Annotated in this window: 102 protein-coding genes (1 of these 102 running past the window's edge); 39 read left to right on the top strand and 63 right to left on the bottom strand. The window is 32.9% G+C overall.

The window, feature by feature from the left end:
• From LL966_RS07765 to LL966_RS07735, 7 genes are all read right to left on the bottom strand, one after another.
• On the bottom strand, positions 1-1,344 hold the 5' portion of the coding sequence (locus LL966_RS07765; protein ID WP_229352093.1) for a DUF349 domain-containing protein. Its footprint begins 636 nt before the window's first position; the window shows 1,344 of its 1,980 coding nt (coding positions 1-1,344); it begins with the start codon at positions 1,342-1,344; its stop codon lies off the left edge, out of view.
• 240 nt (positions 1,345-1,584) lie between these two features.
• Positions 1,585-2,334, bottom strand: coding sequence for a lipid A phosphoethanolamine transferase (locus LL966_RS07760; RefSeq protein WP_229352078.1), 750 nt, complete (start codon positions 2,332-2,334; stop codon positions 1,585-1,587).
• Between the two features lie 71 nt (positions 2,335-2,405).
• Positions 2,406-3,158: a shikimate dehydrogenase family protein gene (locus LL966_RS07755; RefSeq protein WP_229352075.1), complete on the bottom strand. Its 753-nt coding sequence runs from the start codon at positions 3,156-3,158 to the stop codon at positions 2,406-2,408.
• A 2-nt stretch (positions 3,159-3,160) separates the two neighbouring features.
• On the bottom strand, positions 3,161-4,555 hold the full coding sequence (locus tag LL966_RS07750) for a tetratricopeptide repeat protein (RefSeq protein WP_229352062.1): 1,395 nt from the start codon (positions 4,553-4,555) through the stop codon (positions 3,161-3,163).
• Positions 4,556-4,761: 206 nt separating this feature from the next.
• On the bottom strand, positions 4,762-5,955 hold the full coding sequence (locus LL966_RS07745) for an aspartate aminotransferase family protein (RefSeq protein ID WP_229352060.1): 1,194 nt from the start codon (positions 5,953-5,955) through the stop codon (positions 4,762-4,764).
• Between the two features lie 86 nt (positions 5,956-6,041).
• Positions 6,042-6,521 carry a hypothetical protein gene (locus LL966_RS07740; RefSeq protein WP_229352051.1) on the bottom strand — a complete coding sequence of 160 codons (480 nt, stop codon included), beginning with the start codon at positions 6,519-6,521 and terminating at the stop codon, positions 6,042-6,044.
• 34 nt (positions 6,522-6,555) lie between these two features.
• The gene (locus LL966_RS07735; RefSeq protein ID WP_394799455.1) at positions 6,556-8,238 is read right to left on the bottom strand and encodes an OstA-like protein; all 1,683 of its coding nucleotides are present in this window, start codon (positions 8,236-8,238) and stop codon (positions 6,556-6,558) included.
• A 376-nt stretch (positions 8,239-8,614) separates the two neighbouring features.
• Here LL966_RS07735 and LL966_RS07730 point away from each other — a divergent pair, with 376 nt between their 5' ends.
• Positions 8,615-10,486, top strand: a complete 1,872-nt coding sequence (locus LL966_RS07730) for an alpha-amylase family protein (RefSeq protein WP_229352049.1) — start codon at positions 8,615-8,617, stop codon at positions 10,484-10,486.
• Between the two features lie 69 nt (positions 10,487-10,555).
• Here the strand turns inward: LL966_RS07730 and LL966_RS07725 are convergent, their stop codons facing one another.
• The 8 genes from LL966_RS07725 to rsfS all read right to left on the bottom strand — a co-directional run bounded on the left by LL966_RS07725 (position 10,556) and on the right by rsfS (position 17,309).
• On the bottom strand, positions 10,556-11,623 hold the full coding sequence (locus LL966_RS07725; protein ID WP_229352047.1) for a glycoside hydrolase family 130 protein: 1,068 nt from the start codon (positions 11,621-11,623) through the stop codon (positions 10,556-10,558).
• 59 nt (positions 11,624-11,682) lie between these two features.
• Positions 11,683-12,462 carry a superoxide dismutase gene (locus LL966_RS07720; protein WP_229352046.1) on the bottom strand — a complete coding sequence of 260 codons (780 nt, stop codon included), beginning with the start codon at positions 12,460-12,462 and terminating at the stop codon, positions 11,683-11,685.
• A gap of 7 nt (positions 12,463-12,469) precedes the next feature.
• Positions 12,470-12,739, bottom strand: a complete 270-nt coding sequence (locus LL966_RS07715; protein ID WP_229352044.1) for an acyl-CoA-binding protein — start codon at positions 12,737-12,739, stop codon at positions 12,470-12,472.
• Positions 12,740-13,393, bottom strand: coding sequence for a phosphatidylserine decarboxylase family protein (locus LL966_RS07710; RefSeq protein WP_229352042.1), 654 nt, complete (start codon positions 13,391-13,393; stop codon positions 12,740-12,742).
• Entirely contained in the window at positions 13,383-14,273 is an 891-nt protein-coding gene (locus LL966_RS07705; protein ID WP_229352040.1) for a phosphatidate cytidylyltransferase, read from the bottom strand. The genes LL966_RS07710 and LL966_RS07705 overlap by 11 nt, the downstream gene beginning before the upstream one ends.
• A 1-nt stretch (position 14,274) precedes the next feature.
• Positions 14,275-14,880 (bottom strand): lactate utilization protein, encoded by a 606-nt coding sequence (locus LL966_RS07700; protein ID WP_229352038.1) that lies wholly within the window; start codon positions 14,878-14,880, stop codon positions 14,275-14,277.
• Between the two features lie 116 nt (positions 14,881-14,996).
• Positions 14,997-16,922 (bottom strand): ATP-dependent zinc metalloprotease FtsH, encoded by a 1,926-nt coding sequence (gene ftsH / locus LL966_RS07695; RefSeq protein WP_229352036.1) that lies wholly within the window; start codon positions 16,920-16,922, stop codon positions 14,997-14,999.
• A 15-nt stretch (positions 16,923-16,937) separates the two neighbouring features.
• Positions 16,938-17,309 carry a ribosome silencing factor gene (gene rsfS / locus LL966_RS07690; RefSeq protein WP_007809313.1) on the bottom strand — a complete coding sequence of 124 codons (372 nt, stop codon included), beginning with the start codon at positions 17,307-17,309 and terminating at the stop codon, positions 16,938-16,940.
• A gap of 94 nt (positions 17,310-17,403) precedes the next feature.
• Between rsfS and LL966_RS07685 the strand changes: the two genes are divergently transcribed.
• A complete protein-coding gene (locus LL966_RS07685; protein ID WP_229352029.1) occupies positions 17,404-18,132 on the top strand; it encodes a biotin--[acetyl-CoA-carboxylase] ligase in 729 nt (242 codons plus the stop codon).
• 255 nt (positions 18,133-18,387) lie between these two features.
• Here LL966_RS07685 and LL966_RS07680 read toward each other — a convergent pair whose 3' ends face one another.
• Entirely contained in the window at positions 18,388-18,780 is a 393-nt protein-coding gene (locus tag LL966_RS07680; protein WP_229352027.1) for an SRPBCC family protein, read from the bottom strand.
• A gap of 134 nt (positions 18,781-18,914) precedes the next feature.
• Positions 18,915-19,559 (bottom strand): orotate phosphoribosyltransferase, encoded by a 645-nt coding sequence (gene pyrE / locus LL966_RS07675; RefSeq protein WP_184164774.1) that lies wholly within the window; start codon positions 19,557-19,559, stop codon positions 18,915-18,917.
• 7 nt (positions 19,560-19,566) lie between these two features.
• Between pyrE and LL966_RS07670 the strand changes: the two genes are divergently transcribed.
• Positions 19,567-20,217 carry an NUDIX hydrolase gene (locus LL966_RS07670; protein ID WP_229352025.1) on the top strand — a complete coding sequence of 217 codons (651 nt, stop codon included), beginning with the start codon at positions 19,567-19,569 and terminating at the stop codon, positions 20,215-20,217.
• Between the two features lie 546 nt (positions 20,218-20,763).
• Here the strand turns inward: LL966_RS07670 and LL966_RS07665 are convergent.
• Entirely contained in the window at positions 20,764-21,102 is a 339-nt protein-coding gene (locus LL966_RS07665) for a cyclic-phosphate processing receiver domain-containing protein (RefSeq protein ID WP_229352023.1), read from the bottom strand.
• 128 nt (positions 21,103-21,230) lie between these two features.
• The gene (locus tag LL966_RS07660) at positions 21,231-22,958 is read right to left on the bottom strand and encodes a M14 family metallopeptidase (RefSeq protein ID WP_229352021.1); all 1,728 of its coding nucleotides are present in this window, start codon (positions 22,956-22,958) and stop codon (positions 21,231-21,233) included.
• Between the two features lie 263 nt (positions 22,959-23,221).
• Here LL966_RS07660 and LL966_RS07655 point away from each other — a divergent pair, with 263 nt between their 5' ends.
• Together LL966_RS07655 and LL966_RS07650 are read left to right on the top strand one after the other, a co-directional pair.
• A complete protein-coding gene (locus tag LL966_RS07655; RefSeq protein WP_229352019.1) occupies positions 23,222-24,586 on the top strand; it encodes a DEAD/DEAH box helicase in 1,365 nt (454 codons plus the stop codon).
• Positions 24,587-24,825: 239 nt separating this feature from the next.
• Entirely contained in the window at positions 24,826-25,275 is a 450-nt protein-coding gene (locus LL966_RS07650; protein ID WP_229352010.1) for a hypothetical protein, read from the top strand.
• Between the two features lie 195 nt (positions 25,276-25,470).
• Here the strand turns inward: LL966_RS07650 and LL966_RS07645 are convergent, their stop codons facing one another.
• The 5 genes from LL966_RS07645 to LL966_RS07625 all read right to left on the bottom strand — a co-directional run bounded on the left by LL966_RS07645 (position 25,471) and on the right by LL966_RS07625 (position 29,227).
• Entirely contained in the window at positions 25,471-26,049 is a 579-nt protein-coding gene (locus LL966_RS07645) for a PhnA domain-containing protein (protein ID WP_229352007.1), read from the bottom strand.
• Positions 26,050-26,219: 170 nt separating this feature from the next.
• The gene (gene coaD / locus LL966_RS07640; protein WP_229352005.1) at positions 26,220-26,678 is read right to left on the bottom strand and encodes a pantetheine-phosphate adenylyltransferase; all 459 of its coding nucleotides are present in this window, start codon (positions 26,676-26,678) and stop codon (positions 26,220-26,222) included.
• A 67-nt stretch (positions 26,679-26,745) separates the two neighbouring features.
• Positions 26,746-27,369: a hypothetical protein gene (locus tag LL966_RS07635; protein ID WP_229351996.1), complete on the bottom strand. Its 624-nt coding sequence runs from the start codon at positions 27,367-27,369 to the stop codon at positions 26,746-26,748.
• 84 nt (positions 27,370-27,453) lie between these two features.
• Positions 27,454-28,146: a DUF421 domain-containing protein gene (locus tag LL966_RS07630; protein ID WP_229351994.1), complete on the bottom strand. Its 693-nt coding sequence runs from the start codon at positions 28,144-28,146 to the stop codon at positions 27,454-27,456.
• Between the two features lie 109 nt (positions 28,147-28,255).
• The gene (locus tag LL966_RS07625; protein ID WP_229351986.1) at positions 28,256-29,227 is read right to left on the bottom strand and encodes a D-alanine--D-alanine ligase; all 972 of its coding nucleotides are present in this window, start codon (positions 29,225-29,227) and stop codon (positions 28,256-28,258) included.
• A gap of 408 nt (positions 29,228-29,635) precedes the next feature.
• On the opposite strand from LL966_RS07625, the gene LL966_RS07620 reads away from it, so the two are divergent.
• Both LL966_RS07620 and LL966_RS07615 read left to right on the top strand, forming a co-directional pair.
• Positions 29,636-30,256 carry a PASTA domain-containing protein gene (locus LL966_RS07620; RefSeq protein WP_229351983.1) on the top strand — a complete coding sequence of 207 codons (621 nt, stop codon included), beginning with the start codon at positions 29,636-29,638 and terminating at the stop codon, positions 30,254-30,256.
• Complete coding sequence (locus LL966_RS07615; protein ID WP_229351981.1) at positions 30,246-31,289, top strand: RluA family pseudouridine synthase; 1,044 nt, start codon at positions 30,246-30,248, stop codon at positions 31,287-31,289. The genes LL966_RS07620 and LL966_RS07615 overlap by 11 nt, the downstream gene beginning before the upstream one ends.
• Before the next feature lie 232 nt (positions 31,290-31,521).
• On the opposite strand, the gene LL966_RS07610 is transcribed toward LL966_RS07615, so the two are convergent.
• The 14 genes from LL966_RS07610 to LL966_RS07550 form a co-directional block, all read right to left on the bottom strand.
• On the bottom strand, positions 31,522-32,136 hold the full coding sequence (locus LL966_RS07610; protein WP_229351972.1) for a family 16 glycoside hydrolase: 615 nt from the start codon (positions 32,134-32,136) through the stop codon (positions 31,522-31,524).
• 152 nt (positions 32,137-32,288) lie between these two features.
• Complete coding sequence (locus tag LL966_RS07605; RefSeq protein WP_229351956.1) at positions 32,289-33,530, bottom strand: ATP-binding cassette domain-containing protein; 1,242 nt, start codon at positions 33,528-33,530, stop codon at positions 32,289-32,291.
• 93 nt (positions 33,531-33,623) lie between these two features.
• Positions 33,624-34,469 carry a sulfurtransferase gene (locus LL966_RS07600; RefSeq protein WP_229351951.1) on the bottom strand — a complete coding sequence of 282 codons (846 nt, stop codon included), beginning with the start codon at positions 34,467-34,469 and terminating at the stop codon, positions 33,624-33,626.
• A 3-nt stretch (positions 34,470-34,472) separates the two neighbouring features.
• A complete protein-coding gene (locus tag LL966_RS07595; RefSeq protein WP_229351948.1) occupies positions 34,473-35,306 on the bottom strand; it encodes a ThuA domain-containing protein in 834 nt (277 codons plus the stop codon).
• Between the two features lie 29 nt (positions 35,307-35,335).
• Positions 35,336-35,725: a DUF1398 domain-containing protein gene (locus LL966_RS07590; RefSeq protein WP_229351945.1), complete on the bottom strand. Its 390-nt coding sequence runs from the start codon at positions 35,723-35,725 to the stop codon at positions 35,336-35,338.
• 143 nt (positions 35,726-35,868) lie between these two features.
• Positions 35,869-36,858 (bottom strand): alpha/beta fold hydrolase, encoded by a 990-nt coding sequence (locus LL966_RS07585; protein WP_229351943.1) that lies wholly within the window; start codon positions 36,856-36,858, stop codon positions 35,869-35,871.
• Between the two features lie 100 nt (positions 36,859-36,958).
• Positions 36,959-37,801 carry a maleylpyruvate isomerase N-terminal domain-containing protein gene (locus LL966_RS07580; protein WP_229351940.1) on the bottom strand — a complete coding sequence of 281 codons (843 nt, stop codon included), beginning with the start codon at positions 37,799-37,801 and terminating at the stop codon, positions 36,959-36,961.
• The gene (locus LL966_RS07575; RefSeq protein ID WP_229351936.1) at positions 37,802-38,671 is read right to left on the bottom strand and encodes a mechanosensitive ion channel family protein; all 870 of its coding nucleotides are present in this window, start codon (positions 38,669-38,671) and stop codon (positions 37,802-37,804) included.
• 15 nt (positions 38,672-38,686) lie between these two features.
• Positions 38,687-39,115: a hypothetical protein gene (locus tag LL966_RS07570; protein WP_229351932.1), complete on the bottom strand. Its 429-nt coding sequence runs from the start codon at positions 39,113-39,115 to the stop codon at positions 38,687-38,689.
• A gap of 12 nt (positions 39,116-39,127) precedes the next feature.
• Entirely contained in the window at positions 39,128-39,565 is a 438-nt protein-coding gene (locus LL966_RS07565) for an acyl-CoA thioesterase (protein WP_229351929.1), read from the bottom strand.
• A gap of 85 nt (positions 39,566-39,650) precedes the next feature.
• A complete protein-coding gene (locus LL966_RS22865; RefSeq protein WP_394799458.1) occupies positions 39,651-40,181 on the bottom strand; it encodes a nuclease-related domain-containing protein in 531 nt (176 codons plus the stop codon).
• Between the two features lie 30 nt (positions 40,182-40,211).
• The gene (locus LL966_RS07560) at positions 40,212-40,748 is read right to left on the bottom strand and encodes a hypothetical protein (protein ID WP_229351926.1); all 537 of its coding nucleotides are present in this window, start codon (positions 40,746-40,748) and stop codon (positions 40,212-40,214) included.
• Positions 40,749-40,760: 12 nt separating this feature from the next.
• Positions 40,761-41,222: an SRPBCC family protein gene (locus LL966_RS07555; RefSeq protein ID WP_229351924.1), complete on the bottom strand. Its 462-nt coding sequence runs from the start codon at positions 41,220-41,222 to the stop codon at positions 40,761-40,763.
• 166 nt (positions 41,223-41,388) lie between these two features.
• Positions 41,389-42,165 carry a hypothetical protein gene (locus LL966_RS07550; RefSeq protein ID WP_229351922.1) on the bottom strand — a complete coding sequence of 259 codons (777 nt, stop codon included), beginning with the start codon at positions 42,163-42,165 and terminating at the stop codon, positions 41,389-41,391.
• A 503-nt stretch (positions 42,166-42,668) separates the two neighbouring features.
• On the opposite strand from LL966_RS07550, the gene dnaK reads away from it, so the two are divergent.
• The 14 genes from dnaK to LL966_RS07480 all read left to right on the top strand — a co-directional run bounded on the left by dnaK (position 42,669) and on the right by LL966_RS07480 (position 66,693).
• Positions 42,669-44,552, top strand: a complete 1,884-nt coding sequence (dnaK, locus tag LL966_RS07545) for a molecular chaperone DnaK (protein ID WP_229351917.1) — start codon at positions 42,669-42,671, stop codon at positions 44,550-44,552.
• A 175-nt stretch (positions 44,553-44,727) separates the two neighbouring features.
• Positions 44,728-45,801: a magnesium/cobalt transporter CorA gene (corA, locus tag LL966_RS07540; protein WP_229351915.1), complete on the top strand. Its 1,074-nt coding sequence runs from the start codon at positions 44,728-44,730 to the stop codon at positions 45,799-45,801.
• A gap of 66 nt (positions 45,802-45,867) precedes the next feature.
• On the top strand, positions 45,868-47,961 hold the full coding sequence (gene pta, locus LL966_RS07535) for a phosphate acetyltransferase (RefSeq protein ID WP_229351912.1): 2,094 nt from the start codon (positions 45,868-45,870) through the stop codon (positions 47,959-47,961).
• A gap of 89 nt (positions 47,962-48,050) precedes the next feature.
• Positions 48,051-49,235, top strand: a complete 1,185-nt coding sequence (locus LL966_RS07530) for an acetate/propionate family kinase (protein WP_229351906.1) — start codon at positions 48,051-48,053, stop codon at positions 49,233-49,235.
• Between the two features lie 104 nt (positions 49,236-49,339).
• Positions 49,340-52,084 carry a LuxR C-terminal-related transcriptional regulator gene (locus LL966_RS07525; protein ID WP_229351896.1) on the top strand — a complete coding sequence of 915 codons (2,745 nt, stop codon included), beginning with the start codon at positions 49,340-49,342 and terminating at the stop codon, positions 52,082-52,084.
• A 244-nt stretch (positions 52,085-52,328) separates the two neighbouring features.
• Complete coding sequence (locus LL966_RS07520; protein WP_229351893.1) at positions 52,329-55,349, top strand: SusC/RagA family TonB-linked outer membrane protein; 3,021 nt, start codon at positions 52,329-52,331, stop codon at positions 55,347-55,349.
• Positions 55,350-55,353: 4 nt separating this feature from the next.
• Positions 55,354-56,808, top strand: coding sequence for a RagB/SusD family nutrient uptake outer membrane protein (locus LL966_RS07515; protein ID WP_229351892.1), 1,455 nt, complete (start codon positions 55,354-55,356; stop codon positions 56,806-56,808).
• An 18-nt stretch (positions 56,809-56,826) separates the two neighbouring features.
• Positions 56,827-57,726: a LamG domain-containing protein gene (locus LL966_RS07510; protein ID WP_229351880.1), complete on the top strand. Its 900-nt coding sequence runs from the start codon at positions 56,827-56,829 to the stop codon at positions 57,724-57,726.
• Positions 57,727-57,800: 74 nt separating this feature from the next.
• Positions 57,801-59,189, top strand: coding sequence for a glucoamylase family protein (locus LL966_RS07505; RefSeq protein ID WP_229351877.1), 1,389 nt, complete (start codon positions 57,801-57,803; stop codon positions 59,187-59,189).
• Between the two features lie 10 nt (positions 59,190-59,199).
• Positions 59,200-59,913 carry a carboxylesterase family protein gene (locus tag LL966_RS07500; protein ID WP_229351875.1) on the top strand — a complete coding sequence of 238 codons (714 nt, stop codon included), beginning with the start codon at positions 59,200-59,202 and terminating at the stop codon, positions 59,911-59,913.
• 92 nt (positions 59,914-60,005) lie between these two features.
• Complete coding sequence (bglX, locus tag LL966_RS07495) at positions 60,006-62,306, top strand: beta-glucosidase BglX (protein ID WP_229351872.1); 2,301 nt, start codon at positions 60,006-60,008, stop codon at positions 62,304-62,306.
• 100 nt (positions 62,307-62,406) lie between these two features.
• Positions 62,407-63,180, top strand: coding sequence for a glycerophosphodiester phosphodiesterase family protein (locus tag LL966_RS07490; RefSeq protein WP_229351870.1), 774 nt, complete (start codon positions 62,407-62,409; stop codon positions 63,178-63,180).
• 32 nt (positions 63,181-63,212) lie between these two features.
• Positions 63,213-65,135 (top strand): discoidin domain-containing protein, encoded by a 1,923-nt coding sequence (locus LL966_RS07485; RefSeq protein ID WP_229351868.1) that lies wholly within the window; start codon positions 63,213-63,215, stop codon positions 65,133-65,135.
• A 166-nt stretch (positions 65,136-65,301) separates the two neighbouring features.
• Positions 65,302-66,693 (top strand): M20/M25/M40 family metallo-hydrolase, encoded by a 1,392-nt coding sequence (locus LL966_RS07480; RefSeq protein WP_229351866.1) that lies wholly within the window; start codon positions 65,302-65,304, stop codon positions 66,691-66,693.
• A gap of 69 nt (positions 66,694-66,762) precedes the next feature.
• On the opposite strand, the gene LL966_RS07475 is transcribed toward LL966_RS07480, so the two are convergent.
• From LL966_RS07475 to LL966_RS07405, 15 genes are all read right to left on the bottom strand, one after another.
• Positions 66,763-67,065 carry a hypothetical protein gene (locus LL966_RS07475; protein WP_229351864.1) on the bottom strand — a complete coding sequence of 101 codons (303 nt, stop codon included), beginning with the start codon at positions 67,063-67,065 and terminating at the stop codon, positions 66,763-66,765.
• Positions 67,066-67,069: 4 nt separating this feature from the next.
• Positions 67,070-67,522 carry a ubiquinone biosynthesis protein COQ4 gene (locus tag LL966_RS07470; RefSeq protein ID WP_229351854.1) on the bottom strand — a complete coding sequence of 151 codons (453 nt, stop codon included), beginning with the start codon at positions 67,520-67,522 and terminating at the stop codon, positions 67,070-67,072.
• Positions 67,523-67,604: 82 nt separating this feature from the next.
• Positions 67,605-68,279: a YiiX family permuted papain-like enzyme gene (locus LL966_RS07465; RefSeq protein ID WP_229351851.1), complete on the bottom strand. Its 675-nt coding sequence runs from the start codon at positions 68,277-68,279 to the stop codon at positions 67,605-67,607.
• Between the two features lie 101 nt (positions 68,280-68,380).
• Positions 68,381-69,286 carry a hypothetical protein gene (locus LL966_RS07460; protein WP_229351848.1) on the bottom strand — a complete coding sequence of 302 codons (906 nt, stop codon included), beginning with the start codon at positions 69,284-69,286 and terminating at the stop codon, positions 68,381-68,383.
• 20 nt (positions 69,287-69,306) lie between these two features.
• On the bottom strand, positions 69,307-70,125 hold the full coding sequence (kdsA, locus tag LL966_RS07455) for a 3-deoxy-8-phosphooctulonate synthase (protein ID WP_229351844.1): 819 nt from the start codon (positions 70,123-70,125) through the stop codon (positions 69,307-69,309).
• Between the two features lie 729 nt (positions 70,126-70,854).
• Positions 70,855-71,307: a 2-dehydro-3-deoxyphosphooctonate aldolase gene (locus LL966_RS07450; protein ID WP_229351842.1), complete on the bottom strand. Its 453-nt coding sequence runs from the start codon at positions 71,305-71,307 to the stop codon at positions 70,855-70,857.
• A 26-nt stretch (positions 71,308-71,333) separates the two neighbouring features.
• Entirely contained in the window at positions 71,334-72,014 is a 681-nt protein-coding gene (locus LL966_RS07445) for a lysoplasmalogenase (protein ID WP_229351839.1), read from the bottom strand.
• An 8-nt stretch (positions 72,015-72,022) separates the two neighbouring features.
• A complete protein-coding gene (locus LL966_RS07440; protein ID WP_229351835.1) occupies positions 72,023-73,294 on the bottom strand; it encodes a sterol desaturase family protein in 1,272 nt (423 codons plus the stop codon).
• 64 nt (positions 73,295-73,358) lie between these two features.
• Positions 73,359-73,634, bottom strand: a complete 276-nt coding sequence (locus LL966_RS07435) for an ATP-dependent Clp protease adaptor ClpS (RefSeq protein ID WP_229351833.1) — start codon at positions 73,632-73,634, stop codon at positions 73,359-73,361.
• 34 nt (positions 73,635-73,668) lie between these two features.
• Positions 73,669-74,502, bottom strand: a complete 834-nt coding sequence (gene prmA / locus LL966_RS07430) for a 50S ribosomal protein L11 methyltransferase (RefSeq protein ID WP_229351831.1) — start codon at positions 74,500-74,502, stop codon at positions 73,669-73,671.
• A 224-nt stretch (positions 74,503-74,726) separates the two neighbouring features.
• Complete coding sequence (tpiA, locus tag LL966_RS07425; RefSeq protein ID WP_229351827.1) at positions 74,727-75,479, bottom strand: triose-phosphate isomerase; 753 nt, start codon at positions 75,477-75,479, stop codon at positions 74,727-74,729.
• An 89-nt stretch (positions 75,480-75,568) separates the two neighbouring features.
• Positions 75,569-76,066, bottom strand: coding sequence for a TlpA family protein disulfide reductase (locus LL966_RS07420; protein ID WP_229351819.1), 498 nt, complete (start codon positions 76,064-76,066; stop codon positions 75,569-75,571).
• Positions 76,067-76,393: 327 nt separating this feature from the next.
• The gene (locus tag LL966_RS07415; protein ID WP_229351813.1) at positions 76,394-77,050 is read right to left on the bottom strand and encodes an alpha/beta hydrolase; all 657 of its coding nucleotides are present in this window, start codon (positions 77,048-77,050) and stop codon (positions 76,394-76,396) included.
• Between the two features lie 142 nt (positions 77,051-77,192).
• A complete protein-coding gene (locus LL966_RS07410; RefSeq protein WP_229351811.1) occupies positions 77,193-78,293 on the bottom strand; it encodes a BT_3928 family protein in 1,101 nt (366 codons plus the stop codon).
• Between the two features lie 99 nt (positions 78,294-78,392).
• Positions 78,393-78,932 (bottom strand): DUF1599 domain-containing protein, encoded by a 540-nt coding sequence (locus LL966_RS07405; RefSeq protein ID WP_229351809.1) that lies wholly within the window; start codon positions 78,930-78,932, stop codon positions 78,393-78,395.
• A 202-nt stretch (positions 78,933-79,134) separates the two neighbouring features.
• Between LL966_RS07405 and folP the strand changes: the two genes are divergently transcribed.
• A complete protein-coding gene (folP, locus tag LL966_RS07400; RefSeq protein WP_229351807.1) occupies positions 79,135-79,959 on the top strand; it encodes a dihydropteroate synthase in 825 nt (274 codons plus the stop codon).
• A gap of 138 nt (positions 79,960-80,097) precedes the next feature.
• Positions 80,098-80,730, top strand: coding sequence for a hypothetical protein (locus tag LL966_RS07395; protein WP_229351805.1), 633 nt, complete (start codon positions 80,098-80,100; stop codon positions 80,728-80,730).
• A gap of 35 nt (positions 80,731-80,765) precedes the next feature.
• Here LL966_RS07395 and rlmH read toward each other — a convergent pair whose 3' ends face one another.
• The 7 genes from rlmH to LL966_RS07360 all read right to left on the bottom strand — a co-directional run bounded on the left by rlmH (position 80,766) and on the right by LL966_RS07360 (position 86,753).
• Entirely contained in the window at positions 80,766-81,239 is a 474-nt protein-coding gene (gene rlmH / locus LL966_RS07390; RefSeq protein WP_229351798.1) for a 23S rRNA (pseudouridine(1915)-N(3))-methyltransferase RlmH, read from the bottom strand.
• A gap of 218 nt (positions 81,240-81,457) precedes the next feature.
• On the bottom strand, positions 81,458-81,760 hold the full coding sequence (locus LL966_RS07385) for an antibiotic biosynthesis monooxygenase family protein (protein ID WP_229351796.1): 303 nt from the start codon (positions 81,758-81,760) through the stop codon (positions 81,458-81,460).
• A gap of 137 nt (positions 81,761-81,897) precedes the next feature.
• Positions 81,898-83,313: an amidohydrolase family protein gene (locus LL966_RS07380; RefSeq protein WP_229351794.1), complete on the bottom strand. Its 1,416-nt coding sequence runs from the start codon at positions 83,311-83,313 to the stop codon at positions 81,898-81,900.
• A 191-nt stretch (positions 83,314-83,504) separates the two neighbouring features.
• Positions 83,505-83,789, bottom strand: a complete 285-nt coding sequence (locus tag LL966_RS07375) for a GNAT family N-acetyltransferase (RefSeq protein ID WP_229351792.1) — start codon at positions 83,787-83,789, stop codon at positions 83,505-83,507.
• Positions 83,790-83,794: 5 nt separating this feature from the next.
• A complete protein-coding gene (locus LL966_RS07370; RefSeq protein ID WP_229351790.1) occupies positions 83,795-84,190 on the bottom strand; it encodes an OsmC family protein in 396 nt (131 codons plus the stop codon).
• 3 nt (positions 84,191-84,193) lie between these two features.
• Positions 84,194-85,075 (bottom strand): pirin family protein, encoded by an 882-nt coding sequence (locus LL966_RS07365; RefSeq protein ID WP_229351788.1) that lies wholly within the window; start codon positions 85,073-85,075, stop codon positions 84,194-84,196.
• A 577-nt stretch (positions 85,076-85,652) separates the two neighbouring features.
• Complete coding sequence (locus LL966_RS07360; RefSeq protein WP_229351786.1) at positions 85,653-86,753, bottom strand: DNA alkylation repair protein; 1,101 nt, start codon at positions 86,751-86,753, stop codon at positions 85,653-85,655.
• 304 nt (positions 86,754-87,057) lie between these two features.
• Here LL966_RS07360 and nadC point away from each other — a divergent pair, with 304 nt between their 5' ends.
• The 5 genes from nadC to priA all read left to right on the top strand — a co-directional run bounded on the left by nadC (position 87,058) and on the right by priA (position 92,575).
• Positions 87,058-87,915 (top strand): carboxylating nicotinate-nucleotide diphosphorylase, encoded by an 858-nt coding sequence (nadC, locus tag LL966_RS07355; RefSeq protein ID WP_229351784.1) that lies wholly within the window; start codon positions 87,058-87,060, stop codon positions 87,913-87,915.
• Positions 87,916-87,986: 71 nt separating this feature from the next.
• Positions 87,987-88,910 (top strand): YihY/virulence factor BrkB family protein, encoded by a 924-nt coding sequence (locus tag LL966_RS07350; protein WP_229351782.1) that lies wholly within the window; start codon positions 87,987-87,989, stop codon positions 88,908-88,910.
• Position 88,911: 1 nt separating this feature from the next.
• On the top strand, positions 88,912-89,340 hold the full coding sequence (locus LL966_RS07345; protein WP_229351778.1) for a DUF2147 domain-containing protein: 429 nt from the start codon (positions 88,912-88,914) through the stop codon (positions 89,338-89,340).
• Between the two features lie 13 nt (positions 89,341-89,353).
• Positions 89,354-90,100, top strand: a complete 747-nt coding sequence (bla-B1-FLAV, locus tag LL966_RS07340; RefSeq protein WP_229351776.1) for a subclass B1 metallo-beta-lactamase — start codon at positions 89,354-89,356, stop codon at positions 90,098-90,100.
• 24 nt (positions 90,101-90,124) lie between these two features.
• Positions 90,125-92,575, top strand: coding sequence for a replication restart helicase PriA (gene priA, locus LL966_RS07335; RefSeq protein WP_229351773.1), 2,451 nt, complete (start codon positions 90,125-90,127; stop codon positions 92,573-92,575).
• A 4-nt stretch (positions 92,576-92,579) separates the two neighbouring features.
• Here priA and LL966_RS07330 read toward each other — a convergent pair whose 3' ends face one another.
• Complete coding sequence (locus tag LL966_RS07330; protein WP_184163564.1) at positions 92,580-93,278, bottom strand: LytR/AlgR family response regulator transcription factor; 699 nt, start codon at positions 93,276-93,278, stop codon at positions 92,580-92,582.
• Between the two features lie 177 nt (positions 93,279-93,455).
• Between LL966_RS07330 and rpsF the strand changes: the two genes are divergently transcribed.
• The 9 genes from rpsF (at position 93,456) to LL966_RS07285 (ending at position 111,996) form a co-directional block, all read left to right on the top strand.
• Complete coding sequence (gene rpsF, locus LL966_RS07325) at positions 93,456-93,797, top strand: 30S ribosomal protein S6 (protein WP_007810575.1); 342 nt, start codon at positions 93,456-93,458, stop codon at positions 93,795-93,797.
• A gap of 5 nt (positions 93,798-93,802) precedes the next feature.
• Entirely contained in the window at positions 93,803-94,099 is a 297-nt protein-coding gene (gene rpsR, locus LL966_RS07320) for a 30S ribosomal protein S18 (protein WP_002987043.1), read from the top strand.
• Between the two features lie 69 nt (positions 94,100-94,168).
• Positions 94,169-94,609 (top strand): 50S ribosomal protein L9, encoded by a 441-nt coding sequence (rplI, locus tag LL966_RS07315; RefSeq protein WP_229351770.1) that lies wholly within the window; start codon positions 94,169-94,171, stop codon positions 94,607-94,609.
• Positions 94,610-94,755: 146 nt separating this feature from the next.
• Positions 94,756-95,229 (top strand): DUF6495 family protein, encoded by a 474-nt coding sequence (locus tag LL966_RS07310; protein ID WP_229351768.1) that lies wholly within the window; start codon positions 94,756-94,758, stop codon positions 95,227-95,229.
• 1,202 nt (positions 95,230-96,431) lie between these two features.
• Positions 96,432-106,151, top strand: a complete 9,720-nt coding sequence (locus LL966_RS07305) for an Ig-like domain-containing protein (RefSeq protein WP_229351766.1) — start codon at positions 96,432-96,434, stop codon at positions 106,149-106,151.
• Positions 106,152-106,194: 43 nt separating this feature from the next.
• Entirely contained in the window at positions 106,195-107,127 is a 933-nt protein-coding gene (locus LL966_RS07300) for a PorP/SprF family type IX secretion system membrane protein (protein WP_229351764.1), read from the top strand.
• An 11-nt stretch (positions 107,128-107,138) separates the two neighbouring features.
• Positions 107,139-109,076, top strand: coding sequence for an OmpA family protein (locus tag LL966_RS07295; RefSeq protein ID WP_229351761.1), 1,938 nt, complete (start codon positions 107,139-107,141; stop codon positions 109,074-109,076).
• Positions 109,077-109,319: 243 nt separating this feature from the next.
• Positions 109,320-111,326: an NAD-dependent DNA ligase LigA gene (ligA, locus tag LL966_RS07290; RefSeq protein ID WP_229351759.1), complete on the top strand. Its 2,007-nt coding sequence runs from the start codon at positions 109,320-109,322 to the stop codon at positions 111,324-111,326.
• Positions 111,313-111,996: a hypothetical protein gene (locus tag LL966_RS07285; protein WP_229351757.1), complete on the top strand. Its 684-nt coding sequence runs from the start codon at positions 111,313-111,315 to the stop codon at positions 111,994-111,996. The genes ligA and LL966_RS07285 overlap by 14 nt, the downstream gene beginning before the upstream one ends.
• On the opposite strand, the gene LL966_RS07280 is transcribed toward LL966_RS07285, so the two are convergent.
• Positions 111,983-112,894: a bifunctional metallophosphatase/5'-nucleotidase gene (locus tag LL966_RS07280; RefSeq protein WP_229351755.1), complete on the bottom strand. Its 912-nt coding sequence runs from the start codon at positions 112,892-112,894 to the stop codon at positions 111,983-111,985. The two genes, LL966_RS07285 and LL966_RS07280, sit on opposite strands and share 14 nt — an antisense overlap.
• A gap of 132 nt (positions 112,895-113,026) precedes the next feature.
• Positions 113,027-113,806 carry a 5'-nucleotidase C-terminal domain-containing protein gene (locus LL966_RS07275; RefSeq protein WP_229351753.1) on the bottom strand — a complete coding sequence of 260 codons (780 nt, stop codon included), beginning with the start codon at positions 113,804-113,806 and terminating at the stop codon, positions 113,027-113,029.
• Positions 113,807-113,853: 47 nt separating this feature from the next.
• Between LL966_RS07275 and LL966_RS07270 the strand changes: the two genes are divergently transcribed.
• Both LL966_RS07270 and dapA read left to right on the top strand, forming a co-directional pair.
• Positions 113,854-114,366 (top strand): DUF6913 domain-containing protein, encoded by a 513-nt coding sequence (locus tag LL966_RS07270; protein ID WP_229351751.1) that lies wholly within the window; start codon positions 113,854-113,856, stop codon positions 114,364-114,366.
• A gap of 14 nt (positions 114,367-114,380) precedes the next feature.
• A complete protein-coding gene (gene dapA, locus LL966_RS07265) occupies positions 114,381-115,262 on the top strand; it encodes a 4-hydroxy-tetrahydrodipicolinate synthase (protein ID WP_229351750.1) in 882 nt (293 codons plus the stop codon).
• Positions 115,263-115,343 lie beyond the last annotated feature (81 nt).

Below are 115,343 nucleotides of genomic sequence, written 5' to 3'. Positions count from 1 at the left end.
CATTATAGGAGTTGTAGAAGCAAAATCGGTACTTTCCTGTAAATCCTTGGCTTTTGCAACAAGAGCCATTTTTTTATTTAAATTATCGTTCTGATCTTTTTTGATGTCTTTGTAAAAAGAATTCTTGAAAGCATTGAAATTTCTCACCGCTGTTTTAAAAGCAGCCCAAGTTTCTTCATTTACTTCTGATGGAACTTTTCCTGCTGCAAAAAACTCATTACGAAGCGCTTCTACTTTTTGAATTTGTACAAGCCATTGAGAATGAGAATTTACTTTTTCTGTTCCTAATGTTTCAATTTTAGAAATAATTTCTTTTTTAACTTCCAGATTCTGCTGTTCGTTTGCTCTTTGGCTTTCAAACAAAACTTCTCTTTTGTCGTGAATTTTTTTTGTTAATTCGCTGAATTGATTCCAGATAACATCACGATGTTCTTTAGAAACAGGGCCGATTTCTTCTTTCCAAATTCTGTGTAAATCCTGTAATTCGCGGAAAGATTTATTTACATCTGCATCGTTTACCAATTCTTCAACACGAGCTATAATCTTTTGCTTTAATTCAAGATTATGTTTGAAATCTAAATCTCTGGCTTCACGATCTAAATGAAGATAGTCATAAAAATTTTCAACATGAAAATGGTAATTATTCCAAACGTGATTGTATTTGTCTTTTGGAATTGCACCTGCATTTTTCCATCTTTCTCTTAATTCATTAAAATGTTTAAGAGTGTCTTTTATATTCTCCTGCGGATTAATTAACTCTTTTAATTCTTCAACAATCGCTAGACGATTTTCTAAATTTGTTTTTAGGTTAGTCTGCAGATGTTTGAAATGAGCATTTCTTTTGTCTCTAAAAATATTATAATATTCATCGAATTTTAATTTTAGAGGTAAATGATATTCAAATTCTTCGTTTGGATCAGGGTCAGAAGCAAGAAATTCTTCTTTCTTTTCCTCAAGAAGATGGTGGTATTGTAACAAAAAAGCCTTTTTGATTTCTTCAATATGATCTTTTACAGACATCGCTTTGTCTATATTAACCAATTTTTTAAGTTCATCAACAAGTGCATCTAAAGAAAAGGTATTGTAATCCTGCATAGGAATATCGTGACGTTCCTTTATAGTCTCGTCTTCGCTTTCTGCTGCATTTGAGTTGGTGATGACATCTAAAGCTTCCTGATGAAGATTTTCATCATTTTCTACTTCATTTTCAATTTCTGAAGCTGAATTCTCAATTGGAGCTTCAGAATCAGATATTTCAATTGCATCATTTGTTGTAGAATCGTTTAATTCGATTCCAGATTTTCCGTCTGCTTCTTGCAGGTTATCATTCTTTTCTTCTAACATCTTTAAAATGTATAAGGTTTTTATTTTAATCAATGCGAAAGATAGTAAAGGTGTTTCTAAATACAAAATAAATCGCTTGTTTATGCGCTATTTTACGATGAAATTCCTATTCTTTGCTCTAATTTGCTATTGTCTTTAAAATGTTTTGATCTAATGTTTAAAGTATCTATAAATTCGAAATACGTATCTTTTTTTAGGTTATGCTTTTATAAATTCAATTTAGTACGTAACTATTTATTTTTAGAAAAGTATTAATACCCCAATTTCAATTCCAAAATTGTACGTTCTATTTGTTCCAAATCCGGCACTGGGATGGATGTAAACTAGATTATTTGGAGTAATTTTTCGTCCAAATTCGACAAAGGCATTGTTTTGAAATGCGTCTAAAGTTGCATTATAACGAAAAGCCACATCTCCTGCAACCCAATTTTTTCCAAAGAAATGCAGCAGGACATTTTCAAAAAGTGTTACATTAATATCATTTCTTTCATTTGCTCCTGCGAAACTGCCTTGAAATTCTAAAGTGGAGAGCCAGAGAAACTTTTTTTCATATAAATATTTTCCGTAGATAACTGCGGGCATAACGACCCATTTTCCAGTACCAAAATTCGGATCTGCGGCTGTGTTAGCATAAACTCTTGTTCTTAACGCTATTCCATTATTATTTTGCAGATAGGGAATATAGCTGACTCCCATACCTATATCTCCAATTGCTGTTTTATTAATTGAATTTGTATTTGCGGAAATCAGAGGAAGATCGAAACGTAAGTTCCAGGCTTTATTTCCTATTGGCAGAAGAACCCGAACTTGAGTGGTATTAAATGATCCGTTATCGGTATCTAAATATTCATCGAAAAAAATGATTGTTTTGAGAAAATAATGGTAACGAGGCTCAGAAAAAGGACTTCGTAAAGTATCGTTCTCTTGAGCCAAAAGTAGGTTGTGAAAAAACAAAAAAAATAAAATGCTAAGTAATTGTATTTTATTCATAACCACTTGTTTGTAAGTGATTTAAAAATACAAAAAATACGTTAACCTTTTATTTTTTTTGCTGGTGTTTTTTATTTGTTCCAGATTTTCCAGGCTTTTTCAGCTTGAAAAATTAGCATATCATGACCGTTTTTAATAATGGCCCCTCTTTCTTTTGCTTTTTTAAGGAATGTAGTTTCAGCCGGATTGTAAATTAAATCGTAAGCAATATGTTTTTCGGTAAAAAATTCATAAGGCAGATTTGGACAAGCATCAATATTTGGACTCGTTCCAACTGGTGTACAGTTAATTATAATTTGAAAGTTATCAAAGGTAGTTGCATTAATCAAATCATAATCTATTATGTTTTCTTTTGCTTCTCTAGAAACAAAAGTATAAGGAATGTTTAATTCATCCAAAGCAAAAGCAACACCTTTAGAAGCCCCGCCTGTTCCCAGAATCAAAGCTTTTTTATGATGAGGCTCTAATAAAGGCTCTAAAGATTTTTTAAATCCATAATAATCTGTATTGTAGCCTTTTAGTTTGCCTTTTTTAGTAAACTTAATGGTATTTACAGCGCCAATTAAAGTAGCTTTTCGTGATAATTTATCTAAAAATGGAATAACTTGTTCTTTGTAAGGAATGGTAACGTTTAATCCTTTTAAATCTGGGTTGTTTTTAATTAATTCAGTGAAATAATTAATTTCCGAAATGTCAAAATTTTCATAACTGTTACCAGCAAAAACCTCATTATTAAATTTTTCTGTAAAATAACCTTTTGAAAAAGAGTAGCTTATGTTGCGTCCTAATAATCCAAAACGTCTTCTTAATAAAATATCAACCATTCTTATTTACGATGTTTTTCTATATAATTTTTTACTGTTTTCTTTGCCCAAACTACTGGAAATAAATCTTCGATTAAGATATAATTATCAAAATTTAAGCGTAAACCATTGCTTAAATGAAATTTGGCTTTTGTATTATCCTGAATCATAAAATACAATCCAGCCAAACGATATTCGATTTCGTTTTCTTCAGGGAAATATTCTGAAGCTTGCAATAAAGTTTGAATAGCAGTTTCAAATTCTCCTAAAAATTGAAGAATGTCTACCCAAAATAACCAAGTGTCTAGTGCATAATCTCCAAACTCTACTGCTTTTCTGTAGCCAAATTCAGCTTCCTCAAAAAAGTTCATATGTTTGTTGATTGTAGCATATCTCTTCCAGTACAAACGATTCTGATTGTCGATTGCTAAAGCTTTATTTACAAAAAACAATGCTTTCTGGTATTTTTTTTGGCGAAGATGAAAATCAGTAATTGCAATCCATCCTTTATCTAAAAGTGGGTCTTCATGTACTGTTTGGTTATAGTATTGAATCGCTTTTGCTAAATTTCCAAGTTTCTCATAACATTTACCAATTCGAAGCAAAGCGTATGATGTAGCATCATCTAATTCGATGGTTCTATTATAGCTTTCAATTGCTTCATTGTATTTTTTTAGGCGCTCATAAGCTTTTGCTTTTTCCATAAAAGCACCTAGAAATTCATCATCGATAAGTGTTGCGTAATCAAATGCGCGAATTGCGTTTTCATATTCTTTTACACCATAATGAAGGCGCCCAAGCTGATGCCAAGCTATTTCGCTATAAGGATTTCTGTTGATGTATTCGTTCAAATAAACAATAGCTTCTTGGTTTTGATCTAAAAATTCAAAACAATACACTACGTTGTAAAGAGCAGATTGATCTTCTAAATCTTCCTCAAGACATTTGATGAAATTTTCTTTCGCCAATTCAAGATTATCCATAAAAAGATATTCCATTCCAATCAAGTTGTACACGTCGGCGTAATCATCAGTATATTGCAATGCAATTTTTAATAATTCAACTGCTTTTTCGTGCTGATCTCTTTTGGAACAGATATTAGCTTTTTGGATGTATATTTCCTCGTTATTGGGTTCGATTGCATATAACTCATTCAAAAGCTTTTCAGCCAATTCGAGTTTGTCATCATAAACCAGCATTTCTACTTGTACTAATTTTAAGCCTGTAGATTTTGGGTGCTGGTCTAATGCAAGTTTTAAGGCCTTTTTTGCTAAATTAGCCTTGCCTATATCTAAATAATGAAGAATTATTTCTTCGAATTCTTCAGAATCAAAAAAGAGTACTTTGTTAGTCTTTAACATTGACTCAAATTTGGATAGGGATAGGTTATAATCTTCTTCTTCGTTGCTTAATTGCATACTTCGTTATTTTGAAATTAGCCTACTATAAATTTAGGCAACCATATAATTGTTGTAAGGATAAGAAATTAATTGTTTTGAACAATTTAATTAACAATATATAGCATTTTTTATTCTGTTTTAGGAAGAAATCTCTCTTATTCTTAAGGGATTAACTTCTGTTTTGTCATTTTTTAATTGATAGCTAAAAAGAATAACACCAAGTTTTATGCATTAATTTTTTTTAAAATTTCATCCATAACTTCTAAAATTATTTTACAGCCTTCTCTAATTTCATCTTCTGAAATAGTCAATGGAGGTGTAATTCTAATTGCGCATCCTTCAAATAAAAGCCAGAATAAAATCAATCCTTTATCTTGGCAATTTAAAATGACTTGGTTGGTAATTTCTGCCGATTCTGTCATGGCGGCCAACATTAATCCTTTTCCTCTAACTTCTGTAATCAAAGGATGTACCAAAAGCGATCTGAAGAGTTTTTCTTTTTCAAGCGTTTCCGCCATCAAATTTGTTTCAGTTAATTCTTGCAAAGTAGCCAAACAAGCTGACGCAATGACAGGGTGACCTCCAAAAGTAGTAATGTGTCCTAATTTTGGATTTTCTGTTAAAAGGTCCATTTTTTCTGCCGAAGCTGTAAAAGCACCAACTGGCATTCCGCCACCCATTCCTTTTCCCATTACTACAATATCTGGAACAACGTCATAATTCTGAAAACCAAATAGTTTGCCTGTTCTTCCAAATCCTGGCTGAATCTCATCTACAATCATCAAAGCTCCAACTTCATCACAACGTTTACGAACTTTTTCAAGAAAATTGTTTTCCGGCTGAATAAATCCTGCGCCACCTTGAATAGTTTCTAAAAGAATAGCCGCTGTTCGAGTGGTTATTTTTTGTAGATCTTCTTCATTATTAAAAGTAATAAAATCAACATCTGGAAGTAAAGGCCTGAAAGCTTGTTTTCGTTCCTCAAATCCCATAACGCTCATAGAACCCATTGTGTTTCCGTGATACGCATTATGACAAGAAATTAGCTGACTGCGTCCTGTAGTTCTTTTGGCTAATTTTAAAGCGCCTTCAATTGCTTCTGTGCCTGAATTAACCAAATAGGTTTTATTTAAAGATTCAGGAAGGAGTGAAGCCATTAGTTTACAATATTGAACAGCTGGACTTTGAGAATATTCACCATAAACCATTACGTGCGAGTATTTATCTAACTGATCTTTTATGGCCTGATTTACTCTTGGGTGTTGATGCCCTAAAGTACAAGCCGAAACTCCGGCAACAAAATCTAAATATTTTTTATCGTTTGTATCGTATATGTAAGAACCAATAGCATGAGAAACTTCCATTCCGAGTGGGTAAGGAGAAGTTTGCGCTTGGTATTTTATAAAATCTGGATTCATTTTTTTTAAGGTTCAAAGTGGCAAAGGTACTAAGGTTTTGAGGTTTTAAAGTTAATTCTATATAATCTTTAAAGCTTTTGCCGACTTTAATTTTTTTTAATAGCTTCAATGTCTAAAATATCATTTAATCGATTTAAACTGTTTTTAGATAATCTTTTAAAAGCAATTTCAATAAATACAAATCGTATTATCAAAATTTGACCTAAGGCTACAGCTATAAACAATAAAAATAAATGAGCTTCTTGACTAAATAGTTGAAAAATAAGTCCAGCTATTGGTAAACACAATATAACAGATAATAAAACTTGGAATGGTTTATTGATTTCTATTTTAACAGTTCCATTTTTGTTTATGATTTCTCCATTTAAAACGCAAAAGGCGCCTTTGCCTATTTCAGATGAAATTAATGTGAAATTATTATTGCCAATAATTCCAAGAAACGATTTATCTGTTATTTTCGAGCTTAAGCTTTCAGAAATTAATGTTCTTCTTTTTAAACGTTCAAGAGATTCTGTTGTTTCTCCTATTAATTTGAAACTGTAATTGCTTGTCGGAAATATTTTCATTCTTTACTTAGCTCTATAGAATTTGAAAAGACTTTTACTTGCTGCTTTTTAATGGCTCTTTAGCTGCTGGTTTTGCGGAAGGCTTCTTCTTATCGTAATTCAAAGTTTCCTTCCTGACTTTCATCGGAACATTTTTTCCTTTTTCTTCTTCTTCTTTACCTTGTTTAATGAGTTTTTCGTTCATTTCATTGTCCTCCGCAGTAAAAATATCATCTTTAGATTTTATTCTTTCGTCGGCACGCCAAACCATTCCACGCAATTTTCGAGCATTTTCGGGCAATTCATCTTCTGGGTAAATATCGCCGTCGACTTTATTGAAAAACGTAATCGTTTCAATTGCGTTATTTTCCAATATCATATTGATTTTACTGCTGACATTTTTGTTGATTCCAATTAGTTCGTTGGTATCATTTCTCATAAAATACACTACTTCGGTATTTTTGATAACGTCGACATCATGAAGTTTTCCATCCCGAAATTTTCCAAATAAATTGAGGCCTTTTACCTGATTAAAACCTGTTCCTAAAGTGTCCCGCGAGATAACGAAAGTATTATTTAAAACCTTTAACGAGTCAATTTTTCTGGTCTGATTGTCACCGATTAAGTGCATAACATCTCCGGTAATCTGGCTTTCTCCATTCCAAAGAATTGGTTTCCCAATTAATTTTGTCAACGCAGTTTTAGAGTTTGAATGAATCGAATCGCACTTGCCGCTCATATCAATTTTAAAAAAACGGACATTGTTATAAGCACGTAAAATACGTTCTCCTTCTTTTCCTGTAACCATTAATTTTTTTCCGTGAATGTAAACAGAATCATTTTCAACCAAATTAATGGCAACGGCTCTTTTAGTAACAAACATCGAATCTTTAAGTTTGTAAAGCTCTGCATAATGCCCCTTTACAATTCCTTTATTGATAGAATCTGTAATTTTTACATTTCGCGTTGCCGATGCAAATTCAGTATTTCTATTATAAAATAAACTGTCGCCTTCTATAAGCCGATCGTCGTATTTAATGTAGGATCTCCTGAGAAAGTGCGCCAAATTCTTTTTTGTATCGTAAAAACCCTTTTCGGTGTAAATGTAATTTTCTTTACTCGTAATAGTCGAAGGTCCAAGTAAATAAGTATGTCCAGAATTACTGTAATAATCTAAATGATTCGATTTTATTACATATTTTGGATTTGTAATTACAACTTCGGTCAGGAACTGAAACTTTTTCTCTTTAACATAATATCTTCCAGATTTGCTCACCAAAGTATTGTCTTTATTGATAATGGTACCTTTTGTATTGTAAAAAGCTTCTTGAACATTTCTGTCAAAATTTATAGTATCGGTTTGCAAAGTCGCATCTGGTGAAGTCATTACAGCATTTCCAGTTGCAAAAGCTTTTTTTAAATTTCCGCTGTATTCTGCATATTTACTGTTTAAGAATAAAGTATCACCTTGCACTAATTGTACATTTCCAAAAGCTTTTAAATAATTTTCTTTATTAAAAACATATGCTTTGTTACAAGTTAAAACAACCCCGTCATGTGTAATTTGAACGTTACCGCTCAAAACAACTCCACCCGGAACTAGGTCCTCATTACGTTCGAAATTATCAGCACGGTCTATGTGAATCTGTTTTGGACTATTTTTTGCCGCTTGCGCGAAAGTAAATTGAACGCTTAAAAAAAGCAGACTATAAAATATGAAAAAGAGTGATTTCTTCAACTGATTAAATTTTTGTCAAATTTATGAAAAAGGATACAACCTTAGAATGTTATTAGGATTAATTTATGTGTTTATTTTTTAAGCTTCAAAGGTTCAGAGTCACAAAGGTTCAGCGTTTTTCTGTTTAAAATTCTTCAAATTTTTCTAGTTATTTAAAACCTTTGTTTTTTTGAGCCATTGTCATTTTGAATCTCCATCAATTTTATCAACAAATTACGAAACTCTTACGTTGTAGTTGACCCATTTTTAAGCTTAAAGAAACAATTGAAACTAACTTTCTTTTAAGTTTTAAAAAATAAACTAAATTTAATAATTGGTTTTAAGATTCGATAGGAGTTATGAAGCCTTTAAAAGAGAAGTTTAGATTAAAAAAGATATGATAAAAAGTAAGTTTATTGCTGTCGGAATTGCCACAACAATGTTGTTTTCTGGATGCAAAACAAAAGATTTAAAAATGAGTGAAGTAAAAGAAAATCATTCTAATGATAAGAAAATTGTAGTATATCAAGTTTTTACACGCCTGTTCGGAAATAAAAATACAAACAACAAACCTTGGGGCACAATAGAAGAAAATGGCGTTGGAAAATTTAATGATTTTACAGATAAAGCACTTCACGAAATAAAAGATTTAGGCGTAAATTATATTTGGTATACGGGCGTGCCTCATCATGCTTTGGTAAATGATTATACTGCGTACGGAATCTCAAATGATGATCCGGAAGTGGTAAAAGGGCGCGCAGGATCGCCTTATGCTGTAAAAGATTATTATAATGTAAATCCAGATTTGGCTGTAGATCCTGCTAAACGTTTGGAAGAATTTGAGGCTTTAATTAAACGAACTCATAACGCTGGTTTAAAAGTGATTATTGACATTGTTCCGAATCATATTGCTAGAAAATATGAAGGAAAATCAAATCCTGAAGGCGTGAAAGATTTTGGTGCAGATGATGATGTGACAGTTGAATACAAAAGAGATAATAATTTTTATTACATTCCAAATGAACATTTTGAAATTCCAGATGGTGATATTCCATTAAATGGAGAAAAGAATAATTTGATTGATGGAAAGTTTGATGAGAATCCAGCAAAATGGACAGGAAATGGATCAAGAAAATTTAAACCAGATCAAAATGATTGGTATGAAACGGTAAAAGTGAACTACGGCGTTCGTCCTGACGGCAGTAAAGATTTTCCTGAACTTCCTGCTGGTTTTGATCAAAAATCATATCAAGAACATTTTGCATTTTGGCAGGATAAAGATGTTCCAAATTCTTGGAAAAAATTCCGAGATATTGCTTTATACTGGACTTCAAAAGGTGTTGATGGATTCCGTTATGATATGGCAGAAATGGTTCCTTATGAATTTTGGAGCTACATGAACTCTTCTATTAAAATGAAAAATCCGAATGCATTCCTTTTGGCAGAAGTATACAATCCGAATGAATATCGAAATTATATCCGTTTAGGAAAAATGAATTATTTGTATGATAAAGTAGAAACGTATGATAAATTGAAAGATGTTATACGAGGGAAATCTTCGCCAGATGAATTAAATAATATTCAAAGAGGAATGTCTGATATTGAACATCATATGTTGCATTTCTTAGACAATCATGATGAACAGCGTTTAGCTAGTCCAGAATTTGCGGGAACTCCTGAAAGAGGAAAACCTTTAATGGTGGTTTCAGCAACAATCAGTACTTCTCCAACCATGATTTATTTCGGGCAAGAAGTAGGAGAGGCTGGAAATGAAGATGCCGGCTTCGGAAAACGTTCGAGAACTTCAATCTTTGATTATATCGGAGTTCCAAATCATCAGCGTTGGATGAATGATGGAAAATTTGATGGTGGAAAATTATCAGAATCAGAAAAACAACTACGTGATTTTTACAAACGTTTATTGAATTTTACCATAGAAAGTGATGCTTTAATGGGAAGTTTTGAAGAAATTCAGTCGGCAAATCGTCAAAATAATACAGGTTACGATGCCTTGTTGTATTCATACGCACGATGGTCGGCAAAACAAAAACTGATTGTAATTGTTAACTTTTCATCTGAAAAAGAAAGTGAATTTGATCTAAAAATTCCTTCATCTCTCATTTCAAAATGGAATTTAAAAGATGGTTCATATGTGCTTGTAGATAAACTATATTTAAAGAGCAAGACATATCTTACAGTCAAAAATGGAGAAGGTTCGGCACGAGTTAAAATAAAACCTTCTGAATCATTTATTTATGAAGTAAACTAAAATAATAAACTAAAGATTTTAAAATAAACCAGCTTAGATCGTACAAATTCTAAGCTGGTTTTATTGTTTTTAGATCTCTTTTAAAAGTGAAAGGATTTCTTTTATCGAAAAAGTCGCACCACATACAAATTCATCAGAGGCACCGTAATAAATCGTAAGCGTGTCGCCATCTGGTTCTACTACATGGCCGTTTGTAAAAACTACATTTCCGAAAAAACCGCTCAATTCATAATCTGTTTTTGGAAACATAATCGGTTCTTCGGTTCTTGAAATTACTTTTGAAGGGTTTTCTAAATCCATTAAAAAAGCACCTAAACAATATTGATGAGATTCATTTGCTCCGTGATAAATTTCAAGCCAGCCTTTTTCTGTTTTTATGGGTGCCGCGCCTGCGCCAACTCTTTTACTATCCCAAAGATTTTTTCGAGTTTTTACAATGCATCGATGATTTCCCCAATGTATACCATCTGGAGAAGAAGCTATCCAGATATAATTTCCTCCAATATCAACGCTGCTGGGGCGGTGTAAAGCGTAGAATAATCCATTTATTTTTTCTTCGAAAATAGCGCAATCCTTGTTATGAGCTGGAAAGATCATTCCGTGTTTTTCAAAATTTTTCCAGTCAGTTGTTGTTCTCAAACCAACACCAACACCATTGTCAGATACTGAAGTAAATGTCAAATAATATTTTCCTTCAATCAATGAGACACGACAATCTTCTATTCCAAATGTTTCTAAAATTCCTTCGCCAACCAAATTAGGGTAATCTTCAGGTTCATAAAAGTGCTTCCCATCTTCACTGCACAATAATCTAATGTGTGATAAAGTAGTTAGATAGTCAATCCCTTGGTAATTGATTACACGCGCATCTGTTGCGATAAGTTCGGGATCATCTTTTAGAATTTTAATAATCTGAATTGAGCCTGAGTCTGTCAAAATTGGAAACGAAATAATGTTTTCTATTTGTTTCGGTCTTTCGGCAACTCGTACAGCAAGCCAGATTTTATTTTGAAATTGAAACACGCCGGGATTTAACAAGCAGCTAATTTCTAAACCTTCTCTGCTTGGCGGTATGTCTGATGGGGACAATAATGGGTTTTCTGTAAAACGATGGGCAATATCTCTCATGTTCTTCATGTCTAATTACCATTAAGTTATAAAAAAAAGCTGGCACTTAAATTGTATCAGCTTTTTTTCTATACTTTTTTAACCTTTTTAAGGGCTTCAACGTAATATTCATTTACTTTTTCCCAATTGATATGTTGGTAGAAAGCGTTAATGTAACTTCCTTTTCGGTTTTGATAATCCAGATAGTAAGCATGTTCCCAAAGATCAATTCCCATAATAGGTGTTCCAGGTATTAAGGCATTTCTCATTAACGGATTATCTTGATTTTCGGTTGTTGTAATTTGCAATTTACCATATCGGTCTACAACAAGCCAAACCCATCCAGAACCAAATTGCTTTTCAGATTTTGCTTTAAATTGATTCGTTAGATTATTAAAAGAACCAAATTCTTTGTTAATAGAACCTGCTAAAGTATCTTTAGGAGTTTGTTCTTTAGGAGTTAAAATATTAAAATAAAGTGTGTGATTATAATAACCGCCTGCATTCTGACGAAGTTTAGCATTATTTAAATCCATCTTTTTTAAAATATCTTCAATCGGCATGTTTTCGAACTCAGTCGACACAATTTCTTTATTAAAATTGTTTGTATAAGATAAGTAATGTTTAGAATAATGTGTTTCTAAAGTCAAAGTTCTGATATCTGGAGCGAGACCGTCATAATTAAATGGCAATTTTGTCATTTCAAATGAGCCTGGATCTGCTTTAACATCATTTGGTGAGCCAATCGATATTTTTTCTTCTTTAGTTGGAAGCGGAACTTCGACAACTTCAACCAGCTTGTCTTCTTTACAGGAAAATAATAGTAAAAATGAAGCTAAAGTGCTAAAAAGAACAACGTTTTTCTTCATAATGTATTTATTTTGATGTTAATGAATTGATAATCTCAATGTAATTTTCTTTGGCTTCATCAGTCGAAATGTGGCTTATCTGCATCCAAGCATTCGTTTTGAAAGCATCTCTCAAATCAAAATTTTCAGAATGATTGTAAACTGCTGTTCCAAAAGTGGCTTGTTTGTAATAAGCATACAATCTTAACTGCACATCTTGTGGCAGTGAGGCCTGAGTCATTGTCATAGCAATTTCTACAGCTTCAGCAAAGCGAATATCTAAATCTTTTTCAGCCATTTATGCTTTCGTAGCAATAATTGTTTTCCCTCCAACTGCTTTCTGATTTAACTCAACGTTGATTGGTGTACCTAAAGGTAAAAATAAATCTACTCTTGAACCAAATTTAATAAAACCAGCATCAGTTCCCTGCACAACCTGCATTCCTTCTTTAGCATAGTTTACAATTCTACGAGCTAATGCACCAGCAATTTGTCTGTACAAAATAGCTCCAAAAGTTTCATTTTCGATAACTACTGTAGTTCTTTCATTTTCTTCACTTGCTTTTGGATGCCATGCTACTAAGAATTTTCCAGGGTGGTATTTACTAAATTTAATGATACCATCCATTGCGTAACGCGTAACGTGTACATTGATTGGCGACATAAAAATAGAAACCTGTAAGCGTTTGTCTTTAAAATATTCTCCTTCATAAACTTCTTCAATAACAACTACTTTTCCATCTACAGGAGCAAGAATATGATCACTGTTTCTAATTGCAATTCTTTTCGGATTTCTAAAGAATTGTAAAATAATAATCAAGATTAAAAGAGCTGCAAATTGAACAAGCATTCTCAGCCAAGAAATATCAATGAATTTATCAGCAATTAAAAGTACAGCTACTGTAAAAACAGTACCTAATAAAATAGACGGGCCACCTTCTTTATGAAACATAATATAAAATTTGATAAAATAAAAATATAATTGGTGCTACAAATATAACACTATCTAATCGATCTAGAATACCACCATGTCCAGGCATAATCGAACCGCTGTCTTTTATACCGGCAATTCGTTTAAATTTAGATTCGATCAAATCTCCAATAGTTCCAAAAACGCTCACAATTAAAGCGATTATTGTCCAGATTAAAATTGATTTACTGCTAAATTCGGGATTTGGCTGAATATATAATTTAGAAATTAAAAAACCTGCAAAAGCGGCAAAAACAACACCGCCAAGAAAACCTTCTATCGTTTTTTTAGGAGAAACGCGTTCAAACAATTTATGTTTTCCCATTGATTTTCCAACTAAATAAGCAAAAGTGTCATTAGTCCAGATCAGGACAAATAATCCAATTATAATCTTCGGATTGTAGTCATTCGTTCCAAAAGAAATTTTAACGATGAAAATAAATGGAAGTGTAATATATCCTAATAAATACAGGTATTTTGAAGATGTGCTTATTTTTTGAACAGAATCATAAAAAAGGAATATGATGCATTTTATTGAAACTACAATTGTAATAGCAAGAAGTACTAGATCTAATTGTTTGATATTAGTTTCTAAGCTGATATTGGAATTAAATGTTTCGTTTAAAAACTTACTTGTTTGTTTGTTGTAATGACTTATAAGAATAGTTGTAGAATAAACTATAATTCCAAAAAGTATGGAAAACACTTTGTTTAAGTTTACGATATTAGAAAACTCGTATATCGTAATAATTAAGAAAACGCCAAAAAGGGCAATGAAGCTTTCTGTAGAAAACAATATGGAGGCTAATAATAAAGCGATATAAACAGCACCAGAAATGGTTCTCTTCAGTGTTTCGTTCATCTTAAAGATCTTCTAAAAGCAATAAATAGAGGTTTTTAGCAACACTTCCGTATTGAGTAAAGTCTTCTTCTTTTGCTTTTTCGAAATATTTTATGGTAGTAATGTTAGTAGGATAGTCCCTTTCGTATTTACGCTTTATAGCACTTAATCCATCGCTTTTCATTGGGAGGATTTGGCTTGTTGTTGCTATTATAACAATATTTGCGGGTAATTCGTTTGGTTTATTTTGTCTAATCTGTTTAGATGAAAACAAGATAGAGCCTTCATCAGCAATAAGATTTTCACAACTTGCTAATAGAAACTTTGGTTTAGAAGGTGCGTTATAAAACAGTTTGTTTTCTTCTAATAAACTAAAAAGTGCTGGTTCATAACATAACACTTCACTTTCAAACCAGTCATTCTCTTCTAAAATGTTTTCAAACTGCTCAGCAACTTCTGCTTTATTTTCACAGTACAAGAATTTACCTCCATTTTTTTTAAAATTGAAAATAAATTGTTCATCTAAAGATAAATGACTGTTCTGTGCAGATGTGCCTGCATATTCGCTTTCGTGCTCTTCGTCAGAAGCGGCTTCACTTGAGCCAAATATTTTTTTGAAAAAATTCATTTTTTATATGAAATGCTTTACATGTTAATTGAAAACGTTCAAAGATAAAAAAATCTTAATTCAAAAGGGTGTTTTGAATTAAGATTTTGAAAATTTATTACGTTTTTCGTAATTATTTATGAAACTACTTCTTCTAGATTTTTGTCAAAAGTACGTTTTCCGAAAATGTTTTCTAAATCATCTTTAAAGATAACTTCTTTTTCAATCAGAATATCAGCAAGTTGATTCAGTTTATCTTTGTTTTCTTCTAAAATTTGAATCGCTCTCTGGTATTGGCCTTCAATTAATTCTGAAATTTCAGCATCGATAATTTTTGCAGTCTCATCAGAATATGGTTTAGAAAAACTGTATTCACTTTGTCCGCTTGAATCGTAATAAGTAACGTTTCCGATTTTATCGTTCAATCCGTAAATAGTTACCATTGCACGAGCTTGACGTGTTACTTTTTCTAAATCGCTTAAAGCACCAGTAGAAATTCTGTCAAAAGTTACTTTTTCGGCAGCTCTACCGCCCATAGTAGCACACATTTCGTCTAACATTTGATCTGTTCTTACGATTTGTCTTTCTTCTGGTAAATACCATGCAGCTCCTAAACTTTGTCCACGAGGAACAATGGTTACTTTAATAAGTGGCGCAGCGTGCTCTAACATCCAGCTTACAGTTGCGTGTCCAGCTTCGTGAATTGCAATTGCTCTTTTCTCTTCTGGAGTGATGATTTTATTTTTCTTTTCTAAACCACCAATGATTCTATCAACAGCGTCAAGGAAATCTTGTCTATCTACTGCTGGTTTGTTATTACGTGCAGCAATTAAGGCAGCTTCGTTACAAACGTTAGCAATATCAGCACCAGAGAAACCTGGAGTTTGTTTTGCTAAAAAGTCTAAATCAAGACCTTCTACTTTTTTAATAGGAGCTAAGTGAACTTTAAAGATTTCAGCTCTCTCGCGAATGTCTGGTAAGTCAACAAAAATTTGTCTGTCAAAACGTCCAGCACGCATTAAAGCTTTGTCCAAAACGTCTGCTCTATTGGTCGCAGCCAAAACAATTACGTTAGAGTTTGTTCCAAAACCGTCCATTTCTGTCAGTAATTGGTTCAATGTGTTTTCTCTTTCATCGTTTCCGCCAGACATATTGCTTTTTCCTCTTGCTCTACCAACAGCATCAATCTCGTCGATGAAGATAATAGCTGGAGATTTTTCTTTTGCTTGTTTGAATAAATCACGTACACGTGACGCACCAACTCCTACGAACATCTCTACGAAATCAGAACCTGATAAAGAGAAGAAAGGTACTTGGGCTTCACCAGCAACAGCTTTTGCCAATAAAGTTTTACCAGTTCCCGGAGGTCCAACAAGTAAAGCTCCCTTTGGAATTTTACCTCCAAGATTCGTGTATTTTTCTGGGTTTTTAAGGAATTCAACAATTTCTTGAATTTCCTCTTTTGCACCTTCTAAACCAGCAACATCTTTAAATGTTGTTTTGATATCTGTTTTTTCATCAAACAATTTAGCTTTAGATTTTCCAATATTGAAAATTTGTCCGCCACCCCCAGCGCCACCGCCAGACATTTTGCGCATGATGAAAATCCATACACCAACAATGATGATGATAGGAAGTAAACTGATTAAAATATCGCTCCAGTTATTTTTCTGAAGAAAATTGAAATCTTTCAGTTTGCCTTCGCTAACTGCTTTTTCTAGTTTAGTCTGAAAGATTTGATCGTTACCAATTTCCAAAGTGTAATGTGGACCTTTGTTTGGTTGTTTGAAAATGTCTTCAGCTACTTTTTTATTTGCTGGGTCTTTAAGAGCAGCAGCATTTAAATATACTTCAGCTTCAGCTTTGTTGTAAACAATAACCTTTTCAATTTGGCCTTTTTCTAAAAGTGTATTGAATTTAGAAGAAGTTAATTGGGCAGGCTCGCTTAAGCTTGATCCTCCTGTGGCAAAACTTATGAATAAAAAAACTAAAAGTATTGCGGTATATATTAACCAAGGACTTATTTTAAATTTATTCGGATTTGGATTATTATCTTTAGCCATTTAATGAAAGTTTCTTTAGTATTTGTTCTCGATTGTAGTTATTTTGGCATCGCCCCAAAGGCTTTCGATATTGTAATATTCGCGAATATGTTTCTGGAAAACATGAACAACAATGTGTACATAATCCATTAAAACCCATTCTGCATTATCGGTTCCTTCTACGTGCCAAGGCTTATCTTTTAAGTCTTTTGATACTGTTTTTTGAATTGAGTTTACGATGGCGTTTACTTGGGTGTTTGAACTACCGTTGCAGATCACAAAATAATCGCATACTGCAGTATCTATTTCTCTTAAGTCAAGAATGTCGATATCATTTCCTTTTACTTCTTCAATCCCTTTGATTATGTTCGCCAGTAGAACATCATTATTAATCGTCTTTTTCGCCATGAACTATTTTATATGTGAATTTGTAAAGTTACCAAATTTTGTGATTATTTTTGAACCTTAACAAAATATTAAATTAAGTTATTTAAATTATTTAATGAAACTAATCAAACTCGATGCCATAGATTCGACAAATGATTTCCTGAAATCATTGTCAAGCCAAGAAGATGTAGAAAATTTTACAGTTGTAACTGCTGAAAATCAGACAAAAGGCAAAGGACAAGTGGGTGGGGTTTGGAAGTCTGAAGTAGGTAAAAACTTAATTATGAGCATCTTGGTTAAAGATTTTATATTTAAGAACGAAGATGTTTTTAATCTAAGCCTTCTGACTTCTCTGTCAGTTGCAGAGGTTTTAAAATCGTTAAATATTCCTGATATAGGTATAAAATGGCCAAACGACATTCTGTCATACAATAAGAAATTGGTTGGCATATTAATCGAAAACACCATAAAAAGCGATGGCAGAATAGTGTCAGTTGTCGGAATTGGAGTTAATGTGAATCAAACCGATTTTAGTGAATTACCAACAGCTTCTTCTATTTCGGTAATTTCAGGAAAAACTTTCGATAAAGAAAAATTAGCGGTTTTAATAGTTGAAAAACTAAAAGAGAAAATTCAGCTATGGAAAACCTCGTCGGAGAGTTTCTGGACAGATTATTTTAATTTTTTGTTTAAAAAAGGGGTTCCAACAGCATTTCGAGACAAAAATAACCAAGATTTTATGGGAATCATTCAAGGCGTTTCTCCAATAGGAAAATTACAGGTTTTGTTAGAAGATGATTCTGTTGCTGAATTTGAAATTAAAGAGGTTAAGATGCTTTATTGAGAGTCGCAAAGTTACAGAGAAGCAAAGTGACAAAGTTTTTCTGTAGAGACGCACTGCAGTGCGTCTAACGTAAAGTTACCACATAGTTTGTCATTTCGACGTAAGGAGAAATCACACTAGAAATTCTACAAAAAATTTCGTCAATCCATACATAATTCCGAGTGAGATTTCTCCTTATGTCGAAATGACAAAAACAAAAAAGTCCAATCGGTAGATTGGACTTTTAATTTATAATTCGCAATTTACAATTCACAATTATAATTTGTTCATATTGTTTGCTAAAGTTTCAATAAACTTACTAATCGGACCTTTAACCATCATTGCCATCATCGCGTTGAATTCGCCTTCAAAAAATAATTGAACTGCGCTTTCTGAATCAGAAACACTATCAATGTTTGAAGTTAGTGTAAACGGAAGTTTATCACTTGCAGCGCCCAAAACGATTTTGTTTGGAGCTGTTTTTTCTTTCATTTTCAATTTGATTTCCGGCATCCCTTTCAATCCAAAAATAAAAGCGTCTTCGCCAGTCACTTCAAATTTAGCGATGTTATCCGGCATTAATTTTTCAAAATTCTTAACATCAGTCAATTGATCAAATAAATCTTGAGCTGATTTCTGAACAGTAACTTTTGGACTTTCTAAGTTCATATATTATTTTTTGTTTTTGTTTTTTTGTTTTTTAACGCAAAGAACGCAAGGTTTTTTCTATACTATGACTTTATAAAACGCCAAGTTCGCAAATCTAAAATCTAAAATCTATCCCGAGGCTTCGGGACTAAAATCTATTCCTGTCCCCAAGTAGACGGACTTTCGTTCCATTCTAATAGAGTTGATTGCTGATCTTCTGTAATATATTGTTTTTGAACCGCTAAATCTAATAAGTTTTCGTAGTTGCTTAAAGTGAATAAATCCAAATTAGCTTCTTTGAAATTTTCTTCAGCAACACCAAAACCGTAAGTAAAGATTGCAGCCATTCCTTTAATGTTCGCACCTTCGCTTCTTAAAGCTTCGACCGCCATTAAACTGCTTTTTCCAGTACTAATCAAATCTTCTACAACCACAACATTTTGTCCTTTTTGTAAAAAACCTTCCACTTGGTTTTGTCTACCGTGTTTTTTAGGCTCTGGACGCACGTATACGAATGGTAGTCCTAAACTTTCGGCAACCAAAATTCCAACTCCAATGGCTCCAGTAGCGACACCAGCGATCACATCGGGCTTTCCAAATTGTTTTTCGATATTTTTAGCAAATTCATCACGAACATAGTTTCTGATGCTCGGAAATGAAAGAATTAACCTATTATCACAGTAAATAGGAGATTTCCAGCCAGAAGCCCATGTAAAAGGATTTTCGGGATTCAATTTAATTGCATTTATTTGCAAAAGCAATTCGGCTGTTTTTTCGGCAGTATCTTTATTAAAAATCATAATACAAATGTATAAAGTTTTTGTAAACGACAAACCACTTTTTTTGACAAATGAAATCTCTAAGGAAACAGATTTCCAATTGTTCTTGTTAGAGAGTATTGATATAGAACAGCTTATTATAAAAATTTTTCAAAATAAAATTCAAAAAGCCATTCTTTATCATCCCGACGAAAGTGAAATGATGAAAACCCTAAAAGCCAAAATTCCTGTGAATAAAGCGGGCGGAGGCTTTGTGTACAATAAAAAAGGTGAGGTTTTATTTATCTTTAGAAACGGAAAATGGGATTTGCCAAAAGGCGGAATCGAGAAAGGCGAGGAGATTGAAGCCACTGCAATGCGTGAAGTAGAAGAAGAAACAGGGGTAAATCAGCTTCGTATTATCAATAAATTGCAGAAAACCTATCATATCTTCAAACGCAACGGAAAATACAAACTAAAAATCACGCATTGGTTCGAAATGCATTCTGATTTTGAAGGAACGCCACACGGGCAATTAGAAGAAGGAATCGAAAAAGTAGCGTGGCTAAACCCAGAACAAATCAAAGAAGCGCTTAAAAACTCTTACGAAAACATTAAATTATTGTTTGAAGAAGAAAAAGTTCCAACAGAAAAAAATGTGCCACCTGTTGCTTATCGATCAGGACCAGATTCCATTTAATTTACCGATTTCAAAATTTACTTTGAATTTGGGATTTAAAATTTGAAGTTTAAATATACGGGCGTGCCACCAATAAAAAAAAGACCCAATCAACTTTGCGTTCATTGGGTCTTTTTTTTATTGCTGTCGGGCTATCCGCGCTACTTCGGTAGCTTGCTTCTATCCCTCACGCGAAGATATGCTTTGTGTTTGAAATTTTGTTTTAAGTTTTAAGTTTTAAGTTTTTTGCTGACGCGAGCGTCTCGCCCGTGCCCTTCTAGTTTTGACTTAGATTATGTTTACGAGCGGGACGCTCGCGCTAGCAGGAGAGATTTGTTTTAAGTTTAAAGTTTTAGATTTTTTCGCTAGAGATTCATTCCGTTAGGAATGTTTCGTTGGTAGAAAAAAGATTTGTGTTTATACGTTCCGTAGGAACGTTTGAATAATGTAGCAATATTATCCACAAAACAAGTGTCCGATAGCGCGGATTTGCGATCCGTGCCCGCGAAGTAAGAATTCTTGTTTTTTATAGTTGTTTTCGTTACAGGAGTAGATTGCTAATCTACACTATTTTGATTTCAAATGTTTAATATAATTATCCAATAAGCCTTGAATTTGTTGACTCGCAACAGGATTTGCAGAATGAACATTGAATTTTAGATTTAACAAATCAATTCCAGATTCATAAACCAACCATTTGGCGCATGCGTAACCATCCTCGGCAACATTATCATTTTCATCAAGACCTAAATCATTGTCAAAACTAATTAATTCGGGAAGGCCTTTTTCAAGAATTACTTTTTTGAAATCATGGGAATTTCTAACCACAATAAAATCATCATTAGTTAATTTTTTGTAAACCATATTTACATCTCTAATATCGTCAAGAAAAAGTTTGTATGTCATAATTTTTAAAAGTAAAAAATCTTAATTCAGCTTTGTCAAAGTTTTACACTCAAAGCTTTGCGTTCTTACCGCAAACAAAACCCGGTCAAAATAAAAAAATCTTAGCGAACTTTGCGTTAAAAAAAAATCTACAAAACACGATAAACAGGATACTGCATATGAGCCTTTTCATAATAAACAGAATGTTTATAAATCCAATCCAATTGCGCTTCAGGGTTTTTAGCAAACTCGCGGTCGTTTTGTTTTTTAGCTTCTAATTCTGCTTTTAGATTTGGATTTTCTTTTAAAATATTTGCCGCAGTATCTTCAAAAATATATTCTGAATAATGTTCTTTTTGCTGCAAAATCGGATCGAAGAAATTCCAGTTAAACAACGAATCAACGCCTTCTGGTTCAAAAGCTTCTACAAGATATTTTACACCTTTTTGATTCGTTGGAACAATGTAATCTCCTTTAGCGAAAGTCATTTTAACGATCTTAGAAGTTACGGTTGTATTTCTGTGCAAATAATGTCCTTCGTAAGCAGACGGAACGGTTTTAAAATCGGCAATTCTGTAACTTTCAACTTCTATAATCGTGTCGTTTTTAATTTGTTTAAACGAGATATTATTGTTTTTCAAAAGGTCAATAATATTCCAATACCCTTTCGGAACAATGTAAGCCGTCGGAATCACCACTTCTTTAACCGATTTAAATTCTTTAATGTACGGAACGTCTTTTTTGTACGGTTTTGTTCTGTCGTAATACAAGCGATTTCCAGTTGTAGCGTCACTTTTTTTGTAACCGGCTTCATAACCTAAAAACGAAAAAGTAGTCGCTTTTGTACTGTCCAATTCCCATTTTAAAGTGTATGATTTTTTTGGCTGATACTGTTCTAAATTCTTTATTCTTAAATCTTTTATTTTCTGATAATTCGCATCGGTAAAATCCAAAGTCGATTTCATGTATTCGTAGGTCATTTTTACACGTTCGGCATATTTTTTCAGCATATGTGTTTCAACGACAAAACCAATCGTATTAAATAGAGAAGTGTAACCCGTAGTATATCTCGGACTATCGACAAACTGCCCGAAACCTTTGTCTGGCGTATCTTTAAAAGAATCGACATAAGGCGTTGTTTCGATTTTCTTTTTCTGAAGATCTTTTACCAAAGCCGGCATCATTTCGTTATTCATAAAATCACCCAAAACAGCTCCGAGTTTATTATGCTGCGTCATGATGTAAGTTAGTTTGTATTGATAATCAGAACCGTTACTTACGTGATTATCAATAAAAACATCTGCATTTATTTTTTGAAAAATCTCGACAAAACTTTTTGTGTTTCTCGTATCCGATTTCATTAAATCACGATTCAAATCGTAGTTTCTGGCATTTCCTCTAAAACCATAAATTTCAGGTCCGTCTTGATTGGCACGAGTTGTGGAATTTCTATTTAAAGCACCGCCAATATTATAAACAGGAATCGCAACTAAAACGGTATTTTTTGGCGCTTTCATTTTTCCTGTTGCTAAATCTCTGTAGAATTGCATTGTGGCATCAATTCCGTCTGGTTCTCCCGCGTGTATTCCGTTGTTGACAAAAAGAACGGCTTTGGTTTTCTGGATTTTATCAAAATCAAATTCTTTATCAGGATTAAAGGTAATCATTTGCAAAGGTTCACCAGAATCTGTCAATCCCATTTCTTTTATCTGAATTGTCGGGAAATCATTTGCTAGCATTTTAAAATAAGCGATAGTTTCTTGATAAGTTGCCGATTGATTTCCGTTTCCTTTTTCAAAAAAAGTTTCGTATTTTTTATTGTTTTGAGCGAAAAGAGTGATGGTGAAAAGTGAAAAGAAAATGGTGAGAAGTTTCATGATTTTGGTTTTTTGATAATCAAATATAATAGTTTTATTTGTTTCAAGTTTCAGGTTTCACGTTGATATGCTTTGTGGTTAATGGTTTCACGCAGATTTTACAGATTTAAGCAGATTCATTTTTGATTATAAAAATCCTTTTTGATCTGCCTAAATCTGCAAAATCTGCGTGAAAGAAAATCTTTGCACATGAATGCGGTTAAATAAACTTGAAACCTGACACAAGAAAAACTTGAAACAACTTTTTTGACTACTTTTGCAAAATGAATAAAAAACACCATTCCAACAATATACTTTCGAATTTAGGAATTCAGAGTCTGAACGAAATGCAAGAAATGGCGCATGACGCCATTTTGAACGAAAACAACGTTTTATTACTTTCTCCAACAGGATCAGGAAAAACGTTAGCGTTTTTGCTTCCTATTTTAGAATTATTACAGCCTGAAATTCTTTCTGTTCAATGTTTGATTTTAGTTCCGTCTCGCGAATTGGGATTACAAATTGAGCAAGTTTGGAAGAAAATGGGAACGCAATACAAAGTCAATATCTGTTACGGAGGACATTCTATTGAAACAGAAATGAAAAACTTAAGCAATCCTCCGGCGGTTTTAATAGGAACGCCTGGAAGAATTGCCGATCATATTGAAAGAGATACTTTTAGAACCGATAAAATTCAGACTTTGATTTTAGACGAGTTTGATAAATCGCTTCAATTAGGGTTTCATGAACAAATGTCTTTCATTATCGGAAGATTGCCTAAAGTAAACAAAAGAGTTCTGGTTTCGGCAACTTCAGATATTGAGATTCCGAAATATACGCGCGTGGTAAATCCGACAGTTTTAGATTTTATTCCAGAGGAAGAAGAAAAAGCCAATCTTTCGATGAAAATGGTAGTTTCGCCATCTAAAGATAAACTGCAAAGTTTGTTCAATCTGATTTGCTCTTTAAAATCAGAATCGGCTATTATTTTCTGTAATCATCGTGATGCGGCAGAACGTATCAGTGATACGTTAAACGAAAAAGGAATTTATTCTGTTTATTATCATGGCGGAATGGATCAGGAAGAACGTGAACGTGCTTTGATTCAGTTTAGAAATGGAAGCGTAACGTATCTAGTTACAACCGATTTGGCAGCCAGAGGTTTGGATATTCCTGAAATGAAACACGTTATTCATTATCATTTACCTTTAAAAGAAGATGAATTTACGCATAGAAATGGGCGTACAGCACGTATGCAGGCAACCGGAACGGCGTATATTATCATTCACGAAAGTGAAAAACAATTGGACTACATTGATTATGAAATGAAGGTTTTGGATGTCGAAGGAAAAGTTTCATTGCCAAATCCGCCTCAATTTCAAACTATTTATATCAGTGGAGGAAAGAAAACAAAATTGAATAAATTTGATATTGTGGGTTTCTTTTCTCAAAAAGGGAAATTAGAAAAAGAAGATTTAGGATTAATTGAAGTAAAAGATTTCGTTTCGTTTGCGGCGGTAAAATACAATAAGGTAAAGGATTTACTGAAAAATGTCAAAGACGAAAAGATGAAAGGTAAAAAGTTTAAAATTGAAGTTGCTCGTAATGTGATCAAAAAAGTGGAAGAAGAGAAGAAAGGAAAGTATTGATTTTAGTCCCGAAGCCTCGGGATAGATTTTAGATTTTTAGAATTTGGAATTTAGAATTTGGAATTTAGAATTTGAAATTTAGAATTTGATTTTTAGATTTATTTATTTGTATTTCAGTGTTTTAGAGTTGAATGGTTAAGTTTTACAATTTTATGTTAAAAAAATAATCGTTTGATAGGTGTTTTTTCAATATTTCTATGTTTTTTTGCTACAGTAAAATTGTAAACCCCAAATTCATTATGAAAAACATTATTACCATTGCTGCTTTGTTCTTTAGCTTTATTTCGTTTGCACAAATCAAAGTTCTTGAAACTGTTCCTGTTGAGAAATTAGGAAAAGTAAACAACAATTACATTCAAAAAATTGGAGACGAATACACAGTGTATTACACTACTATTCTAACCGATGATGATGATTCTTCTAATTTGAGAAAATTTTCATTCAAAAACCTTAATAATGATTACAATAACCTATACAACATCATTATGGGAGGTTTTACAGCAACACCTTTATACGATATCAAATTAGAATTACCTAACAATTACATTTGGTTGCACTATACTGGAAATGTTGTTCCAGATAAAGCTACAGTACAATTTATGGTTTCTAGCAAAGAAAGAGACGCTGCAACAAACAATGTTTCTGAGCCTTTAGTAAAAGATCAAATTAGTAAATTATTCCAGAAATAATTTTCTTTAAGGTTCAAAGATACAGAGAGACAAAGGGACAAAGTTTGAGTCCTTTATCTTTTTTACTATCATAAAAAAAGCTGTTCTATTTAGAACAGCTTTTTTGTTTTTATGTTCTAAAAGGTTCAGAGTGACAAAGTAATAAAGTTTTGGAACTTTGTTCCTTTGTATCTTTGTCACTCTGAACCTTAAAAATTAAATCTTCTTCACATATTGCGTAATAATCACAATCTGCTGACCATCTACTTTTCCTTCAATATATTCGGCATTTTCGTGGTCTAAACGGATGTTTCTAACGGCAGTTCCTTGTTTGGCAACCATGCTAGAACCTTTTACTTTAAGATCTTTGATTAACACAACCGAATCTCCGTGTTGTAGTACTACGCCGTTACTGTCACGGTGAACTAGTTTGTTTTCATCATCTTCGCCTTCGCCAGTTGCTTTTGCCCATTCTAGAGTATCTTCATCGAGATACATCATATCAAGTAATTCTTGTGGCCAGCCAGCAGCGCGTAAACGACTTAACATTCTCCAAGCCACAACTTGTACCGGAATATTTTCGTTCCACATACTGTCATTAAGGCATCTCCAGTGATTCAAATCTACGTTGTCTGGATTTTCAATTTGGTCAATACAGGTGTTACAGGCTAATACAGCTTCATCAATTCCGCCTTTTTTAGTTGGAAGGACTTGATAAACTTTTAAATTTTCTTCAGCGCCACAAAGTTCACATTTAGATCCGCTTCGTTTGCTTAATTCTCTTTCGATGCTCATTATTTGGTGTTTATTTTAAAAATGCGAAATTACTTATAATTTGCTTCGCTAGCAAGTTTTTCTATTTTAGTCATTGCGAGGAACGAAGCAATCTCATTTGCTATATTCAGCATAGTGTCCTTGCTTCGTTGCTCGCAGTGATTTTGAGTCTTTGGATTATTTTAATTGTATTATTTCTTAACCCTAACAGCATTCGGAACCAACATTTCATATTCACCACCATGACGTAATACATCACGAACAATGCTCGAACTAATAAATGATGTACTTGCAGCTGTCAAAAGAAATACCGTTTCTATTTTAGAAAGTTTTCTATTCGTATGTGCGATTGCTTTTTCAAATTCGAAATCGGCAGGATTACGAAGACCTCTTAAAATAAAATTAGCTTTTAGTTTTTTTGCCAAATCAATTGTTAGTCCTTCATACGTAATAACCGAAATTTTTGGCTCATTTTTGAAAGTTTCTTCAATAAAACGCTTTCTTTCTTCTAATGAAAACATGTATTTTTTTTCGGCATTAACACCAATTGCAATTACGATTTCATCAAATAAAGGGAGTCCTCTTTTGATAATATCTTCGTGTCCAAGTGTAATGGGGTCAAATGATCCTGGGAATATGGCTTTTCGCATTTTTTTGAGGTTCTAAGGTTTTTGGAGTTTAAAGGTACAAAGGTTTTATTTTGTTGAAGGAATTTTTCTATTCTGCTTCTAATGAATAATTTTTATGTCTTATTTTTAAAATTTCTCCATTTTGATAAAGTTGCATTAATTCCTTTTTTGAATAGGAAACTTTTTTATTGGAGTAGTTTTCCGTTTTATCTAAATCATCAACTTCGTAGGGCATATAAGCGTCAAAATCATTATGTGTCGTAAAAACACTGTCTGAAGTTATTTTATCAATTTTAAATGTAGAATAATAGCCATTTGAAAATTTTAAATTATAGACATCACCAACGGTTGGCTCTTTTATCAAAATTGTGAGATCATCCTTATTTTGGATATAATTATTAGCGAAATAGACAAGAAACAATAATAAAAGAATGGTTCCAGAAAACATCCAAATTGAACTTTCAAGTTTTTCATTTCTCAGCTTTTCCTGTCCATCTAAAGTTAAATCTTCGTAATAAAATATGTTTTTACAGCTTTTACATTCTATATTAACCGTTTTTCCAACAGGAAAAAGCGGAATCATTGTGATAAAAACGTAACGTCTAAAAATGCTGAAATTTAAAGTATTCTCAATGCCACATTTGGGACATTTTTCGTTTTTGATGGACCCGTTTTTTACATTCGAATCTTTTGTTCCAATTAGAAAAAGCATATGTTTTAGGAGTTTCTAAAGTTCTAAAATAATAAGTTTTGTGTGATTTGGAATTTGGAACTTTCTTTTTTGGCGTTTAAATTTTTATGTTATTCTAAGTGTTTTTATCGCTTCAACCCATTCTTCTTTTTGGCAGACATTACAAGTTGCAGTTCCTTTTTTTACTTCTTGTGTGTGTCCGCAGAAAGAACAGGCGTAGAGTCCGTCGCTTGAAATGAATTTGCTTTTTGCGTTAAATAATGAAGGTAAAATCGGAAGCCCATGTTTTACTTTTTCATCTGGATAAAAAAATACGCTTATTTCGCCGCTGGTTTCTATAAAAGCATGTTGTACTTGACCTAAATGTTCAATTGATCTGATGCGAAGTTCTGCGAAAAATTCGTCTTGTGCCAGACTTTCTTTTTTGAAAGTAGAGATCGAAAATTTCCCGTCATTGATTAGACACTCTGTTTTTCCTTCAATAAATTCTTCGAACTTTTTGCTTTTTCCTGTCAGCCAAGTTACAGAACGATATAAAATAATAATTACCGTAAAAACAACGGCTGCAGGAACTATTCCGACATCTTCATAAAACATTGGGTCGCCAGCGGCAGAACCTAATGCAATAATAATTACTGTTTCGAAAATTGATAATTGTTTTACGCCTCTTTTTCCGGCTAATTTTAAAGTCAGAAGTAAAATAATAAACATTACCGTAGAACGAAATATTACTTCGAGAATAAAACTCTCTGGCAAGCTGTTAAAAAAGAGTCTATCCCATTCAAATATTTGTTTCATTTTTTTTGAGGTGCTAAGGTTCTGAGATTCTAAGTTACTAAGTTTTGTGTCTAAAAAAAATAAAGGTGCTAAAATCTTAGAATCTTAGCACCTTAGTATCTTAGCATCTTTACACAAGCGCTAACTCAATTGCATTTGTAAATAAATCTTCTAGAGAAATTCCGGCTGCTTTTGCTTGTTGCGGAATTAAACTTTCTGTTGTTAATCCTGGAATTGTGTTCATTTCCAGCATATACGGTTCGTTGTCTACGATAATGAATTCGCTTCTTGAGAAACCTTTCATTTTTAAAACTTCGTATGCACGTTTTGCTGTTTCTCCCACTTTTTGAGTCAATTCGTCAGAGATCCTTGCTGGCGTGATTTCTTGCGATTTCCCTTCGTATTTGGCTTCATAATCGAAGAAATCATTGTCTGATACAATTTCTGTAATTGGTAAAACTTTAATTTCTCCTTGGTAATTAATTACACCAACAGAAACTTCAGTTCCGTCAAGTAAACTTTCTATGATAATTTCGTTGTCTTCTTTGTAAGCTACTTCAATTGCGATTGGCAATTCTGCTTCGGTTTTTACTTTTGAGATTCCGAAACTTGAACCAGCTTTGTTTGGTTTTACGAAGCATGGTAAACCTACTTTTTTAACAATTTCAGATGTGTTGATTTCGTCTCCTTTGTTCAAATAATAAGAAATTGCCGTTTTGATTCCGTATGGTTTTAAAACGGATAATAAATCTCTTTTATTGAATGTAAGAGCCGATTGGTAATAATCGCAAGAAGATTGTGGCAATCCGATTAATTCGAAGTAAGCCTGCATTAATCCGTCTTCGCCTGGGGTTCCGTGAATAGCGTTGAAAACACAGTCAAATGTGATTTTTTCGCCGTTTACTGTTACAGAAAAATCATTTCTATCGATTGGGAATTCGGCATCGTTTTGGTCTACATAAACCCATTTTTCTTTGAAAATGTGAATTCTGAATCCGTTGTATTTTGTTTTATCAAGATATTGGTACACAACGTTTCCGCTGATTAGCGAAATTTTGTATTCGCTTGAATATCCGCCCATGATGATGGCAATGTTTTTCATTGACTTTTTTTTGTTTAATCGTTAATTTGTTTAATTTGTTTTCGCCACTAATTGCACGAATTTCCACTAATTTTTTATTTTGTTTTGTCAGACTGAGCGAAGCCGAAGTCTCGCATCTGAATCACTTTGTTTGACTTCGACTTCGCTCAGTCTGACAAATAGAAAACGTTCTTTTGAAACCGAATGCCCTAGCCCCGATAGAGCCGGTATCTCCCGATTTAGAAAAACAAGGCTTTTTAGCCGTAGTTTTTGTTTATCGGGAATATAGGCGAAAGCGGGAAATAGCTCCTGAAAATTATCCTTCGACTTGGTTCAGGATGACAATCATGCGAGTTTCTTGTTTTAAACAAAATTATCATTTTTTTTGAAACGAAATACTTTATCTTTGTCGCTATTAAAAATAAATTTATGAGTTTACGTCAGTATTTAACAAGCCGAGTTTTTTTCTTGCAATTGCTTGCGGCCGCAGCTATTATCGCGGTTATTGGTTATTTATTTATGCATTGGTTAACTTTTACAACAGATCACGGTCACGAAATTTCGGTTCCGAATTTGTCTAAATTGACAGAAGAGCAGGTAGAAGAAAAATTGGATGAACTGGATTTAGATTATGTTCTTTTAGATAGTGTTGATTACAGAAGTGAATTTCCAAAATATAGTGTGGTTGAACAAGATCCGCTTCCTGGAACAAAGGTTAAAGTGGGAAGAAAGATTTATATTAAGATTAATGCTTCAGGTTTTTCATCTGTTAAAATTCCTGATTTAATCGAAAAAACATACCGAGAAGCTGTACCAACTTTAAAAGCTTTAGGTCTAGAGCTTGGAACAATTACTTATATTCCGAATCTTGGAAAAGATATGGTTTTGGAAATGCGTTTGAAAGGAAGAAACTTAAAAGTAGGAGATCGTGTGCTTAAAGCTTCTAAAATTGATTTAGTTTTAGGTGACGGAAAAGCAAGTTATGTAGATGAAAGCCAGGCAGACAGTACAGCAACGGAGCCTGCAGAAACCCCAAATGATGAACAATAATATTGAAGAAAATTTAGATCTGGAAGACGAATTATTCGAGCATTACAGATTTGAAGTGCCTAAAGGTCAAGCGTTTTTGCGTATTGACAAATATTTAATGAATTTGATTCAGAATGCCACGCGAAATAAAATTCAGAACGCGGCAAACGACGGAAATATATTCGTAAACGAAATTCCAGTAAAATCAAATTATAAAGTAAAACCTTTTGATGTGATAACGGTAATGTTGTCGCATCCTCCGTACGAGAATCATATTCTTCCCGAAGATCTTCCGATTAATATAGTTTATGAAGATGATGCCTTTTTGTTGATTAACAAAGAGCCGGGAATGGTTGTGCATCCAGGTCACGGAAATTATACTGGAACTTTGGTAAATGCTTTGGCACATCATTTTGATAATTTGCCAATGAACAGCAGCGAACGCCCTGGTTTGGTTCACCGAATTGACAAGGATACTTCTGGACTTTTGGTTGTAGCCAAAACAGAAGCTGCAATGACACATTTAGCAAAACAATTTGAAGCTAAAACTACAGAGCGTGAATATATTGCTTTGGTCTGGGGAAATGTTACTGCAGAAAGCGGTACAATTGAAGGAAACCTTGCAAGACATTTGAAAGACCGTATGCAAATGGCTGTTTTTGCTGATCCTGAGATTGGAAAACCTGCGATTACGCATTATAAAGTTTTGGAGCGTTTTGGTTATGTGACTTTGATTTCTTGTAAACTAGAAACGGGAAGAACACACCAGATTCGTGCGCACATGAAACATATCGGTCATCCATTGTTTAATGATGAACGTTATGGCGGACATTTGATTTTGAAAGGAACGACTTTTACAAAATATAAACAGTTTATAGAGAATTGTTTTAAAGCTTTACCACGTCAGGCACTGCATGCAAAAACGCTTGGTTTTGTTCATCCAAATACAGGCGAAATGATGCGTTTTGATACAGAACTTCCTCAGGATTTTCAAGATTGTATCGAGAAATGGCGTGTTTATGTGAAGTCGCATAATGTTGAAGAAGAAGAGTAATTAGATAATTTGTCAATTAGAAAATTAGATAATTTCTTTAATCAAAATAAACAAAAAAGCTCCTTTTAGGAGCTTTTTTGTTTTAATGTAATTTTATTATCGTTCCAATATTCTGTAGAGACACACTGCAGTGCGTCTAACGTATTGTGGATATTGCGGAGAGGCACTGTGCGTCTCTACACATATGTTTTGTGTTAGAATATTAATGGCATATTTGTTTCCATTAATTTAATTATTGTAGAGTTTTAATTGCTAAATCCGTTATTTTGACTTCTCCGTTGGTTATGAAACCTATTTTTCCTTTTTGGTTTAGATTGCTTTTTTCAACGTAACATTCTAAATAAGTTTTGTTGTCTACGGAAAAATATAATTGGTTATTTGTAACTCTGATTTTTACAACATACCATTTGTTATTTTGTAATTTCATTGTTTTTTTGAATAAGGTTTTTCCACCTCGTTTGCCATATGAATCATCTTTTTTATCATAGACTCCTTCACCAATTACAATGTTTTGATCAATTTGGTATAAGTAGGTTCTAATGTATTTTCCTTTATCCAAATTGAGCATGATTTCGAATAAAGATGAATTTGACATGTTGACTTTAAAATCAATTTCATAGTTCTTTGGGAGCTGTTTTTTTGAAACCAAAACTCCCCAAGGTGAAAGAGAACCGCTTCCTGTAAGAGTATCATCTTTTAAAACCCATTCTTTAGAATGGATTGTCCAATTTGATTTTAGTTCTTTTGAATGCTGTAAAATATATTCATTTTTAGAAGTCGATATCGTGCTTGAACACGAACTTAAGATCAGAAAAAAAATAAATGTAATGCTTATTTGCTTTGTCATAATTTGGTATTGCGTAGGGGTGCACTGCTATGCATCTAACGTATTGTGGATATTCGTTGCGGAGACGCACTGCAGTGCGCCTCTACATATATACTTTAGGTTCTGTCGATAAATTTTCTAATTGACAAATTATCTCATTTTCTAATTCATTTTTAATTCAATTCTGAATGGTATTTTATTCTTCCGCTTGATCCCGTTTCTGATGGTAAAAGTTCGAAAACTGAAGTAGGAGCAAGGCCTTGTTCGATTCGGTGCGAAACGTAAATGATGCTCACATTGGTTTCTTGTTTTATGGTGTTGATTAATTGAATTACTAAATCAACATTTTCGTCGTCTAGACCTTCTACAGGTTCGTCTAAAATTAATAATGGCGGATGTTTTAAAACGGCACGAACGATTAAGGCAACTCTTTGCTGTCCGATAGAAAGATCAATAAAACGTTTTTTACGTAAATGAGTCATTTCGATTACTTCAAGCCATTGTGTAACTATGTTTTTCTGATGTGTTGAAGGTTCGGTATAAAGTCCGATTTGGTCGAAGAATCCCGAAAGAATCATTTGTTCTAACGTATGTCCTTTTTGAAATAAATCGGTCATTGAAGTGGTAAAAATTCCGATTTGTTTTTTGATTTCCCAAACACTTTCACCAGTTCCTTTTTTTCTTCCGAACAAAAATAAATTTTGTCCAAAACCTTTCGGATTATCGCCTGTTATTAAAGATAAAATAGTGCTTTTACCAGAACCATTTGGGCCAATTAACTGCCAAAATTCACCTTGTTTTACAGTCCATGAAATGTTGTTCAGGATTTTACGTTCTTCGTAACTTACTGAAACATCGTCTAATTTTATCAATACACTTTCGTGAAAATTATGCGGTTCTAAAGCTTTTGGAATTGCGGCTGTATTTAAAGTTTTAAAATGATTTTCAGTCTTTACGAATGTATGTAATTCGAAAGTATTGTCTTTGATTAAAGCTTTATTTGGGACAAATTCCAATACGTCAACAGTACGGTTTACAAGCTGGATAATAGCAATGTCATTTGTAAGATCTTTTAAAGAATCGGCAAGAATTACTCTTGAAGGCTGATCTAAATGATCAAACGGATTATCAAATATAATAAAATCAGGTTTTTGATTAATGCAGTAGCGTAAAAACTCTTTTTTACGTTCTCCAGAAGAGAAAGTTCTTAATTGTCTGTTTGAACTTGGAGAAGTTTCAACACTATCGTATTGAAATTCTTTTTCTATGAATTTTTCTATGGCAATATCAGAGAACAAAATTCCTTTTAGATTGTTGAAAATGGCTAATTCTCCTTTTGCTTCTCCGTTTAAGATAGTATCTATAAAAGCTTTCTTATTTACTTGATTTGATAAAAGTATATCCCAATGTTGCATTGTAATTTTTTATTTTTTTTTGCCACAGATTTCACAGACTAGCATGATTAATCTTTATAATCCTTTAATCTGTGGCAATATATAATTTCTATTCTAGTTTTTTGTTGTCATTTCGCGGTCGTTTCTGGACCATTCACTCCATGAACCTACATATAATTTCGGAATCGGAAGCCCTGCATAATCCATTGCGAGTAAAGTATGGCAGGCTGTAACTCCTGATCCGCAATGTACGATTATGTTTTCTTCTTTTTTATCTCCAATTACAGCTTTATATTTTTGAGCCAATTCAGCAGCAGATTTAAAAAATCCATTTTCATCTAAATTTTCAGTAAGCGGAACATTTACAGCTCCTGGAATGTGTCCTGCAATTAAATCTAGTGGTTCTGTTAAACCATCAAATCTATTTTTGTCACGAACATCAATTACGATGTTTAGATAGCTCTTTCGTGCTTTTTCGACTTCTTCGATGTCTGCTAATGGTAAGTTCCATTCTTGAATTGGATACGTTGTTTTTTGAAAATTTTCAATTCCAGAACTAGTAGGAAGACTTGCTTGAATTGCAGCTTGAAAACCACCATTTAAGACCTGAATTTTTTCATGTCCGATGGCACGCATCATCCACCAAAATCGTGCAGCGAAGTTAGAACCATTTTTATCATCATAAACCACAACATGGCTTGAAGAAGAAATTCCAAGTGTAGAAAGTGTTTCTGAAAACGTTTTTATCGATGGCAAAGGATGTCTTCCACCGTTTGCTGGATTTTCAGGAATTGAAGCCAGGTCTCGATTTAAATCAACAAAACGAGCATCTTTTAAATGATCTTTTTGATATGCTTCAAAAGCATTAGCACCAGCTCGAGCATCAACTAAAATGATTTCTGAAGTTTTTAATTGAATTAATTCTTCGGCTGTGATTATTGGAGAAATTGTAGTAGACATTTTTTATTTTTTCTTTGAATTCCCCATCCAAAGAAGGGCATTCAAAATTAATTGACTTTGTGTTTTATTCTCAAAAGTGTATGATAAAGTTTTATTTGTTCCGCCTTCATAATCAATATCGTTGTGTCCCATGTTTACGTACAGCATTTTGTATTTCTTATTGGTCCAGACAACGGGGTAATAACCGCTGTACCATATTTCATGCGCTTTTGGACCAGTTCCTAATGGAAAACTAGATTCGTCTATGGCCAATAAAATTTCTATATCTGGATTTTTTATCAAATCATTAGACCAGCGATACCATTCGTTTGGTGCTGACGTAAAGGTTTTGGGCAGATTTTTAGTCGCAGGATGCTGCTTTTCGACTCTTAAAACAGCCGAAGTTGGTCGCCAAGTATTACTTCCATATTCTCCAGATCCTAAAAAAGTATTGTGATACCAATTCCAATCTTGATTATAGCTCGAATCATTTAAAGCAAATGCCGAAAAATGAAATCCAATGAAACCGCCACCGTTTTCCATGTATTTTTGAAAAGCTTCACGCTGTTCTTTTTTTTCTGGGCGTGTGTCTAAAAATAAAACAACTTGGTATTTTGCCAAAAAATTAGCGTTGAGATTGTCCCAATTGCTGGTTGAATCGTATTGAAAATGATTTTCGGCAGCAAATTTTGGAAAGTACTTATTTGCTTCATGCACAAAACTGATGTGCGCCTGATCGTTTTTTGCGGTGTAAAAAGCAATTACTTTAAATTTAGAATGTTCTTTTTTGCTTTGAGAAAAACCAAAGCATGAAATCATTACGACAAATAATAAAATAATTCTTTTAAAAAGATTCATTGGATTTTGCTTGAAAGAAGACATGAAAATTAACTCGGAATTTTTTCAATCAAAATCTCATTTTTGCCCTTATCAAAATATGTACAAGTCATCTCTACAATGTCTACGCGCCATTTTGCAATACCAGATTGTGCGCAATGTTTGCAGAAAGTCATATAATCAGTTTCTCCATGCTGATGTTTTACTAAAAACTCAATAAAAAGTTCTTTGTTAGGAAAGTCAGCTACTTTAATTTCGGGATATTTTTCTTCAGCTTCAGCGGTATAATTGTTTAAACCGTAATACACAACGCTTCCATCATGTACATAAGTGTCATATCCTTTTACGCCTAAAATGATTAAGTCCTGAATATAATTTGGAAAATCTGCACCGCTTTTCACTTTTGAATGCGCTTCTTTAATTTGCTCGATTGTAAACATATTTTTAATTTTAGATTGTTGATTTTAGATTTTAGATTTTAGATTTTGCCACGAATTACACGAATTCAAACGAATTAATTTTTCCTTTAAGCGCAATAAAATTAGTGTGAATTAGTGTAATTCGTGGCAAATAAAAAAAGTTTTTATTTCAAAAATACAATTAATGATTTTATAAATGAATCAAAAGATTCGATATGCGGTAAATGTCCTGTGTTTGGAATTTCAACTAGTTTTGCATTCGGAATTGCTTTCTGAGTTTTCTTGCCCAGTTCGGCATAATTTCCCATTGTTTTTTGAACTTCTGCCGTAACCAAAGGTTTTCCTAAAGCTGTTTTATCTCTTGTTCCGATAATTAAAAGTGTTGGACTTTTTATATTTTTAAATTCATACAAAACAGGCTGTGTAAAAATCATATCATAGAGGAGAGCAGAATTCCAAGCCACTTTATTGTAATCTGGCGCTGTTGTCCAGCCTGCACCAAGTTCAGCCCATTTTTGATAATCGGCATTCCATTTTCCATCATAGTAATTCGCCATCTGGTATTTTTTTATGCCTTCGTAATTTTGCTTCAATTCCGATTCATACCACCAATCAACAGGTTTGTAAGGAACAACTAATTTCCAGTCTTCTAAACCAATTGGATTTTCTAAAACTAGTTTTTCTGTAGTTTCAGGATACAGTAACGCGAAACGTGTAGCCAGCATTCCGCCCATTGAATGCCCTAGAACGGTTGTTTTTTGAATTCCTAAATGATCTAAAAGTTTTTTGGTGTTTTCGGCTAATTGCTGAAAAGTATATTGAAAGTTATCAGGTTTTGTCGATTTCCCAAAACCAATTTGATCGGGAACAATAACACGGAAACCTTCTTTAGTTAGTGCTTTTATAGTAGTTTCCCAGTAAGCGCCGTTGAAATTTTTTCCGTGAAGGAGAACAATGTTTTTATTATTGTAATTGTCGGGTTTTATATCCATATAAGCCATCTTAAGCGCTTGACGCTGATTGCTTAATTCTAAAAAATGAACAGGAAAAGGATATTCGTAATTACTTAAATTAATATCGAGAGACTTAATGTTTCCTTCTTGAGCAAAACTTAAAAAAGGAATTAAAAGTGCTAATGCTTTAAAGATTTTCATATTTACGGGCATTTGTTTTAATAACTTATAAAGTTAAAAAGTAACATTTTTAAAACAAAGCTTAAAATCTTAAAGTTATCAGAAAAAAGAAAAGTAAATTTTATGCCATCACTGCAATTATGCTTAAAGCAACTTTTCCGAGCTCTTTATCTCCAAGAATTTCTACTTTATTTAATGCTTCAAATGGTGTTGTTCCTTTAGAAAATAAAAGCCATGCATCTTGCGGATTAATTTTTACGATTGAAGTAGAATCAGCTTCAAAAGAATCAATAAATTCCCAGTTTTTTTCTTCTTTTATAATACTCCATTGACCACCAATTTCTGTAGTAATAATCAATGTTACAATTGTGTGTATTGGAGCGTTTGTGTTTCGATACGTATGCGGTAAAGCCTGAATAAAGGTTTTTATAAACGGATAAAATAATTCTTTTGTCATTAATGCTTGTTTTCCGACAGCATCTCTTATCTGCTGTTGATGCAGGAATTTTTCGGTATATTCTCGTGCAATATGAAACCAGTTTAGAGAAATTTCTTCACCAGCCCAAGCAACCGAAAAGACAGCATTATCAAAAGGATTTAAGGTTTGTAAATGATCGGAATATTCTTTTCCGGTACTTTCTAATAAATGAGTCAGTACATTTGGACTTAATCTTTTTGTAGCATTCGTCCAAGTCAAATTAAGCTGATTTAAGAAATCTACCAAATCTTGATATGAATTAATGTTTTCAGGATTCTCTCCAAAATACCGATCTCTAGAAATAGATAATCCTCTTAGGTTTCCATCTAATAAATGGGATGCAATATCTTTAACTTTCCACTTTTTAGCTACAGTTTGAGCGTTCCATTCTTCTTCAGTTAACGATTTTAAAAGATCAATTAATAAATTATCAAGAATAGGGAAGAGTTCTAAAGTTTGAATTGGAATTATTTCTGAAGATTTCATTTAATTTGTTTTTTGATCAGGAATTTTGAAATCACCATTTTTTAAAGTCACAACACGTTGCGGATACGGAATGTCAATGTTATTTTCGTCAAATCTTTTTTTGATGCTTTGAAGTAAATCGCAATACATTACAAAACCGTCAGTAGAATTTTTTGCCCAAGCCCACGCTTTTAAATTAACACTCGAATCGGCCAAAGCAACTACTCTAGCTACAACCACAGGTGTCTCTTCTTTTTTGGCTTCGGCTTTACGAGTATCAATAAAAAGAGGATGTTTGCCAATTTCTTCTTTTATAATTTCTAGCGCTTTTTCGATATCTGAATCATAACCAACGCCAATTTCTATTATTTTACAGCACTTGGTATCATGCATATTGGTATTCACAATAATTTGATTGCTGATTACCGAATTTGGAATAATAATTCTATTGTTTTCGGCATCCTTTAAAACAACTTGTCTCAAATTAATATCTTCTACTGTTCCGATAAAATTGTTGATGGTAATTTTATCATTGATTTTAAAAGGTTTAAAAATCACCAAAAAAATTCCGCTAACAATATTGCTTAAAGCTTGTTGTGAAGCCAAACCAGCAACAAGAGAAATAACTCCAGCTCCAGCTAAAAAGGAATGACCAATGATTTTAAATTCGGGAATTTGTATTAAAGCAAAAGCAAATCCTAAAATATAAATTATGGTTATAATTAAGTGCTTTAAGAATTTAAAACCAGTTGCATCATAATCTTTATCGATTTGTTTTCTGTACAAAAGATAACGCAGCGCTCTGTCTGTAATGGCACCTAAAACAATTGTAGTAATTGCTATGACGGCAATAAAAAATCCAATTCTAAAGTCTTTTATGTAATCTATCATAGCTTGTTCTTTACATTAATGAGAAATAACAGATTTGATTAACCAATCATTATTTACTTTTTTCAAATTGAATTCTATTGGAATAGCAGCATCCATATCTGGAGTTACAATAATTTGAGCAGTCGAATCGGTTATTTCTTTTTCAAAATAGGAAGCTTTTTTTTCTTTGTCTATAAATCTGGTTTTTTCTTTATCTGGAATACTTTTCTCCATTTTTTTGAGAGTTTCCAAAATCATCTGATTTTCTTTATTTGAAATCAGGAATTTTTTTGCAGTTTCAAAATCAAAATTGTTTGTTGCTGACAAATAAGCTTGAACAGTTTCTTTTGGAGATTTAGATTCTTTTACAGCATTTGTTTCAGAAGATTTGATTTCGTCTGAAGATTTATTTTTGCAGTTTGCAAAAAAAGCCAGAATAACAAAAAAAGAAATAAAACGTCTCATTTAAATTATTTTTTATAATCCTACAAAATCATCACTTTTAGGGAAAATACTTAAAGCCTGAATAGCAATTTCTGGTGTCGGAGAAGCTAATTTTCTAAGTTTAGTATCCATCCAAGCGCCATCAACCGTAATCGTTGCACAAAGTGTATCGTCTTCTCTTCTAAATTCGTGAATAATTGACCAGCGCGACGCATCGGTTTTCATTTTAGATGTTTTGGTATGAATGAAAATCTTGTCTGAAAGTTTTAATTCTTTTCTAAAAACACATTCTTCTCTAAATAAAACAGGTCCGAAACCTTGTGTTTGCATAACTCGCAAAGTTAAACCTAGTTCTTCAAGGATTTCGATACGATGCTGTGCACCAAAATCGTAATAAGCACTGTGGCGAACGTGAAAATTTGGGTCAAGATCTGACCAGCGAAAAGATATCTCTTTTGTAAATGAAGCCATTTTGTAAATTGTAATTTTAATGAGAAATCGAAATTACGAATTTTTATAGTCATAATTTTTTTAGGAACTTAATTTATAAAATCTTTTACATAGTTAATTTTGAAGTGACTTGATTGTGTGGTGAGAGGTTAAGCAAATAATCACCAATACTTTCTGTTTCATTTGTTGTAAAGTTAGAATCAAAATATTTTATGTAAGAGATTAATTCGTTAATTCCGAGTATTTTAATAAACTGAAACTGTTCTTTTGGAGCATTGTTTATAAAAACAATAATATTTTTTATAGGAATTTTTCTGTTTCCCCAATGGTGTCTGTTAAAGTTCCAACTATACTTCCGTGAATTATCATCTAAGAGTTTAAATAGAGCATAGTTAGTTCTTAGAATTTGCTGAACTGGAGAACGCAAGTCTAAATTATCAAGTGAGCGATTGCTCCAATTTTTTGTTTCAATTATAAAAATACCAGCGGGAGAAAGTAATAGATGATCAATTTGAATTGATTTGATAAAATCACCTTTATGTTTAATTGGGGTTGCGAAATTATAACAGAAATCATTTATTAATATATAATCATCGGATAGTTTTTTTAAAACATTTTCTACTTTGTTCTCACCAATAGCGCCGTATATTGTAATTATTTAAGGTTGTTATAATTTCTTTTTTAATTCAAGTTTTTGCAAATCGGTAGAACTGCTCTTATTTACAGCGTCTTCAAAATCTCTAGAAATATAATCGAGACGTTGATTCTTTTTTGAAATTAGTTTTTTACTTGAATGTTTAAAAATATAAATTGTGACAGGAAGTTTGAATTGTATATACCAAAATTTTATATGAATTATGAGATTTCCCCAATAATTCTTTATTGTTGCAATGATTTTAGAATTAGGATTAGACAAATCTTCAATTTCTTGATTAAAATCATTCAGATTTTTTCTTAATTCATTTTTTAATTCATTTATTTTATTATCTATAAGATTGCTTAATTCAGAAATTTCATTTTCAAGATATAGTTTTTCATCTTGTATTTGTTTGCTATGATGAGAAATGATGCTCTGTTCTGTAATATGAAAGTTTTTTTGAAAATCAATAAGTTCATTAATAGAATTAAATTCGTCAATATTATTTGTGACTAATTCACGTTGAATAGTATTTAGACAACCAATTGTTTTATAAACTCTGCACATAACCTTACTATATTACAATTTCATTTTCGACAATTCAACTTCCAACTTGTCAAAATTCTCTTCATTCTTATCGACAACATAAGGTTTTAGCTTTTGACATTCTTCTTCTGTTTCAAAAAGCATTTTGAAAACCACTTTCGTTTGATTTTCTGCAGTGTTTTCAAAAGTCGTAAGGATTTGAAAAAGTGGTTTAGAATGACGTTTCCAAGCAATGAGATTTGGTTTGTCTATTTTAATGAACTCACATTCGTTGGCATAATTTCCGACTTCAGGACCATGCATAATAAAGCTCCATTTTCCGCCTTCGCAGAAATTAAATTCGTTGAAAGTATTCGTAAAGCCATTTGGTCCCCACCAATTTTTTAAATGTTCTGGAGTACTCCAGGCTTTGAAAACTAATTCTTGCGGGAAATTTAGAATTCTTGTCGTAACAATTTCTGAATTTGGTGTTGTGGAAAGAATCTCTGAAGTCATTTTTTGATCTTTTAAATAAATATAAAGTTAGTTTAATTCTAAAAACAAATAATGTTTAACGAAATGATTAATGTTTTTATGAACATTAAACTTTTGACAATCCACGAAAGTGTCAGCTTTTAACGAGAAGACCTTCAGAATTAAATGACCATTTTTCCGGTTTTCTTTAGTTTGTTTCTGTCATTTTTTTGATGCGTTTTTGAGTAATAGTATTTCTTAATATTTTTCTTGAGAACCAATTTTGTGGAAAATTAACTGAAATATAGGTGCAATTTTTGTTGGTGATTCTTAGTTTTTGATGATTTCTCATGAATGAATCTACTTTCTTCTCAAATAATTCTCCTCCATATTTTGGGTAACGTTCAGATTCTTTGTTTTTTTCGTTATAGATTTTTTCAATAAAATCTTGTTTCCGAATAAGATAAGCTTGATCTGAAAAGCCATAACCTGAATAAAAGTTTTCGATTTGTTCGAAAGATTCGTTTTCTGCTTCCTTAAATTTATAATTCCAAGTAGGGTTTGCAACGATAATATTAGAATTATTGTTCATTATATTAATTGCTTCTTTAATCCAATTTGTATTATTATTTACTGGGAAAGAATCACCTGAAAAGTGCATTAAATAATCCGTTTCACATTGATATATTCCAGTTAGCTCAGCTATTGAATAATAATATCCAGCGCCAAAACTTTCAGCATTTAATTCAAAATGATTTAATACTGCAGATTTGGAATCATCAACTACAAAGTAATTATCAATAATGCCTTCTTTGATTTTTTGTATGCAATATTTTTCAACTAATAGTCTGTTTTTTACATTATTAATAATAATGTGTTTTTTATAAAAATTGAAATTACAATTGGCAATTATTTTATCTAAATAATCTCCTTTTAGTATATATTCCCAATCCTTTTCCCAAACTTTTGTTTCGAATGTAACCATTTTTTTTCTTGATGTTATATGGTATTGCCAATATTTAATAGATTGTTTGTATCTGAATAATATCGACTATATTTTGTGTACGAATGTAATTTTTTTTATAGATAACTGAAAGGACTTTTAATTTTTACTAAACTATTTGTATTTATAAAGAAATGTATGTCGATTATTTTACTTTAATAATTTCTGTATGCAATACAAATTTGAAAATCCCGAACCAATGCCAAGTATTGTTATTGTGGTAAAGTCTTTAATTGCATTTTTTTTATTTTGAGCTGACTCAGAAGTTGTAAGTAATTATAAATGTCAGTTTAATGAATACCTTCAAAATGACATAAATATAGTATTGTGCCATGTATGTCAGGTTTTAAAAATGTCATGTTGTCAGATGATTATTGTCGTGCCAAATTAAAACTGACAATTTTATTTAGTTTTTTATATTGGCACAAAGATTGACTTATGCCACCTGAGTTATAAAATTAAATCAAAAATTAAATATATAAAAAATGGGTAAAATAATCGGAATTGACTTAGGTACGACGAACTCTTGTGTTTCTGTAATGGAAGGTAACGAAGCAGTTGTTATCCCTAATGCAGAAGGAAAAAGAACTACACCATCTATCATCGCTTTTGTTGAAGGTGGAGAAATTAAAGTAGGTGATCCTGCAAAAAGACAAGCAGTAACGAATCCTACAAAAACGATTGCTTCTATTAAACGTTTTATGGGACACACTTTTGCTGAAACTCAAGAAGAGGCAAAAAGAGTTCCTTACAGTGTTGTAAAAGGTGACAACAATACGCCACGTGTGGATATTGACGGCCGTTTATACACTGCTCAAGAATTGTCTGCTATGACACTTCAAAAAATGAAAAAAACTGCTGAAGACTATTTAGGTCAAACAGTAACTGAGGCAGTTATTACTGTTCCTGCATACTTTAACGATGCTCAGCGTCAAGCTACAAAAGAAGCTGGAGAAATCGCTGGTCTTAAAGTTATGCGTATCATCAATGAGCCAACTGCTGCTGCACTTGCTTACGGATTAGATAAAAAAGGAAATGATCAAAAAATTGCTGTTTACGATTTAGGTGGAGGTACTTTTGATATCTCTGTTCTTGAATTAGGAGACGGTGTATTTGAAGTATTATCTACAAATGGTGATACTCACTTAGGTGGTGATGATTTTGACCAAGTTATTATTGACTGGTTAGCTGACGAATTCAAAACTGAAGAAGGAATTGATTTACGTTTAGATCCAATGTCATTACAACGTTTAAAAGAAGCTGCTGAGAAAGCTAAGATTGAATTATCATCTTCTGCTGAAACAGAAATCAACTTACCATACGTAACTGCTACTGCTTCTGGACCAAAACACTTAGTTAAAAAATTGTCTAGAGCTAAATTTGAGCAATTATCTGATTCTTTAGTAAAACGTTCTATGGAGCCAGTTGCTAAAGCATTAAAAGATGCAGGTTTATCTACATCTGATATCGACGAAGTAATCCTTGTTGGAGGTTCTACTCGTATGCCAAGAATCGCTGACGAAGTGGAGAAATTCTTCGGTAAAAAAGCATCTAAAGGTGTTAACCCTGATGAGGTTGTTGCTATTGGAGCTGCTATTCAAGGTGGAGTTTTATCTGGAGATGTAAAAGATGTATTGTTACTTGACGTAACACCTCTTTCTTTAGGTATCGAAACTATGGGTGGTGTATTGACTAAATTAATCGAGTCTAACACAACTATCCCAACTAAAAAATCTCAAGTATTCTCTACTGCTGCTGATTCTCAACCATCTGTTGAAATCCACGTATTACAAGGAGAAAGAGCAATGGCTGCTGATAACAAAACTATCGGTCGTTTCCACTTAGATGGTATTCCACCAGCACCAAGAGGAGTTCCTCAAATCGAAGTAACTTTCGATATCGATGCTAATGGTATCATCAAAGTTTCTGCAACTGATAAAGGAACTGGAAAATCTCACGATATCCGTATCGAAGCTTCTTCTGGATTAACAGCTGAAGAAATCGAAAAAATGAAAAAAGATGCTGAAGCTAATGCTGATGCTGACAGAATCGCAAAAGAAAGAGCTGAGAAATTGAACGAAGCTGACAGTACTATTTTCCAAACTGAATCTCAATTGAAAGAGTTAGGAGATAAATTGACAGACGATCAAAAAACAGCTATCGAATATGCTTTAACAGAATTGAGAATGGCTCACCAATCTCAAGATCTTGATGCAATCCAAAAAGGATTAGACAATGTAAATGCAGCTTGGAAAACAGCTACAGAAGCAATGTACGCTCAAGGTGGTGAACAAGGTCAACAAGCTGCTCCACAACAAGAGCAATCTGGAGACAATGTTGAAGACGTTGAATTCGAAGAGGTAAAATAATTCTTTAGTATTAAGTAATTAGTACAAAGTTTTAAGATAGAAACCGAGTCAGAAATGACTCGGTTTTTTTTATGGGTTGTGTTTTGCGTTTTGTTAAATCTTTCTGGGCAAAATGATAAATGTCATTTCTTCTTCAAATTCTTTTTCGTAATATTACTATTGTAAAATTTCTAGAATGAGAAAGATTAAATACAAGAAAGGACGCAAGTTGCAACATATTACATTAGAGTATACAGGATCGCATAAAGAGCACGAAACCGAAATGCAACTTTTTGTTTATGACGATAATGATGTTGTTGAATATGATAAGTTTACAGTTCTTGCCCTTAATTCTTGTTTTGATTACACTAAAAACAATTGGCTTAATATTCACGGCTTAAACGATATCAATCTGATAAAAACTATCGGAACTCATTTTAAGCTTGATGATTTTCTTTTGGCCGATATTTTAAATACAACCAAAAGAACGAAGTTAGAAGAACAGCAAAATGTTCTATTCTTCAATATAAAATCCCTTTTGCCTTCTGAATATTCAGATAATATTAGTGTAGAACAAATTAGTTTTATTCTGAAAGAAGGTATTCTGATTTCTTTTCAGGAAAAACGAAGTGATTTTTTTACGCACATTCGCGAGCGTCTTCGCACGCATGCTGGAATTGTGAGAACCAAAAAAGTAGATTATCTCTTGTATTTGCTTTTAGATGCCGTTATGGAAAACTTCTACATTACCATTGAAGATGAAGAAGATAAAATAGAGGAATTAATCAATCTAACCAAAAAAGGAGCCGATCCTGTTATTTTAGAAAAAATTGAAAATCATAGGGATAACTTTAATTTTTTAAAACGTTCTATCGTGCCTTTGAGAGATTCGTTATATTATCTTAAAACCATTAAAGATGATGATGAAAATAACGGTCTTATACAGAAGGAAACGTTTAATTTCTTTATCAGACTGCATCAAAAGAGTTTGGAGCTTTTAGAGCAAATTGAATCGGATATGAGCGCTTTAGAGAGTGCTTCGAATTTTTATTTTTCGGAACAAAGCCGAAAAATGAATGAAATCATGAAAACGCTAACCATCATTTCGGCAATATTCATTCCATTAACTTTTATCGTGGGCGTGTACGGAATGAACTTTGAAAATATGCCAGAGCTCAAAACAGAAAATGGCTATTTTGTGGTGATGGGAATTATGTTTTTACTTGTAATAGGCTTAATTGTTTATTTCAAGAAGAGACGTTGGTTTTAACGTTTATTTCAGCATAAAAAGAATTGAAATATCTAAATTTGTTATTTAGAATAAATATAAATAATTATGAGTAAAGCAATATATATAGCCACTAGCGATCACAATAGTGGAAAATCAATTATCACGCTCGGTTTGATGAGTATCTTGATTGGTAAAACAGCCAAAGTAGGATATTTTAGACCTATAATTGAAGACTTTATTGATGGAGAAGTAGACAATCATATCGAAACGGTTTTGTCTTATTTTAATCTTGATATTCAGTTTGAAGACGCTTACGCAATTACCAAAAGCAGATTAATAAAGAAAAAGAATAAAGGAAAAATAGGAGAGGTCTTAGATACTATTATTGAAAAATATAAAAGGCTCGAAGAACGTTTTGACTTTGTTTTAGTAGAAGGAACAAGCTTTACAGGAGAAGGAACTTCTATCGAATTGGATTTAAATGTACTGATTGCTAAAAATCTTGGAATTCCGACAATAATTGTAGGATCTGGCGTTGGAAAAACTTTAGAAGAACTCTTAGACAGTTTGTATTTGGTGTACGATTCTTTTAAAGTAAAAGAAGTTGAGGTTTTATCTATTTTTGCTAATAAAGTACAGCCCGAAAATATAGAATTGGTTACTAAAAGTTTACAGAAAAGTTTGCCCTCAAATGTACTGATCAATACCATTCCGCTGATTTCAACTTTGAATAATCCGACGATGCAGGAAATTGTAAACGTTTTGAATGCTAAGGTTTTGTTTGGAGAAAATTATCTAAATAACGAAATTGGACATTATAGTGTTGGGGCAATGCAACTGCACAATTATCTGGTTCATTTACATGACAATGCTTTGGTAATTACGCCTGGAGACCGTTCTGATATTATTTTAGGAGCTTTACAAGCGAATGAATCAGCCAATTACCCAACAATTTCTGGAATTATTCTAACAGGAAATATTGTTCCTGAAGAAAGCATTTTGAAACTTATAGAAGGACTTTCAGCTATAGTTCCAATTATTGCTGTAGATGGAGGAACTTATCATATTACCAATAAAATTGGTTCAATTAAATCGGAGATTTATGCCAACAACACGCATAAAATTGAGACTTCTATAACGACGTTTGCAAAATATGTTGATAATGATGCTTTATCTGAACGATTAATCACTTTTGAAGCAGAAGGGATGACACCAAAAATGTTTCAATATAACATGGTTAAAAGAGCCAAACAGCATAGAAAACATATTGTATTGCCAGAAGGAAACGATGACCGAATTATTACTGCAGCATCTCGATTGTTAGATATGGATGTGGTTGATATTTCTATTATTGGAGATAAAAAACAAATAGAAAGTAAGGTTGTAGAACTCGGAATTACATTTGATTTTTCTAAAGTAAATATCATCAATCCAAAAGAATCTGAACTTTACGAAGATTATGCCAATACCTATTACGAGCTTAGGAAGGCTAAAAACGTAAGTATTACAATGGCAAGAGATTTAATGGAAGATGTTTCGTATTTTGGAACGATGATGGTTTATAAAGGGCATGCGGACGGAATGGTTTCTGGAGCGGCTCATACCACACAGCATACTATTTTGCCAGCGTTGCAATTCATTAAAACAAAACCAAATTCATCTGTAGTTTCTTCGGTATTTTTCATGTGTTTAGAAGACCGAGTTTCTGTTTTCGGTGATTGTGCCATTAATCCAAATCCAACAGCAGAACAATTGGCAGAAATTGCGATTTCTTCTGCAGAATCAAGTTTAGCTTTCGGAATTGAACCTAAAATTGCGATGCTTTCTTATTCTTCTGGCTCATCAGGAAAAGGAGACGAAGTCGATAAAGTTAGAACGGCAACTGCTATCGTAAAAGAAAAAAGACCTGATTTAAAAATTGAAGGACCCATTCAGTATGATGCTGCCGTAGATTTAACTGTCGGAAAAAGCAAAATGCCAGATTCTGAAGTAGCAGGGCAGGCGAGTGTACTTATTTTTCCGGATTTAAATACAGGAAACAATACCTACAAAGCCGTTCAGAGAGAAACTGGAGCATTGGCAATTGGCCCAATGTTACAAGGCTTAAACAAACCTGTAAACGATTTAAGCCGTGGTTGCACCGTAGATGATATTATAAATACTGTTGTAATTACCGCTATTCAAGCGCAAGGAATGTAAATTCAATTAAAAATTGAGAATTAAAAATTAAAAATAAACTAAAAATCTCAGAACCTTAGAACCTTAGCATCTTAGCACCTTTAAAAAAAATGAAAATACTAATTATAAACTCAGGAAGTTCTTCAATTAAATATCAATTAATGGTAATGCCAGAAAACGAAGTAATTTGTTCTGGAATGATTGACCGAATTGGTTTAGAAACTTCAAATGTTATTTTTAAAACTGCAACTGTTTCATTAGAGGAAACATTGCCTATTCCGAACCATAAAGTGGGATTGCAAAAAGTAGCCAGTATGCTTTTGGACTCAGAAAAAGGAGTTATAAAATCTACTTCAGAAATTACAGCTGTTGGACATCGCGTTGTACATGGAGGAAGTGATTTTAGTGCTACTGTAAAAATTGACGATAAAGTTAAAGCAAAAATTAAACAGCTTTTTGAATTGGCGCCGCTGCATAATCCAGCAAATCTGGAAGGAATTAATGTAGCGGAAGAAATTTTCAGTTCGGCAGAACAAATTGCAGTTTTTGATACCGCTTTTCATCAAACCATGCCAGAAGTAGCTTATAAATATGCTATTCCAAATTATCTTTTAACAGAAAATAAAGTTCGTGTTTACGGTTTTCACGGAACAAGTCATAAATATGTTTCTGAAAAAGCAATTGGTTATTTGGAAAAGAATTCCAGAATAATTACCATTCATTTAGGAAATGGATGTAGTATGGCAGCTATTAAAGATGGAAAATGTATCGATACTTCGATGGGATTTTCGCCTTCAAATGGATTAATTATGGGAACTCGAGCGGGGGATATTGACCAGTCTGTTGTTTTTTATATGATTAAAAATTTAGGCTATACTCCAGATGAAGTAAATGCAGTTTTACTAAAACAAAGTGGTATGCTTGGGCTTACAGGTTACAGCGATTTGCGTGATATTGAAGCAGAAGCAGAAAAAGGAAATAAAGATTGTCAGTTGGCATTGCAAATGAATGCTTATAGAATCAGAAAGACTATTGGTGCTTATACAGCTGCCCTTAACGGATTGGATGCTATTGTGTTTACAGCTGGAATTGGAGAAAATTCATCTTATATGCGTAATTTGATCGGTACAGATTTGGATTATTTCGGAATTGAAATTGATACAGCAAAAAATCAGATTCGTTCTAAAGAATTAAGAGAAATTAATACTCAAAACTCTAAGGTAAAAGTGTTGGTTGTTCCAACAGACGAAGAGTATGAAATTGCAAATCAGGTTTATCAATTGCTTGAAAATTAGAATATTCGTGTTTTATATAACGAAAGCTCCTTTGTTTTGGAGCTTTTTTTATGCTTTTAGTTTAAGTTTTTTGTCAGTATCTTTGAATTTAAAAACGAAATATCTTGAAATCGATACTTTTAAAATCTCTTTTCTTCTTTTTCATTGCTTTACAGCTTCAAGCACAAGAATTACTTCCATTTGTCGAAAATTACAGCAAATCAGATTATCAAGGTGATAATCAAATTTGGAATGTCGTGCAAGGAAAAGACGATGCCATGTACTTTGCTAATAATCATTATTTACTTCGTTACGATGGGGTAAAATGGGAAAAATATACACTTCCTAACAAAACCATTATTCGATCTATTTTAATTGAAGGTGATAAAATTTATTCAGGTTCTTATAAAGAATTTGGTTATTGGTACAGAAAGGATGGAACCATGCATTATGTTTCTATAACCAAAAATCTTCGTTTGTTTGATGAAAAAGACAATGAAGAAATCTGGAAAATTTTCAGATTTAATGGTTCATTGTATTTTCAATCATTCAATGATGTTTTTATCTACAATGGAAAAACAATTAAGAAAATTAAATTTCCGTTTCTTATTTCATACTGTTTTGCAGTAGATCAAAATTTATATGTTGCTTCTGTCCAGAATGGAATTTTTAGAATGAAAGATAAATACATTGCTAACCCAAAAGGTTGGGATGTGTTAAAAAAGACTGTTGTCCATGCCATCGAAAAATATCAGAACAAAACATACATCTTTACACAAAAAAAGGGTGTTTTTGTTGTAGATAAAAATGGATTAAAAAGTTGGGACAATCCGATAAACGAAATGCTGAAATCTGCAACAATTAATGTTGCAAAATTTATTAAAGGAGAAAAACTGATTATAGGAACTGGAAATCGCGGTATTATCATTTTAGATTTAAAAAACAATTCATATAAAAATATTGAACGTGATAATGTTTTAATGAACAACTCAGTTCTAAGTTTAGGATTTGATAAAGAAGATGATTTATGGGTTGGATTAGATAATGGTATCGCGCATGTTGAGGTCAATTCTCCAATTTCTTTCTTTTATGACAATTCGGGTATTTTAGGATCTGTCTATGCTGTTGCGACAATTAATAAAGGTTATCTAATTGCTTCAAATCATGGTATTTTTGAATATAGTGGTGGAAAATTTAATATGATGCCAACTACTCAAGGCCAGGCTTGGAATATTTCACTTATTGATGGAAAATATATTATAGGTCATAATGATGGTACTTTTTCTTATGAAAATAATACTTTAAATAAAATCAATGGAGTAAGCGGTGGTTGGAATATGTCAAAAAGCAGTATAAATAACACTTACTTTCAATCGACCTACAGTGGTATTTTAGTTTATGATGATCCTTCTAATTTATCTGAATACAAAACAATAAAAGATCTAGCAAAGCCTATTAAATATGTTGCACAGAATAAGAAAAATGAAATTTGGGCAGCTGACAATTATCGTGGATTGTATCGTGTTTTATTAGATGATAATTACAATACTTTAAAAGTTGAAAATGTTACGCAACAAAGTAAAATCAAAAATGATTTTGGAATAAAGATTTTTGAGTTTAGAAAAGAAATTCTCTTTCTGATTAATAATGTATGGTACACTTATAATTCAATTTCTAATAAACTGGAAGAAAATGATCTATTCAATGCAAGTTTTAAAAATGTAACAGACATTGTTTCAATAGATGAGGATCATTTTATGGTTTTACAAAACGGAATCTTATATCACATTTATGCAGAAGGAAACAAGTTTATTTGGAATATTATTCAGGAGAAATATTATAAAGGTAAATTGATCAATGAAAATTTAAGAATTTTTAAAACAGACAACGATTATTTATTTAACCTCGATGATGGATTTATTTCTTTAAAACTGCAGTATGAAAACAAACAAAACTCAAAAGTAGAATTAGAAGCTTTTAGTAATGATGTTTTAATTCCAAACGAGTCGAGAATAAAATTCAATACGGAATTAAAGATCAATGTTATTTCTGGGATTTATGGAGCAAGCAAGCCAAATTTGTTTTACAAGTTAGATAAGAGTAAAGAATTTGTGCCGATTTCTGATGGGTTAATAATTCTAAACAATTTGAGTAGCGGCTATCATTCTGTAGAGATATTCAAACACGATGGTGCAACTTACGACAAGGTTTTATCTTATAAGTTTAAAGTTGCCGAACCCTGGTATTTTTCTTTTTGGATGATTCTTCTTTATTTACTGATAATTGGTGCTGTTTTATTCTTTTATTATAAATGGAATAAACTTCGTTATATGCAAAAATTAAAATTGCAGGCCGAAGAATTAAAACATCAGAGAGAGATTCTTGAAATGGAGTTGAAAAAGGAAAATGAGCTCAATATTCAGGAATATGAAAAACATATTTTAGAGCTTGAACTTCAAACCAAATCTTCTGAGGTTGCTGGTAAATCATTGTCAATTGCCAAACAAACAGAAATGATTGATAAAATTCAATCAATTTTAGAAACTGAGAAAGATTTCAGTAGACTTAAGAACGAAATCAAAAAAGCGATCAAGATTAATGAAGTAAATAAACATGAATGGGAAATATTTGAAACTAATTTAAATCAAATCCATAACGAGTTTATTATAAATCTTTCCAAAAAGTATCCACACTTAACTCCGAAAGATATAAAATTGTGTGTTTATCTTAAAATGAACCTGTCTTCTAAGGAAATTGCACCTATGATGAACATCTCTTTTAGAGGTGTAGAACTGCATAGATATCGTCTAAGAAAGAAATTAAACCTCACACAAGACGAAAATTTGTCGAAATTTTTATTAACTCTGTAAGTTTTGAATTTGTTTTTTACATAATTTGTATTTTTCAATATCATTTTTTATATAATTACGATACATCATTACTACATCATAATGATATGTTAAAGGAATTTTATTAACATTTAAAATGTTGATTTTGATTTATTTAACTATAAAATTTAACATAATGATGTAGCTATGTTGTAGTGGTATTTGATGTACTACAACGTTGTAATTGTTTAATTTGGCTCTACTAACTTAAACGATTACGTACTGTATGAAAAATTTTATTTTTAGCTTTTTAGCACTCTTGTTGCTGCCTACATATATGATGGGGCAAGCACAAGCAATTAAAGGGAAAGTATTAGACAGTAGTGGAATGGGTGTTCCAGGTGCTATTATTAGTGCTTCAGAATCTCGAACTTCTGCTGATACCGACTTCGATGGTAATTTTACCATTAATGCTAAAGTTGGAGAGACCTTAAAAATCTCCATGCTTGGTTTTGACTCTGTTTCTGTACCGGCAACGGCAGGAGCAATGACCATTACTTTAAAAGAATCGGGTGACACCGCTTTAAAAGAAGTAGTAGTAATTGGTTATGGTACTAGAAAAAAGGTAGATAATACTACTGCAATTTCTTCTATAAAAGCAGAAGATATCACAAAAACTAAAGTTATTAATGCTTCTCAAGCTATTCAAGGTAAAGCTGCTGGGGTGCAAGTAACTGCTTCTGATTTACCAGGAAGTACACCATCTGTTGTTATTAGAGGTTTAGGTACAGCCTTAGGAGGTAGATCACCATTATATATTGTTGATGGTATGGCAACAGAAAACATCAATAATATTAATGCTAACGATATTACTTCTTACGATATTTTAAAAGATGCATCTGCGTTAGCAATTTATGGTACAAGAGCTGCAAACGGGGTTATTATCATTACAACTAAAAAAGGTAAAGGTGATAAGGTTTCTGTTGAAGTGGAAAGCTTTGGTGGTGTAAGAACACCGCTTAAAAGAGTAAAAATGGCTGGAAGTAATAAATATGCTCATTACACTAATTCAGCTTTACAATCTACAACTTACTCTCAGGATCAGCCTGTTAATACAGATTGGTTTGACGAAATTACAAGAACAGGAAGTTATACTCAAAATAACGTATCTGTTTCTGGAGCAACGGAAAGTGTAAAATACTTTTTCAGTTTAGGTAATTATGAAGAAAAAGCTGTTTTAAACGGTTTAGATTACGGACGTACTACTTTTAGAAACAATAATGAATACAAAATTTCTAAAAAACTGACATTAACTCAAAACTTCAGTTTAACGTCTACAAAATCTACTCCAAAACCTTTGTCAGCTTTTACAAATGCTTACAAACAATCGCCTGTAGTTCCAGTATTTTTTCCTGATGGAAAATATGGAGTTGCGCGTGTTGGAGAAAATGGTTTTGCAAGTGAAACAGGATCTGCAATTAATAATGTTGGAAACCCAGTGGCTCAGTTGGATTTCTTCGACGAACAACAACGCAGTATTACGTTGCAAGGAGGTCTAAAATTAGATTATGAAATTTTACCTTCGTTAAAATTCACTTCACAATATAATGGTGAGTATTATACTTGGAAAAATTATAACTACAACGATACTAAAAATATTTGGGTAGCAGCGAATCCTGACAGACAGGCTAGCGAATATGAGCAGTTATTTCCTAATGCAAATATCAATTCATTAACAAAAGGAAGAGAAGAATATTATAACTGGAGTTTATCAAACTACTTGACTTACAATAAAGTATTTAACGAAATTCACGATTTAGAAGTTACTGCGGGTGTTGAAACATACGTTAAAGGAGCAAGAGAAAAATTGACAATAGTAAGAAAGAATGTAAATTCAGATTCTAATTACTGGGCTCTTAAGGATAACGAATATGCTACAAACATAGTAAGTTATAAAGATGAAGTTTTTAACGAAACTAAATTAGCTTCTTACTTAGGTCGTTTCCAATATAAATTATTAGATAGATATTTATTTACTGGAACTGTTAGACGTGACGGATCTTCAAACTTTGCAAAAGACTACCGTTGGGGAACTTTCCCTGCACTTGGTGCTGGATGGGTAATTTCTAAAGAAAAATTTTTAGCAGACTCAAAAGGAATCAATTTATTGAAATTAAGAGGAAGCTGGGGTAAATTAGGAAATCAAAATGTACCGCTTAATAGTCAAGGATATACTTCAGGACTTAATGCTTATTTAGGAGGGTCTATTTTGCTTGAAGGAACAACAATATCTTCACAAATCGATCCAAGTTTATCTTGGGAGATTACAGAAGAATCTTCTGTAGGTTTAGATTTTGAATTCTTAAACAGCAGATTAAAAGGATCTTTCGATTTGTATGACAAAAATACAAACAACGTAATTTTAAATACAAAACCTTATTTTACATCTGGAATTACTGCTGCATCTCCTGCTCACGTTGGAGAAGTATCTAACAAAGGTTATGAGATTTCATTACGTTGGGATGATAAAATTGGAGAAAATTTTAGCTACTATATCGGTGGTAACTTTTCTAACAATAAAAACGAACTTACAGGTTTGAAAAATGTAGTCTTGTCTCCAGTTATTGGTGGTGGATTAGGAAATGGTCAAGATACAAAATTACTTGACAATACTACTGTAGGTCAGCCATTAGGAAGTTTCTACATCTATGAATATGCTGGTTTTGATCCTACAAACGGACAAATGTCATACTATAATGCCGCAGGAGATAAAGTAACTCAAGATGCATTAAGCGCCACAGCCGATAAAAAATATGTTGGTTCAAGTTTACCAAAATCTAACTATGGAGTTTCTTTAGGATTTGTTTACAAAAACTTTGATTTCTCTGTTGATGGATACGGTACTGCTGGAGCAAAAGTGTATAACGGTAAAAAAGCACAGCGTTTCTCTGGTGAAAACATTGAAAACTCTCTTGCTACAGATTTCTGGACGTTAAACAATCTAACAGCTTCAAATCCTGCACCATTCAATCAAGTACCAGTTGCTTCTACATACTACCTAGAGTCTGGCGATTTCTTTAGAGTTAACAACATTACTTTAGGTTACAAATTACCATTACAAGGAGATGGATTTGTAAATGCATGTAGAATTTATATAAATGCAATTAACCCATTTATTACACAAAAATTTTCAGGATTTTCTCCAGAGTTAAACGGAGACGGAAATCCTTATGGAACTCAGGGAGTAGAGCTGGATGCTTATCCAACTTTAAGATCATTTGTAATTGGTGCTAATTTAAAATTTTAATATTATGAAAAAGATATATATAGCAACGTTTGTATTATCATCATTGTTTTTTACAGGGTGTGCAGACGACTATCTAGATGTAGATCAAACAGAATCTATTTCGACCGATGATACAGAGTTGTTTAACAATGAGGCAGGAGCTGCTCAATTTGTAACAGCAATCTATAACAAGTTTTTAAATTGGGATATGACTTCTTTTGGATGGATTGGTCTTTCAAGTATCACTTCTGATGATGCTGATAAAGGTTCTTCTCCTGGAGATACTGGAACAGATAAAGATGTTTTGGACAATTTAACTTACAATGCTTCTAATCCTTCTGCAGAAAGTACTTTTATTGCTAATTACGATGGAATAAACAAATGTAATCAGGCACTAAATATGCTTCCAAAATTGGATAAAGTAGATGCGGCTTTAAGAAACAGACTAGCTGGTGAAGCTAAGTTTTTAAGAGCATTTATGTATTTCACTTTGGTAAAATGTTATGGAGGTGTTCCAATCGTTGACCATTTACCAGTTCCAGGTTCAGAAGCTGACAGAATTATGCAGCTTACACGTAAAACTGCTCCTGAGGTTTATGCATTTATTGAAAGCGATTTAACTGATGCAATTGCTGCATTACCAGAAAAAACTGCTTATTCTGCAAATGAAAAATCAAGAGTTTCAAAAGGTGCTGCTTATGCACTGTTTGCAAAAGTAAGTTTGTACCAGAAAAAATGGCAGCAAGTTGTTGATAATGCTAATAAAGTAACAGGTTACTCTCTTGTAGCTAATTATGCTTCTATGTTTAGAGCAAGTGGAAAATTTGATTCTGAATCTATTTTCGAAATCTACGCTCAAGGAGCTATACCAGCTAAGGGAATTGAAGGATATTCTAATACACAAGGCGCTCGTGGTACTGGAGGCTGGGGCTGGGGTTTCAATACACCATCTCAAAGTTTAGTAAATGCTTACGAAGCTAATGATGTTAGAAAAGCAGCAACAATCATTTTTAGAGGTTCAACTTTATACGATGGAAGAGTAGTACCAAATACAGTTGAAAACGAAAGATACAACTACAAAGCTTATTCATCAGCGTATACAGATGCATGGGAAACAGATGTTGATATTAAGTATTTGAGATTTGCAGAAGTTTTATTAATGAAAGCTGAAGCATTAAATGAATTAGGACAAACAGGTGAAGCTATTCCTTTATTGAATCAAATTAGAAACAGAGCAGGTTTAGCTAATACTACAGCAGCTTCTCAAGCAGATGTAAGAACTGCAATCTGGAAAGAAAGAAGAGTAGAAATGGCTTTTGAACACGATAGATTTTTTGATTTAGTGCGCACAGGTCAAGCGAAAGCAGCTTTTGCTGTAGATGGAAAAACATTTACTGAAGGCAAAAATGAATTATTCCCTATTCCGGCGACATTCATTAAACAAGCAGACGGCTTATCAGCTCAAAACCCTGGTTACTAATCCTTAAAACTAATTAAAATGAAAAAAAATAAATCTATTTTATTACTTTCTTTAGCTTTAGCTTCACAAATTTTTGTAAGCTGTGAGGATAGTATTGATAAAACTAACAGTCCAATTCCTTACGAGTCAATTGGCGGATATGAGAATTCTGATGATATTGCACCAACACACTTAGTTTCTAAATTTAGTTTCGATGGAACAATTGAAGATTCAAAAGGTGCAATTACTGGCGGAACAGGAACAAATGTTTCTTATGAAACTGGTGTAAAAGGTACTGCTTATAAAGGTTCTACGACTTCATTTATTGCCTACAATAATGTGGCAAATTCTGTTGTAAACTTAAAGAATATTACGGTTTCCATGTGGATTAAAACTGATCCGCATACAGGAGGAGCTCAGTCATTGTATATGCTACCTAAGAAAACAGATTTCTGGGGTAATATTTTTACTCTTATTGAAGGAACTGGCCCAGCAACTACAATGTTGATGAAAAATCATATTCAAAGAGATGTCACACCAAGTATTCCTTGGTCAGGACAGTTCATTGAGCATGGTGGTGCAAATGTTTTGGCTAATATGTTTGGAGCTTGGAAACACGTAGTATGGTCATACAACGGTACAAGTTCTACTTACAGCTTGTATATAGATGGTCAAAAAGTAGTTTTACCAACTTCTATTTCAAAAAGATATGCAAGCGATCCTGCTACAGGTGGTGGTCCTTTTGGAGAATTGGCTAGCTCTGAGGTTTCAAAATTTATTATTGGAGGGTATCAGCAACATTTAGGTGCTCCGTGGGGTAATCCTGATGGATGGATGCTAAATTATACTGGTTTAATGGATGAATTCAGAATTTATGATTCTGCTCTTACAGATCCAGAAGTTACCGCTCTTTATAAATTAGAGAAAGATAAAAGATAAAGTTTTTAAAAAACATACACCTGAGTTTATATCGGGTGTATGTTTTAATTAATATAATTATAGAAATTGATAAAATGAAGTTAGGTTTATATATTATAATGATTTTAAGTGCTGTAAGTTCATGTTCTTCTTCTTCACCTGAAGGAGGAAATACAGGAGGCACACCTTTACCAACAAATCCAACAACGCCGACAAAACCGTTAACGGATACGGAAGCAATGGATCAGGTTCAAAAAGATGCAATTAAATATTTTTGGGAATATGCTGATTCAAATTCAAAATTGGCAAGAGAAAGATACCTTACAGAAGATCCTAATTTTGAGTCAAATATTATCACAACTGGAGGTTCTGCATTTGGATTAATGAGTATAATTGTAGGTGTAGAAAGAGGTTTTGTGCCAAGAGCTGAAGCTGTTTCTAGACTTACTACAGCATTAAATTTCCTAGAGAAAGCAGATAGATTTCATGGTGCATGGTCACATTGGATGGACAATACTTCTGGAAAAGTAATACCATTTGGAACAAAAGATAATGGTGGAGATTTAGTAGAAACGTCTTTTGTTTGTCAAGCTTTAATCACAATCAGAGAATATTTTAAAAATGGAAGTACGACTGAAAAAGAATTAGCTGCTAAAGCTGATGAACTTTGGAAAGGCGTAGAATGGGATTGGTACACAAGAGGAGAAAACGCATTGTATTGGCACTGGTCACCAAATTATGGTTGGGATATGAACTTCAAACTTGAAGGTTATAATGAATGCTTGATTACTTACGTAATGGCAGCTTCATCACCAACACATCCGATTTCTGCAGAAGCATATCACCAAGCTTGGGCAAGAAGTGGAGCAATAGTAAATGGAGGCGTTCAATATGGAATTCCAGTTGTTTTGAGTTATAACGGAGCAGTTGGAAATGTTGGACCAATGTTTTGGTCGCATTATTCTTATTTAGGATTGGATCCAAATACCTTAAAAGATAAATACGCAGACTATTGGCAGTTGACACAAAATCATGCTAAAATTATGGTTCAGTATAGTGTTGCTAATCCAAAAGGTTTTAAAGATTATTCAGATAAATGTTGGGGATTAACAGCAAGTTATACACGTAATCCTGATGGAACAACTGGATATACTGCTCATCAGCCAAACAATGATAACGGGGTAATTTCGCCGACTGCGGCTTTATCATCATTTCCATATACACCTGTAGAATCAATGAAGTTTTTACATTATTTATATGATGAAAATAAGGCGAAATATGTTGGAATTGCAGGGCCATACGATGCTTTTTCTCCGCAGTATAATTGGGTAACTGCTCGTTATTTGGCTATTGATCAAGGAACTATCGCTCCTATGATTGAAAATTACAGAACAGGTTTATTGTGGAAACTGTTTATGAATGCTTCAGATACAAAACAAGGTTTGAAAAAACTTGGATTTACTTCTGGTAAATACGGAATTTAATTGCCTTTAAATGAAATATAGAATCACGCTTTTTGTCTTATTATTTTCTGTTTTTGGGTTCGCCCAAAGTGAAACGACCGGAAAAATTAATACAGTTATAATGTCCAAGTACGAGTTGGGTTATGCTTTGCATCGTCCGGCAAACACAAAAGAAAAAAAGCCATTAATAGTTTTTATTTCGGGAGATGGGGAAAAAGGAACTGATATTGAAAAGGTAAAGATTCATGGACCTTTTAAGTATTTAAAAACGCATCAACTAGATGCGTATGTTCTAGCTCCGCAATGTAAGGAAGATGAAAATTGGGATATAGAATCCATTTATCAGTTGATTCAAAAAGTTCAGAAAGAGAATAAAATTGATTCAGAAAGAATATATGTTACTGGTTTGAGCTCAGGAGGTTGGGCTTCGTGGAATTTGGCTTTTTCACATCCGGATCTATTTGCAGCAAACGTACCTGTCGCTGGTTTTGTAGATTTAATTCAGTTAGAGCACGCTTGTGAAATAGCCAATATTCCAACCAGAATTTTCCACGGGTTATTAGACGATGTGGTAAATGTAAATTATGCAATTACGATTTATAAAGAATTGAAAAAGTGTAATGCAAAAGATGTTAAGCTGACCATTTTTGATGATGCAAATCATGATAGCTGGACAAAAGTATATGATAATCAAGAGATTTATGACTGGATGTTTCAGCAGAAAAAAAAGAATACAAACAAATAAATAGAATAGAATGAAATCACTTTGATTCAAATGAAAAACTGAACGAAGAAAAGTGATTCCATGTTCCGATTAAAAACAAATATTAAATACACATGAAAAACAAATTAGTCTTACTTTTTTTAGGATGTGCTGTTTTGGGATATGCTCAAAAAAAGCCAGCTAAAAATACAGTAAAAATTAAACCAAAGTCTGAATTTGTGGCGGAATTAATGTCAAAAATGACTTTAGACGAGAAATTGGGTCAGTTAAACTTGCCGACATCTGGTGATATTACCACAGGGCAAGCAAACAGCTCAAATGTGGCAAAAAATATTGCTGAAGGTAAAGTGGGCGGTTTGTTCAACATTAAGTCAGTTCAAAAAATTAAAGAAGTACAAAAGATTGCAGTTGAAAAAAGCCGTTTAAAAATTCCATTGCTTTTTGGTATGGATGTTATTCACGGTTACGAAACAACATTCCCAATTCCATTAGGATTATCTTGTACTTGGGATATGGCTTTAATTGAAAGAAGTGCACAAATTGCTGCAAAAGAAGCAAGTGCAGACGGAATCAATTGGACATTTTCTCCAATGGTAGATATTTCTCGCGATCCAAGATGGGGAAGAGTTTCTGAAGGTTCTGGAGAAGATCCTTATTTAGGAAGCCAAATTGCAAAAGCAATGGTTAACGGTTATCAGCAGCGTGATCTTTCAAAAAACAATTCAATCTTAGCTTGTGTTAAGCATTTCGCATTATATGGAGCTCCAGAAGGCGGACGCGATTACAACACAGTTGATATGAGTCACATCAGAATGTTTAACGATTATTTTCCTCCTTACAAAGCAGCAGTTGATGCTGGTGTAGGTTCGGTTATGGCTTCTTTCAATGAAGTTGATGGAGTTCCAGCGACTGGGAGCAAATGGTTAATGACAGATGTTTTAAGAAAACAATGGGGGTTCAAAGGTTTTGTGGTAACAGATTTTACTGGAATTCCTGAGATGATCGAACACGGAATGGGGAATCTTCAAGATGTTTCTGCTTTAGCTCTAAATGCTGGTGTAGAAATGGACATGGTTGGAGAAGGTTTCTTAGGAACTTTGAAAAAATCATTAGATGAAAAAAGAGTTTCTATCGAAACAATTGACAACGCGGTTAGACTTATTTTAGAAGCAAAATACGATTTAGGATTATTCCAAGATCCATACAAATATTGTGATGAGAAAAGAGCTAAAACTGAAATCTTTACAGCAGATAGCAGAAAAGAAGCGCGTCAAATTGCGGCACAATCTTTAGTTTTATTAAAAAACCAAAATCAATTATTACCGCTTAAAAAATCAGGTACAATTGGTTTGATCGGTCCATTAGCTGATGCTAAAGAAAACATGCCAGGAACTTGGAGTGTGGCTACAAAAATGGAAAATGCAGTTTCTCTATTAAGAGGAATCAAAGAAGTTGCTGGAAATGGAACGAAAGTTTTATACGCAAAAGGAAGTAATTTAGATTACGATGAAACTTTTGAAACGAATGCTACAATGTTTGGTAAAACTTTACACCGTGATGCCCGTTCAAAAGAAGATTTATTGGCAGAAGCCTTAAAAGTTGCTGAACAGTCAGATGTAATTGTTGCCGCTTTAGGAGAATCTGCAGAAATGAGCGGTGAATCAAGCAGCCGTACGAATTTAGAAATTCCACAAGCGCAAAAATATTTATTAAACGCTTTATTAAAAACAGGAAAACCAGTTGTTCTAGTTTTATTTGACGGACGTCCATTAGTAATTACTGACGAAGAAAAAACGGTTCCTGCTATTTTAAATGCTTGGTTTGCTGGTACAGAAGCTGGTTATGCTATTGCTGATGTTTTATTTGGAGATGTAAATCCTTCAGGAAAATTGACTTCAACTTTCCCAAGAAGCGTTGGACAATTACCAATTTATTACGCACACAAAAATACAGGAAGACCACTTTCTAATACTGAAGGTAAATTCGAAAAATTCAGATCAAACTACATTGATGAAAGAAACGAGCCATTATTCCCATTCGGATTTGGTTTAAGTTACACAACTTTCGATTATTCAAACTTGAAAATTTCTTCTGATAAAATGAATGCGTCTGGAAAATTGAAAGTAACAGTTGATGTAACGAATACTGGAAATTTTGATGGAAAAGAAACCGTTCAATTATACATTAGAGATTTAGTTGGTTCTGTAACAAGACCAGTTAGAGAATTAAAAGGTTTCCAAAAAATTGCACTTAAAAAAGGAGAAAAACAAACCCTAAGTTTTGATATTACTGTTGAAGATTTAAAATTTTATAACTCTGATTTACAATTCGTAGCAGAGCCAGGGCAGTTTGATATTTTCGTTGGAGGAAATTCAAATGCCGATAAGAAAGTTAGTTTTGAGTTAACTAAATAGTTGGTTTATTGATTAGTAATTAGCCCTTCGCGTGTTTGGTTAGCGAAGGGCTTTTTTTTAAAATCAAAAACCTTTTTTGTAATTATTTAACTACGTTATTATGAATGTTTTTAAAATATCGAGTTTAGTATTTCTTATTGCTTTCTCATCTTGTCATGCTCAAAAGAATGCTATTGTCGCGCATCGAGGCGCATGGAAAAAGAATAGTCTACCAGAAAATTCAATTGCAGCTTTAAGACATGCAATTGATTTAAAATTGCCAGGTTCAGAATTTGATGTTTGGAGAACGGCTGATGATTCGTTAGTAATCAATCATGACGCACATTACAACAAATTACTTATTGAAGAAACAAATTATGTTGATTTAGTAAAATTTAGATTATCAAATGGAGAAAAGCTTCCAACCTTGTATGAATACATTTTAGAAGGAATTAAAAACAATAAACAGACACTTTTAGTTTGTGAAATAAAACCTTCAGAAATAAGTAAAGAAAGAGGACAAAAAACCGCTTTGATGTCTGTGGAAGTTGTCAAAAAATTGAAAGCAGCTAAAAACACTTGTTACATCAGTTTTGATTACGATATTTTAAAAGCAATCAGAAAAGTTGATTCCAAAACTTCTTTGCAATATTTAGAAGGAAATAAATCTCCAAAAGAGGTGAAAGCTGATAAAATTAAAGGAGTCGATTATCACTATTCTGTATTTCAAAAACATCCAGAATGGATAAAAGAAGCCAAGGATAATAAAATTATCCTAAATGCTTGGACCGTAAATGAAGCAAAGGATATGGATTGGATTATTGATCATAAATTCGATTATATCACAACAAATGAACCCGAACTTTTAAAGGAAAGATTACAGGCCAAAAAATAATCTTTTTGACTTTATAAACTTAAAATCTAACCATGGAAAAAATTTATAAGCATTTAACGCTGCCAATTTTTTTGATAATAATGTTTTTCAATCAAAATCTATCGGCACAAAAATTAGGCAAAACAGAATGGTTTGATCCTAATAAACCTGCAACAACATATTGTAATCCAATAAATATTGGTTACAACTATACAACTTATAATCATAATGGAATTCCATATTCTCGCCGTTCGAGTGCAGATCCTGTAATCATTACATACAAAGGCGAATATTATTTATTTGCGACAAACCAAGCGGGTTTCTTTTGGAGTAAAGATATGTCTGACTGGAATTTTGTTTACGGAAGTTTCCAGAGACAGCCTGGCGACGACGATCAATGCGCACCAGCTGCCTGGGTGGTAAATGATACTTTATTTTATGTAGGTTCAACTTGGAAGAGAGATCATCCAATCTGGAAAACGGCTGATCCAAAATCAGGAAGATGGACACGTCACGTAGACAAAGCAATGCTTCCAACTTGGGATCCGGCAATTTTTCAAGATGATGATAAAAAAGTATACATGTACTACGGATCAAGCGGAAAATTACCGCTTGTTGGAGTAGAAGTAGACTATAATACTTGGCTTCCAAAAGGAAATCAAGCTGATTATGCTGAATTGTATAAAGCTACTGAAGTTGAAGATATTCAAAAAGTTTACGGACAAGTTAAGGAAGTGGCAATTTTAGATCCTTCTGCTCATGGATGGGAACGTTTTGGACCAAACAACGATATGGAACCTGCACCTTGGGGAAATTTTATTGAAGGAGCTTGGATGACGAAGCACAACGGAAAATACTACATGCAATATGGTGCGCCTGCAACCGAGTTTAAAGGTTATGCAAATGGTGTTCATGTAGGAGATAATCCGTTAGGGCCATTTACGTATCAAAAACACAATCCGATGTCTTATAAACCAGGTGGATTTGTAATTGGAGCGGGACACGGAAATACTTTTGCCGATAATTACGGAAATTATTGGAATACAGGAACGTGTAAAATTTCTATTAAAGACCGTTTTGAACGTCGTATCGATATGTTCCCTGCCGGATTTGATAAGGATGATGTAATGTATTCGATTACGTCTTATGGCGATTTCCCAATTGTATTGCCAACAAGTGAGCGTGATCAGACAAAAGGTGCTTCATCTGGATGGATGTTACTTTCGTATAAAAAACCTGTAAAAGTTTCTTCTTCTGAAGAATGTATGGAAGTAGAAACCCATAGAATGGATAATGGCGGTAAAAAGGTCTATGAGAAATTCTGTTATGGACCTGAAAATCTAACGGATGAAAATATTCAAACGTATTGGTCGGCTAAAACGAGTAATCCTGGCGAATGGCTTCAAATGGATTTAGGAAGACCAATGGAAATAAAAGCTTTACAGATTAACTACGCAGATCATAAAGCAACGCAGTACAATAAAGCAATGGATATTTATTATCAGTATAAAATATTTATGTCTGATGATGCTGTAAATTGGACTTTGGTTGTTGATAAATCTAAAAATGATAAAGATGCACCTCACGATTATGTCGAGCTTACAAAATCAATTAAAGCGCGTTACATCAAAATGGAAAACATTCATAACGCATCTGGTTTATTTGCTATTTCAGATTTCAGAGTTTTCGGAAATGGATTGGCGGCAAAACCAAAAGCTGTTGCTTCTTTTAAAGTTGATAGAAATAAAGCCGATTCAAGAAATGCAATGATTTCTTGGAAAAAACAAAATGATGCTATAGGTTATAATATTTATTACGGAATTACTCCAGATAAATTATACAACAGCATTATGGTTTATGGCGATAATAGTTATGATTTTAGAGGTTTAGATAAAGGAACAAAATATTATTTCACTATCGAGCCTTTTAATGAAAATGGTATTGGAACAAAAAATAAGATTATCGAAGTAAAATAATTTTTATTTGATGAATCTGTAAAAGCTCCGATTGCAAATTGAAGAATTTGTAATTGGAGCTTTTTTTTGAGAAAAGGTTGAAGAAAAAGCGTTCCAACTGTCCGAAATTTTGTTCCTTTGTGCTTATGCCAAAAGCATAATAAACTCCAAAATTACTAGAAAAACTATGAAAAAAACGATTCTTTTAACTGCTTTAGTTTTAAACGGATTGACATCTTTTGCCCAATCAAACGATGAAAAAAACATTAAATTATTTTATAAAAAAGCTTTAACCGAAGCGAAATGCTACACATGGTTAGAATATTTGTCAAACGATATCGGCGCTCGTTTGTCTGGATCTAAAGGAGCAGAATTAGCTGTTGATTACACTAAAAGACAATTAGAAAGTTTAGGACTTGATAAAGTGTATTTACAGGAAGTTATGGTGCCTCATTGGGTTCGTGGACAAAAAGAAACGGCTTATATTTTAGATGGAAAAACAAAAACTAATGTTCCGATTTGCGCATTAGGAGGTTCTGTAGCAACTCCAAAAACAGGAATTACAGCAGAAATTATCGAAGTTCAAGGAATTAAAGAATTAGCAGAATTAGGTGCTGATAAAGTAAAAGGAAAAATTGTGTTTTATAACAGACCAATGAATCCTGAGAATATTGAGACATTTATGTCTTATGGAGCCTGTGTAGACCAAAGATATGCAGGAGCAAAAGAAGCAGCAAAATTGGGAGCAGTAGGAACAATTGTTCGTTCTATGAATTTGCGTTTAGACGATTTTCCTCATACTGGTGCTCAAAGTTATGGCGATCTTCCAAAAGAACAATATATTCCGACGGCAGCGATCAGTACAAATGGTGCTGAATTGTTGAGTAAATCATTAAAAGTAAATCCTGCATTGAAATTCTATTTCAAACAGTCTTGCGAAACTCTGCCAGACGCTTTGTCTTATAACGTAATTGGAGAATTGACAGGAAGTGTAACTCCTGAAAATATTATGGTAGTTGGAGGTCACTTAGATTCTTGGGATTTGGCAGACGGTTCTCATGATGATGGAGCAGGAGTAGTGCAAAGTATGGAAGTAATCAGAATTTTGAAAAACTTAAATTACAAACCTAAAAATACCATTCGTGTTGTTTTGTTTATGAATGAAGAAAATGGCGGAAAAGGCGGTGCTAAATACGAGGAAGTTTCCAAACAAAAGAAAGAAAACCACATTTTTGCATTAGAAAGTGATTCAGGCGGATTTTCACCACGCGGATTTTCAATTGAAGCAGATGATGTTAATCTGAAAAAAATTCAAGCTTACAAAGATCTTTTCGAACCTTATTTAGTACATAGTTTTACAATTGGTCATGCAGGTTCAGATATTAGCCATTTGACTTCTCAGGCAATTGTAAAAGCGGGATTAAAACCAGATTCGCAGCGTTATTTCGATTATCATCATGCTGCAAACGATACATTTGATGCTATCAATAAAAGAGAGCTAGAATTGGGTGCGGCAACCATGACTTCATTAATCTATTTATTAGATCAAAACGGAATCGAGATTAAAAAAGCAAATTAGGATTTTATATAAAATTTGAAAAGCCATAAGTTTTTTACTTGTGGCTTTTTTTATGAATACAATTTCAAACTAAGATTTCATCACCATCAAATAATAAAAAAAGGTTATCGGGATATTAGACAGCAGCATCAAAATTTTAAAACCTATTTCTTTTCTTTGTTGTGGTAAATGAAGAAACCTATCTGCCAGATGAATGAACATAATTATATTTACTAGTATTGCCGCCAATGCAAACGGCCACGCAATAACCAAAACAGTAGCATTTTCATTTGAAATGATATAAAACATAAATAAAACTGTCGTAATAATAAATGTTCCAATAGCTAATTCTATAGATTGTTTTTCTTGTAAAGGTTTATGAATCGTTTTCATGATTTTAAATTTTAAAAGTTTCTTGAATAGTTTGAACAGGCAGAAGTAGCATTTTTGAAAAATCTAAATAATGGAATGAATGCGCACTTTTACCTCTTTTATATTGTGCTATAAAATAATTCATCCGTTTCGGATAAAAGATAGTTCCCGTTAGGATAACCATATACAAATACAAGCTTCTTTTTCCGTTTCCGAATAAAAAATACTGCATTCCGATTTCTTCGTAAACTGAAACTCCTGTATTAGTTAAAACATGAATGATATCATGATCTTCCAGCTTTTCTTGAATGTCAAAATGATTGCTGCTCAGAAAACTTCCTAAACCAAATCCTAAACTCTCTTTTGGATAAGTTGCTAACTTAGATTTATCAATATTCCAAGGCTCGTTTTTCTTGAAATATTTTTGATAAGGCTTTTTAGAACATTCGTACAGTTTTTCAATTAAAAAATCTCTCATATAATTATTTTAAAAGTTCTTTGTGATTCAAAGTAAAAAGATAAATAAAAAGCTAGAATTTTATCACTAGCTTTTATAAGATTTAATAAGTATCTATTACGGTTTTCAATAAATTAGAATCGGCAAGATCAGAAGGAGCAACGACCTTTTCTTCTAACGGAATATCATTGCGATAACGTTCTTTCAATATTTTCTGAACTCTTGGATCATTTAAATTGAAATCTTTCAATTCTCGCAGTTCAGATAGCTTAATTCCAGCGGCATTCTTATAGATCTTCCAAAGCAATTCAGAACAATAAATTCTATTGTCTGTCCATTCAAAATAAGCATCATACTGTTTGCCATCAAACTGCTGGCTGTATGCCTTCATTTTTTCTAAAATCTGCTGATTTAAAGCTTTTTCGTTTTTTAGTCTTTTAACCACATATTTATTATCTCTTCCATGTCTAATCCAATCTTCAATAGGGGTTAGTTTTACAGGCTGAACCGCTTCAAAAACAAACCACTTTCCGTTTATGTCGTAAATAATTCCACAATGAGAAAACTTTGAATTTGTTGCAATACGAACTGCTTCGCATTGCGGAGATTCTGAAGTCTGAAAAATAAGATCACCGTCTTTAAATTTACTTGCAACTGCTATTTCTTGTTTTGTTCCCGTAAATGGATTGTTAGGAAAAACTTTGATAGCTACAAATAACGCGCATGCAAAACTTATTATAAAAGTAACGAGCGGAAATAAAAACTTTTTCTTTTTCATAAAGTATAATTTAAAGTACTTTGAGATACAAAGTAAATAATAAAAAAAATAGCTGCCAAATAAAATGACAGCTATTTTTATAAATATGTTTTTTTGAAAGATTAGATTCTAAATATTCCTCCAACAGCAATAATACGCTGAAAGAAGAAGAAGTCTTGAGAAGCTTTATCTTCGTTGCTAACACTAGTTCTAATGTCCTGCATGTTGATATAACCACCTTTTAGCTCTCCTTGAATATAGAAATGCTTGAAAAATGTAATGTTAATACCTGCTTTTGCAGAAACACCGTAACCAGAAACGTGAAAATCGTCATGACGTTCTTTTCCTAAAAGAGTAGTGTTGGTTTTAGGGTATAAAATTCCTGCACCCAAACCTTCTGTTAAGTTGATTTGCACTTTATCAATATTTGGAAGACTGAACCATTTCGAGATATCATCAAATCTAGAAACCTCAGTATTAATGTAGTTCAAACCATCAGTATGCTCATACATTAAAAAAGCAGGACCATTTACAGGAATTTCACCATTGTCATAACCACCTTCTTTAGCTCCACCTTGAGACATATCTACAGGCGTATTATTGTATTCTCCATTATAAATCGATCCAGGATCATTTACTGGTAAATCAATCTTCCCTGTAACATTTGCAATTTGATTTTGTGTCATCACATATTTCATGTGGTCAACACCAATTGTCACGCTATAGTGATCGCTAAAGAAATATCCTAGTCTTAAATTTGTCTGAGGAATAGTCATTTTTGCAGGATTGACATAATCAAGATGCCAGCCTTTAGGCTTATCATGAGCGGTCATGTTATTTACTGTAAAGTTGTAATCTTTACCTCTAAAATTTACATCAGAATCAGAGTAACTTTCTCTGTTACCTCCCCACATCACAAAGAATTTTCCTTTATTGTGAGCAGCGTATTTCTGTACCGGTATTTCTTCCTGAGCAAATGCGCTTAACGAAACACATGTCAGTAGGAAAAATAAAAATTTTGTTTTCAAAGAACTTAAATATTATAAAATTAAAATGGGTTAACTGTTTTTCTGATAGCAACCAACTTGTTCATTAAACCTTCAAAATAGTCTAAATGCAGCATATTAGCACCATCACTTTTTGCATTAGCAGGATCAAAATGTGTTTCAATAAAAATACCGTCCACACCAACCGCAATACCAGCTTTTGCAACTGTTTCAATCATATCAGGTCTTCCGCCGGTAACTCCAGCAGTTTGATTTGGCTGTTGCAAAGAGTGCGTTACATCCAAAACTGTAGATGCATATTGCTGCATAGTAGGAATTCCTCTAAAATCAACAATCATATCTTGGTAGCCAAACATAGTACCACGATCTGTAACCATAACATTCTCATTATTACAGTCCAATACTTTTTGTACAGCATGTTTCATGCTCTCCGGACTCATAAATTGTCCTTTTTTCAAGTTCACTACTTTTCCAGTATTTGCCGCAGCAACCACAAGATCGGTTTGGCGAACTAGGAAAGCAGGAATTTGCAATACGTCTACATATTGTGCAGCCATATCAGCATCTTCATTTGTGTGGATATCTGTTACAGTTGGAACATGAAATGTTTCTGAGACTTTTCTTAAGATTTTTAATGCTTTTTCGTCACCAATTCCAGAAAAACTATCAATTCTAGAACGGTTTGCTTTTTTGAAAGATCCTTTAAATACATAAGGAATCTGAAGTTTGTCGGTAATACCAACTAATTTTTCAGCAATACGCAACGCCATTTCTTCTCCTTCAATGGCACAAGGTCCCGCCAATAAAAAGAAATTCCCGCTGTCAGTATGCTTAATTTGAGGAATATGTTGTATGTTCATAATATGATTTTTTGACAGTGCAAAGGTAGTTATGATTTATGAATACCAGATTAAGATTTAAGATTATTTTATGAACCCCGATAGCTATCGGGGCTGCTATCCGCTTCAATATTTTTATCGTAATCCTTTTTTTCTAGATCCTTGCAGGAGCTTCCGTTGGTCGCTCTGCAACGACCAGAAAAAATAGGTTTTCTCAAAAAATGATTTCCGCTGCTATCAGGGCTAGAGTTTAGTGGAATTATGAGAAATTAAGTTAATTTATTGATTCTATAACTTCTTTTTGATTTAATATAAAATCTCCAAAAAATAATTTGTCCAATACAAAATAAAATGTTCAAGCAAATATTTATAAAAATTATAAGGCTAATACGATTCACAAAATTTTCAGGATTAAAAGAAATAGATGTAATAAGTTCATAAAGACTCATTCTACTAATAAACACAGCAGGAATTGTAAGTGTAAAATGAATTAAAAAGCTTTTTAAAATTATTTGGTTATTAATTTTAGAAAGTTTCCAGTAACAAATTGTTGTTATAAGAAGAGCAACAAACTTAATTAAGTTTGATATAATTTGACCTGATACAATCGTAGTATTCCAACCCGGAACAATGGATGAAACGAAATCGGATGATAAATAAATGATATAATACGGAAATACGATTAACGCTAAAACGAAGAAAACTAAAAAAACATATTTTGTTTTAATCATAAAGATTTTCTTCAAATATTTAATTCTGCTTCAATCTCAATCCCATCGGAACCATTAAAATTCCTTTTTCATAAATGTTCAAATAAAGCTTAATTGGTTTTTTCTGTCCATCCCATTTCAGCTCATAAACATTTAAGAATCCAGCTCCCATATTACTTCTTTTTGTCGGAAACGGGCAGCAGGTTTCTAATTTTGTATACGTTATTTTTTCACCGCTTGGTCCGGCTAAAGCATTAAGAAAACGGGACTCGTTTAAAGTTTCGCTATTGGTGTTTTGGAAAAATAAATTTACAGGATAATCAGGATCGTAACCGTATTTTTTATCCTTCGCAAATTGAGTAATGACAAAAGTATTGTCTTTTTTCAGAATTAAATCAGGAGCATTATCATCTACATTTTTTAAAGTTGATTTTGTGCTTATACAAGAAGTCGCTGAAATTAGTAAAACAATAAAAAAGGCAATTTTTTTCATAAGGTTTGGTTATTACAGGCAATTAATTATTCCTTTATTTTCTTTGGATTTAGTCTTAAAACACCAACTACAATCAGATATTGTGCCAGAAGATAAGTCAGCATAATAAAAAAAGAGCTTTTCGGAATTGGTGCGTAAAATTTATTTACAGCTAAAATGCTATCTGAAATAACAAAGAAAAGGGCACCAAGAAATATCAAAAAATTTCCTGGTTTTTCCCAAACTAAAAGTCCATTAAAAGCAAATAATAACATAATTGAGATTATAGAGGCATACACACTAACCGGAATTTCTAGATTTCCTAAATGCGGCATTAAAATAGAAACCATTCCAATTAGATATAAAGCGATTAAGATACTTCCAATAATGAAAATCGTTTTGTTCTGTTTTTTTCTGATTTTATTTTGCTTATTAAATAAAATGCAATAAATAATATGAGCTATTAAAAAAGAGACTAGCCCAAATATGAAATAAATTTCACCGAGATCTGTAAAAAGCAAAATAACATCTCCGATCCACGAAAAAGTAAGTCCGGCAAGTAAAGTATTTTGTGTTGGGAATTTTCTATAAAAATAAGCACCAAACCCCATGATAGGTATTAAAATGGGTTTTAAAAACAAATCGAAATGCTCTAAACCTGACAAAAGGATAATGAGATAGATTATACTGAACACAATATAAATCTTGAAAAAGTAAGAATTTCTCATAATAGGGGTTATGAATTTATATATTGGTTTTGGTTGATTTTAAATTCAAAGTTTACAAAATAAACGGTTGCCATAATTGATAAAATCAGATAAGCAAAAATAATATAATTACTAATTGGAATTACACGATTTAATCCGAACCAATCACCATAATAGCTAATAATAGAGATTACAAATCCTAATCGAAGTGTTTCCCAAAATACAGCAAATTTACTTTTATCCATTAATTCAGAATAACTGTATATAGTAAGAAAAATAAAAAAGCCGTAAATAAATAGGTGTGGAAATCCAATTTTAGCGATATTATCAAATAAATAGCTTACAAACAATAGAGTGATTAGAACTTGCGCAAGCGACCAGTATGTTAATCTTTGTGAATTTTGAGTTCCATATTTTTCAAAATCAAAAACATTTTCAATTTTATTTACAGGATATTTTTCTTCAAAATTTTCTGGACGCCAGCCAGTTGGTTTGAACCAAATGGTTAGCTTATCTTTCCATTTAGGAGCGCGCCATGCATCTGAAATTAATAAACTTAAATGCTGAAAGTTTATTTTTATCGGATTCCAAGTATTGGCAGGTCTCGTAATTCCAAATACAGGCGGAACATCATCTAATTCTTCCTGAAAAGTTCCAAAAAGCTTATCCCAAAAAATAAAAATTTGTGAATGATTTTTGTCTAAATATTCTGGATTAATCGCATGATGCACCCGATGATGCGAAGGAGTTACCAAAATTTGCTCTAAAAAGCCCATTTTTTTAATGTGTTTGGTATGATACCAAAATTGTAAAAATAAGTGAAGAGGAAGCGTTATAGCAATCACAGAAGTCGGTACTCCTAGCAATGCTGCGGGAATTAGCAAAAAAGTAAATAAATTGACTAAACTGGCAATGGGCTGGCGAAGCGCACAAGCGAGATTAAATTCTTCACTACTATGATGAATGGCGTGTTTGTTCCAAAGAAAGTTAATTTGATGCGCCAATCGATGGCTCCAATATCCGTAAAAATCAATAACAAAAAAGGCGATAAAATAGGAGAGAACATTCGATTCTAAATGCTGTAAGGCTATTTTAGACACAAGCCATTCATAAGAAAGAAATGTAATACTAAGTCCAAGAACATCTTTTACAGAATTTGTAATCCCAGAGCTTATGCTTGATACACTGTCAATAAGAGGAGCAGTATCATTCTTTTTGTAAATGCCATATATTTTTTCAATGATTATTAAAGTCAAAAAAATAGGCATTGCAATAATTAATATTTTTCCATATTCCTCCATAAAAAAAACATTCTATTTCATTCAAATATAGAATAAAATAGAATGCCTTTTGAATTATTTAGAATTAAACAATTTCGGCGCTTAGACCAGCTTCCAAAAGTTGCGTACATTGCGGTTTTAATTTTTCGATCGGACCTGTTTTTACAGTGCATTTTCCGTTGTAATGTACAATTAAGGAACATTGTTCTGCTTGTTCTGCTGTGTGCTCGCAAACGCGCATTAAAGTATCAATAACGTGGTCAAATGTATTTACATCATCGTTATACATTATAATTTCATTATTAAAAACAGCCGCTTCTTTCTCACGGACTTTTTCTCTAACTTTTTCTTTAGTACTCATCTTATTTAGTTTTTGTACTTTGTAATTACTCTATCTAATTTACGTATTTTAATGATACCCAGTTATTTCTTTGTATCTTTTTAACATACGTTAATCCTTTTTCAACACAAGAAGCATCTATGAAAGGAATGTCTTCTTCGTAAAAACCACTAAAAAGAATAATTCCTTTTGGGTTTAATGCATCAACATATGCTTGCATATCATTCAACAAAATATTTCTATTGATATTGGCAATAATCAAATCGTATTTTTTTCCAGCCAATAAAGCAGCATCGCCTTCGTAAACGCTAATATGTTTGCAGTTATTGCGCTCCGCATTTTCAATTGAGTTCAAATAACACCAATTGTCGATATCAATAGCATCAATAGGTTCTGCGCCTTTCATTTCGGCCAAAATAGCTAAAATCGCAGTTCCGCAACCCATATCAAGTGTTTTCAAACCTGTAACATCCATTTCCAGTAAATGTTGGATCATCATATGAGTTGTTTCATGATGACCTGTTCCGAAGCTCATTTTTGGTTCGATCAAAATATCAAATTCAGCATCTGTTTTCGGGTGAAAAGGAGCGCGAACATGACATTTTCCATCAACATCAATTGGTTCGAAGTTTTTTTCCCATTCTTCGTTCCAGTTAACTTGATCAATTTCCTCAATTGTATATTCAATTTTAAATTCTTCAGATTGTAAAATATAAATATCATCCAGAATATTCTCATCCCATAAATCCTTCTTTACAAAAGCGGAAATTCCGTTTTCTGTTTCTGTAAAACTTTCAAACGCTTTTTCGCCCAATTCTGCCACTAAAATTTCCGAACCCAATTCTTTTGGTTCAATTGTAAAATGATATCCTAAATAGATGTTTGACATAAATAAATTTTTTGCAAAGGTAATTTTTAAATTATAAACTTCAATTCAAAAACTCCAAATTCCAATACAAAAAAACCATTCGCACCGCGAATGGTTTTTGTAAAATCTAAAATCTAAAATCTAAAATCTAAAATCTAAAATCTAAAATCTAAAATCTAAAATCTAAAATCTAAAATCTAAAATCTAAAATCTAAAATCTAAAATCTAAAATCTAAAATCTAAAATTAGATAGCAGTTACAATTGCTAAGAAATCATCTGCTTTTAAAGCAGCACCTCCAATTAAACCTCCGTCAACATCTGGTTTACCGAAAATTTCTTTAGCATTTTCTGGTTTTACAGAACCACCGTATAAAATAGAAACTTCGTCAGCGATTTCAGCTCCAAAAGCTTTACGGATAGTTTCTCTAATAAATTCGTGCATTTCTTGCGCTTGTTCTGGCGAAGCAGTTTCTCCAGTTCCAATAGCCCAAACTGGTTCGTAAGCTAAAACAACTTTAGACCAAGACTCTTTAGCAATATGGAATACTCCGTCACGCAATTGGTTTTCAACAATATTGAAATGATTATCAGATTGACGATCTTTTAGTTCTTCTCCAAAACAGAAAATAACTGTCATGTCATGTTTCAAAGCAGTGTCAACTTTACTTGCGATTAAAGCATCACTTTCGTGGAAAATAGCTCTACGCTCAGAGTGACCTAAAATTACGGTATCAACACCGATGCTAGTTAACATATCTGCAGAAATTTCTCCTGTAAAAGCACCACCTTCAGCTTGGTGAACATTTTGAGCAGAAACTCCGATAGTTGTGTTTTTTAATTTTGTAGCAGCAGCTTGTAAGTTTACAAAAGTTGGAGCCACAATTACTTGTGCGTTTGTTTTTGCTGGAATTTTAGCGACTAATTCATTTAATAATTCTTCAGTTTGAGCGGCATTTTTATGCATTTTCCAGTTTCCTGCAACAATCGATTTTCTCATTTTGGTAGTTTTATATTATTTTTTTGTTTTTTGTTTTTGAAGTAAATCAAGTCAAAATTAAAATTGAATTTTGACATTGAAATTGATATTTATTTCAATCCTTTTAAAGTTTCATCGATTTTAGCAAAATCGGTTTCGATAGCACGGTAAAGAGCAATGTTTCCTTTTTTATCTACAATGATGTAACGTGGAATCCAGTCTAAGTCAATCGCTTTTCCAAAAAGGCCTTTCATTCCGTCATTCATCATGTAATGATCGCCTTTATTTAATTCGTGTTTTTCGATTCCCGCTTTCCATTTTTCAGCCGTTTTATCAGCAGAAATAAATAAGTAAGAAACATCAGGATTGTTGGCTTGTAATTCTTTTAATTTTGGCATTGCTTTTACGCAGTCTCCACACCAAGAAGCCCAAACTTCGATAACTAAAGTTTTTCCTTTGTATTTTTTTAAGATGTTTTTAAAGGTAGTCTGACTATCGTCTGTTCCTAATAATTTTTCAGCCAATGCTTCTTTAGAAAAAGCTGTTTTTTGAGCTTGAGAACAAGAAAAAGTAATAAATGCAATTACAACTAGAGCAATTTGTTTCATATGTAAAATAAATTATTTTAAAATTAAGTACTGAATTCACAAAGTTAAACAAACAAATTGAAAGCCAAATGGAGATTAACAAAATTTGAAGAGTCGTTTATTTTGTAACAAAACTGCACTTTTGGGTTAGAAAAAACAGAATGAAATCGTAATAGTAGAGGGTAAAAATCATACTTTTTTCTAATCATATTTTTTTGAAAGAAAAAAAAGGAATAAAATTTCATTTTTGGATGATTATTTTAGTCAAAAAAACGTCAGATTTCAATAAAAAAGCCTTCAATAAAAATTAAATTATTGAAGACTTCTTGATGTTTTTGAATGCTACTTTTATTCGTAATTTCCATTTGCCCATTTTTTACTTGGCGCAATCCAATTGTCTGATGCTTTGTATAAAAAGCCATGTTTTAAATTGGTATTTAATTCGATTTCTTTAAAATGATTGATTTTTAGTTTTGAAGTTTCTTTTCTCTTAATTGCCGAAACGCCATAAATGTCTGATTTTTCGTAAATCGTTAAAATGTTTCCACAGAAATTAATATCCGGAATCTCTTCAATATCAGAGTCTCTGAAGCATCCTATAAAAACAAAATTCACATCTGGATTTTTTAAATAACTCGAAACGTACTGCGCAATATAACCACCTCTAGAAGTTCCAACTACCGTAATATGATTTGGCGGAACATCTTTTCTTAATAGCGCTTTTATCTGTTTTTCTATTTTTTTTGCATATTTAGCACCGTTAGTATTTTTACTTCTAATTTCGCTAAAAACAATAAAATTATCGTTTCGGTAAGAATCTAAAATCTCATTATATTCTGCTCTTCCGTATTCAGGATGCTCAACGTTTAAAGGGTTTTCTTCCACAAAAGCATTATGCAGAAAAAAGATATAACGCTGGTCTTTGTTGGATGATTGGCTAAAACTGCTAAAATTAAAAAGAATTGTGATTAAAAAAGTAAATAAAAACTTTGGAAATGGTTTCATAGATTGGTTTTGTTTTTTGGAATAGTTGTAGCAAATATAGAAAACAAAATAGGTGAATTACTATTTTTCTTACTTTATGTTGGAGTAAAAAAAGCACCAATTTATTAGAAAATTGGTGCTTTGATATTTTAACTTGAAAATTCTACAATTTCAAATCGTCAACATCATTGTAATGTACTTTCTGAACAATAGTTCCATCATGTACCACAACAATACTTGGGTTTGCTCTTTCAACCGTTTTTAAAGCCGTTCCATCGCAGAAATAGAAATCAAGGTCTAAGGCGTATTCTTTTTTAGCTTTTGCAATCTCAGCAGCTCCAGAAGCCGTCATTCCGATTACTTTGTAACCTTTTGCTTTTGCATCTGCGGTAACTTTTGCTAATTTTTTCATTCCTTCTGGATTTGATAAATTCAAATCATAAGTTACAAAAATGAGCAATTTTGGTTCTTTTAATAATTCTTCTTTGTAATCAGAATCATCTTTTGTCATAGTGAAATCATGAATCGGCGGTACATAACCTTCAGAAATCACTTTGTCTTTTCTGTCTACAAATGTTGCGCCTTCTGGAATATTCATTAAATCTTTCTCTGTAAATTCTTTTTCAACGCCATTTACCTTGTAGATAAAGATCATTTCAACAACCGATTTTGGAGCGCCTTCTGGAATTTCCATTCCTTTCTCAATATTTGTTCCCACTTTATAAGGACGGAAATCTTTAATTGGATTGTGGTTTAAAACCCAAACAGCCATAAAAACACATAAAACAATGCTGATTAAAGTAATGATATTAGTAACTAATTTTGAAAATAATGGTTTTACTAGTTTTTTATTGATGAATAAAATCAAGATAAAGAAAAGTAAAACAATATCTTTTGTGAATGATTGCCAAGGTGTTAAATGTAAAGCATCTCCAAAACATCCGCAATCTTTTACCACATCAAAATAAGCAGAGTAGAAGGTAAGGAATGTAAAGAAAACGATTAGAAGTAATAAAGCCCAAATCGTTAGTTTTGATTTATACCCCACCAAAAGCATTACACCTAAAACTACTTCTAAAATAACCAGAAAGATTGCTAGACCTAAAGCTAAAGGCTCTAAAAATGGCATATTAAAAACAGGTTCGCTAAAATATTCAGCTAATTTATAAGAGAATCCAACAGGATCATTGAGTTTTATTAATCCAGAAATTATGAAGAGCACACCGACAAATAATCGGGAAAATTGAGTAATAATGTTTTTCATGGGGAAATATTTAGGGGTTCAATTCCAAATTTTTAAATCCCAAAATCCAATTTTTAAGTTGGAATTTGAGTCCCGATAGCTATCGGGATGAAATTTTATTTATTTAATTGGTTCAAGAATTAAAGCAAAAACAGAATAATTAATCATATCCTGATAATTCGCATCGATTCCTTCAGAAACAATTGTTTTTCCTTTGTTGTCTTCAATTTGCTTAACGCGAAGGAGTTTCTGTAAAATCAAATCAGTTAAAGAACTTACACGCATGTCTCGCCACGCTTCTCCGTAATCATGATTTTTAGCTTCCATTAAGTCTTTGGTCAACTTTACTTTAGCATCGTATAATTCAGTTGCTTTTTCAACGTCAAGATCAGGCTGATCTACAACGCCTAATTCCAACTGAATCAAAGCCATAATCGAATAATTGATGATTCCGATAAATTCGCCTTTTTCATCTTCATCCACTTTACGGACATCGTTTTCCTGTAAACTTCTGATTCGTTGTGCTTTTATGAAAATTTGATCGGTTAACGATGGCAATCTTAAGATTCTCCATGCACTGCCGTAATCGGTCATTTTATTGATAAACAACGTACGGCAAACCGCGATAACATTATCAAACTCTTGGGAAGTATTCTTCATTTATATGCTGTATATTTGCTAAAATTTCTTCAAAAATAAGGATTAAATTAAAGAGTTTCAAGTTTCAGGTTTTCTTTGTTTCAAGTTTTTTCTAAACAAAGTGTTAATGATGATAACTTGAAACTGTAAAAAGGTTTCAAGTTTTAGAGCTATCGCAATCTAAATCAACTTGAAACTTGAAACAAATAAAACTTGAAACAAAATGTTGATTAACTGCAAAGGCGAACTTATAGATTTATCGATTCCTAAAGTAATGGGGATTCTGAATGTTACGCCAAATTCTTTCTTTGACGGAGGAAAATATAAAAACGAAGATGAAATTATTTCGCAAGTAGAAAAAATGCTTTCTGAAGGCGCGACATTTATTGATATTGGTGCATATTCAAGCAAACCAAGTGCTGAATTTGTTACAGAACAAGAAGAAATCGATCGTATTGTTCCTGCTATAGAACTGATTTTAAAGCATTTTCCTAAAGCATTATTGTCAATTGACACGTTTAGATCTGAAGTTGCAAAAGCAAGCATAGAAAGTGGCGCTGCGATTATAAACGATATTGCAGCAGGAGAATTGGACGATAAAATGTTTGATGTTATTGCAAAATACAATGTTCCGTATATTATGATGCACATGCGCGGAAATCCGCAAACAATGCAAAGCCTTACAGAATATGACGATATTGTAAAAGAAATGCTGTTTTATTTTTCTGAAAAAATAAAACAAGCAAGAGCTTTAGGAATCAACGATTTGATTGTAGATCCAGGTTTCGGTTTCGCCAAAACAATCGATCAGAATTACGAAGTGATGCAAAAAATGGAGCTTTTTAATTTGTTAGAATTGCCTGTTTTAGTTGGAATTTCAAGAAAATCTATGATTTATAAAACCTTAGACATTACTCCGCAAGAAGCTTTAAACGGAACAACTTTTCTAAATACAATTGCTTTGACAAAAGGCGCAAAAATTCTTCGTGTTCATGATGTGAAGGAGGCAGTTGAATGTGTTGCTTTGTTTAATAAAATGAGTTTGTAATCGCCTGATTTGTCATTTCGACCTAAGGGAGAAATCACACTCGAAACTCGACAAAGATTGGCGATAATGCAAGACGAATTACTAGTGTGATTTCTCCCTTCGGTCGAAATGACATATTTAACGTTAAAAAAATAAAAAATGAAATATTTTACTCTAATTCTTGTTCTCATTCTTTTCTCCTGCGGAAAAAAAGAAGACGTTTTACTTCCAAAATCAAACATCACAATTGTAAAAGAGGTACAAGATCTTTCGCCAATTTATATCTTTTTTAAAATCGAAGGAAAAGTCACGATTGCTGATGTGAACCGAAAAAGTAGTATTATTTCCACCAATTGGATTTTGAATATTGACAAACGTCTGCCTTTAAAATTGGTCATTCCTGAAGTAATGAAATTGCAGGAAAAAAAGCGAGCTGACAGCGCACACAAAAACGAAAATGCCGAAAATTATTATTCGTACGCAGATTCTATCGGAAAAAAATTAGCCTTTTTACCTTTCACGAAAGTGTTTTATAAAATGGAAAGACCTGTACAGGGAAGTTTTGTAGTTTACTTAAAAAAAGGAAAAAAACAAGTTTTTATAGGCAATAAGGAAATAAAAATAGCAGAAATATTAAAATATTTTTATAGCATAAAGTTTGAAAAAGTGCCAAACTTGGTCTTTTTATTCGATAAGGAAATGAGTTATGAAGAATATATTCAATATAAAATTCTGCTTCAAAAAGATGTGACTCACAATCTCGATACACTTCCTGTAGAATTCATTTTTTAAAACTGAATGCTTAAAACTGCGACTGAATACTAATTTTACTGGTGATGATAAGGTTCGTTTCGTAAAATCGTAAACCCGCGGTACAATTGTTCGATAAAAAATAAGCGAACCATTTGATGAGAGAATGTCATAAGCGATAGCGAAATTTTCCCTTGTGCTTTTTTATAAACAGTTTCAGAAAATCCATAAGGACCACCAATTACAAAAACTAAAGTTTTAACTCCTGAGTTCATTTTCTTTTGTAATTCTTCTGAAAAACCAACGCTGGAGAAGTTTTTTCCGTTTTCATCCAATAAAATCAACTGATCAGTTGGCGAAAGTTTGGACAGAATCAATTCGCCTTCTTTTTCTTTCTGTTGGCTTTCAGATAAGTTTTTTACGTTTTTTATATCGGGAATAATCTCCAAATCAAATTTGATGTAAAATGACAAACGCTTTGTATAATCGTCAATCAAAGTTTGAAGCGATTTATTATCTGTTTTGCCAATGGCGATGAGCTTTATATTCATGTTTTTTTCTTTTGCCACTAATTGCACGAATTAGCGCGAATTTAATTTTTATTTTTTAGCCACAGATTAAAAGGATTAGAATGATTTCTTTAGATTGTCACCCTGAGCGAAGTCGAAGGGCGTTCCAATTGGACGTAGGCTTCGACTTCGCTCAGCCTGACAAAAACAGCAAATAGAAAATCCTTTTTAATACTTTTAATCTGTGGCAAATAAAAACATTATTTTTTATTTGCAAAGACCGTTTCGAAATGCTCTACAATAGGAAACGGTTCGTAATAATGATGTAAAATTTTCTTCCATTCTAAATAGGCGCTAGAAGTTCTGAAACCTATTGTATGATCTTCAAGCGTATTCCAATCGACTAATAAAAGATATTTGTTTTCGACTTCAAGACATTTTTCTAAACGATGTCCTAAATAACCATCAATTGACGAAATGTATTGACTTGCTTTTGCAAAATCAACTTCAAACTGATTTACTAATTCAGCTTTTACAAAAAGAAATGCGGCTTCTATAATCATAATTGTATTTTTTTTTGCACGCAGATTTTAAACAGATTTAAGCCGATTATGACAGATTTTTTTTAAAAATAATTATCTAAATTTAATCTGCTTAAATCTGCAAAATCTGCGTGAAATTTTTGTGCAGATTATTTGAGTTAGTTTTTAGAAAATTTCGCCTCAAAAGTTTTAAAACGATTGTCCAAATCTTTAATCAATTGTTTTTTAACCGATTCATCTTGAATAAAACTGTAATTGATGCTGTTGTAAACGTATTTTTTAATCGTTTCATAATTAACATCCGGATATCTTTTGGCTAACAAAACATATTGTTCTGTCATATTGCTTCTTAAAATTCCTGCATCGTCTGTACTGATTACAATTGGCACATTAAATTCTTTGTAAAGCGTAAACGGATGCCTGTTTTCTTTTACTTTCAAAATGAATTCGTTACTCACTAAATTAATCTCAATCGGAATATTATTTTTAGCCATATATTTCAACAAATCGTATGAATTAGATTCGTAAGCAATGTCAACTCCGTGACCAATTCGGTTAGCTCCAGCAATGTAAATCGCGTCATTAATATGCCAAGTTAATTCTTCTGGCTGAACCAAACCTAAAGTCAATTCGCCGGCATGAAGCGTATATTTTACATTTGGAAATTTAGAGTGACAGTATTTAAACATCACCATATGGAGCCAGTAATCTTTCATAGAATTTTCTCCATGTTCTGGAGAAACGATATTAACGCCAGCTGTCAGTTTACTTTCGTTAGAAGATATAAATGCTATCGTCAGATTTTTGAATAAATCAACAGGTTCCATAAAACGCAATACAAAGTTTTGATAACGCATTGTAAAACGTTCATCGTCGATTTTTAAATCTTTATGAAGTTTTGCTAAAAAGTTGTTATTGAAATCGTCAGCATATTTTTTAGCGTCTTTTTTCTGAAGTGATTTATACAATTCATCTAAAAGTTTCAAAACAGCTTTTTCATCTTTTTGAGTTGCAGCCTGACGCAATTTGGTATTAAAATCACTTAAATCAGAAACATTCATATCACACGGAATCGTTGATAATTGTGTTTCGATATAAGAAACATTTTCTGCAATGGCACGTTTTTTTAATTCGAGCATTCCTTCTGCAAAATGACCTTTAATTGTAGGTTCAAATTTCATAAAAGAATCAAAAAACTGATCGTCTGAAGGTACAGAGCCGTTATAATCTTTAACTGACCAAGTTTGCATAATTTGCTGTTGGTAATAATCAAGTTTTCCATCATTTTTTATAGAAGAAAAAGTCTGCCAGTTTCCATTTGCAGGTTTGGTTTTTGAAACCGCCATAGTTTCTAAATTCAAATAAAAATCTTCTGCAATAGCTCTTTCTAAAAGCGGTTCTGCATAAACGGATCCTGAAAAATGGTGGTGCAAATCGCCTCCTTTTGGCATTTGTTGAAAAAAAGCTGTTAAGAGAGCTTCATTATTTCTGATTTTTTCTAAATAACTTTCAGCCGATTGAGAAAAGCCGATTTGTGCTATAAAAATACAGAAAAGCGTAATTATCCTTGTCATACTCTAAGATTAAATTACGCGCAAATATACGACTTTTCGGAGAGATTTAAAAATTTTGTTTTTGAAGGGACAAAGTAACAAAGGTTCAAAGTGGCAAAGTTTCTAAAGAAATGATTAAATAAAAAAAGACGCACAGTTGTGCGTCTCTATATTAAAACCTTTGCAGCTTTGTCACTTTGTAGCTTTGTAACTCAAGAAAAAAGCACATCACGAATTTCCTCAACCTTATCAAAAACACTTTTTGCAAAAGGACAAAGTGGAATAATTTTTACATTGTTGGCTCTTGCATATTCTACAGCGGCTAAAACCAGTTTTTTACCAACACCTTTTCCGTTAAAATCTGGACTTACTTCTGTGTGATCAATAATAAATTTGCTGTCTCCTGTCCAAGTGTAGGTCATTTTTCCAGCTTCTTTGCCATCTTCTACGGCTTCAAAGTAGCCTTTTTTAGTGTCGTTTATTTGTTGAATTTCCATATTATTTATACTAAAGAAGTTTCTATTTTAATTGTATTGATAAGTGTTTTATGAACAGGACAACTGTTGGCAATTTTCAAAATTCGCTGTTTTTGAGCATCATCTACATTTCCTGTAATTAAGATTTTAGTTGAAAATAAAGTAACGGTATGTTCTTCATTTTTTTCAAAATCTACCCAGATTGAAAGTTCCGAAACATCCCAGGCTTTTCTGTCTATATACATTCGCAACGTAATTAAGGTGCAGGAAGCGAGAGAAGAAGCCAGAAGTTCAAACGGACTAAATCCTAAATTTTTTCCACCTATTTCCTGTGGCTCATCTGAGATAAGAATATTGCCCATTTTAGATGTTATTTCTGTGCGATATTTTCGTGTGTCGATTGTTGCTTTTACGGTATCCATAAGTTATTTGATTCTTGGTTCTGGTAATGGAACAAATTCTGTTTCGCCTGGAACTTTTGGGAAAGTTTGTTCTGTCCAGTCTTTCTTAGCTTTTTCTATTAATTCTTTATCCGAAGAAACAAAATTCCAAAAGATAAAATGTTCTTCAGGAAATGGTTGTCCGCCAAAAATATAAACGGTAGAATTTTCTGCAATTTCAAATTCGCAGAGAGAAGCTTCAGTTGTAATTAAAATTTGTCTCGGATCATAAACATGTTCGCCATTTTTGATACTTCCTTCTAAAATATACAAACCGCTTTCGCCGAATAGATGGCTTCCAATATTGATTTTTTTCGCTTCTTTGCTTTTAATTTCAATAAAATATAGCGGACTATAAACAGGAACTGGCGATTTTTTGCCAAATGCTTCTCCTGCAATTAATTTGTATGAAACGCTATCTTCTTCCCAAGCCGGAATATCATCTGCTTCAACATGTGTAAAATTCGGATCCATTTGTTCCAATTCTTTTGGAAGCGCCACCCAAATCTGCAGTCCGTGAAGCATTTTATCTGACTGTCTTAAATACTCTGGCGTTCTTTCAGAATGAACGATTCCTTTTCCGGCTGTCATCCAGTTTACTGCGCCTGGTTTTATTTCTAATTCTGTTCCTAAACTATCGCGGTGCATAATACTTCCTTCAAACAAAAATGTCAGAGTAGAAAGTCCGATATGCGGATGTGGAGGAACATCCATATTTTCATGATCACTTAGATGTGCAGGTCCCATATGATCGATAAATACAAATGGTCCAACAGCTCTTTTTTCACGGAAAGGCAATAATCGTCCTACCATAAAATTGCCAATATTGGCGGCACGTTCTTCGATAATTAAACTGATATTTGACATGGTATTTTTATTTGATTTGAAAACAAAATTAGAGTAACTGCGCTTGTTTGTAACTTAATTTAGATTAAGAAACTTGTTTTTAGATTTATAAAAGTAAGGAAAATCGTTGATTATGCTTTGATTTAAAAAGATAAGATTCGTAAAATGAATATTTATGTATTTTGTAATCAGGGATTTGAAAAAAAAATATTTATTTGATTACTTTGATTTCTGTATATAAAAATATTTTTGCAGGTTTTGGATTTCCTTTTGTTGTAAAGTCTTTAGGAATTCCTGGTTCTTTTTTAAAATATCCTTTTATTTATAATTTTAGAGGTAAGGTTTTTCCATCCCAAATATTATCAGCATCTAATAATTTGCTATTTACTCTCTCAAGATAAATGTTTGATGTATTGTTTTTATTCTCGATTTTCCATTGAGCACAAGGACAGTCTATCGCAGAATAGGAAACGATTAATATCTCTTCATTTTTAGTTTGAAAACTGAAAATAAAAAAGGAAAGAAGTAAGCAAAATAAAAGACTCAGCTTAAATATTAATTTTCTCGTATACCACATGAATATTTTTTTTTATATAAGTTATTTAACCAACTCAAATTCTAAAACTTCACTTTCAGTCCCATTGATAATAATTGATAATTGATGCGCTCCCGTATGAAAAACTCTCGTCGTAATCAATTTAAAAGACTGGTTTCTTTCAATTTTGGTTAATTGATTCGGCTGGTAAATTTTCTCACTGATTTTGAAGACTTTTTTCGCCAAATGCCCTTTTGCTTTTTTATAATGAACGGCATATTCTAAACGAATCGTTTTCGGAACTTCATTTTTATTATTTAAGTGAAAATGAAACTGAAGATAGTCACCAATTTTTACAATAGGCGTTTTAATTTCAAAAGACGAAAGTTCAATATTAGTGCTTTCTAAACCATAATGACTTAGAATTTCAGGATGACCTTGTTTTAATAATGTTCGACAGCCGTGTTTAATAATTCCGTCGGTTTCTTTGCTGTGTCCTTTCCATTTGTTGGCTATTTCTAGCACAATTTGCGGATTATCTTTTGCAATATCATTTAAGTTATTGGCAACGCTTCGGCGAACATATTCTGAAGGATCATTTTTTAAATTCTCTAAAATTGGAAGAATGGAAGAAGGATCTTTTTTAAGAAACGGAATCGCCATTGCCCAAGGTAATCTAGGTCGTGAACCTTCACTTGCCAAACGTCTAACATGATGATTTTCGTGTAAAGACCATTTAATCAACTCGTTAATCATTTGTTCTTTATATTTTAAAATAAAAGAACGAACGGCAAATTCACAGCTTATAAATTGAGTTATAGAAACAAAGGCTTTCGCCGAAGTTTTAAAATCATCTAATCCATAGATTTCAATATAATCAGCAAAAAATATGAAAGCCAGATTGCTGTCTGCAAAATTATTTCTCTTTAAATTTTCGATTATTTTGTCAATTAAAGAAACGGCTTCTGGAAAATTCTGTGGCATAAATTGATGAAATACAACCGTAGTATGTTTCATTCTTTCTTTCCATTCTTTTTGAGTAAAATCACCTTCGTAAATTGCCTCAATAAATTTTTGTTTGCTGAATGCCGGATGTACTTCGGCGACAGCCTGACTAAATTTTTCGTAAAAAGAAAACGAGTAAATATCTTTAATTAATCCCATAAATTTTGCTTGATTGAACTTCAAAGATATTTAATGTTTTTAGTTTTTTTACCATTAAGATATTAAGTTTATTAAGATTATGAACGATATTTAGGATTGTTGTTTTTAAGGTTGAAAGTGAAAAACTTATGTTTATGGTTTAATTAGAAAATTAAGTAATTTTAAAGAAAAGAAAGTTTAATTTCTGTTTATATCTCAATGATTTAAAAATAAAATTTTAATGTTTGAAATAACTTTTAGCAGAAAGGAAACTTTCAAATCCATAAAATAAGTTCTAATTTAGCGTATTATTAAAAATAAAAAAATGATAAGTAAAGTTCAGTTTCAATCAGAATTACAACTATTGATAAGCAATGCTATTAGAGAAGATGTTGGCACAGGCGACTACAGTTCACTTGCGTGTATTCCAGACACTGCTCACGGTCAGGCAAAATTACTGGTAAAAGATCAGGGAATTATTGCTGGCGTTGAACTTGCTAAGATGATATTTGAATATGTAGATCCGAAATTAAAAGTAAAAACATTTATTGAAGACGGAACGCACGTAGAATACGGAGAAGTTGTTTTTGAAGTTTCTGGAAGTTCGCAATCTATTTTAAAAGCCGAAAGAGTAGTTTTGAATACGATGCAAAGAATGTCGGCTATTGCTACAAAAACAAGTCATTTAATGCAACTTTTAGAAGGGACAAATGCTAAAATCTTGGATACGCGCAAAACAACTCCAAATTTTAGAGTAGCTGAAAAATGGGCCGTAAAAATTGGAGGTGGAGAAAATCATCGTTTTGCTTTGTATGATATGATAATGCTAAAAGACAATCATATTGATTTTGCTGGCGGAATTACACTTGCAATTAAGAAAACCAAAGAATATTTAAAAGCCAATAATTTAGATTTGAAGATTATTGTTGAAGCTCGTAATCTAGATGAAATTAGAGAAATTTTATTGAGTGATGGCGTTCATAGAATTTTAATTGATAACTTTAATTATGAAGATACAAAAACGGCAGTAAAATTGATCGGTACAAAATGTCAGACTGAATCGTCTGGGAATATCAGCGAAAAAACAGTTCGCGAATATGCATTATGTGGAGTAAATTATATTTCGTCAGGTGCTTTAACACATTCGGTTTACAATATGGATTTGAGTTTAAAAGCTTTTTAGTGAAGCTATAAGTTTTGAGTTATGAGTTTTGAAATCTAAAATCTGAACTCAACAATCTAAAATCAAAAAATATGTCGCAAGAGATAGAAGCTCGGATTGAGAAAATACCAGTGGTACGTTCTTTAGCCCGACTTTTGAAGAAAATTACATTGCCTTGGCTAGAGGGATTTTCGCTGTATGATTTGCTTGAAATGTATACTTTGGGGATTCTTGAAGGGGCATTTTCTTATCATGCAAGTGCTGTTTCTTTTAGTTTTTTCATGGCATTATTTCCTTTTGCTTTATTTATTCTAAACTTAATTCCGTTTATTCCAATCGAGAATTTTCAGGAAGATTTTCTGCAGTTTGTACAGCAGAGCGTTCCTCCAAATACTTACGATGCTATTAATAAAATTATCAGCGATATTTTAAATAATAGTCACTCAGGATTGTTATCATCTGGATTTTTACTTTCTATTTTCTTAATGGCAAACGGAATTAATGGAATCTTGAGCGGTTTTGAATCTTCTAAACATGTCTTTGATAAAAGAGGTTTTTTTAGCCAATATTTGGTTGCATTGGCAATTTCGCTCGTAATGACGATTATTTTATTCGTTACAGTGGCTACAATTGTTGTTTTTGAGGTTTTTATTCAAAAAACAATTATTCAAGATGTTCTAAGCGATCGAATTCCGTTAATTATTTTAGGAAGATATTTGTTTGTAATCTTGATGATTTTGATAACATCTTCAATATTATTACGTTATGGTACAAAGCAGTACAATAAAGTGCCATTTATTAGCATTGGATCTGTTTTTACAACCATGTTAATTGTTATATCTTCATTCTTTTTTGGGATTTGGGTTATAAAATTCTCAAAATATAACGAACTTTACGGTTCTATTGGAACATTATTAATTCTAATGTTTTACATTTGGATAAACTGTATGATTCTGCTTTTAGGGTTCGAATTGAACGCTTCAATCAGAAAATTAAAACAAAAAAAACAAAAATAATATGAAAAATTTGATGCTAACTATCGGAGTGTTCTTCTTTGCCCTGACCATGCAAAGTCAAAGTGTAATTGGAAAATGGAAAACGATTGACGATGAAACAGGAGAAGCAAAATCTATAGTAGAGATTTATGAAAAATCAGGAAAAGTATATGGTAAAGTAGTAGATATTCTTCGTGATAGTCATAAAAAAGATGTTTGTGTTAAATGTGAAGGAGCTGAAAAAAACAAACCAATTTTAGGAATGGTAATTATGAATGGTCTTAAAAAGGATGGATCTGAATATAATGGAGGGACAATTTTAGATCCGACAAGTGGGAAAAAATACAAATGCTATATTACATTAGAATCTGCAGATAAATTAAAACTTCGCGGTTATGTAGGAGTTTCTTTGATGGGAAGAACACAATACTGGACGAGAGTGAAAAATTAATTCAAGATAATAGATGCGAAAATTAACTTCGATAATTTTATTCTTAGTTGTAGTTTCAAATATTTTTGGACAATCTAAGAATTCGCCATTACAAATAAGTCATCTTACGGGTGACTTTTATGTTTATAGAACATTTAGCGATTACAACGGAACCAAGATTTCTGCCAATGCCCTGTATCTAGTAACAGATAAAGGTGTTGTGTTGTTTGATGCTCCTTGGGATAAAACTCAATTTCAGCCTCTGTTAGATAGTATAAAAGCAAAACATCACAAAGAAGTAATTATGCTTTTTGCTACACATTCTCATGACGATCGTGCGGGAGGGTTTGACTTTTATAGAAAAAAGGGAATCAAAACGTATTCGATTAAACTAACAGACGATATTCTTAAAAAAGAAAATAAACCTAGAGCAGAAATAATCATTCCAAATGATAAAATTTTTACGGTTGGACAGCATACTTTTGAGGTGTATTATCCGGGAAAAGGTCATGCGTCTGACAATGTTGTGGTTTGGTTTAACAAAGAAAAAGTACTTTACGGCGCTTGTTTTGTAAAAAGTACCGATGCTAAAGATTTAGGTTATTTAGCTGATTCTGATGTCAAAGAATGGAAACAATCTATTGGCAGAGTCAAAACGAAATTTAAAAATCCAAAATATATTATTCCTGGTCACGAAGATTGGAATAATTTGGAGTCTTTAAATCATACTTTGAAAATGGTTAATGCCTATTTGGCACAAAAAGCTACAGGAAAAAAGTAATTTTGCAATCCTATTATATAGTACATGTTTTTTATTGAAGTTATTTTACCGCTTTCCTTAGCAAAAACTTTTACCTATCGTATTTCTGAGGCCGAATATCATTTCATTAAAAAAGGAATGCGCGTTGCAGTGCCTTTTGGAAAAAGTAAAATATACACGGCTCTAGTTTTGGATGTTCATGAAAATGCGCCAACATTATATGAAGCTAAAGAAATCCATCAAATATTAGATGAAAAACCAATTGCAACTGAAATCCAGATTAAGCACTGGCTTTGGATTGCTAATTATTATATGTGCGGAATAGGTGATGTGTATCGCGGTGCCTTTCCGAGCGGATTGTTATTGGAAAGTGAAACTATTATATCGCATAAGCCAGATGTGATAATTAATGATAGTGAACTTTCAGATGACGAATTTTTAATTTACGAGGCGCTGCATCATCAGAGTTCTTTAAAAGTACAAGAGATAGTTTCGATTTTAAACAAAAAAAATATACTTCCTACTCTTCAAAAATTAATTGCCAGAGATGTCATCTTTTTAGAAGAAGAAATCAAAGAAAGCTATAAGCCAAAATTAGTTCGATATGTCAAATTGCATTCTAAATACGAATCTGATAATGGTTTGCAGGAATTGCTAGAGGTGTTGAAAAGCGCGAATAAGCAAAAAGAAATTGTTCTGACTTATTTTCAGCTTAGTGCTTCTGAGAAAAAGCCAATAACAGTTAAAAAACTTACTGAGGCTTCAAATTCTACCTCAACAACGGTAAAAGCTTTAATAGAAAAAGAAATCTTCGAAGAATATTTTTTACAGCATGACAGGGTTACTTTTAATGGAGAAAAATCAGAAAAAGAACTTCAGTTAAGTGAAGCGCAGGAAACTGCTTTTACTTCAATAAAAAACAGTTTATTAGAAAAAGAAGTTTGTCTGCTTCATGGTGTAACTTCTAGTGGGAAAACAGAAATTTATATTAAATTAATTGAAGAATATCTGCAAACAGGCAGGCAAGTTTTGTACCTGTTGCCAGAAATTGCATTAACAGCTCAATTAGTTTCTCGTTTGCGCCTTCATTTTGGAGACAAAGTAGCTGTTTTTCATTCTAAATACAGTAATAATGAAAGGGTGGAGGTTTGGAAGCAAACACTTGAAAATTCTGAAAAAGCACAAATTGTAATAGGGGCGAGGTCGGCCTTGTTTTTGCCTTTTAATGATTTAGGATTGTTAATTGTAGATGAAGAGCACGAACAAACTTTTAAACAAACAGATCCTGCGCCAAGATATCATGCGAGAGATGCTGCTATTGTTTTGGCAAATTTTCATAATGCAAAAGTGGTATTGGGTTCGGCAACTCCAAGTATTGAAACTTATTTTAATGCTCAAGCTGGTAAATATGGCTTAGTTACACTTTCGCAACGTTATAAAAATGTTCGAATGCCAGAAGTTGTTTTGGTCGATTTGAAAGACAAACATTTTAGAAAAAGAATGACAGGACATTTTAGCGATCTTTTGATTGAAGAAATTGCTGAAGCTTTATCTTTAGGTGAGCAAGTGATTTTGTTTCAAAACAGAAGAGGATATTCGCCTATCATTGAATGTATGACCTGTGGACATGTACCTCATTGCCAGCAATGCGATGTAAGCTTAACATATCACAAGCATAAAAATCAGCTTCGTTGTCATTACTGCGGTTATTCGATTGCAAAGCCTACAAATTGTCACAGCTGTTCTAGTATAGACTTAACTACGAAAGGTTTTGGTACAGAACAAATTGAGCAGGAATTGATTTCGTTATTTCCAAAAGCAAAAACAGCTCGTATGGATCAGGATACGACTCGAGGTAAATTCGGTTTCGAGAAAATTATTGATACATTTAAAAATAGAGAAATTGATATTTTGGTAGGCACACAAATGCTAGCCAAAGGTTTGGATTTTGATAATGTTAGTTTAGTTGGAATAATGAATGCAGATAATATGTTGCATCATCCAGATTTTAGAGCTTTTGAACGAAGTTTTCAAATGATGACCCAAGTTGCAGGAAGGGCCGGAAGATCTGAAAAACAAGGAAAAGTTGTAATTCAGACTTACAATCCAAATCATAATACCATTCAGCAAGTTACAAACCATAATTATATAGGTATGTATAAGGAGCAGCTGTATGACAGGCAGATTTATAAATACCCTCCTTATTTCAGGATTATCAAACTGACTTTAAAACATAAAGATTACGATAAATTGAAAGAAGGTTCAATGTGGCTGTATCAGGTTTTGAGCCAAAATTTAGGAATGCCAGTCTTAGGTCCGGAAGAGCCAGCAATAAGCAGAATCCGAAATGAATATATTAGAACGATCTTAATTAAGATTCCGCAGAACTTGCATTTAGCAAACACAAAAAAAACTATTCAGAAAATGCTGAATAGTTTTGAGGCTGTTGCTCAATATAGAGCTATAAAAGTTGTCGTGAACGTAGATTTCTATTAATTATTTAAGAAGGAGTAGAAAGCGCTTTTACTAAATCTTCTTTTTTATTACGGCTTAAAGGTATTTTGGTAATACCAATTTCTGCAAATTTACTATTAAAGCGTTCTACCTTATCTATATTAATAATGTATGATTTGTGTACACGAATAAATTTATCTTTTGATAAATCATTCTCAAAAGACTTCATAGTAGATAGAACCAGATTACTGTCGTCTTCTGTAACTACTCTAACGTAATCACCAAAAGCCTCAATCCATTTAATTTTAGAAGTAAAGATTTTAAGTTTTTTAAGATTACTTTTGATGAAAATGTGTTCACCTTCTTCTTCTTTGATATCTTTTTTAAGAAGGTGCATATCAATTGCTCTTTTTACAGAGGCATTAAAACGATCTACGGCAATAGGTTTTTGCAGATAATCAGTGGCATCATAATCAAAAGCTTTTAAAGCGTATTCTGCTTTAGAAGTAATGAATATAATCTGAGGTTTAGATTTTAGTCCGTCCAGGAAATCAAAACCATTTATAACTGGCATTTCAATATCAAGAAAAATTAGGTCGATATTATTTAAAGAAATACAGCTTTTTGCTTCAATTGCATTAGAAAAATCTCCGATTAAATGCAATCCGGGATGATTATTTACCAACTTGGCAATAATCGTCCTTTGTATAGAACTATCATCTACAACGACACAGTTTAGTTTCATAACTTTAAATTTAGAATAAATTCAGGATAGCAATAGTAAAAGTAATGGTTTTTTTGGAAAAAAAACTAAGGTCGACGTATATTTTTTGCATTATGACGAATAAAAGAAGAAATATGTTGGTTATTTAAAATTAATGATTACTTTTGCACCCAATTTTAACAAATAAATATTGTATTTATGAATCATTATGAAACTGTTTTCATTTTAAATCCCGTTTTGTCTGAAGTTCAGGTGAAGGAAACAGTAACGAAATTTGAAGAATTTCTTACTAGTAGAGGAGCTGAAATGGTATCGAAAGAGGATTGGGGTCTTAAAAAGATGGCTTACGAAATCCAAAACAAAAAAAGTGGTTTTTACCACTTATTCGAATTCAAAGTAGCTGGAGAAGTTCTAATTGCTTTTGAAACTGAATTTAGACGTGACGAAAGAGTTATGCGTTTCTTAACTGTAAGTTTAGATAAACATGCTATTTCATGGGCGGAGAGAAGAAGAGCTAAATTAAAATCTACTAAAGCGTAATTATTATGTCTACAATTGAGCAATCTGCAAAAGGAAAAAAAGACGGAGATATCAGATATTTAACGCCTTTAAACATTGAAACTAACAAAACTAAAAAGTATTGCCGTTTCAAAAAATCAGGAATCAAATACATCGATTATAAAGATGCTGATTTCTTATTGAAATTCGTAAATGAGCAAGGAAAAATTCTTCCTCGTCGTTTAACTGGAACTTCATTAAAATACCAAAGAAAAGTTTCTGTAGCTGTAAAAAGAGCACGTCACTTAGCTTTAATGCCATACGTGGCCGATTTATTAAAATAGTATAAAAAAAATCTAGTCGCTGGTTTCTGTTTAAGCAGAACCTAACTTCTAAAATATAAGGACAACAACATGGAAATTATTTTAAAACAAGACGTACAAAACTTAGGATTTAAAGATGATGTAGTATCTGTAAAACCAGGTTACGGTCGTAACTTTTTGATTCCTCAAGGATTCGCTTCTTTAGCTACTCCTTCTGCTAAAAAAGTTTTAGCTGAAAACTTAAAACAAAGAGCTCACAAAGAAGCTAAAGTTGTTGCAGATGCAAAAGCAACTGCTGAAACTTTAAAAGCTCTTGAAATTAAAATCAGCGCTAAAGCTGGTGGAGAAAAACTTTTTGGTTCTGTTACTAATATCGATATTGCTGAGGCATTAGAGAAATCAGGTAACGCTATCGATAGAAAATTCATCACAAGCGGAATCGTTAAACGTACAGGAAAATACAATGCAAGCATCCGTTTACACAGAGATGTAATCGTTGAATTACCATACGAAATTGTTGCTGAAAAGTAATAGTTTTAAATACTATACAAAAATCCCGATGTAAATCGGGATTTTTTTGTTTAATACAAGACCAATATTAATAATTAGACTTATGATTGAAGGTTTACGGCATATTGCTTAAAGTCTACAGCGTACAGCGTAAAGCCTAAAAAAAAATGAAATACGCAAGATTAACAAAAGAACAGTTTGACGAATTACATGCTGAATTTGCTAGTTTTTTGGCAACTCAGACAATAGATAAAAAAGAATGGGATGAACTCAAAATCAATAAACCGGAAGTAGCAGAGCAAGAGCTGGATGTTTTTTCTGATTTGATTTGGGAAGGTGTATTGTCTAGAGCAGAATATTTAGAACATTTTTCTAAAAACCATATCTTTTTGTTCCATTGTTTTGATACTTACATTCAGTCTATAGTTTTAAAATCACTTTCTCCAGAAACCGATTTTTTGACTAAAGACGGTTTGCAATGGTTAAGTGATAATATGTTTACAGATCATATTGAAATGAAAGTAGGAAAGAAAGTATTTACCGAAGAAAGGAATATTTCTATTTTTGAATTGATTAAACAAGGAGCATTTTTAAGTGATGGTCAGCTTTTTAATCAAATAAATACGATTATTGAGTCTTAAATTGTAAAATGCTCATTTTGAAAAGCCAAACGATTAATCGATAATTGTTTGGCTTTTTTTATTTTTTTAACTTTTGTTTAAACTTTTTGCTTTAAAAGAGCAGGTATTTCTACGTGTTTATCTTTAATCTATCAATCTTTTTAGAATTCATGATCTTTTGAACAGTTCGTCGACTGCTTGGTACTTAAAGCGGATAGTTTTTGAGTAAATATTTTAAAAATTGTAAGAATTTATTTTCTTTTTTATTTTTTAACATATTTTCGTCGATTTTTTGTTTAAGAAATATATGGCAACATAATTTTGTTAAAGTAGTTGATTTTTCTGATGTTTTTTAAGACTACAAAACTTATAAGTAGGTACGGTATTATAAATTATAGGAATTTTATGCTTGTTTTGTGTTTTTGTTTTATTTAATTTTAGAATACCAAAGTTAAACAAAGTTTTGGCTTTTATGTTTTGACAAAAAATGAGATGATGTAGTATGTTTTTCGTTAGAATAAAATCTTGTCATTTTAAATTTTTGGAAATTCAAAATCACTAATAACTTAATAAGTCTGTCTATGGAGTTGACAATTACTTTCTTTATCAAATTTACTTTAGTTGCTTGTTTCGTTTTAGCTTTAAATTATATTTTACGCTTAATTCGTCATCACGATAAATTAGGTTATACTTCGCATTTAGAATTTTTATCAAAGTTTATATTTTCAAATTTTCTGTTTTTATCATTTCCGTTTCGACGGGTTTGTTAAATACGGAAGATTTTACTATGAAAAGAATTAAAGAATATTTTGGTTTTTTAGAAAACTAATCAATCTAAAAAACAAAGAAAGAACTAATCAGCTTTCATTAAAAAATGTTCGTCTAAATTATATAAAGAGAATTCCCCAATTCTGCTTAAACTAAAAATTTTCATTATGAAAATTAGACCTGCAACAAATCACTCCTCTTGGAAAACTGACTACAATCATTTTTCCTCCAAAAAAACGGAATGTATTTTATCTCGTCGAGATAAGATTTGTTCTACGGTATGTTTCGATGTACCGAATTCAACATAATTTTTTTCTGAAACGATTTTAAAAACTTGTTTTTAGGTTTTTATATTTTGTTTTAACTGTATGATTTCTAATTGATTGTTTAATTGCGTAGGCATATATGCCTATTGCGAGAGGTGTTTTATTGTCCATTTTCTAATCTTCCAAATTATGAAAAAAAAATTTACTTTTTGTAATCTCAAACTACACAAGAGATTATTAGGGCTTTTAACGTTGTTTCTAATATGCAGTAATGCATTTTCACAAACTGTTTGTAGACCTACGTCTGAAACAAATAGTCAAGGTGGATTGCTGTGTGTTGGATTAAATGTTGATAGTCCTGCCAACGCTTATGATAGCGCAGGCTTAAGCACTTTTGCAACCCTAACCAGCGTGGTCGGGGTAGGTTGTTTTGTTGAAGAGACATTAAATTTAGGTCAGACGGCGAGAGCTGGAGATCAAATTGCTATTTATTTTGGTACTGGCAATGGTCTTCTTGATGTAAGTTTGTTGTCGAATGCTTCGATTCAAACTAAATTTAATGGAACTAATGTCGGTTCGAGTGTGGCTTTAAATAGTCCGCTTTTAAATTTGAATTTACTTACGGGTAACACTGTCGCGGTGGCAAAGTATACTTTGACAGGCGATGCGAATCAAGTGCAAATTCAGGTTGGTGGGCTTGTAAATTTATTAACCGTCCTTAGAATTTATGATGTTCGTTTAGAATATGCGCAACCAACTGTTGCGGGAGGTTTAACACAAACAGTTTGTTCTGGATCTACAGCTACGCTTACCGCAACACCAGCCGCAGGAACTACTATAGCGTGGTATGGTTCTGATTCTTCTACAGCTGCATTAGCAACAGGAAATACTTTTACAACTCCTGCATTGACTAATAATACTACATATTATATAGGAATTTCAAGAACAACAGGATGCGAAGGAAATGTTCGAGTACCTGTTGTTTTAAATGTTTCTAATCCAGTTGCTCCGGCAGTTAGTAATACAGGAACGACAGTTTGTTCTAGTGGAGTAACACAGCAAACAACTTTGTCACTTGTAAATGCTATTCCTGGAACAACATATTCTTGGTATTCTACAGCAACGGGCGGAACGGCCTTAGCAACAGGAACTACATACTCGCCAACGGTTCCCTTAGGTACTACTTCTTTTTATGTTGAAGGAGTTATAGGAACTTGTATTAGTCCGACTCGTACTCAAGTAAATGTTGTTTCAACAGCAATTCCAGCTACTCCAACAGTTTTAACACAAAGTGTTACAATTCAATCTGGACAAAATGCCACTCTAAGCGCCTCAACTTCTGAAGTTGGTGCACAATTAAATTGGTATGATGTACCTACAGGAGGAACAGCAGTTGCAACTAACACAGCAACTTTTACAACTCCGATTTTGACTGCTACTAAAACTTATTATGTAGAGACACAAAGTCCAAACGGAAGTTGTGTAAGTGCTGCCAGAGTTCCTGTGTTAGTTACAGTTCAAGCAGCTGCATTAGTTGGATGTCTTGAGGCTGGAAGCCAGCAGATAGTTCAAAATGGTTTATGTTTATTGTGTAGTTCTACCAATCCAAATAATGCTGTTGATGGAAATCCAGCAACTGCAACAAGACTTACTGTTCCAGTCGGTTTGATAAATGGTTATGTTCAGCAAACATTACAATTTAATAATCCTGGAAAAGCTGGAGATATTGTAGATGTCGAAATGGAACTACCTGGAGGTTTAGCAGATGTTTCATTATTAGGAGTTGTTAGTTTAGCGACTTATAATGGTGCGACTTATAACAATGATAGAATTTCGATAAATAATTCTTTAGTTACGTTGCAACTTTTAAGCGGTAATCGTTTTAGAGCTAGCGTTACGGCTGGAGCAAATTTTGACCGCGTCGAAATTAGATTGGGAGGTTTGGCAACTGTATTGACTAACGCTGATATTTATCAGGCAACCTATAGATTTAAAGCGCCAACTATTTCTGGTAACACAACAATTTGTAGTGGCCAAACTGCTACAGTGACAGCTGCACTTGCAGTTGGTGAAACTGTAAGCTGGTATAGTGCACCAACCGGAGGAACTCCATTGGCTTCTACAGCAACATTCACAACACCAGCTTTAACAGCACCAACAACATATTATGTGCAAGTTACAAGAAATGGTTGTGTAAATAGTGAAAGAAATCCAGTTCAGATATTGATAACTAATCCTGTACAACCTACGGTTACTGTACCGCCAACAACAATTTGTAGTGGACAATCTACTACATTAACTGTTCAAGCGCCAGTAACTGGTACTGTATATAATTGGTATGATGCTGCAACAGGAGGTAATTTAGTATTTACGGGTACTTCATTTACAACTCCTGCATTAGCTGTAAATACAAGTTATTTTGTGGAAGCAGCTATTGGAGATTGTACATCAACTACTCGTACTGCGGTAAATTTAACGGTTAGTCCAGTACCAGCTACACCAACATTTGCATCATCAAATGTTATTATTCAATCTAACCAAACTGTTACATTATCAGTTCAGAATCCGGTTGCTGGAGTTACTTATAATTGGTTTGATGTGCCAACGGGAGGAGCTTCTGTAGCCACTAATACAACTTCTTACACACCAAATCCTGCTTTAACGGCAAATAAAACATATTATGTGGAAGCTGTTAATACCGCAACTGGATGTGCTAATTCAGCAAGAGGGGCTATTACTGTTACTGTAATCGCAAATGCAAGTACTTGTTTACAAGCAGGAACACAGACGACTGTACTTAGTTCTGGTGTTGCTTGTGTATTATGTGGTGCAACAAATGATAATGATTCTGTTGACGGGAATATAAATACTTATGCTCAATTGACTATACCAGTTGGAGTTGTAGGAAGTTATATTCAACAAACACTTGTTTTTGCAAATCCAGGACAAACTGGCGATATTATAGATGTTGATTTAGAGTTGCCAGGTGGTTTAGCAGATGTAACATTGCTAGGATCTGTAAGTCTTGCAACATATAATGGAGCTACTACTTATAATAATGATAGAACTGCTATTAGCAATAATAGTTTAGTTGGTATTCAATTATTATCTGGAAATAAATTTAAAGCTAGTTTTAGAGCAATTGCACCATTTGATAGAGTTGAAGTTAGATTAGGAGGTCTTCTTAACTTATTAACTAATTTATATATCTACCAAGCGTCATACAGATATCCAAATGCTACCATTTCTGGGATCGGAGCTACAGCGCCAATTTGTGTTGGAGGTACTGCCTCATTAACTGCCTCATCTACAGGAACAGAAACATATACTTGGTATGATGCTGCGGTAGGAGGAAATATAGTAGCTGTAAATCCGACAGCTCCTTTAAGTGCTTCAACAACATATTATTTACAAGGAACAAGAGGAACTTGTGAAAACAGTATTCGTCAGGCAGTCACAGTGAACGTATTGCCAATTCCAACGGATGCAGATATTGTAATTCCAAGTTCTGCTGAAGCTACCTGCGCGGGTGGAGTTGTTTTAAATCCATCAACAGCTATTGCTGGTGCACAATTTAGATATTATACAGATCAAAATAAGACTCAGGAAATTCTAACTGGAACTACTGTAGTAGGTCAGCCGGGAGTAACTTTTACAAAAGATGCTACAACAGGAGCTTTGACTATTGCAGGTTTAAATGCAGCGGGATCGCCATTTAATTATTTTATTGCTGTTTCAAATGGAGGAACTTGTGAAAATGTAAACGGCACATTAAAACAAGTAACGGTTAATTTTCCGTCAACTACTATTTTAACTGTAAATGCTAATCCAGCACCAGGCTGTGGTAGTTTTAATTTAAGAAATGCAATTACGAATTTTGATTCTACAGGAAATACTACCTATACTTTTTACAATCCTTCAAATGTTGTAATCACTGCTGATGCAGCAGCCAATATTACAACAGGTGGTGTATATGCAATTGAAGCTCAAGGTACTGGTGATACTTGTCCTGCTGTAAGACAAAACGTAACAGTTGTTATTAACGCTTTGCCAAGTTTAGTGGTAACAAATCCTCAAGAATCTGTAAATGTAGGGACGAATGTGACTTTAACAGCAACTTCAACAGGGACAGTGACTTGGTTTGATCCACAGGGAAATGCTTTAACAGGACCAACTTTTACAACTGGAGCTTTAAATACGCCGGGAGTTTATACATACACAGCTGTTGCAAGTGATGGAATTTGCAGTAGAACAGCAACAAAAGTGATCAATGTAATTGATTTAAGTAATTGTCAATCATTAGCAGAACGTGTTTATGCAAATGGACAAACTTTTGGATCAGTACTTACAGGAAATGTAACTAATGGAGCAAATGCTGTTGATGGAAATCCACAAACATTCTCAACCATTACAACTGGAGTCGGACTTTTAGGAGTTGGTACTACTTGGCAGAGTTTGACTTGGCCAGCGAACATCGTAAAAGGAACGCCTGTTACAGTTAAATTAGGATCAGAATATAGCTTATTAGCTGTTGGTCAGAATTTATCAGTAATTGGAACAAAAAATGGAGTTGATATTGGAGCAATGCAATCCGTATCTGGTTCATTATTGAATTTAGTCTCAGGAGATAATACGTATGAATTCACTTTTGTACCTTCAGATGCTTCAGGTCCGCAAGACTACGACGGAATCAGAATTCAATCTGCTTCACTGTTAAGTGTGGCTCAAAATACAAAAGTATTTGATGCTCATTATAACAGACAAGTTACAGCAGTGGCTTGTACTCCTGGAGATATTCAGGATATTTTCTACGGAGCAACAGATTTAGGTCTTCCTGTGGGAGCTGTTACAGCTGCTGTAGGAGTGAGCGATGCTTGGAATATTGCTGATAATGACGTAACGACTTTTGCAACTATGTACAGCGGAGTTGGCGCATTAGCTTCAGCGGACTTAACAGTGCAATTTAAAACTCCTTCTATAGTAAGTGATACTTTGAGAATTGTCATTTCTAAACCAGGAACACTTTTAGATGTCAATTTGCTTACTGGATTTACAATTCAGCGTTATTTAGGTAATGTTGCTGTTGGAGCTCCAATTCAGAATACAAGTACATTATTAAGTATAAGATTACTACCAGGAAATTCTTTAGCAATGGTATTAGTATCTTCGCCAACTGAAATCTACGATAGAGTTAGAATTCGTTTAGGTGGCGTTGTTGGTGTATTGGATTTCTTAAGAGTTCATACAGTAGAAAGAACAGCAAATACAACCGTTATTGGTGCCGACCCACAAAATAAAATAACGGTTTGTCCAGGAAGTACCATAACACTTCAAATACCTCAAGACGCTTGTTCTACTTATATTTGGTATGATGCTGAAACTGGTGGAAATTCGTTATCTACGGGTATTTCTTATACATTGCCAGCTAATTTACCAGCAGGAATATATAAATATTATGTACAGCCAGTACGTTACGGCTGTGAAACCTTTGCAAGAGGTGAAGTTACAGTTGAAGTAAAAGCTTCAGCTCCAGTTAATGCTTTAACAGATATTACTTTGAATGGAGGAACATCAACATCTGTTTGTACAGCTTCAGGATCAGTAACTTTAGCAACAAGTTTAAGCGGAACACCACTTTTGACAAATCCGATTTATTCTTGGTATAGTTTTGACGGAACTACAAGTCAGCTTATTGCAGGAGAAACAACAGCACAATTAGTAGTAAACGGACTAGCTCCAGGAACTTATACTTATTATGTTGGAGTAAGTTCAGACCAATTTTGTTTAACTGCAGCTGCAGATAGAAAACAAATTACGTTTACAATCTTGCCTCCTTCAACAGCAAATGATATTTTAGTTGATGACGTTACAGTCTGTCATGATGCAGCTGCAACATTAACTCCAACTGCGCCGACATTAACAAGTCCTGTATTTACTTGGTATTTAGATGCTAATAAAACACAGCCAATTGCTAATGGAGCAGTTATTAATGGTGTTACTTACACCATAAACGCGGCAGGTGAACTAACAGCAACAGGATTAACAGAAGCTATGAGTCCGATTACGTATTATGTAGCGGTTTCGAGCACTAATACCTGCGAAAATCTTGCTGGAACCTTACAAGATGCGGTTATATTGATTAACGATCCAAACACACCAACAACTGTAGATGATACGCAAGATTTCTGTTTGTCTGCTGCACCAACAGTTGCTAATATTCAAGTAAATGAAACAAATGTTGTTTGGTATACTACAGCTACAGGAGGCTTGCCACTTGCTTCTACAACTCCTTTAGTAAATGGAATTTATTATGCGGGAGCAACAGATGTAGTGATTGGCTGTGAAAGTAGTGTGAGATTAGCTGTTACAGTAACAGTTAATGACCCAGGAACACCAACATTGGTAACTGCAGGAACACAAAATTTCTGTTTAGAAGACGCACCAACTCTTGCAAGTATTCAGACAAATCAACCTAATATTGTATGGTATACGGCTTTAACAGGCGGAACTTTAATTCCATCAACGACAGCTTTAACAACAGGACAATATTTTGCAGCGATTTCAGATCCGACATCTACATGTGAAAGTGCTGTTAGATTAACAGTTGATGTGATTGTAAACAATCCGGCAACTCCAACATTGGTAACAGCAGGAACACAAAACTTCTGTCAGGAAGATGCACCGACATTTGCAAGCATTCAGACAAATGAAAGTAATATAGTTTGGTATACAGCTGCAACAGGCGGAACTTTAATTCCCTCGACAACAGCTTTAACAACAGGACAATATTTTGCGGCGATTTTAGATCCAGCAACAGGCTGTGCAAGCGCTACAAGATTAACAGTTGATGTGATTGTAAATGATCCAGGAACTCCGACATTGGTAACAACAGGAACGCAAAATTTCTGTCAGGAAGATGCTCCTACATTTGCAAGCATTCAGACCAATCAGGCTAATATTGTATGGTATACAGCTTCAACAGGCGGAACTTTAATTCCATCAACTACAGCTTTAACAACGGGACAATATTTTGCAGCAATTTTAGATCCAGCAACAGGATGTGAAAGCGCTACAAGATTAACAGTTGATGTAATTGTAAATAATCCTGCAACACCAACATTGGTAACAGCAGGAACGCAAAACTTCTGTCTTGAAAATGCTCCAACATTTGCGAGCATTCAGACTAACGAAAGTAATATAGTTTGGTATACAGCTGCAACAGGCGGGACTTTAATTCCATCAACAACAGCTTTAACAACAGGACAATATTTTGCAGCGATTTATGATCCAGCAACAGGCTGTGAAAGCGCTACAAGATTAACAGTTGATGTGATTGTAAACAATCCTGCAACTCCGACATTGGTAACTGCAGGAACACAAAACTTCTGTCAGGAAGATGCACCGACATTTGCAAGCATTCAGACAAATGAAAGTAATATAGTTTGGTATACAGCTTCAACAGGCGGGACTTTAATTCCTTCTACAACAGCTTTAACAACAGGACAATATTTTGCGGCAATTTTAGATCCAGCTACTGGATGTTCAAGCGCTACAAGATTAACAGTTGATGTAATTGTAAATGATCCGGGAACACCGACTTTGGTAACAGCAGGAACACAAAACTTCTGTCAGCAAGATGCTCCTACATTTGCAAGCATTCAGACTAATCAGGCAAATATATTTTGGTATACAGCTTCAACAGGCGGAACTTTAATTCCATCAACGACAGCTTTAACAACGGGACAATATTTTGCGGCGATTTCTGATCCAGCAACTGGCTGTGAAAGTGCTACGAGATTAACGGTTAATGTAATAGTAAATGATCCGGGAACACCGACATTGGCAACAGCAGGAACACAAAACTTCTGTGTGGTTAACGCACCAACATTCGCTAGTATTCAGACTAATCAAAGTAATATTGTTTGGTATACAGCTGCAACAGGCGGAACTCCAATTCCATCAACAACAGCATTAACAACAGGACAATATTTTGCGGCAATTTCTGATCCTGCAACAGGATGTGAAAGTAGTACTAGATTGACTGTAAATGTAACGGTAACAGATCCATCAACACCAACTACAACTGCAGCTGCTCAAACTTTCTGTTCAGGAACAAATCCAACAGTTGCAAACATTCAAGTAAATGAGAGTAATGTAATTTGGTTTACAACGCAAACTGGTGGTACAGCTTTGGCTTCTACAGCAACTTTAACTACAGCAATTTATTTTGGAGCTATAAAAGATCCAGTAACAGGTTGCGAAAGCAGTGTAAGATTGCAAGTGGCAGTAACAGTTGGAAATACAATAAATCCAACAACAAATAATGCTGCTCAGACTTTCTGTTCAGCTAATTCGCCAACAATTGCTAATATTCAAGTAAATGAAAGCAATGTAACTTGGTACACTTCTGCAACAGGAGGAACGCCAATTGCGGCAGGAACGGCTCTAGCTTCTGGAATTTATTTCGGAAATATTGTAGACGCTACAACAGGTTGTGAAAGTACAACTCGTTTACAAGTTACAGTTACGGTTGTTGATCCGACAGGAACTCCAACAACAGCAAATGCAACTCAAAATTTCTGTACTTTAAATTCACCAACAGTTGCTAATATTCAAGTAAATGAAGCAAATGTAGTTTGGTACAGAACAGCAACAGGAGGAACGGTACTTCCAGCAACTACAGCGCTTACAACTGGTATCTATTATGGTGCAGTCTCTAGTGCAGTTGGATGTGAAAATCCAGTAAGATTAGCAGTAACGGTAAATGTAAATGCACCAAGTGTAGTGACAACACCGAGAACAAATCAGACATTCTGTTTAAATGCTGCGCCAACACTAGCTAATATTGTAGTGAATGAAGCAAATGTAGTGTATTATGCAACTGCAACAGGCGGAACAGCATTGCCAGCCAATACGCCTCTTACAGCAACGACTTATTATGCTGCTGCGTTGAGTAATACAACTAACGGCTGTGATAATGCACCAAGATTGGCTATTACAGTTTTATTCGAAAATGACGCTTCATATCAAATTACAACAACAGATGATACTCCATGTGTTTTCAAAGGTGTAACTTATTCAATTGCTAATGGAAAATCTAATTATCTATGGACAATTGTTGGAGGAACAATAGTTTCAGGGGGTTCTACAGCAGATGGTTCTGTAACCGTTTCTTGGTCAGATATTGGACCTGGAACAGTAACAGTGGCTTATGTAAATACTTGTGATGAAAGAACAATCAAAACTTTGAATGTTAGTGTATCAAGTTGTTCAGATTTAACGATCACAAACACAGTTGATAATCCGACTCCAAATTTTGGCGAGCAAGTAACATTTACTATAACAGTAAATAATGTTGGTGAAGGTGATTTCATCAATACAATTGTAAGTAATCTAATTCCTAGTGGTTTAGAATTGGTAAGTTCTTCTGCAACGACAGGAGTTTACGATCCTACAACACAACTTTGGACGATACCAAGATTAAATGCAGGTCAAAGTGTAGTACTTACAATTGTGGCAGAAGTGTTGCCAGGCGGTACTTATACAAGTACAGCAACTGTAGAGACTTCGACTCCTTTGGATGTTGATGCATCAAATAATTCAGCTTCTGTAACATTAGAACCAATTTGTTTAACAGTTTACAATGAGTTTACGCCAAACAATGATGGTAAAAATGATTTATTCAGAATTGATTGTATCGAAACACATCCAAACAACGAATTGAAAGTATTTAACAGATACGGAGCATTAGTGTACAGTAAAGTGCATTATGAAAATGATTGGGACGGAACTGCAAATGTATCTGGAGTTGTTAATAGAGGAGATATGCTGCCAACAGGTACTTATTTTTATGTGATAACCATTGGAGATGGAACGGTTAAAAAAGGCTGGTTGTCTATTATGAGATAAGCGACTTCTATTAATCAAATTAATTAACTAAATAAGTATCGTTATGAAACTATATATAAAATCATTAGAAACGTATTTCATTTTAATATGTTCTTTTATCACGGTTTGTGCGACAGCACAGCAAGAACCTCAATATACTCAGTATATGTACAATACTATGTCAGTAAATCCAGCGTATGCTGGGTCTACTGGCGCAACAGAAGCAGCTCTTTTGTATCGTTCACAATGGGTCGGAATTTCTGGAGCACCGCAAACTCAGTCATTCTCTATTCATTCTCCTCTTAGAAATGAGAATTTAGGATTAGGTTTAAGTGTTGTTAACGATAAAATTGGTCCTTCTGATGAACTATACTTCGATGGAAATTTTGCTTATTCAATTCCTTTAGGATATGAAAAAAGACTTGCTTTCGGTTTGAAAGCAGGAGCAAGAATGCTAAATATCGATTGGTCTAAAGGAAGATATTACGACAGCGATGATGTTTTGTTAAATCAGAATATTAACAATCAAATCAAGTTAGCAGTTGGAGCCGGAATTTATTACTACACGGATAAGTGGTATGTAGGACTTTCTGTTCCTAGTTTTATGAGAAGCAATTATTATGATGATGTTCAAGAATCAATAGATTATGATCGTTTGCATTATTATTTAATGGGAGGTTATGTTTTCGATTTGAATCCAAATTTGAAATTTAAACCAGCATTTTTAGTAAAAGCAGTAAGCGGGGCACCAATTACAGCAGATGTATCGGCAAATTTCATGATTCAAGAAAAGTTTGTCATAGGAGGATCGTATCGAACAGATGATTCTGTTAGTATACTGGCAGGTTTTCAAATTTCACCAAGTTTTTATCTCGGATATGCTTTTGATTATACCGTAAGTCAATTGAATAAATACAATGATGGTTCACACGAAATCATCTTGCGTTATCAATTTGTGCAAAAACAAAGCAAAATTAAATCTCCTCGATTCTTCTAAAAATAAAACTTATGAGAAAACTATATATCCTATGTTTAATTTTGAGCGTTACGTTTAGTTTCGCTCAAAAAACTAACTTGAAGAAAGCTGATGCTTTGTTTAGAGATTTTGCCTACTTAGATGCTTCTAAAGCGTATGAGGAAATTTTACAAAACATCAAAGATCCTTCAACTCAGACTTTGAAAAATGCAGCAGATTCGTATTATTTTATTTCTGATTCTAGAAATGCACTTAAATGGTACAGAAAACTGTATGAAGCTCAAGGAAGCAATCTGACAGATATTTATTATTTGCGTTATATCCAATCGATGAAAGCCGTTATGGATTATGATGAAGCAGATAAAATCACAAAAGAGTATCTGAATAAAAAAGGAGATAAAGCAGAAATTAACCGATACGTTGATCAAAAGAAATATATGGACAGCGTAGCGAAAACTAAACCGCTTTACACCATTAAAAATTTAGATATTAATACTAGTAAATCAGATTTTGGAGCTACTTTTTTCAAAGATAATATTGTCTTTACATCAGCTCGTGATACAACCAAGTTTAGCGAAAAATTATATACTTGGAACAATCAGCCATTTCTAAACTTGTATTTTGCAGAAAGAAATCCAGCAGATGGCAGTTTGTTTAACGAAACGGTTTTTCTGCCAAATGTAATGACGAAGTATCATGAAGCAACTGCAAGTTTTGATAGTCAGGGAAAAACCATTTATTATTCTACTAACATTGTAAAGAAAAATAAGCTGGTTATTGATGAAGCAAGAATCAATAATTTCCAAATTATAAAAGGATCAATTGTAGATAACAAACTAGAAAATCCACAAAAAGTTTTCTTTGATAGTGAAGAATATTCGGTAGGACATCCAGCTTTAAGTGAAGATGGACAATGGTTGTTTTTTGCGTCAGATATGCCAGGAGGTTATGGAGAAACAGATTTGTATGTGGTCAAAATTTCAGGTGATGGAACAATGAGTTCACCAACCAATTTAGGACCAAGTATTAATACAATCGGTAATGAAGTATTTCCATTTTTCCAAAACGGAGTTTTGTACTTTTCTTCTGATGGGCATTACGGCTACGGAGATCTAGATGTTTACGAAAGTAAATTTCTAGCAAATGGAAATTTTACAACACCAAGAAATCTCGGTGCGCCTGTAAACAGCAATAAAGATGATTTTTCTTTTATAATTGACAGAGCAGGCACTTATGGGTATTTGTCTTCTAATAGAGCCGGAGGAAAAGGCGACGATGATATTTATTCTTTCGTAAAAGGAAAACCAGTCTGTAACCAGAGTATTTCTGGAATGGCAATTGATCATAAAAGCAAGAAGCCAATCGCAGACGTAACCATTATGGCTTACAACTCATTTAGTGAGATTTTGGGCGAAACCAAAACTAACTTTGAGGGTAAATATGCTATAGAAGTTCCCTGTAATAAAGTTGTTAAAATGATTGCGGCTAAACCAAATTATAGCAGTGACGATAAAACGGTAGAAACAACAGGAAACAATGGCGGAGAAATAAAAGATGTAAACTTTGAATTGAGTAACTATGACGATTTGGTTGTGAAGAAAAAAGGAGTTGAAAAAGTAGATGTAAACCCAATTTACTTTGACTACGATAAATTTGACATTACACCAAAAGCTATAGAAGAATTATCTAAAGTTGTGTTTATTATGCAGAAATTTCCAAACATTAGAATCAAAATTGAATCTCATACAGATTCACGCGGAAAAGATGCTTATAATTTGAAACTTTCAGACAACAGAGCAAAATCAACAAGAGATTATATCCTTTCACAAGGTATTGATGCTTCTAGAATTGAAAGCGCAATTGGTTACGGCGAAACTCGCTTGATTAATAAATGTAAAAATGGAGTAAAGTGTACAGAAGAGGAACACGTTTTAAATAGACGTTCCGATTTTATCATTATTCAAAAATAGTTCTATATTTGCGTTGTAAATCTTTGATTATCAATGAAAAATATAAAACGCCGAAACCATTTGGAAGTTGGTTTTATTAATTCTTTTTTAAGAATAATGGACAAGGAGAAAATCAGACTGCATGAATTTGCAGTCTGATTTTTGATTTTTTAAAACTTTTGTTTTTTGTGCTTTCTAACAAAATAAATTCTAATTTTGATATATAGTTTTTCATATTTATAATCTACAATATTTTCAAAATTTATGAGCGTTCAAGAGACCATTCAAAACCTTAGAAATGAACTTAATCAACACAATTATAATTATTATGTGTTAGATAATGCCACAATTTCAGATTATGATTTTGATAGTAAACTAAAAGAGCTTCAAGATTTAGAAAACAAACATCCCGAATTTTTTGATGAAAATTCACCAACACAAAGAGTTGGCGGTGCAATTACCAAAAATTTTAAGACAGTAGCACATCAATATAGAATGTATTCTTTAGACAATTCGTATTCTAAAGAAGATCTTCTTGATTGGGAAAACCGTATTCAAAAAGTATTAGGAAATGTTAATTTGCAATATACCTGCGAGTTAAAATACGATGGTGCTTCCATTAGTATTACTTATGAAAACGGAAAACTAGTTCAAGCTTTAACGCGTGGAGACGGTTTTCAAGGAGATGAGGTAACAAATAATATTAAAACGATAAAATCAATTCCTTTACATTTAAAAGGAAATTATCCTGATAAATTTGATATTCGTGGAGAAATAATTCTTCCATTTGCTGGATTCGAGAAAATGAATCAGGAATTAATTGAAATTGGAGAAACTCCTTATTCAAATCCAAGAAATACAGCTTCAGGAAGTTTAAAACTGCAAGACAGCGCTGAGGTTGCCAAACGACCTTTAGAATGTTTATTGTATTTTGTTACTGGAAATAATCTGCCATTTTCTTCACAATTCGAAGGATTAGAATCGGCAAGAAGCTGGGGTTTTAAAGTTCCAAAAGAAGCAAAATTGGTCAATAACATGCATGAAGTTTTTGACTTTATAGATTATTGGGATGTTCACCGTCATAATTTACCTTACGAAACAGATGGCGTTGTAATCAAAGTAAATAGCATTCAGCATCAGGAAGAATTGGGGTATACAGCAAAATCTCCTCGTTGGGCGATGGCTTATAAATTCAAATCGGAACAGGTTTCAACAAAATTAAAATCAATTTCGTATCAAGTTGGAAGAACGGGAGCTATTACACCAGTTGCTAACTTAGAACCTGTACAGCTTGCTGGAACTATTGTAAAGAGAGCTTCTCTGCATAATGCGGATCAGATCGATAAACTGGATATCAGAATAAACGATACTGTATTTGTTGAAAAAGGAGGAGAAATTATTCCAAAAATCATTGCTGTAGATCTAGAAAAACGTCCTGAAAATTCAGAAAAAACACATTATATATCATATTGTCCAGAATGCCACACCGAATTGGTTAGAAATGTTGGTGAAGCCAATCATTACTGCCCTAATTTTTACGGATGTCCTCCGCAGATTATAGGGAGAGTGCAACATTATATTTCAAGAAAAGCAATGGATATTGAAGGACTTGGAGGAGAAACCGTAGCTTTACTTTTTAAAAACAATTTAGTACATAATTATGCTGATCTTTATGAACTGAAAGTTGAAGATATACTGCATTTAGAAAGAATGGCTAAGAAATCGGCTGAAAACTTAGTAAATGGAGTAGAGAAATCTAAAGAAATTCCGTTTGAAAGTGTGTTGTTTGCGCTTGGAATTCGTTTTGTTGGTGAAACCGTGGCTAAGAAATTAGCCAAACATTATAAAAATATTGATGCATTAAGTAAAGCTTCTTTAATGGATTTGATTTTGGTTGATGAAATTGGAGAGAGAATAGCAAAAAGTGTCATTGAATTCTTTGAAAACGAAGAAAATCAGAAGATTATTGAACGTTTAAAAAATTACGGAATACAATTTGAAATTGAAGAAAAAATAAATCCAAACGCTACAGAAAAATTTGTTGGAAAAACATTTGTAGTTTCGGGTGTTTTTAGTCAATTTTCAAGAGATGAATTGAAGAAAACCATTGAAGACAATGGAGGCAAAGTAGGAAGCTCTATTTCTGCAAAAACAGATTTTGTTGTTGCAGGTGATAATATGGGACCTGCTAAATTGGAAAAGGCGACAAAGCTAAATATTCCGATATTATCAGAAGATGATTTTTTAAACAAACTAAATGAAACCGAATAAGCCGTCATTAATTTTGTTTTTTCTGGCATTGTTGTGTACCATTCTTTTTGACTGGACACAGCAAGACGTCTTTGCGACGTATGCCAAAGCAATTATTCTTCCGGCTATTTTTATTTATTTTTTAATAAGCAGCGAATTCCAAATTAGAAAAACAGAAGGAGCTATTTTCCTCTCTTGTTTTGTTGGACAGGTTTTCGATTTAATGGATATTGAATTAGGAGGTGTAATCAGTTTTCTAATTGTTTATATGCTGATTGTATTGATTTTTATTAGAGAACATGAGAGAATACAGTTAACAAAAAGAGATGTCCTGCCAATTTCGATTGTGGTAGTTTTTATTGTCTATCTACTGGTTTCTGTTTTAAGTATAAAACTGGACAGCTTAAATAGATTTAATTTTATTTATATTTTGTACGGAATTATACTCAGTGCAATGAGTTATTTCTGTTTTGTAAGTTACATCATAAAAGGGACACATATTACTTTATTAATGTCCCTAATGGCTGTAAGCTATATATTTTCAGATATATTTTATATTTTCAATGAATATTTCTCTTATTCTATTGTTTTAGTTTTAATACGAGATGTTACTCAAATTCTAGCGTATTATTTTATGGTAGAATACTTTTTAGAAAAGACCAGAATTCAGAACAAACCTATACAACAATAGAAGCACTTTGGTTAGTATGAGCTTTGTCTTTATCGAAGTAGAAGTCAATTCGCCCTAAATTAATTCCATAACAACCTACTTGATTAACCAAAACATCTTTTCCAGCTTTATTTTTTACAATAGTTGGTTTATCTAAGAAAGTATGTGTGTGTCCTCCAATAATCAGATCGATATCTTGGGTTTGTGCTGCAAATTTTAAATCAGATATTTTGTCAGCGTCATCTTTATAATTGTATCCGATATGCGATAGACAGACTACTAAATCACATTTTTGTTCGTGTTTTAGAAGCTTCGTCATGTCTTGAGCCACTTCTACAGGATCATTGTAAACCGTTTCCAGATATAGTTTTTTATCTACTAAACCAGCTAATTCAATTCCAACACCAAAAACACCAACTTTAATTCCGTTTTTGTTGAAGATTTTATAGGGTTTAACATGACCATCCATAATGGTGTTTTTAAAGTCATAGTTCGAATTGATAAAATCAAAACTAGCGTGCGGAAGCTGTGCATACAATCCGTCTAGACCATTGTCAAAATCATGATTTCCAATTGTTGAAGCATCATATTTCATCATACTCATCAATTTAAACTCCAGTTCGCCTCCGTAATAATTAAAATAAGGAGTTCCCTGAAAAATATCTCCTGCATCTAACAAAAGTAAATTCGGGTTTTCTTTACGAATAGTTTCAATTAATGCCGCACGACGAGACACGCCACCTTTGTTCGGATTACGCGGATCATCAGCAGGAAAAGGATCGATATGGCTGTGCACATCGTTAGTATGTAGAATAGTTAAATGCTTAATATCGTTAGTTTCAAAACTGCTCAAAGACAATCCTAAACTTAGTAGGACAGTACTTGCTGCTGTTTTTTCTATAAACTCTCTTCTTTTCATTTTATATTTTTTTTAGCCAAAAGCTATGTCGTTTTTAATATTTTTTGCCACTAATTTTACGAATTAACACTAATTGATTTTTCAAAATAATTTTAAAATTTGTGCAAATTTGTGTAATTCGTGGCAGACTTTTTATTCTTCAGAGATTCTGATATTTTTAGGAGCCAGAACAGTGTCTACTTCTTTAAAATAATCAATCAATACATTTCTAAGTTTATAGTTTAGATCAAATTTCTCCGTACTTTTTGCAAAGAAATTCATGCTGTCTCCACCATTTGCTAAATAATCATTTGTAGCGACATAATACGTTTTATTAATATCAAGCGGTTTTCCTTGAATCTGAATATCTTTTGCAGTATTTTGTTTGGTAATCGTAAAAGTCATTCCAGATAATGGCTGAGGTTTTTTCTCCTTTATTATATAAGCAGCTATATCTTTAATTTGTTCTCCTTTTAGTGCAAGTACTACTAAATTGTTTTCAAAAGGCATAATTTCAAAGGCAGTTCTTGTAGTTACATTTCCTTTAGGAAGAATAGCACGGATACCACCATGATTTAAAAGGCATAAATCAATATCTTTCTTTTCACGAGCTTTAAAAACCGTATTTCCTCTTTGTAGGCAAACATCAGCAAGTAAGCTGCCAATACTAGTTTGCCATTTCCCAGTGCTTTTGTCTAGTGTTTCAGGACAAAAAGCCAAAACATTATCTAAATCCTGATTGATATGATCTCGATAAGGTTTTATAAAGCTTTCAATTTCTGGTGTTTCCGAAGCTTTTTCAGTAACTGGAAGCTGTTTGCCTTCAATTTTAGTTAAATTATAATTTTTCGTTCCACACGAAGAGATTGAAAAAAGTGTTAAGAATATAACAAAAAGTTTTAAAAATCCGTTATACTTTTTTAGTTTTACCATTTTAAATGCAACTTAAATAATTAATTTTGTAATCTGGTAAAAGTACTATGTTTTTGAATTATATAAAGGAGTTTTTTGTAAAAAAATCATTAAAAAATAACTTAAGTAACGATAATAACAAAGTCTTTTCTAAAAACGTTCAAACAATTGGTTTATTGATAGATGAAAGCAATTTTGTACATTCAGAAGCTTTAATAAAAGAATTAACGCTTCACGGGATTGCTTCAGAAAACATAAAAGTTGTTGCCTACAAAGGTAAAATAAAAGAAAAAGAAACTTATTTACGACCTACTTTTGGTAAAAAACACATTAATTGGAAGGCAGAAATAACGGAAGATTTTTTAAGTGAATTTGTAATTTCAGAGTTTGATATTTTGTTGAGTTATTATGATGTTGAAAATATCTTTTTAATGCTAATAACAAATAAATCAAAAGCTAAATTTAAAATCGGTTTTTCTAATGTGGACAGCAGATTAAATCGTTTGATGATTAATACGGAATTAGAGAACTATAAACTGTTTGTTTCAGAACTGTTTAGGTATTTAAAAAATATAAAATAAATTATAATTAAAATATGCAATCATTAATAGGAACTGGTGTTGCTTTGGTAACTCCATTTAAAAAAGATTTTTCAGTTGACATTGAAGCTTTACATCGAATTGTAAACTTTTCTATAGATGGAGGAGTAGAGTATCTGGTTGTTATGGGAACAACTGCAGAAAATGCAACTTTAACAACAGAAGAGAAAGAATTGGTTATAAAGACTGTAATCGATGTGAACAAAGGAAGATTGCCTCTAGTTTTAGGAGTTGGAGGAAATAATACTATGCAGATTGTTGAAGAATTGAAAACTAGAGATTTTTCTGCTTTTGAAGCAATTTTATCTGTTTCGCCTTATTATAATAAACCAACACAAGAAGGAATCTATCAGCATTTTAAAGCTATTGCTGAAGCATCTCCGATTCCAGTAATCTTATATAATGTACCAGGAAGAACATCTAGTAACATGCTTCCTTCGACGGTAATTCGTTTGGCTAATGATTTTGAGAATGTTGTTGCAATAAAAGAAGCAGCAGGAGATATGGCTCAAGCTATGCAGATTATTAAAAATGCTCCAAAAGATTTTCTTGTCATTTCTGGAGATGATATGCTGGCACTTCCAATCGTTTTGGCAGGTGGAGCAGGAGTTATTTCTGTAATTGGACAAGGTTTTCCAAAAGAATTTTCAGAAATGATTCGTTTAGGATTGAATAAAAAAGTTGCAGATGCCTACAAAACGCATTATTTATTGTCTGACAGTATTGATATGATTTTTGAGCAGGGAAATCCAGCCGGAATCAAACAAATCTTCCAAGCGCTTGGTATTGCTGATAATACCGTTCGTCTTCCGTTAGTTTCTGTAGATGAATCTCTAGCAGAAAGACTAAATGATTTCGTAAAAAATAGCATTAAATAATTGTTAAAGTGTTAGTATTTTAAGATACTAAAAAATTATTTTGCAGTAGCTAAATTAATAACTAAATTTGCCACCGATTAT

It is taken from the genome of Flavobacterium chungbukense (assembly GCF_020805785.1).
GTDB classification, from domain to species: domain Bacteria; phylum Bacteroidota; class Bacteroidia; order Flavobacteriales; family Flavobacteriaceae; genus Flavobacterium; species Flavobacterium chungbukense.
The sequence above is the reverse complement of the archived record's forward strand: the minus strand, read 5'-3'. Positions and strand labels throughout refer to the sequence as shown.

What these genes read in the sequence shown, in the direction of transcription:
- LL966_RS07280 (WP_229351755.1), bottom strand. Translation starts at nt 112,894, where the DNA reads ATGAAAAGAAGAGAGTTTATAGAAAAAACAGCAGCAAGTACTGTCCTA.
- LL966_RS07590 (WP_229351945.1), bottom strand. Translation starts at nt 35,725, where the DNA reads ATGTTTACAATCGAGCAAATTAAAGAAGCGCATTCAAAAGTGAAAAGC.
- LL966_RS07310 (WP_229351768.1), top strand. Translation starts at nt 94,756, where the DNA reads ATGAAATACGCAAGATTAACAAAAGAACAGTTTGACGAATTACATGCT.
- LL966_RS07660 (WP_229352021.1), bottom strand. Translation starts at nt 22,958, where the DNA reads ATGAAACTTCTCACCATTTTCTTTTCACTTTTCACCATCACTCTTTTC.
- LL966_RS07650 (WP_229352010.1), top strand. Translation starts at nt 24,826, where the DNA reads ATGAAAAACATTATTACCATTGCTGCTTTGTTCTTTAGCTTTATTTCG.
- LL966_RS07580 (WP_229351940.1), bottom strand. Translation starts at nt 37,801, where the DNA reads ATGAAATCTTCAGAAATAATTCCAATTCAAACTTTAGAACTCTTCCCT.
- LL966_RS07490 (WP_229351870.1), top strand. Translation starts at nt 62,407, where the DNA reads ATGAATGTTTTTAAAATATCGAGTTTAGTATTTCTTATTGCTTTCTCA.
- LL966_RS07710 (WP_229352042.1), bottom strand. Translation starts at nt 13,393, where the DNA reads ATGTTTCATAAAGAAGGTGGCCCGTCTATTTTATTAGGTACTGTTTTT.
- LL966_RS07300 (WP_229351764.1), top strand. Translation starts at nt 106,195, where the DNA reads ATGAAACTATATATAAAATCATTAGAAACGTATTTCATTTTAATATGT.
- LL966_RS07375 (WP_229351792.1), bottom strand. Translation starts at nt 83,789, where the DNA reads ATGGAAATTCAACAAATAAACGACACTAAAAAAGGCTACTTTGAAGCC.
- corA (WP_229351915.1), top strand. Translation starts at nt 44,728, where the DNA reads ATGAGAAAGATTAAATACAAGAAAGGACGCAAGTTGCAACATATTACA.
- LL966_RS07585 (WP_229351943.1), bottom strand. Translation starts at nt 36,858, where the DNA reads ATGAAAATCTTTAAAGCATTAGCACTTTTAATTCCTTTTTTAAGTTTT.
- LL966_RS07605 (WP_229351956.1), bottom strand. Translation starts at nt 33,530, where the DNA reads ATGCAACATTGGGATATACTTTTATCAAATCAAGTAAATAAGAAAGCT.
- LL966_RS07420 (WP_229351819.1), bottom strand. Translation starts at nt 76,066, where the DNA reads ATGAAACAAATTGCTCTAGTTGTAATTGCATTTATTACTTTTTCTTGT.
- coaD (WP_229352005.1), bottom strand. Translation starts at nt 26,678, where the DNA reads ATGCGAAAAGCCATATTCCCAGGATCATTTGACCCCATTACACTTGGA.
- LL966_RS07365 (WP_229351788.1), bottom strand. Translation starts at nt 85,075, where the DNA reads ATGTCAAATATCAGTTTAATTATCGAAGAACGTGCCGCCAATATTGGC.
- LL966_RS07415 (WP_229351813.1), bottom strand. Translation starts at nt 77,050, where the DNA reads ATGAAACCATTTCCAAAGTTTTTATTTACTTTTTTAATCACAATTCTT.
- rpsR (WP_002987043.1), top strand. Translation starts at nt 93,803, where the DNA reads ATGTCTACAATTGAGCAATCTGCAAAAGGAAAAAAAGACGGAGATATC.
- LL966_RS07680 (WP_229352027.1), bottom strand. Translation starts at nt 18,780, where the DNA reads ATGAACTTAGAAAGTCCAAAAGTTACTGTTCAGAAATCAGCTCAAGAT.
- LL966_RS07330 (WP_184163564.1), bottom strand. Translation starts at nt 93,278, where the DNA reads ATGAAACTAAACTGTGTCGTTGTAGATGATAGTTCTATACAAAGGACG.
- rplI (WP_229351770.1), top strand. Translation starts at nt 94,169, where the DNA reads ATGGAAATTATTTTAAAACAAGACGTACAAAACTTAGGATTTAAAGAT.
- LL966_RS07475 (WP_229351864.1), bottom strand. Translation starts at nt 67,065, where the DNA reads ATGAAAACGATTCATAAACCTTTACAAGAAAAACAATCTATAGAATTA.
- LL966_RS07720 (WP_229352046.1), bottom strand. Translation starts at nt 12,462, where the DNA reads ATGAAGAAAAACGTTGTTCTTTTTAGCACTTTAGCTTCATTTTTACTA.
- LL966_RS07380 (WP_229351794.1), bottom strand. Translation starts at nt 83,313, where the DNA reads ATGACAAGGATAATTACGCTTTTCTGTATTTTTATAGCACAAATCGGC.
- LL966_RS07345 (WP_229351778.1), top strand. Translation starts at nt 88,912, where the DNA reads ATGAAAAATTTGATGCTAACTATCGGAGTGTTCTTCTTTGCCCTGACC.
- LL966_RS07655 (WP_229352019.1), top strand. Translation starts at nt 23,222, where the DNA reads ATGAATAAAAAACACCATTCCAACAATATACTTTCGAATTTAGGAATT.
- priA (WP_229351773.1), top strand. Translation starts at nt 90,125, where the DNA reads ATGTTTTTTATTGAAGTTATTTTACCGCTTTCCTTAGCAAAAACTTTT.
- LL966_RS07385 (WP_229351796.1), bottom strand. Translation starts at nt 81,760, where the DNA reads ATGATTATAGAAGCCGCATTTCTTTTTGTAAAAGCTGAATTAGTAAAT.
- nadC (WP_229351784.1), top strand. Translation starts at nt 87,058, where the DNA reads ATGATAAGTAAAGTTCAGTTTCAATCAGAATTACAACTATTGATAAGC.
- LL966_RS07505 (WP_229351877.1), top strand. Translation starts at nt 57,801, where the DNA reads ATGAAGTTAGGTTTATATATTATAATGATTTTAAGTGCTGTAAGTTCA.
- pyrE (WP_184164774.1), bottom strand. Translation starts at nt 19,559, where the DNA reads ATGATTTTTAATAAAGATACTGCCGAAAAAACAGCCGAATTGCTTTTG.
- LL966_RS07615 (WP_229351981.1), top strand. Translation starts at nt 30,246, where the DNA reads ATGAACAATAATATTGAAGAAAATTTAGATCTGGAAGACGAATTATTC.
- LL966_RS07755 (WP_229352075.1), bottom strand. Translation starts at nt 3,158, where the DNA reads ATGGTTGATATTTTATTAAGAAGACGTTTTGGATTATTAGGACGCAAC.
- LL966_RS07630 (WP_229351994.1), bottom strand. Translation starts at nt 28,146, where the DNA reads ATGAAACAAATATTTGAATGGGATAGACTCTTTTTTAACAGCTTGCCA.
- LL966_RS07665 (WP_229352023.1), bottom strand. Translation starts at nt 21,102, where the DNA reads ATGACATACAAACTTTTTCTTGACGATATTAGAGATGTAAATATGGTT.
- LL966_RS07725 (WP_229352047.1), bottom strand. Translation starts at nt 11,623, where the DNA reads ATGAAGAACATGAGAGATATTGCCCATCGTTTTACAGAAAACCCATTA.
- LL966_RS07410 (WP_229351811.1), bottom strand. Translation starts at nt 78,293, where the DNA reads ATGAAAAACATTATTACTCAATTTTCCCGATTATTTGTCGGTGTGCTC.
- pta (WP_229351912.1), top strand. Translation starts at nt 45,868, where the DNA reads ATGAGTAAAGCAATATATATAGCCACTAGCGATCACAATAGTGGAAAA.
- LL966_RS07270 (WP_229351751.1), top strand. Translation starts at nt 113,854, where the DNA reads ATGTTTTTGAATTATATAAAGGAGTTTTTTGTAAAAAAATCATTAAAA.
- LL966_RS07745 (WP_229352060.1), bottom strand. Translation starts at nt 5,955, where the DNA reads ATGAATCCAGATTTTATAAAATACCAAGCGCAAACTTCTCCTTACCCA.
- ligA (WP_229351759.1), top strand. Translation starts at nt 109,320, where the DNA reads ATGAGCGTTCAAGAGACCATTCAAAACCTTAGAAATGAACTTAATCAA.
- LL966_RS07285 (WP_229351757.1), top strand. Translation starts at nt 111,313, where the DNA reads ATGAAACCGAATAAGCCGTCATTAATTTTGTTTTTTCTGGCATTGTTG.
- LL966_RS07685 (WP_229352029.1), top strand. Translation starts at nt 17,404, where the DNA reads ATGAAACTAATCAAACTCGATGCCATAGATTCGACAAATGATTTCCTG.
- LL966_RS07405 (WP_229351809.1), bottom strand. Translation starts at nt 78,932, where the DNA reads ATGAAGAATACTTCCCAAGAGTTTGATAATGTTATCGCGGTTTGCCGT.
- LL966_RS07560 (WP_229351926.1), bottom strand. Translation starts at nt 40,748, where the DNA reads ATGTGCAGAGTTTATAAAACAATTGGTTGTCTAAATACTATTCAACGT.
- LL966_RS07485 (WP_229351868.1), top strand. Translation starts at nt 63,213, where the DNA reads ATGGAAAAAATTTATAAGCATTTAACGCTGCCAATTTTTTTGATAATA.
- bla-B1-FLAV (WP_229351776.1), top strand. Translation starts at nt 89,354, where the DNA reads ATGCGAAAATTAACTTCGATAATTTTATTCTTAGTTGTAGTTTCAAAT.
- LL966_RS07510 (WP_229351880.1), top strand. Translation starts at nt 56,827, where the DNA reads ATGAAAAAAAATAAATCTATTTTATTACTTTCTTTAGCTTTAGCTTCA.
- LL966_RS07740 (WP_229352051.1), bottom strand. Translation starts at nt 6,521, where the DNA reads ATGAAAATATTTCCGACAAGCAATTACAGTTTCAAATTAATAGGAGAA.
- LL966_RS07705 (WP_229352040.1), bottom strand. Translation starts at nt 14,273, where the DNA reads ATGAACGAAACACTGAAGAGAACCATTTCTGGTGCTGTTTATATCGCT.
- dnaK (WP_229351917.1), top strand. Translation starts at nt 42,669, where the DNA reads ATGGGTAAAATAATCGGAATTGACTTAGGTACGACGAACTCTTGTGTT.
- LL966_RS07360 (WP_229351786.1), bottom strand. Translation starts at nt 86,753, where the DNA reads ATGGGATTAATTAAAGATATTTACTCGTTTTCTTTTTACGAAAAATTT.
- LL966_RS07445 (WP_229351839.1), bottom strand. Translation starts at nt 72,014, where the DNA reads ATGAGAAATTCTTACTTTTTCAAGATTTATATTGTGTTCAGTATAATC.
- LL966_RS07440 (WP_229351835.1), bottom strand. Translation starts at nt 73,294, where the DNA reads ATGGAGGAATATGGAAAAATATTAATTATTGCAATGCCTATTTTTTTG.
- LL966_RS07500 (WP_229351875.1), top strand. Translation starts at nt 59,200, where the DNA reads ATGAAATATAGAATCACGCTTTTTGTCTTATTATTTTCTGTTTTTGGG.
- LL966_RS07620 (WP_229351983.1), top strand. Translation starts at nt 29,636, where the DNA reads ATGAGTTTACGTCAGTATTTAACAAGCCGAGTTTTTTTCTTGCAATTG.
- LL966_RS07275 (WP_229351753.1), bottom strand. Translation starts at nt 113,806, where the DNA reads ATGGTAAAACTAAAAAAGTATAACGGATTTTTAAAACTTTTTGTTATA.
- bglX (WP_229351872.1), top strand. Translation starts at nt 60,006, where the DNA reads ATGAAAAACAAATTAGTCTTACTTTTTTTAGGATGTGCTGTTTTGGGA.
- LL966_RS07295 (WP_229351761.1), top strand. Translation starts at nt 107,139, where the DNA reads ATGAGAAAACTATATATCCTATGTTTAATTTTGAGCGTTACGTTTAGT.
- LL966_RS07625 (WP_229351986.1), bottom strand. Translation starts at nt 29,227, where the DNA reads ATGAAAAACATTGCCATCATCATGGGCGGATATTCAAGCGAATACAAA.
- LL966_RS07635 (WP_229351996.1), bottom strand. Translation starts at nt 27,369, where the DNA reads ATGCTTTTTCTAATTGGAACAAAAGATTCGAATGTAAAAAACGGGTCC.
- LL966_RS07565 (WP_229351929.1), bottom strand. Translation starts at nt 39,565, where the DNA reads ATGGCTTCATTTACAAAAGAGATATCTTTTCGCTGGTCAGATCTTGAC.
- LL966_RS07305 (WP_229351766.1), top strand. Translation starts at nt 96,432, where the DNA reads ATGAAAAAAAAATTTACTTTTTGTAATCTCAAACTACACAAGAGATTA.
- LL966_RS07450 (WP_229351842.1), bottom strand. Translation starts at nt 71,307, where the DNA reads ATGAAAAAAATTGCCTTTTTTATTGTTTTACTAATTTCAGCGACTTCT.
- LL966_RS07610 (WP_229351972.1), bottom strand. Translation starts at nt 32,136, where the DNA reads ATGACAAAGCAAATAAGCATTACATTTATTTTTTTTCTGATCTTAAGT.
- LL966_RS07350 (WP_229351782.1), top strand. Translation starts at nt 87,987, where the DNA reads ATGTCGCAAGAGATAGAAGCTCGGATTGAGAAAATACCAGTGGTACGT.
- LL966_RS07520 (WP_229351893.1), top strand. Translation starts at nt 52,329, where the DNA reads ATGAAAAATTTTATTTTTAGCTTTTTAGCACTCTTGTTGCTGCCTACA.
- LL966_RS07470 (WP_229351854.1), bottom strand. Translation starts at nt 67,522, where the DNA reads ATGAGAGATTTTTTAATTGAAAAACTGTACGAATGTTCTAAAAAGCCT.
- LL966_RS07530 (WP_229351906.1), top strand. Translation starts at nt 48,051, where the DNA reads ATGAAAATACTAATTATAAACTCAGGAAGTTCTTCAATTAAATATCAA.
- LL966_RS07730 (WP_229352049.1), top strand. Translation starts at nt 8,615, where the DNA reads ATGATAAAAAGTAAGTTTATTGCTGTCGGAATTGCCACAACAATGTTG.
- tpiA (WP_229351827.1), bottom strand. Translation starts at nt 75,479, where the DNA reads ATGAGAAAATCGATTGTTGCAGGAAACTGGAAAATGCATAAAAATGCC.
- LL966_RS07760 (WP_229352078.1), bottom strand. Translation starts at nt 2,334, where the DNA reads ATGAATAAAATACAATTACTTAGCATTTTATTTTTTTTGTTTTTTCAC.
- LL966_RS07570 (WP_229351932.1), bottom strand. Translation starts at nt 39,115, where the DNA reads ATGAGACGTTTTATTTCTTTTTTTGTTATTCTGGCTTTTTTTGCAAAC.
- LL966_RS07480 (WP_229351866.1), top strand. Translation starts at nt 65,302, where the DNA reads ATGAAAAAAACGATTCTTTTAACTGCTTTAGTTTTAAACGGATTGACA.
- LL966_RS07395 (WP_229351805.1), top strand. Translation starts at nt 80,098, where the DNA reads ATGAAATATTTTACTCTAATTCTTGTTCTCATTCTTTTCTCCTGCGGA.
- LL966_RS07670 (WP_229352025.1), top strand. Translation starts at nt 19,567, where the DNA reads ATGTATAAAGTTTTTGTAAACGACAAACCACTTTTTTTGACAAATGAA.
- LL966_RS07465 (WP_229351851.1), bottom strand. Translation starts at nt 68,279, where the DNA reads ATGAAAAAGAAAAAGTTTTTATTTCCGCTCGTTACTTTTATAATAAGT.
- LL966_RS07600 (WP_229351951.1), bottom strand. Translation starts at nt 34,469, where the DNA reads ATGTCTACTACAATTTCTCCAATAATCACAGCCGAAGAATTAATTCAA.
- ftsH (WP_229352036.1), bottom strand. Translation starts at nt 16,922, where the DNA reads ATGGCTAAAGATAATAATCCAAATCCGAATAAATTTAAAATAAGTCCT.
- LL966_RS07595 (WP_229351948.1), bottom strand. Translation starts at nt 35,306, where the DNA reads ATGAATCTTTTTAAAAGAATTATTTTATTATTTGTCGTAATGATTTCA.
- LL966_RS07700 (WP_229352038.1), bottom strand. Translation starts at nt 14,880, where the DNA reads ATGAATTTTTTCAAAAAAATATTTGGCTCAAGTGAAGCCGCTTCTGAC.
- rpsF (WP_007810575.1), top strand. Translation starts at nt 93,456, where the DNA reads ATGAATCATTATGAAACTGTTTTCATTTTAAATCCCGTTTTGTCTGAA.
- LL966_RS07435 (WP_229351833.1), bottom strand. Translation starts at nt 73,634, where the DNA reads ATGAGTACTAAAGAAAAAGTTAGAGAAAAAGTCCGTGAGAAAGAAGCG.
- LL966_RS07715 (WP_229352044.1), bottom strand. Translation starts at nt 12,739, where the DNA reads ATGGCTGAAAAAGATTTAGATATTCGCTTTGCTGAAGCTGTAGAAATT.
- rlmH (WP_229351798.1), bottom strand. Translation starts at nt 81,239, where the DNA reads ATGAATATAAAGCTCATCGCCATTGGCAAAACAGATAATAAATCGCTT.
- LL966_RS07750 (WP_229352062.1), bottom strand. Translation starts at nt 4,555, where the DNA reads ATGCAATTAAGCAACGAAGAAGAAGATTATAACCTATCCCTATCCAAA.
- LL966_RS07515 (WP_229351892.1), top strand. Translation starts at nt 55,354, where the DNA reads ATGAAAAAGATATATATAGCAACGTTTGTATTATCATCATTGTTTTTT.
- kdsA (WP_229351844.1), bottom strand. Translation starts at nt 70,125, where the DNA reads ATGAACATACAACATATTCCTCAAATTAAGCATACTGACAGCGGGAAT.
- LL966_RS07550 (WP_229351922.1), bottom strand. Translation starts at nt 42,165, where the DNA reads ATGGTTACATTCGAAACAAAAGTTTGGGAAAAGGATTGGGAATATATA.
- LL966_RS07575 (WP_229351936.1), bottom strand. Translation starts at nt 38,671, where the DNA reads ATGATAGATTACATAAAAGACTTTAGAATTGGATTTTTTATTGCCGTC.
- LL966_RS07645 (WP_229352007.1), bottom strand. Translation starts at nt 26,049, where the DNA reads ATGAGCATCGAAAGAGAATTAAGCAAACGAAGCGGATCTAAATGTGAA.
- dapA (WP_229351750.1), top strand. Translation starts at nt 114,381, where the DNA reads ATGCAATCATTAATAGGAACTGGTGTTGCTTTGGTAACTCCATTTAAA.
- prmA (WP_229351831.1), bottom strand. Translation starts at nt 74,502, where the DNA reads ATGTCAAACATCTATTTAGGATATCATTTTACAATTGAACCAAAAGAA.
- LL966_RS07370 (WP_229351790.1), bottom strand. Translation starts at nt 84,190, where the DNA reads ATGGATACCGTAAAAGCAACAATCGACACACGAAAATATCGCACAGAA.
- rsfS (WP_007809313.1), bottom strand. Translation starts at nt 17,309, where the DNA reads ATGGCGAAAAAGACGATTAATAATGATGTTCTACTGGCGAACATAATC.
- LL966_RS07555 (WP_229351924.1), bottom strand. Translation starts at nt 41,222, where the DNA reads ATGACTTCAGAGATTCTTTCCACAACACCAAATTCAGAAATTGTTACG.
- folP (WP_229351807.1), top strand. Translation starts at nt 79,135, where the DNA reads ATGTTGATTAACTGCAAAGGCGAACTTATAGATTTATCGATTCCTAAA.